We start from the raw sequence: 115,343 nt of genomic DNA on the forward strand, positions 1-115,343 counted from the left end.
AGCCTGGGGCTAAGTATGGAGAGTATGCTCAAGGCGGGCATGGGCTGGATGGTCATCACCCTGGATCTGAATCTGCAGCGTCTGCCATCCCCGGGTGAGCTTCTTGAGGTACATACCTGGAGTAAAGGAAACAAAGGACCGCTCTGGCAGCGGGATTACCGGATCTATGACGCCCAAGGTGTAGAGCTGGCTTCGACGCGCTCGATCTGGGCCCTTGTGGATATCGGGAAGCGGAAGATTTTGCGTCCGTCAGCCTTGCCTATTGTTGTTGAGCCGTATTTAGAGGATTCCGTAGGAAGTCTGCCGGATAAAGTAATTATTCCATACGAACTCCCCTTGCAGGAGGCTTACCGTTATCAGGTAAGATATAGCGGGCTGGATAACAACAAACATCTTAACAACGCGCGGTATGCAGATTTATGTTGTGATGCTCTGGCGCTGGAGGAGTGGGAGGAGTTAGAGCTTACGGGGCTTCATATCACCTATGCCCAGGAAGCCAAATATGCTGAGGAGATTAGTGTTATGCGATCTTCTCTAACTGAAGAAGGTATATATGTGCGCGGGCAAGGCGGGGAGCGGATCTTTTTTGAAGCTTGCCTAAAGCTTGGAAGAAAGGTTGATGTCTGAGAGAGACTTACATAGCGTTAAATCTAGACAGTTGCTCGAATTTCAGGGGAACTGTCTTTTGTCATATTTGCTATTTCCTTATATGTCACAAATACACAATTGGCATTCGTTATACAGGTGTAAAAGGAAAGTGGAGGTGATTCCTTTGGAGCAAGGCAACCCCGGGGGCCCAATGAATCCAAATAAGATTGAAGAAGCCATTCATCAGGTACATGCAGGAGACAGGGAAGCGTTCTCAACAATAATTAAGGAGTATGAAAAAAAGATTTACACGTATTGCTACTATCTCCTAAGGAGCCGTGAAGAAGCAGAGGATGCTGTGCAGGATATATTCGTTAAGGTGTATCAGCAGCTTGGGCGTTATGAACGGCGGGTTTCTTTTTCGGCCTGGCTATATAAGGTGGCTTATCATCATTGTCTGGACCAGCTTCGCAGGCGTAAGCGACGCAGCCGGTTGCTGTCCCTGTATAAGCTGCAACTGATGACGAATCAACAAGCGTTGCCGGAGGAGTCACCGGTAGACCGGATTTTTGAAAATCTCACTTCGGAAGAGCGGGGGCTATTAATCCTTCGTGTCATTGAACAATACAGCTTCGAAGAGATCTCAATGATTACCGGAAGCAGTTCGGCGGCGCTGCGCAAAAAATATGAACGGCTCCGTAAAAAACTGATTCAGCAAAAAGCGGATGAAAAGGGAGGGTGTGCTCATGGAGAAGTCGCAGAATCAAACTGAGAAGCAAATGCTGGAACGTATTCGCAGCAGCGTCGGAAGAGTAGAGCTTCCTGTAGATAGCTATAATGAGCAGATTATGAACCGGATCGAACATTTGGAGACCAGAGGAGGAAGCAAATTGCTTAAGAAGACGTTAGCAGCCGCAAGTATAGCTGCAGTGATAGGGTTAGGTACGATAACCGCAGGGTTCATCTCTCCTGCCTGGGCCGAAACCTTGAGTCAAATTCCTGTCTTCAGCAGTATATTCAAGCACACGGAGAACCCGGGACTGAAATTAGCGGCGGAACAGGGCCTGGCTACTTCACCTAATATGAGCGTTACCAAAGATGGAGTGACTTTAAGTGTTACGGAGGTATTTTATGACGGAATCCAGTTGGCCATCGGCTTCGAAAGAACCGGAGTAGCAGATGAGCGGGTGCTTGCGGAGATTACTGATTTTAAAACCCATGAATTCGATCAATCAACTAAAGGACTGCTGGGTCTGCCAGAGGTTACTCTGGCGACAGGAGAGCCTATCGGCTTCGGTTCTTCTATCACAGGTGACGTAAAAGGACAACCGAACACCCTCTTATTGGAGCTTAGAGAACTGCACAATGCTTCGGCTCTCGGAGACGAATTCAAGGTGAATATCCGCGTACCGGTTGCCCAGATCGCCGAGCCGTTTGAGTTCGAGGTAACAGCGAAGAAGCTTGCGGAGGGAATCATCAACCTTACCCCGGGCCAGGGGGCGAGCAAAGACTCCTTCCATTATAAAGTAAAGAGTCTGGACATCACGCCTGCTGCCATGAGGATGATCATCACCAGTGAAGGGGAAGTGCCTGCATCACCGGAGCAGACAGGGGAATATGGTCCAACTGCGGTATTCTATGAGCTTGTGGATGATGCGGGTAATGTTGCTGCTTCCAAGCAAGGATATGCCTTGATGAAGGCTGTTCAGCATCCTATTGTAGATAGCCTATACAATACCTTCCCGCAAACCCCTAAGACGATTACGGTCAGACCGTATACCATGACTTTGGATAATGATCTGAAGCTCTTGTTGGATGACAATGGGAAACCGGTGAGAACTTATCATAAGGACCTTGAGAGCACTATAGTGATTCCATGAACCCGCGAACCGTGAAAACGGGAATGGGAAGATAGGCTGAGCCCTTGTCCGCGTCTGCTGTGCAGATGCGGGCTTTTTTGAAAAATACCTGAGTCATCATCGAAGCTAAAGCCTCACTTTGTGGGGTTGTTTTGCTGATTAGAGCAGTGTTAACGGAATGTAGATTTCACTTATAGAGTTAGGATGGTAGGGGCCCAGATAGCCCTGGCCGTAGTATTCAAATTCATAAGAGAGGTTCAGGCGGTAATCGGTTCTCGGCAGAAAAACGCCATAGATATATTTGTAGGTGGCAGAAACTTCTGCGGATGGCCCTGTATGCTTAAATCTAAGATAACGTGCTGGCGGCAGTGTGTGAATGGGCAGATTGTGGCTTGTTTGTTCGCAGCACGACTGAACGATAGTGCCGTCACGTACGGATGCTGGGGTATTCAACTCGCAGGCAATGTGAAAGAAGATTCCCTGGTCCTCATAGTTATCCGGCCAATAGCCTAGCTGGTAATATTGTTCTGGAAGCTTGCGGTCCGGGATAGCAGAAAGGCTGCTGAATAGCTGTTCCCATGCTGATCCGATGACCGAATGATCTTGCGTAACGGTAATGAATGGCCCCTGAAGCCTGATTGCACCAAGCTCAATCAGGTCAGGAGAGACGCCCTTCTGGTCTGACCAGTGCGGCAAATCTTTTGGCTGCAAGGGATGGAGCAGCAGAGGGATGTCCGGGTTAGACTTGTGGCGGATATGTGTGGGGGTAGTGCGCAGCAGTCTTTTGAAGGCCCGGGTGAAGGTCTCGTAATCATTATAAGCATAGTCCAGTGAGATCTCGTGAAAGGTCCGCCCGGGTCTGCTTAGAATATCACGGGCTGCCTCGGAAATCCTCCGTCTTGCTATATAGTCGCCCGGTGTGAGTCCGGTAACTCCCTGAAACAGTCGGATGAAGTGGAACAGGGAATAGCCGCTCTCTCTGGAGAGGGTCAGAACAGACAGCGGCTGCTTCAGATTCGCTTCGATATATTGGGTCGCCTGCAGAATAAGCTGGCTGTTCTTCATAAAGTCCTCTCCTCTACGGTCTACTCTACAGTCCACTCTCCCCATGATGCGGCCCATGTGGGCACTCTAACCTGACGAACACGGTCGGTGGAAGGGAAATAAGCTTTGATATCAAGCACGGGCGTTCCCGGATAAGCATCCAGTCCGCTGACCTCCACAATTCCCTGATCTAGGTCAACGGATAGAATACGGGCAACCGTGAGTCCAAGCGGATTAGGGCGGACCGGAGACCGGGTCGCAAAAACACCGCTTACCGGCGCAGTATAGGGAGGCTCAATCTGAGTAGTCCCCCGGAAGCTATCATCTGCAAACTCATGAATCCACCACAGGATCTGGCAGTGGCTGAAAGCATCTAACCCCTTCAAGGCAGGTCTGTATTCGGGTCTAATCTCAAGTCGCAGGTTCTGCTGTGTTCCCGTTACTACTCCTACTGGTATAATATTATACAATTCTGAGGCGGGCATTGGCTGTGACTCCTTTCGGCTGGGGGATGATTCTAGTCTAGCTGAAGTGAAGGGAATTCGGCCTGATGATAATTGCGGACTTGTATGTCATGGTATAATAGGTTGTTGATGACAGGGAGGGGTTTGGACGATGAAGGTATTGGTATTGGCAGAGAAGCCGTCGGTGGCCCGTGAGATTGCGCGGGTGCTGGGCTGTGGGAATAAACAGAAGAGTTATATGGAAGGTCCGAAATATGTGGTGACCTGGGCGCTTGGGCATCTAGTGGGCCTGGCTGAGCCTGAGGACTATAACAATAAATATGCAACGTGGGCGCTGGAGGATCTGCCGATTCTTCCAGAGAAGGCCAAGCTGAAGGTGCTGCGCGAGACTAGCCAGCAGTATAAGGCTGTGCAGCAGTTGATGAAGCGGCAGGATATAGAGGAGCTGATCGTAGCAACGGATGCGGCACGTGAGGGTGAGCTGCTGGCCCGCTGGATTATGAATATGGCAGGCTGGAAAAAGCCGTTCCGGCGGCTGTGGATCTCTTCGCAGACGGATAAGGCCATTAAGGAGGGCTTCGCTTCGCTGCGGCCTGGACGGGATTTCGACCGGCTGTATGAATCTGCCCGCTGCCGTGCTGAGGCGGATTGGATGATCGGGCTGAATGTGACGCGGGCCTTAACCTGCAAGTTCGGCGCGCCGCTCTCTGCGGGGCGTGTGCAGACACCTACCCTGGGAATGATTATGGACCGGGAGAATGAGATTACCGGCTTCCGTTCCCAGGAATATGATCTGCTGACTGGTGATTTCGGGAATTTCCAGGCGGGATGGCGCGCGCAGGGCGGGGATGGACGGATTTTTGATAGAGAGAAGACAGGAGTTCTTAAAGATAAGCTTACAGGCCGCAGCGGAAGGATTACCAAGGTCCTGAAGAGTGAGAAAAGCGAGCCGCATCCGCTGGCTTATGATCTGACAGAACTGCAGCGGGATGCCAACCGTAAATTCGGCTTCTCAGCGAAACAGACCTCAAGTGTGCTCCAAAAGCTGTATGAACAGCATAAGCTGGTCACCTATCCGCGTACAGACAGCCGTTATCTGACCGCTGATATGACGGGCACGCTAAAAGAAAGGCTCGACAGCGTGGCTGTCGGGCCGTATGCAGCCCTCGCCAGACCGCTGCTGCGGAAGCCGCTGCCGATTACGAAGCGGATTGTCGATGACAGCAAGGTCAGCGATCACCACGCGATTATTCCGACAGAGCAGACGGTGCTGCTCAATCTGCTGAGTGCGGAAGAGCGGAAGCTCTACGATCTGATCGTACGGCGGTTCATCAGCCTGTTCTATCCTCAGGCCCGTTATGACGCCGTAGCTGTGACGGTAACTGTAGATGGGGAAAGCTTCTATGTCAAGGGAACTACCATCAAGGATGCAGGCTGGCGTGAGGTATACGGCGGAGATATGAGCTCGGATGACGACGAGGAGGATGCGGGGGATGAACCCGCAGCAGGCAGTTTGAAGCTGCCGGAGCTGCGGGAAGGCGACCCTGTGAAGGTGGAGCGCTGCATCATCAAGCCGGGACGGACACAGCCGCCTAAGCGTTATAATGAAGCCACGCTGCTGACGCAGATGGAGAAGCATGGGCTGGGGACACCAGCCACCCGTGCGGATATTATTGAGAAGCTGGTCAGCTCGGATACGATTGAACGGCAGGGCAATCTGCTGCATCCGACCGGCAAGGGCAAGCAGTTGATTGAGCTGGTCTCGGGACAGCTGCGTACACCGGAGCTGACGGCACGCTGGGAAGCGGAGCTGGAGAGAATTGCGCGCGGGCAGGGGCGCCCGGAGCCTTTCCTGCAGGGTATCCGGAGTATGGCCCAGGAGCTGGTGTCCGGGGTGAAGAACAGCGGAGCGGAATACAAGCCGCATAATGTCTCTAACAGCCATTGTCCGGAGTGTGGAACAAGGATGTTAGAAAAGAAGACCAAACGCGGCAAGCTGCTGGTCTGTCCGAAGGAGGACTGCGGCTACACCCGGGCGGGCGAGAAGCAGTTGTCGAACCGCCGCTGCCCGCAGTGCCATAAGAAGATGGAGATGAAGGAAGGCAAGGCCGGGAAGTATGTGCAGTGCCTCGGCTGCGGAATTACAGAGACGATGGATAAGGACCACAAGCATATCAACAAACGCGAGCAGCAGAAGCTGGTGCAGCAGTACAGCAAGACGGAAAGTGCCGGCAACAATCTTGGTGACCTGCTGAAGGCTGCGATGGAAGCGAAACAGAAGGGCAAGTAGCCGCAAGAAGCCAAAGTAAGGCTGTCCAAGGGACGGCAGATATGCTTTACTGTAGAAGATTGATACGGGGTCAGCGTTAGGGCTCCGGTAAATAGAGTGGGGCAGGTGGAGAAGTGGCGGCGGCTGAAGGTTTAGCGGGTGTGGCGAAAGCGGCAGAGGCTCCGGGTACGAAGGGGAGCAGCCGGTTGTATTTTCTGGTGATCGTCTTTATGTTCTGGTTCTCTTCTTATATCTATGTTCCGGTGCTCTCGCCGTATGTGGAGCATCTGGGAGCTTCTTATGTCATGGTGGGAGCGGTGCTGGGGATCTACGGACTGATGCAGATTCTGTTCCGGCTGCCTATAGGGATGGGTTCAGATGTACTTAACCGGCGGCGGCCGTTCATTTATCTGGGGCTGATCGCAAGCGGAGCGAGCTGTCTGCTGTTCCTGGCAGGGGCACATCCGGGCTGGGCGCTGGCGGCGCGGGCGGTTTCGGGGATAGCAGCATCGGCGTGGGTAGTATATTCGGTGATGTTCGCGGGGTATTTTCCGAAAGAAGAGGCGGGCAGGGCTATGGGTATGCTCCAGTTCACCACGGTGATTGCCCAGTTGACCAGCATGATGATCAGCGGCTATATCGTAGACCACTTCGGCTGGAATACCCCGTTCATCATCGGTGGGATTGTGGCGGTGGCCGCGATGCTGCTGGTCGTCCGTCTTCCGGAGCAACAGCTGGAGAAGCGCACGGCGATTAAGCTCAAGGATCTGGCCGGTGTCGTGAAGGAGCCGCTGCTGGTAAAAGTATCGCTGTTATCGGTGCTGGCCCATTGTGTGCTGTTCATTACAATGTTCGGCTACACGCCGAACCAGGCGCTCTATATTGGCGCGAGCAAGGGGAGTCTCGGCTGGCTGACGCTGGCTTTTATGCTGCCTCATGCGGTAGCGACCCTCTATGGAGCGCGCCTGTTCGGCCGGTGGCTGGGGGACCGGGGGACGCTGATGCTCGGTTTTGCCGGAAGTGCGGTGTTCACGCTGCTCATTCCTTCGATGCCAACGCTTGCCGCCTTATGTGCCACACAGATCGGAAACGGGTTCATGCAAGGCCTGATCTTCCCGCTGCTGCTGGGTAAATCCGTCTCCGGGGTAGCTCCGTTCAAGCGGGCGACAGCGATGGGGTTCTATCAGGCGGTGTATGCGATCGGCATGTCAGGCGGTCCTTTTGTAGCGGGATGGATGAGTGCGGCGTACGGTCTGCGCGGAGGCTTCTGGCTGGGCGCTATTGCAGCGGTGCTTGCGGCGGTGCTGTCCTGGTTCTGGATCAGGGAGGCCGGATTCGCAGGCAAGCGGAGCAAGAAAGAGCGGCGGTTGCAGGGCCGGTGATGTGAGGTTATTGGTGTTTTGCCGGATTGGGTAATATAATAGAGAGCAGATAGGATGCTAGGAGGAGGGGCCGGAAGGATGGTCAAGGTTGTATTGCTGTGGTTCGCGCTGATCAACATTATCGGGTATGTCGTGATGTCGGAAGACAAGAACAAGGCCCGGAAAAGACGGGATCGGGTGCCGGAGAAGACACTGTTCCTGCTGGCGTTCATGGGCGGTGCGCTGGGTGTGCTGATTGCCATGTACCGCAAACGCCACAAGACAAGGCATACTTCCTTCAGACTCGGAATTCCGCTGCTGCTGCTGCTGAATATGGTGCTGTATGGATATTTTTTGAGGTAAGACCTTTGCAGGCTTGGTAATGATGTAAATAATAGAAAGAGGTGGCGTATATGTTATTCTCTAAAATTCTGCTTGCCTATGACGGTTCAAAGGCTTCGAATCAGGCTCTGGAACGGGCGATTGAGCTGGCTAAGGTAACTCCGGGGTCCTCCTTGTACGTCGTACACGCATTTGAATTCCCGCGATTCTTCATCGGGGAAGCTCTCGCGCCTCTGCCGGCATCGGTGAACAAGGATTATTATGACCTCGCGGTCCAGACTACGGATGAAGTGAAAAGCCGCTTGGAAGCCGAAGGTCTGAATGCTACGGTAGAATTGCTGCAGGGATCGCCTGCGGAAATTATTCTGAATTATTCCAAGGAGCAGAATGCAGATGTGATCGTAATCGGCAGCCGGGGGCTGGGCGGTATCCGGGAATTTGTTCTGGGCAGCGTCAGCCATAATGTAGTGCAAAGTGCGCGCATTCCGGTGCTGGTTGTTAAATAATAGGAACTTTAGTAGAGGGACGCTGCGGCGTTCCCCTTTTTTTAATGTGCAGATGGGCGGATTAGCGGGAATAAGATTTTCAATCAAGCCCAAAAGCGAACATTTTACAGACATGATATGACAATGTTCGTGTTTAAGTTGACATGATGTGTAGGGCGTTGTTAAACTGAATCTATGAAGAGCTCGTATAAAACCGGGGATAGGGCCCGGAAGTTTCTACCCGGTAACCGTAAATTGCCGGACTACGAGGAAATAGGATAACTGGAACGACAGCAGATAGCCTCCCCGCAGCCCGGGGCGGTGTTCCTGCATTCTCCTGCCTGTAGAGACGGGGAGTATGCAGCTGCCGGGCGGTTATCACCTGATTCCTTAGTAGTCCGGGTCCACCCGCAGCAGAATGCGTCTGGAGTCCGGGCTATTTTTCACGGTTCATGCGGGAATTGGCAGGAAACGGGACACACTGAAATCAGAGAAATCTCTATAACGGAAATGGAAGGCTGGGTGAACGATGTCTGTGCAAGTAGGTGTCATTATGGGCAGCAAATCGGACTATGAAACGATGGAGCATACCTGTGCGGTGTTGGAGGAGCTAGGCATAGCTTATGAGAAAAAGGTTGTCTCCGCACACCGCACACCGGATCTGATGTTCCGTTATGCCGAGGAGGCCGCGGAGCGCGGCCTGCGGGTCATTATCGCCGGAGCGGGCGGCGCGGCGCATCTGCCGGGTATGGTGGCTGCGAAGACCACGCTGCCTGTTATCGGGGTTCCCGTACAGTCGAAGGCTTTGAACGGCATGGATTCGCTGCTGTCTATTGTGCAGATGCCTGCGGGCATCCCGGTAGCGACGGTAGCGATCGGACGCGCCGGAGCTATCAATGCGGGACTGCTGGCGGCGCAGATCATCGGCGCCTTCGAGCCGGAGGTGGCGAGAAGGGTGCAGCTGCGGCGCGAGGCCACTCAGCGCGAGGTGCTGGAAAGCAGCGAGAGCCTATGAGCCCGGAGGAGCTGAAGGCCGGACGGCTGGAGGACGGCGCGGAGCTGGCCGGAGCGGAGCGCGCGGTAAAGGCTGAAGGCGAAGCGGAAGGTGCCGGAGCTGGGCGAATGGTGAAGGCTGAAGGCGAAGCGATAGCTGCCGGGGCTGAGGCACAGCGGGAAGAGACCGGGGCGCAGCCGCCACGGACGCTGCTGCCCGGCGCAACGATCGGCGTGCTCGGCGGCGGGCAGCTCGGGCGCATGATGGCGTTGTCCGGCAGCGCCATGGGCTACCGCTTCGTGGCGCTGGACCCGGCAAAGGATGCGCCGTGCGGGCAGGTGACGCCGCAGATCACTGCGGCGTACAATGACCGGGACGCCGCGCGCGAGCTGGCACGGCGCTCCGACGTCATCACGTACGAGTTCGAGAACGTGGACGCGGGTGTAGCCGCGCTGCTGGCGGAGGAATCGTACGTGCCGCAGGGCAGCGCGCTGCTGTATACGACGCAGCACCGGCTGCGCGAGAAGGCGGCAATCGAGGCGGCCGGCGTGCCCGTTGCCCCGTACCGCAAGGTTGGCAGCCTGGCGGAACTGGAAGCGGCGGCTGCCGACCTGGGCCTGCCCTGTGTGCTGAAGACAGCCACAGGGGGGTATGACGGCAAGGGACAAGCCGTCATCCGCAGACCGGAAGAGCTGGCCGCAGCGTTCCGGCAGGTCGCGCCCGGGGCGCAAGTGCCGGAGCTGGTGCTGGAGAAATTCATCGCCTTCCAGTGCGAGATTTCGGTCATCGCCGCCCGGAGCGCCTCGGGGGAGGTTAAGAGCTTCCCGCCTGCCGAGAACATTCATGTGGATAATATCCTGCATCTCTCCATTGTCCCTGCGCGGGTGCCGGAGGAGATTCAGCGGCGGGCCTGCGAGCTGGCCGAGCGGATTGTCTCCGGTATGAAGGCGGTCGGGCTGCTGGCGGTTGAGATGTTCGTGACGGAGGATGGAGAGCTGTTCGTCAATGAGCTGGCCCCGCGTCCGCATAACTCCGGCCATTACACGATGGATGCCTGCGTGACCTCGCAGTTCGAGCAGCATGTGCGGGCGATCTGCAATCTGCCCCTGGGCGATACGAAGCTGCTGACTCCTGTGGTGATGGTGAATGTACTCGGCCAACATCTGGACGGAGCCGTTCAGGCAGCCTGCTGTGCGAATGAAGAGGCAACCCGGCTTGGGATATCGCCCAAGCTTCATATATATGGTAAGACCGAGAGCAAAACCGGCCGTAAAATGGGCCATATCAACCTGCTCTGCAAGGATACCGGCGACGGATTGTCCTGGGTAGAGCAAACTAACCTTTGGAGGAACTGACAAGCTATGATTGAACGTTACAGCAGACCTGAGATGCGGGCCATATGGACCGAAGAGAATAAATTCAACGCGTGGCTGGAGGTTGAGATTTGCGCCTGTGAGGCGTGGGCCGAGCTGGGAGTGATCCCGCATGAGGATGCCGCGAAGCTGCGCAAGGATGCCAAATTCGACATTGCGCGGATTGATGAGATTGAACTGGAGACGCGCCATGATGTGATTGCTTTTACCCGTGCCGTATCCGAGAGTCTTGGCGCAGAGCGCAAATGGGTGCATTACGGACTAACCTCGACAGATGTGGTCGATACGGCGCTGGGTTACCTGCTGCGTCAGGCCAACGAGATTCTGGAGCAGGATATTATCCGGTTCATTGAGATTCTAAAAGACAAAGCCATCGCCTACAAGGATACCCCGATGATGGGCCGTACCCATGGCGTACATGCAGAGCCAACAACATTCGGCCTGAAGATGGCGCTCTGGTATGAGGAAATGAAGCGGAACCTGGAGCGCTTCCGTCATGCGGCCAACGGCGTACAATTCGGCAAAATCTCCGGGGCGGTCGGCACCTATGCCAACATCGACCCGTTCGTGGAAGAATTCGTCTGCCGCAAGCTGGGCACCAGCCCGGCACCAATCTCCACCCAGACGCTGCAGCGTGACCGTCATGCAGAGTATATGGCGGCGCTGGCACTGGTTGCCACCTCCCTCGACAAGTTCGCTACCGAGATCCGCGCTTTGCAGAAGAGTGAGATCCGCGAGGTAGAGGAGGCTTTTGCCAAGGGTCAAAAGGGTTCGTCCGCTATGCCGCACAAGCGTAACCCGATCGGCTGCGAGAACATCTCCGGCCTGTCGCGCGTCATCCGCGGCCATATGATGACAGCTTACGAGAACGTGCCGTTGTGGCACGAACGGGATATCTCGCATTCCTCCGTGGAACGGATTATCCTGCCGGATGCGACCATGCTGCTCAACTATATGCTGAACCGCTTCGGCAATATCGTGAAGAACCTGACCGTATTCCCTGAGAATATGAAGCGCAACATGAACCGTACCTTCGGCGTTCCGTTCTCCGGCCGTATTCTGACGAAGCTGATCGACAAGGGCTTCAGCCGTGAGCAGGCGTACGACACTGTGCAGCCGCGTGCGATGCAGGCCTGGGAGGAGCAGACCCAGTTCCGTGACATCGTTGAAGCTACACCGGAGATCACTGCCGTTCTTAGCGCAGAAGAGATTGAGGATGCGTTCAATCCTTCCTGGCATCTGAAGCATGTGGACACCATCTTCCGCAAGCTGGAGCTAATCTAATCTTTAAAAATAGTAAGTCAGTGGTGAACTGATGAGCTGGAGAGAATTTAGATGTTGGGGTTAAAGGAGGAGCGGAGGGGATTTTGGAACTGGAGAAGCGTCAGCGTTCGCCTTTATCCTCGGAAGTCCAAAATTTCTGAAGTGACCCTATTAACCCGAAGGAGAAATTATAGCAAGATCATTTGTTCAAGGGAGGAAAGGTCATGACATCATCGGCCGTATCCACTGCCGTGGAATTAATAAATGCGCCGCTGCTCTACAAAGGCAAGGTTCGTGAGCTGTACGATTTGGGGGATGAGGTGCTGATCGTGGTGACAGACCGGATCTCTGCCTTCGACTATGTGCTGGACCCGGCAGTGCCGGATAAGGGCAATGTGCTCAACCGGCTTAGCGCCTTCTGGTTCGGCCAGACCCGGGAGCTGATCGAGAACCATGTGGTGCATATCGAGGTGGACAAGCTCGGGGATATTGTGAAGGACCGTGAAGCGCTGAAGAACCGGATCATGGTCGTCCGCAAAGCCGAACGGATTGATATCGAATGTGTCGTGCGCGGCTGCATTACCGGAGGTGGCTGGAGGCAGTATCAGGAGACTGGCAAGGTGAACGGAATCGTGCTTCCTAAGGGACTGCACAAGAATGCAGTGCTGGCCGAACCGATTTTCACACCGGCAGCCAAAAATGATGTCGGCCATGATGAGGATATCCCTTTTGAGCAGATGCAGGAGCAGATCGGTGCAGAGCTTGCGCTGGAGCTGAAGGAGAAGAGCCTGAAGCTGTTCGCTTTTGCCAGAGCCTATTGTGAAGAACGCGGCATCATCCTCGCCGATTGCAAATTCGAGTTCGGTCTGCTGGACGGTAAGGTGATTCTGATCGATGAGATTTTCACACCGGATGCTTCCCGCTTCTGGGCCAAGGACAAGTACGCACTGGATATAGAGATCGACAGCATGGATAAGGAGCCGGTTCGCACGTACCTGTCAGCCTCCTCCTGGGACAAAAACAGTAAGCCGGACCCGTTGCCGCCTGAGGTGGTTGAAGAGACGTCGCGCCGGTACCTGGATATCTATCACCGCCTGACCGGGAAGGCATTATAGATTATCGTATTATCCTATTCTAAAGAGATACAGCCAACTTTAATTGCATTCTCTACAGTTATTTTGCCCGAAAAAGAGGCCATTTGCTGTTTAATTGTATCCGGTACAACTAAACATTAGCGGGATGACCTGAAACGCAGATGTCCGTAGAAATAGCTGTATGAAATGCAACTAAGGCTAATTTTGCAGAGAATATTGAGAATATAGCTGTACATTATGCAGTTAAGCAAGCTGCCATTAAGCCTAATTCAGTTCATTAAACTCTAGGAGGAACTACAAGCGTATGTTAAAAGCGACAGTCTACGTCACCATCAAGAAAAGCGTGCTCGACCCTCAGGGAGTTGCCGTGCAGGGTGCCCTGCATTCCGTTGGATTCCAGGAAGTTGAAAGCCTGCGGATTGGCAAATATATGGAGCTGACCTTGGATACCGATAACCGCGCAGAAGCGGAAGGACGCCTGAAGGAAATGTGCGAGAAGCTGCTGGCCAACACGGTGATCGAGGATTACCGCTACGAATTGGAGGACTAAACGTCATGAAATTTGCGGTACTTGTCTTTCCAGGCTCCAATTGTGACATTGACTGCTACAAAGCAGTAGAAGACAGCCTCGGCGAACCAGTAGATTATGTATGGCATACAGCGACAGACCTGTCGGCGTATGACTGCATTCTCGTGCCTGGCGGCTTCTCTTATGGTGACTATCTGCGCTGCGGCGCAATCTCCCGGTTCGCTCCGGTAATGGCTGAAGTGGCTAAGGCGGCAGAGCAGGGCAAATTCGTGCTTGGCATCTGCAACGGGTTCCAGATTCTGACCGAAGCGGGTCTCCTGCCGGGCGCGCTGCGCCGCAACATGTCGATGAAGTTCCGTTGTCATGACACGGTGCTTAAGGTCGTTAATAACACAACCCCGTTTACTATTGACTATGCGAAGGATGAAGAGATCGTCATTCCGATCGCGCATGGCGAAGGCAATTATTATTGTGATGAAGAGACGCTCGCAGAGCTGAACGCGAATAATCAGATCGTATTCACCTACAGTGACAACCCGAACGGTTCGGTGGCCGATATTGCCGGAGTCAGTAATAGGGCGGGCAATGTAGTCGGCATGATGCCTCACCCGGAGCGTGCAGCGAATAGCCTGCTGGGCTCGGAAGACGGCAAACGGATGTTCACATCCATTCTCAAGACATGGAGGGATCGTTATGACGCAGCAAGTATCCGCTAAGGAGCCGACCGCAGAGCAGATCGCGGAGCAGAAAATCTACAGTCAGTTCGGTGTATCAGACAGCGAATATGAGCTCATTACCTCCTTCATGGGACGTAAACCCAACTATACAGAAATCGGTGTGTTCAGCGTCATGTGGTCTGAGCACTGTGCATATAAAAACTCCAAGCCGCTGCTGAGCCGCTTCCCGACAAGCGGGCCTAAGGTGCTGATGGGACCGGGCGAAGGCGCGGGCATCGTGGACATCGGGGATAACCAGGCCGTTGTCTTCAAAATTGAAAGCCACAACCATCCGTCGGCGGTAGAGCCTTATCAGGGCGCGGCGACCGGGGTGGGCGGGATTATCCGCGATATTTTCTCCATGGGCGCAAGACCGGTGGCGCTGCTGAACTCCCTGCGGTTCGGGAAGCTTGAGAGCGACCGGGTCAAATATCTGTTCGAGCATGTTGTGTCCGGGATCGCAGGCTACGGCAACTGTATCGGCATCCCTACTGTCGGCGGGGAGATTATGTTCGACAACAGCTATGACGGCAATCCGCTGGTGAACGCGATGTGTGTCGGACTAATCGATCATGACAAAATCCAGCGCGGCGTCGCCAAAGGGGTAGGTAACCCCGTGTTCTACGTAGGTCCGCCTACAGGGCGTGACGGTATTCACGGTGCAACCTTCGCCTCTGTGGAGCTGAGTGAAGAATCGGAAGCCAAGAAGACAGCGGTTCAGGTCGGCGATCCGTTCATGGAGAAGCTGGTCATGGAATCTTGCCTGGAGCTGATCGACAGCGGCATTGTCCTCGGTATTCAGGATATGGGCGCAGCCGGACTGACCTGCTCCAGCGCGGAAATGGCGAGCAAGGCGGGGAATGGTCTGGAGCTGTATCTGGATCAGGTGCCGCAGCGTGAAGACGGGATGACCCCGTATGAAATGATGCTCTCGGAATCCCAGGAGCGGATGCTGTTCGTGGTGGAGCCTAAGGATGAGGCGCAGGCGCAGGAGATTTTTGACCGCTGGGGCGTGATCTGCCGCAAGGTGGGGAAGGTGACCGATGATGGCCGCCTGAAGCTGTTCCATCACGGCGAAGTGGTCGGCGATATGCCGGTCAAGGCGTTGGTGGATGAATGTCCAATCTATAACAAACCGTCTGCGGTTCCTGCTTACTACGAGGAGAATGCAGCGATTGATACACTGCGTTATGAGGAAGTGACTGATCTGGGCGGCGCGCTGCGCACCGTACTGGGATCGCCTACCGTAGCAAGCAAAGCATGGGTATACAATCAATACGATTATATGGTCCGCACCAGCACGGCGGTTCGTCCCGGTTCCGATGCGGCTGTAGTAACTATCCACGGTACACGTAAGGGGCTGGCGATGACTACGGACTGTAATGGCCGTTACGTCTATCTCGACCCAGAAGTGGGCGGACGCATTGCTGTTAGCGAAGCTGCCCGCAACATCGTCTGCTCCGGTGCCCAGCCGCTGGCGATAACGGACAACCTGAACTTCGGCAGCCCGGAGAAGCCGGAGATCTTCTGGCAGATGGAGCGTGCGGTAGACGGTATGGCGGAAGCCTGCCGGGTGCTGGATACGCCGGTCATCGGCGGAAATGTCAGCTTGTACAATGAGAATGCTTCGGGAGCTATCTACCCGACACCGGTTGTCGGTATGGTAGGTCTCATTGAAGATACCGATCATATTACAACCCAGGCCTTCAAGCAGGAAGGCGATGCTGTACTACTGCTGGGCGTTACGAAGGCAGAGCTGGGCGGCAGTGAATTCCAGTATGCCGTTCACGGCTTGACTGAAGGCCGTCCGCCGGAGCTTGATCTGGCGACAGAGCGCAAGCTGCTGGATGCTGTGCTTGCTGTGATCCGCAGCGGTCTGGTCCGTTCGGCGCATGACTTGTCGGAAGGCGGCCTTGCCGGAGCACTTGCTGAGAGCTGCATCAGCGGAAGCATTGGAGCGAATATTGAGCTGTCTGCCGGCGGACTTCGCCAGGATGTAGCACTGTTCAGCGAGAGCCAGTCCCGTATCCTCCTGACTTCGGCACCTGATCGTGCAGAAGAGCTGAAGGCTGCAGTTGCCGCCTACGGCGTACCTGTTGAGATTATTGGAACCGTTGGCGGGGACCGCCTGCGTGTGGCGCTGGACGGCGCGGCTGCACTGGATGAAGTCGTTACTGAACTCAAGACCATTTGGGAGGATGCTATTCCATGTCTTATGAAATAAAGACCGGGAACAAGCAGGAAGCCCCTATCCTGTGGACCGGCGACTTTTACAACGAAGGAACGGGCTCGGGAGATATTTTTGACACATTAAAAGAGGAATGCGGCGTCTTCGGGGTCTTCGGACACCCGGAAGCCGCTTCCATGTCCTACTACGGCCTGCATGCTCTGCAGCATCGCGGGGAAGAGAGCGCGGGCATCTGCGTGGCGGATGGACGCGACTTCAACTATCACCGCGGCATGGGCCTGGTGAAGGAAGTCTTCGACAAAGACAAGATCGCATCGCTGGTGGGAGACATGTCCATCGGCCATGTGCGTTACTCCACCAGCGGAGACAGCCGGCTGACCAATGCGCAGCCGCTGGTCTTCAAATACCGTGACGGCGATCTGGCGATTGCCACGAACGGCAATATCGTTAACGAACCGCTGATCCGCAAGCAGCTGGAGCAGGGCGGCTCGATCTTCCAGACGACCAGTGATACCGAGGTGCTGGCGCATCTGATTGCACGTTCGCAGAAGGATTTTGTCGAAGCGACGAAGGATGCCTTGGCGCAGCTGGTCGGCGGCTTTGCCTTCCTCTTGATGACCAATGATAAGCTGATTGTCGCATCAGACACCCACGGACTCCGTCCGCTTGTGATGGGCCGTCTGGGCGAAGCCTATGTCTTCGCTTCCGAGTCGTGTGCGCTTGAAGTCATCGGTGCCCAGCTGGTGCGTGATATTGAACCGGGTGAACTGTTGGTGCTGGACCAGAACGGCTTCCGTGAAGAACGCTTTGCCGAGCCTAAGCGCAAAGCGCTGTGCGCGATGGAGTACATCTACTTCGCCCGCCCGGACAGTGATCTGAACGGCTCCAACCTGCACTCCGCGCGCAAGCGCATGGGTAGCCGCATGGCGCTCGAAGCCTTCGTGGATGCGGATATTGTCACCGGCGTGCCGGATTCCAGTATCTCCGCCGCCATCGGCTATGCCGAGCAGACGGGCATCCCGTACGAGCTGGGGCTGATCAAGAACAAGTATACCGGCCGCACGTTCATCCAGCCCAGCCAGGAGCTGCGTGAGCAGGGCGTGAAGATGAAGCTCAGCGCGGTACGCCGCGTCGTGGAAGGCCAGCGCGTAGTGATGATCGACGATTCCATCGTGCGCGGCACGACCTCGCGCCGGATCGTCAACCTGCTGCGCGAAGCCGGAGCCGTAGAGGTCCACGTGCGGATTACCTCGCCGCCGTTCAAGAATCCGTGCTTCTATGGCATCGATACCCCGGACCGCCGCGAGCTGATTGCCTCGTATAAGACCATCGCCGAGATGTGCGAGGAGATCAACGCCGATTCCCTGGCGTTCCTCTCCCCTGACGGACTGATCCAGTCCATCGGCGGCTATAATAGTGACGACTACAAAGGCGGCCTCTGCCTGTCCTGCTTCGACAATGATTACCCGACGCAGGTGGATTTCGGCGGGGAAGAGAAGGACGGATGCTCGTGTTAACATCCCCCTAAGTCCCCCTTGCGAAGGGGGATTCCGGAGGGCGCTGCCCTCCGGCCACCCGAAAGTTTGGTGGGAGGAGTTTGCTCTAAACTTGCTAAGAGGGCGTGGGTGCGGGTGCCCGCTTTGTCCCTGTGTGCTGCGCACGGCCGGGACACGCTTCACGGCGCTGCACCCCCGGCGGCCTGCGGTCCGCCGGGCCCTCTGGCTCCAGAATCTGTCCTGTTTGCTGCGCAAATCCGGAGATTCTGTCGCCCTAGGGAATGCACGGCTTCGCCCCGTGCGCAGAAGTGCCCCAGACCCTGTCCTGTTTGCTGTCGCAAATCCGGAGGTTCTGTCGCCCTAGAGACCGCACGGCTTCGCCCCGTGCGGGGAAGTGCCCCAGACCCTGCCCTGTTTGCTGTCGCAAAATCGGAGGCTCTGTCGCCCCAGAGACCGCACGGCTTCGCCCCGTGCGGGGAGAGCTCCCGCCCCTGTCCTGTTTGCTATCGCAAAGTCGGGGGAGCGGTTGCCTAAGGAGGCGCTGTGCGAAGCCCAGCGCCGACCCCTTACCGCTGTGCAAGGCGCGAAATTTCGGCTTGCGGCAGGGGTTTGAAACCCGGTGGTGGGAGTCATGGAGAGGGAATTTGGAACTGTAGGAGCGATAGCGACCGCCTTTATGGCCCGATTTCTACCGCAAACAGCGGTATCAATCAGGAAATCGGGCCATAACAGCGACCGGAAGTCCAAATGTTCCTCGGAATGACGAATATAACCACCAACCGAACCAAATCCCTGCCGCCCCGAACACGCGCTCTAAACTAACTTAAATGAGGTGTCCAAAAGTGTCAGAAGCGTACAAGAAAGCCGGAGTGGATATTGCGGCTGGCAATGAAGCAGTAGAACGCATGAAGAAGCATGTGAAGCGCACATACCGTCCGGAAGTAATGACGGAGCTGGGCGGCTTCGGCGCCCTGTTCGGCCTGAATAAGGACAAGTACGAAGAGCCGGTTCTCGTATCGGGAACAGACGGTGTGGGCACGAAGCTGAAGATCGCGTTCGCGGCTGACCGCCACGACACGATTGGCATCGATGCGGTCGCCATGTGCGTGAATGACATCGTGGTACAGGGCGCTGAGCCGCTGTTCTTCCTAGATTATCTGGCCTGCGATAAGGTGGTGCCGGAGAAGATTGAAGCCATTGTCTCCGGGATCGCCGAAGGCTGCCATCAGGCGGGCTGCGCGCTGATCGGCGGCGAGACCGCCGAGATGCCGGGCATGTATGCGGCAGGCGAATATGATATCGCCGGATTCACCGTCGGTGTGGCCGATAAGGCGAAGCTGGTAACCGGAGCAGACATTGCTCCAGGAGACACAGTGATCGGTCTGGCTTCGAGCGGGATTCACAGCAACGGCTTCTCGCTGGTGCGCAAGCTGCTGCTGGAGGAAGACGGTTACGGCTTAGATGAGGTTGTGCCGGAGCTGGGAGCGCCGCTGGCGGATGTTCTGCTGGCCCCAACCCGGATATACGTGAAGCCGCTGCTCGCTCTGCTCGAACAGCTTCCGGTCAAGGGCATGGCCCATATTACCGGCGGCGGGTTCATCGAGAATATTCCGCGCGTGCTGCCGGAGAACGTGAATGTTGAGATTAACTACGGCTCCTGGCCAATTCAGCCAGTCTTCAGCCTGATGCAGAGCAAGGGGCAGGTAAGCAACCGCGATATGTTCACAACATTCAATATGGGTGTGGGGCTGGTGCTGGTCGTGGCGGAAGCGGATGGAGAGCGTGCTCTGGAACTGCTTAAGGCGAGCGGGGAAGAGGCTTACCGGATCGGCACGGTCACTGAAGGAGAGCGTATCGTTACCTTTACGGGAGCTGAAGTCTGATGGAGTGGGGCCGAATCGCTGTCTTTGCCTCCGGAACAGGCAGCAATTTCGCTGCACTGGTCCAGGCACAGCGGGAGGGCAGGCTGGGCGGAGGCAGCATAGAGCTGCTGGTCTCGGATAAACCGGAAGCGCCTGTAGCACAGCGGGCAGAGGAGGCAGGAATTCCTGCTCTGCTGCTGCGGCCGAAGGACTTCGAAGGCCGGGAGCAGTATGAGGCCGCGATTGTGGCTGAATTGCAGCGCCGGAACATCGGACTGGTGGTGCTGGCCGGCTACATGCGGCTGATCTCCCCTGTTCTGCTTGCACCGTATGCCGGACGGATCATCAACATTCATCCTTCGCTGCTGCCGGCGTTTGCCGGGAAGGACGCGATCGGGCAGGCGCTGGAGTACGGCGTGAAGCTGACGGGCGTGACCGTGCATTTTGTCGATGGAGGCATGGATACCGGACCGGTGATCGCCCAGCGCAGCGTGGAGGTCCAGTCTGGAGATACCGCTGAATCGCTGGCTGCACGCATCCATCAGGTGGAATACGCGCTGTATCCTGAGGTAGTGAGTGCTTTTGCCGCAGGAAAAGTAGAATTGAACGGAAGAATGACGACTATTGCCGATTAAGCGAAGCTGTTGTATAGCTACCTGTGTTGACTGTTGAACCGGAGTGATTTCGACATTTCAGGCAAACCCCGGCCGATTCTGATATTTCTCGGGAAATACTTCACAAGTGGCAGTAATTGACGGAAGATCTGGCGGCTTGGCCTGAAATTGCGAAAATACAGGTTTGCTGGCATAAGGACAAAAGCATATATAGCAGGACAGAAACAACCAAAATACCTGATTACCTGAATTACCTGCCTATTCTACAAGATTCGTGTCTGCAATCATCCGGCGTTCATCCGGCAATCATCCATAGCTCCATAGGTACAAGGTAATTCTGATATGAAGCTTCAGAACAGCTGAACCCATAAGCAATCGTACAACACCCCAATAATCTAGCGTGAATCCAGAGGAGGACTATTCAAAGTGAGTATCAAGAGAGCGCTGGTCAGCGTATCGGACAAACAGGGCATCGTGGATTTTTGCCGCGAGTTGTCTGCATTAGGCGTAGAAATTATCTCCACAGGCGGCACCAGCACACTTTTGGCGAAGGAAGGTGTTCCGGTCATTGGCATCTCTGATGTTACCGGCTTCCCTGAGATCATGGATGGACGCGTCAAAACCCTGCATCCAGCTGTACACAGCGGCCTCCTGGCCGTTCGTGACAACGAAGAGCATACCCGTCAGATGAATGAGCTTGGCCTTGATTACATCGACCTCGTCGTGGTGAATCTCTATCCGTTCGCGGAGACGATTGCCAAGCCGGATGTGTCTTATGAAGAGGCTATCGAGAACATCGATATCGGCGGACCGACCATGCTGCGTTCTGCGGCGAAGAACCATGCGTTTGTCAGTGTGGTGGTCGATGCGGCCGACTATGCGAATGTGCTTGAAGAAGTACGCGCCGGTGGAGATACAACCCTTGCAACCCGCAAACGTCTTGCGGCCAAAGTCTTCCGCCATACGGCGGCTTACGACGCCCTGATTGCCGATTATCTGGCGAATGTCACCGGTGAACCGCTGCCGGAGCGCTATACGGTCACTTATGAGAAAATTCAGGATCTGCGCTATGGGGAGAACCCGCACCAGAAGGCTGCGTTCTACCGCAAGCCGCTGGCGGCGCAGGATACCCTGACGGCTGCTGAGCAGCTGCACGGCAAAGAGTTGTCCTACAACAATATCAATGACGCGAACGCAGCGCTCCAGATTGTCAAAGAATTCGAAGAGCCTGCCGTTGTAGCCGTGAAGCATATGAATCCTTGCGGTGTGGGCGTGGGCACAAGCGTCTATGAAGCGTATCAAAAAGCGTACAATGCGGACCCTACCTCCATCTTCGGCGGAATTGTGGCAGCCAACCGGATTATTGATGCGGACACGGCTAATCTGCTGAAGGATATTTTCCTCGAAATCGTCTTGGCCCCAGGCTTCACGGACGAAGCGCTGGAGATCCTGACGAAGAAAAAGAATATCCGCCTGCTTAAGCTGGGCAACCTCAGCACTGCTGCATCCCGCAAGAGCAGCTTTGTGGTCACCTCCGTTGAAGGGGGAATGGTGGTGCAGGAGAGCGACGTACACTCTGTGAATCCTGAGGAATTGCAAGTGGTAACTGACCGCAAGCCTACCGAAGAAGAGCTGAAGCAGCTGTTGTTCGGCTGGAAGGTTGTGAAGCATGTGAAGTCCAACGCCATCGTGCTAGCGGCTGACGATATGACAGTCGGTGTAGGTGCAGGACAGATGAACCGTGTCGGTGCGGCCAAGATTGCCATTGAACAAGCAGGCGAGAAAGCGAAGGGTGCTGTGCTGGCATCAGATGCCTTCTTCCCGATGGGCGATACCCTGGAAATGGCTGCGAAGGCGGGCATTACGGCAGTTATTCAGCCGGGAGGTTCGATCAAGGACGAGGAATCGATTAAGGTTGCCAATGAATACGGCATTGCCATGGTCTTCACCGGCGTACGCCATTTCAAACACTAGCACGCTGGGGAGGATCAGAGCCTTATGGATATTTTAGTAGTCGGCGGCGGCGGACGTGAGCATGCGATCATCTGGAGCTTGTCCCGCAGTCCCCGTGCCGGTAAAATCTACTGCGCCCCCGGCAATGCCGGGATTGCGCAGCTTGCGGAATGTGTGCCGATCGGCGTCTTCGAGTTCGATAAGCTGACCGCTTTTGCCAAGGAGAAGAAGGTAGGACTGGTGGTCATCGGACCGGATGATCCGCTCGCTGCAGGCATTGTGGATGCCTTCGAAGCTCAGGAAATCCCTGTATTCGGCCCGCGGAAGAATGCCGCAGAGATTGAGGGCAGCAAGACCTTCATGAAGGATCTGCTGCATAAATACAGCATTCCGACAGCCGCTTACGAGAAATTCAGCGATTATGAGACAGCCTTGTCTTATCTGCGGAGCCAAGAACTGCCGATTGTCATCAAGGCGGACGGCCTGGCCGCAGGCAAAGGGGTAACCGTGGCGTATTCCCGTGAGGAAGCGGAGCAGGCCCTTCAGGAGATCATGGTCGACAAGGTTTTCGGGGAAGCAGGGGCGCAGGTCGTCATTGAAGAGTTCCTTGCCGGGCAGGAAATGTCGATTCTGGCGTTCGTGGATGGGGAAACGGTGCGGCCGATGGCTGCGGCCCAGGACCATAAGTCTGTATTCGACGGCGATAAAGGACCTAATACGGGAGGCATGGGGACGTATTCCCCGCTGCCGCATATCGATGAAGCTATCATCCGTGAAGCGGTCGAGACGATTATTGAGCCGACAGCCAGAGCGATGGTGGCTGAGGGCCGTCCCTTCAGCGGAGTGCTGTTCGCAGGACTGATGATCTCGCCGGATGGCAGACCGAAGACGATCGAGTTCAATGCCCGCTTCGGGGACCCGGAGACACAGGTGGTTCTTCCCCGGCTGCGAAGCGATCTGCTGGAGATTTTCCTGGCTGTGACCGAAGGCAGACTCGCCGATATTCCGATCGAGTGGAGCGAAGAGGCCGCAGTCTGCGTGGTCCTGGCCTCGGAGGGGTATCCCGGGCCTTACCCGAAGGGGGTGCCGATCAGCGGGCTGGAAGACAGCGGCTCGGCGCTCGTCTTCCATGCCGGTACCGCACGCAGCGAAGACGGAGGCTGGGTGACCGCCGGCGGCCGTGTGCTTGGGGTGGTAGGCCTAGGGGCAACCATTGCTGAAGCACGTACATCGGCCTATGCCAGTGCGGAGAGTATCACGTTTGCGGGTAAACAGAACCGCAGTGATATCGCAATGAAGGCACTGGTCTGAGGAGAAAGTCCCAAAAAAAGGACTGACAAGTTGTAGGAGAAGTGCTATAATACAACTCGTACGGGGGAAAATGTGCGGATATATACAGATAAAGGGTCTTTCCTTTCTAAGGAAAGGCCTTTTTTAACAATTTCATAACGAATGCTATAATAGTACAATGACAGCGTTGCTTATGCGGATGTACAGTTACTGATTTAAGGGGGAATTAGTTTTGAGTAAGGTAGGAAGAAATGACTTATGCCCGTGTGGAAGCGGGAACAAATATAAGAAATGCTGCATGGAGAAAGACAGAGCGGCGGCCCAGTTGATGCTGCGGCTGGTTAACGCAGGGGATGCAGCGGCGCAAGCACCTGTAACCATACCCGGCGTAATCGTGCACGAGGAACAGCCGGCTACGGTAAGTGCCGCCCCTGCTGCGGGCAAGCTTACGCTGCCCAAGCTGAAGAAGATGGTGGCAAAGGAGCTGAACTGGGAGCATCCGGCCCATGAACAGCTGGCGCTGGAGCTGATCGAGCACATGAGAGACCAGTATGACCGTGAGCTGATCCTGGAAGCACTGCTGCTGTGGAACGGCTTCTCCCGCCAGACCAAGCCGGCCGTGAAGAAGACAGGCTCATTCTGTGCGGCGATCGAATACCTGCTGTCCGAGGAGTACGGCTTCATGCTGTCGCAGGCGGAGCTGGCGGACAAATACGCGATTACCACGGCCACGATCTCCCGCAAGGTTAAAGAAATATATAACTATGTCGAGGAATACGGCATGACCGGGGAAGCGGACGATTTGATGGCGCTGAACGGAGCGGAAACTCCGCAGGAGAAGGCGCAGACCCTTCTGGCCCAAGCCATGGAGGCAACCTCTGCGAAGCGCCGGGTCCAGCTGGCGGAGAAGGCGCTGGAGCTCTATCCTGACAGCCCGGAAGCCTACCTTATTCTGGCCGAGGAAACGGAGAATGAGGAGGACGCCCGTGAGCTGCTGAAGGCGGGAATCGCCGCAGGCAGACGGGAGCTGGGCGAGTCTTATTTTACGAAGCATAAAGGGTTCTTCTGGGGGCTCTATGAGACCCGCCCTTATATCCGGATCTGCCAAAGCTACGCGGAATCCTGCTGGTTCGGCGGTAAGGCGGAGGAAGCAACAGAGATGCTGGAGCATATTCTGGAGCTTAATAAGGATGATAATACGGGTGCCCGCTATCTCCTGACTGCTGTATATCTGTATAGCAACCAGCTTGAAGAAGCAGAGCGGATCATTAAGAACTACGGTGAAGAGGATGCGGCGGCGGCTTTTGCCTATGACCGGATTGTACTGGAGTTCAAGAAGAACGGCATTACCTCGCAGCTCAAAATGCTCTACCGCATAGCCCGCGGAGTGAACAAGCATGTGCCGGATTACCTGCTGGGTATGAAGCGGTTGCCGCATAATCTTCCCGATTATGTCGGTATGGGTGATCCCAATGAAGCGATTGAATATGTAATTATGCACTCGCGCTTGTGGGCGAGCCTGCCGGATCTGCTGAAGTGGATGCTGAAGCAATAGACGCTATAGATGAATACCAGACACAGTCCTCCGGGGCTGTGTTTTTTTATGGATAAGTAAATAGGAGTGACCTCGCTGATTTCACTGGACGCAGGCCTATGCCGATGTATGCGAAAAACCGAACACAATGGGCGATGGTGCTGGTAGAGGTCGTTAGCGTTAACAACTATTCCGAACAATACATCTATGAGATTACACCGCAGGGCGACGAGCATTTCAAAGCGCTGATGGCCAAGTATTCATTGCAGACGGACGATATACAGGATCTACGATACTGCAAAGTCGATGATGAATAATGTCAGAGCGCTTTGCTGAATACAGCAGATACAAAGGAGTATTTTTTTGCAAATAACCTGACATGAATAAGCGGTGATAAGGGTAAATAAGAGGCTTAACTCGATAATTATGAGAAAATACCTTACATGGACACACTTATTTCACAGCCTATGGGAAAATGGTACAGGGATAAAGGGATTTTTTGCAGAAATAAGTCGAAAAGACAGAGAAGATCCGGGACAGCCCCGGGTCTTTATACATGGAAGGTGGGAGGGTCTATGGCACTGGGAAAGAGTAAGAGGGTCAAGGAGAGGGGGCTTATCGGCTCACTCCGTAATATGGGGATTCGCGGCAAGCTGTTTTTGTCAGTGATTCTGTCTGTGGTGGTTATTTTCGCGACTGTGTCTGTAGTGATCTACAGCAATGCCAAGCAGCTTATCGTGGACGGGCTGAAGAGCTCGCTGACGTATGAGAAAGGGGCGATCGGGGTGCAGGTCAATGACCTGCTGCAGCCTGCTGTAGACAGTGTGGCACTGCTCAATGCCAACGCCTACCTCCGCGACTTCATTCTGAGGGTGAAGGATGCGCAGACGCTGAAGACTACGGACGGGTACACGGAGCTGATCGAGACGCTGAACCTGATCAAGAACAACAATAAGAATTTGCTCAATGTATACATAGGTCTGGATGCGGTGAACAAGGTGATTACCCAGGATGAATTCGAGCCTCCGGCAGACTACGTGCTGAAGGAGCGAAGCTGGTATTCCGCTGCGGCTGCGAACAAGCGTGTAACGATTACCAATCCTTATATTGATGCCGGGTCAGGCAAAATGGTCGTCAGTGTCAGCACACCGCTGCTTGATGATTCAGGCAGGCTGATCGGCGTGGCGAGTGCAGATATTTCGATTGAGCAGATTACAGCTGCGCTGGGCGCTTTTCATTATAAAGGCAGCGGCTATGCCGTGCTGATTGATGAGACGGGGACCTTCATCTATCATCCCAATCCGGATCATATTCTGCTGAAGAAGATGGCTGATCTGGGCGGATCGTGGAAGACTGTCGGCGATAAAATGCTGCAGTGGGGCTCAAATGTCATCCGGGCGGACATAGACGGCGAGCCCAGCTATGTATCCTATTCACCGGCTGTGGCTAACCAGTGGTCAGTCGCGCTGATCGTACCACAGAAGCATGCGGAGCTGGAGCTGAAGCGCTTCGAGCTGATTTTCTTCCTCTCCATTATGGTTTCGATTGCGGTGCTGTCTGTCCTGCTGTATCTGGTCTCGGGCAGTATCCTGAAGCAGTTTCCGCTCCTCACGGCTGCGTTCGGGCAGGCGAAGGCGGGGGACCTGTCGGTAAGGGCAAGGGTAACCGCTGGAGGCGAGATCGGGGTGTTGGCTGAGGGCTTCAACGATATGATCGCCTCGCAGCAGTCGCTGATTCAGGAGATCCTGCACAGCTCGCAGAGTATCTCGGGCGCGGTAGGGAATACAGAGCAGAACGTATTCGTGCTGGATGGCAGCATTACCGATATCTCGGGGGTTACGGAGGAGCTGTCGGCAGGCTTGCAGCAGACCGCCGCCTCTATGGAGGAGATGAATGCCAGCACGACCCAGATCGAGGCTGCGATCCACGGGATTGCCCGCAAAGCTCAGGAGGGGGCGGAAGCCGCCGGAGAAATTAACCTGCGGGCGGAGCGGCTGAAGGAGAGAGCCTGGGAATCCCGCACACAGGCGGATACCGTGTACGGGCTTAGCGAAGAGAAGCTGCGCACGGCCATTGAACAGTCGGGATCGATCTCGCAGATCAGCGCGCTCACGGGTGCTATTCTGGAGATCGCCGCCCAGACCAATCTGTTATCGCTGAATGCTTCAATTGAGGCGGCAAGGGCCGGGGAAGCGGGCCGGGGGTTCGCTGTAGTGGCAGAGGAGATCCGTAAGCTGGCCGACAACTCGCGTGAGACGGTGACTGAGATCCAGGGAGTGACAGGGGCGGTAGTCCAGGCGGTGTCCAATCTGGTGGAGGCTGCGGAGAGTATGCTTGGCTTCATGGACAGCCAGGTGAAGAAGGACTACGATGCCATGCAGGAGACCGGAGAGCGGTACAGTGAGGATGCCCGGTATATCGAGGAGCTGGTGACGGACTTCAGCGCCACCTCGGAAGAGCTGCTGGCTTCCATCCAGAGCATGCTTACTGCGATCAGTGAGACAGGCAGTGCGACGAATGAGGGAGCGGAAGAAGCGGGAGTCATTGCTGCCGGAGCAGAGCAGATCATCGGACGGTCCGGCAGCATCGTGGCCGAGATGGAGGAGATCAAGCTTAGCTCGGCGCAGCTGCTGAGTGCGGTGTCGAGGTTTAAGGTATAGAGGGCCGCCCGCTTGCTTATCGGCAGGGAGCTGCTGCGCATAATTCCACTCGCAGTGGATGTTATGGTGTGTGGGGAGGACAAGGGTTGAAAAAAAGTCCTTGGAAGAGTATGTTACAAGAAGCGAAACGATAAGAAAGAGACAGTGAGGCGGGGAAAACATGAGAGAAGGCGAAAACCGGATCGTAGGAATGGAAGATATTGTACGCGCGCACCATGTGCTGCGGGAGGTTATCGTCCGTACGCCGCTCCAGCTGGATGCGGTATTGTCGGCCAAATACGGCTGTAATGTGTACTTGAAACGTGAGGATCTGCAGATTGTACGCTCCTTCAAAATCCGGGGAGCCTATAATATGATCCGCAGTCTGTCTGACGAGGACAGAGCCAAGGGCATCGTCTGCGCCAGCGCGGGAAATCATGCCCAGGGCGTGGCTTATTCCTGCAAGGCACTAGGCATCAAAGGCAAGATATTCATGCCGAGCACTACTCCTAATCAGAAGATTAAGCAGGTCCGGCGCTTCGGCGGCGAATTCGTTGAGGTGATTCTGAAGGGGGATACCTTCGATGATGCTTACGATGAAGCGCTGCAGGCTTGCATTGACCATAGCATGACGCTGATTCACCCGTTCGATGAGCCGCGTATTATTGCCGGCAACGGAACCATTGCCATGGAGGTGATGGAGAATCTGGACAAGCCAGCGGACTTCGTGTTCGTCACCATCGGCGGTGGCGGGCTGGCAGCCGGTGTAGCCACCTATATCAAGACGGTGAGTCCGGCAACCAAGGTTATTGGTGTGGAGCCTAGCGGCGCGGCTTCGATGAGTGAGGCCATGCAGAGCGGTGAGGTCATCACCCTGAAGGAGATCAACAAATTCGTGGACGGCGCGGCGGTGAAGCGTGTCGGCGGCCTGACCTTCGATATCTGCTCGAAGCTTCTGGATGATGTGGTGAAGGTGCCGGAGGGCAAGGCGTGTACCACTATTCTGGAGCTGTATAATGAGAATGCGATTGTGGTGGAGCCTGCCGGTTCCCTCCCCATTGCTGCACTGGACATGTACCGTGACCAGATCCGGGGCAAAAGCGTGGTCTGCATCGTCAGCGGCGGCAACAACGATATTGACCGGATGCAGGAGATCAAGGAGCGTTCCCTGATCTATGAGGGTCTTAAGCATTACTTCATGGTCAACTTCCCGCAGCGCGCGGGCGCCCTGCGCGAGTTCCTGACCGAGGTGGTCGGACCGGATGATGATATTACCCGGTTCGAGTACACGAAGAAGAATGAGAAGGAGAACGGCCCGGCCCTGGTCGGCATTGAACTGATGTCTACCGATGCCTACGCCCCGCTGATTGAGCGGATGAAGCAGAAGGGCGTCGATTACGTGGAGATTAACAAGGATGTTAATCTGTTCAGTATGCTGATCTGAGGTGCGGCGGGTAGCTGCATATAGACAAAGTAAGCCCCGCCCAGCAAAGTCTGGACGGGGCTGTTTCACGTTGTAACGGATTTAATTGAACCGCCTACAGCTGGGGCACCTCAGTCTTCAGATACTGCTCCGCTGCGTCGTCCAGCAGGTAGCCGTTACTCTTCATCAGCTTCATGAAGCCCTCAAGCTTCTGCAGGAAGGCACTAGAGCTGCTGTTCTTGGCCAAGATGCTGGTGTAGGCCTTCTGCGCCTCCAGATCCATCTCCAGATTATCGTAATGGAAGAGCGGGGTGTTGTTCTGGCCGTAGAAGGTGTTCACAGCATACTGGTTATACAGCTTCTTGACGGCCTGTACCCGGTTGGATGTGGGATAGGTCTGGATGAATTGCTCCTGGGTCAGCGCACGGTCGGCTACCTCGCCCCAAGCAATGATCAGCCCGTTATCCTTGGAAGAAGGCAGATCTGATTCAGCCGCCATAATGGAAATATAACTGCTGATATCCTCCGTTACATAAGGCTTATATTTGCGGTAAGCCGCATAATCAATCACCGGGTAAAAGCTGCCCTCGGCGGTATCCAGCTTGTACCCGCTCTCTCCCGCACTTTGCAGCAGGGCGCGCAAGGCGGCGTTATCCGTACTCTCAGCCAGCTTCTCCATGCTGACTCCCCCTCTGTAGACGGTGAGGAGCTTCCGCTGGACCTCGCTGCTGCTGAATTTCTTCTCCCAGGAGGGCAGCAGCGCCTTATGCAGGTTCTCCAGCTTCAGCGTCAATACAGTCGCCTGATAAGGAGTGACTGCGTATAGCTTCGTCTTCATATAGGCAACGGCGCCCGGCAGGTTACCGCTGGACAGCAGCGGCAGCGCGCCCTTATAGACCGCTTCTGCATGGCTGGCAGTCTTAGCGCTTGCAGTTGCACCGGAAGTGCCTGTCCGGCTGCTTCCGCTGCCTTCGGCACCGGCCGGGACGGCTGCGCCTGCCTGAAGCCCTATGAGCAGGGCGATTGCGGCGGATAGAACGGCATGCTTTTTCATTCGAGTCTCCTCCTGTGTGGAATAGATGTGGGTTTCAGCCTCTAAGATGGGAAGAATATGAATTTCAGCCCCAGCCCTCCGGCAGCGGCCAGAGCCAGACTGACCCAGGGCGAGACCGGAATCACCGGGAACAGATTATCGAGGAATATGCCGGCGAATACCGCAATCACAGCAATTCCGATGTAGATGCCCAGGGCCTTAATGTCGAAGGTCTTGGGCTTCGGACTGTCATCCTCTGACAGGGAGGCCATCCATTTCATAATCAGCTCAACCAGCAGGATGGAGCCTGCGCCGACAACGACCAGCGTGAACAGGCTGAGCTGGCCGAAGAGTTCGTGCGGACCGCCGCTCCACTGTGTAATCAGGCCGGCAATGCCCATTGTCCCGAACAGCAGGGTCAGAGCGGACCAGGAGATCATCATAGAGTTCTTCAGCCGGCTGCGCGGTATGCGCGGCGGGACACTGTCCATCACGTCCTTGAAATAATCACCGGGCTTCTCGCCAAAAATCTGCTTGGCATTCTTGCCCTTGGCTTGTCCCTTCAGCAGCAGCTCAGCCGCCTCCAGCAGCAGCTCCTCTGCACGTACAGCATCTACTGAACTGGCGCGCATCGCCAGAATCATATCTTCGTAATAAGAGCGGTTAGACGGCGTCATCTGCTCCCGCAGCAGGTTGTTCTGCTTCATCATAGCTTTGACTTTCATAGTGTGGACCTATACCTCCAGCATTGAGTGATCAGGATACCTTCAACCTAGAGTATACGTTTGTGCACCAGCCGTGTGCAAGGACAACGTTCGTTCACGAAGGTCTGAATAATCCTTTTGGAAGAGTAAACACTGAAGAGGTGGTGGCTTCACCAACTATAGCTAGAGGGAAGGCAGGGAGCGTTATGGAACAGGAAAACAAGCAGGAACCCGGCAAGGCTGTGAACGACGGCACCACGCCTGTACCGACTAATGATGTGGGGGACTGGGGCAATTCTGACGGCTTCAGCCTATGGGATGCTGCGGGGCAGGGCCAGGAGAACGGGCTCGGGGATTGGGAAGGCCGGCAGGAGACACACGACATGTTTCACGACAGCTATGACTGAGTGATGCCTAAGCGGGTATGGGCCTCTTTTGCTCCTGCGGGAGTGGAAGGGGCCTTTTCTCCGGTAGGGCTGACGTAAGCGGCGGGCTTCATGCGTATTGACAACAAATTAGCACAGATATTATAATAGAGATATTAATCATACTAAGTTAATCGGAATTATTATAATTTAAAATAAATCAGCCATTCAGGGGAGGACGCCGCAATGGAACGGAATATCATCATCCGGCATAACGGAGAGGAACTGACAGCGAGCATACATTATCCGGCCGCAGACCGGGCAGGGACAGGACGGTGCAAGAACCGGGTGCCGCTTGCAGTGATCTGCCATGGCTTCGTGGGCAGCCGGATCGGTGTCGACCGGATCTTCGTCAAGGCAGCCCGTGAGCTGGCACAGGATGGCTATATGGTAATCCGCTTCGATTATGCGGGCTGCGGGGAGAGCAGCGGTGATTACGGCAGCGAAGATATGGAATCGATGATCGGGCAGACCCGGGCGGTGCTGGATTACGGCATCAGCTCGGCCGATGTGGACCCGCAGCGTGTAACGCTGATCGGACACAGTCTGGGAGGTGCGGTGGCGCTGCTGACCGGTGTCCGTGACCGGCGGGTGAAGAACCTTGTACTGTGGTCAGCTGTCGGTTATCCCTTCAATGATATCGTCAAGATTGTTGGCAGAGATGCCTTCGACCGGTCGGTGAAGAGCGGTTCAGCAGATTACGCCGGCTATTCGTTCACGCCGGTATACTTCAATTCCCTGGCTGCCTTCCAGCCGTTCCAGGAAGCCGGGAAGTTCAGCGGCGATGTGCTGGTCATCCACGGAACCTCCGATGATGTGATTCCTGTAGATTATGCGTTTCTCTACCAGAAGCTGTTCTGGACCCGGCCGGAAGGACGGTGCGACAAGGAGATTATTTTCCAGGGCGATCATACCTTCTCTTCGGGTCCGGCGCAGGAGCAGGTGCTGAAGCGTACCCGGGATTGGATGAACCAGCAGGAGCATCTGCAGGAGGAATGGCAGAACTGGATGATATAGGAGCGGTAACGGCACTCGCAATGGCTAGGAATTAGCTGTAAAATAAAGGGGAAGACCATACCGGAAATGGAGGCTCTTACCCTATGAAATTACCAGCCTTTTTCATTGCGCATGGCTCCCCGCTGCTGGTACTTGAGGATAACGACTATACGCGTTTCTTGCAGCGGCTGGGTTCGGATCTGGGGAAGCCCCGCGGCATTGTGATCTTCTCAGCTCATTGGGACAGTCCCGAGCAGCTGATCACAGTGGACGCACAGCATGAAACGCAGCATGATTTCTACGGGTTCCCGGAAGAGATGTATCAGCTGAGTTATCCTGCTCCAGGTGATCCCGCACTCAGCCGCCGTATTTCGGAACTGTTCAAGGATAGTAATCTGCCCCATCAGCCCGTGCTGGGCCGTGGGCTGGATCATGGTGCCTGGGTCATCCTGAGGACCATGTTCCCGCAGGCGGATATTCCGGTCGTGGCCTTATCCGTGGATTCGCTCCGCTCGCCTGAGGAGCAGTACAACATCGGACGGATGCTTGCTCCGCTGCGTGAGGAAGGTGTCCTCCTGATCGGCAGCGGCGGTCTGGTGCATAACCTCAGGCTGCTGAAGCAGAAGGATCAGCCGGAGCAATGGGCGCTTGACTTCGACGGGTGGATTGCAGAGCGGCTTGCGGCCTGGGATCTTCCCTCTCTGTATGCGTATGAGAAGCAAGCTCCGCATGTGAGGGAGGCCGTACCAACCTACGGCAAGGAACATTTCATCCCGCTCTTCTACGTAATGGGTGCAGCCGATGAAGGCAGAGCGGCACAGTTAATGATTCAGGCCTACCAATACGGTACGCTCAGCCTGAACTGCTGGATGTTTGATTAATATAGGAATGAATAGAGGGTACAGCTGCTATAAGGGCTGTACTCTTTTTGTGCTGCCGTTTCCACTTGACTCAAGACAAACTCTGCCAGCTATGATTAAATAAAGGAAGCGAGTTTCATAGAAGAGAATCGAGAGAAGCAAGCTGTAACTTACGATTAGGAGGAACAACGTGTCTATATCGGTGAACCGTTATGTATCCCGTCCTGTATCTGCTCTGGTCCTTGCCGCCGTGCTGCTCTCTGCCTGCAGTAACGAGCAGGCCAGCCCTGTGCCCGTACCCACGTCTGCACCAACAGCAGCGCCTACCCTGGAGCCACAGCCGACAGAGGTGGTACAGTCCCCCTCTCCTGAGCCTGCCGCCGGAGCAGTCTCCGGCTTAACAGGCCTGCCGGTTGAGGAGGAGAGCCTGCCCCGGCCGCTCGCGGTCATGATCAATAATGCCCCGGCGGCCCGCCCGCAGTCCGGGATCAGCGAGGCGGATATTCTGTACGAGGTGCTGGCCGAAGGCGGAATTACCCGGCTGATCGGTATCTTTCAGAGTCATGCCGGGGTGGTGAAGATTGGGCCGATCCGCAGTATCCGCCCTTACCTGCTGGATATCGGCGAGAGCTATGGCGGCATAACGGTGCATGCCGGAGGCAGTCCGGATGCCTATGCCATTCTGCAACGGCAGAAGAAGGCGGATATGGACGAAATCGGCCGCGCGGGGGCCTACTTCTGGCGGGACAAGGAACGCAAGGCCCCGCATAACCTGTACAGCAATGCCGCCAAGCTGCGGGAGGGGGCAGTGAAGCTGGGCTATGCGGAGAGCGTGAAGGTACCGGGTTTTCTTTTCCATGATCCGGAGTACATTCCTGTGGAGGGCACCCCAGCGCTTGCGCTGGGTGTGAACTTCCTGCTGAAGAGCTACAATGTCGGGTACCATTATAACGCAGAGCAGCGCACATACGCCCGCTGGGTGAACGGCAAGCCGCATCTCGATCTGAATAATAACCGTCCGGTGGAAGCGGCAAACATCATCGTGATGGGTTCGGACCATAAGGTGCTGGACGATGTCGGCCGGCTGCAGGTGGATACGGAGCTGGGGGGAGAAGCAGTGCTGTTACAGCGCGGTGTAGCGATGAACGGCAAGTGGTCGCGCAGCCCCGGAGACGTCATCCGGTTCGTGAAGAAGGACGGCAAGGAGGCGCTGATGTTCCCGGGGATTACCCATATTCTGATCGTTCCGAACAGTCCTTCGTTCAGCAGTCATCTCGAATACGCGCAGGCGCCTGCATCCCCCTAATTCCGGCTGGAGATTGAATGTTCGGATGATTATTTTCGTAAGTTGCAGGGAATTGTTATTATAGTGTGAAAAAGTTCGGTTTTTTGTCTTCTATCCCTTCTGTCGATATGATAAGATAACAAGGGTTGTCATTCATTTTCATGCATTTACATTTGGATGGCTGCATTTTTTTACGGCAATTTCATGTAAAGGGGTATAAAGCTAATGAGGCTCAGAAAAAAGGATATATTCTTTGAGACGCTGGAAAACATGGCTGACACCATTGTTCAGGCGGCGGATTATTTCGCTCAGAATATCTCGACTCTCCAGGGCAATGTGGAGAACTTCGCCGGGGAGATGAAGAAATACGAATCCCAGTGCGATACCTACACACACACTGTCATCAAGGAATTGAACAAGACGTTCATTACGCCGCTGGAGCGGGACGACATCATGGATCTGATTACAAGCATGGACGATGTCATTGATGGGCTGGAGGCTTCTGCCTCGCGTTTCTATATGTATAACCTGCTGGATGCGGATGAGTATATTGTCCAGTTCGCAGAGATTCTCCGCCAGAGTGCATACGAGATCCAGAAGGCGGTTCATTTGCTCTCCCAGAAGAAGCTGCTGGCGATCCGCGAATACACCATCCGTCTGAATGATCTGGAGAACCAGGGCGACGAAGTCCTGCGTATCTGCACCAAGGCCCTGTTCGAGACTGTGAAGGACCCGATTGAGCTGATTAAGCGCAAAGAATTGTATGAGCGGCTCGAGACCACCACGGATAAATGTGAAGACGTAGCCAACATGCTGGAATCGATCATCATGCGTAACTCATAAGGGGCCTCAAATATGGATACATCTATATATGTACTAGCTTTTGTTATCTTTCTTGCGCTGGCGTTCGACTTCATCAACGGCTTTCATGATACCGCCAATGCGATTGCTACCTCTGTCTCAACCCGTGCGCTGAAGCCGCGTACAGCCATCATGCTGGCCGCTTCGATGAACTTTATCGGCGCCTTGATGTTCACCGGAGTGGCGAAGAAGATCGGGGGCAGTATTACCGATCCCACCCTCCTGGACAACGGGATAGACATTGTCACAGCGACGCTCATTGCGGCAATTATCTGGAATCTTGTGACCTGGTGGCTGGGTATTCCTTCGTCCTCCTCCCATGCGCTTATCGGTGCGTTAGCCGGGGCGGTCTATGTCGGGGCAGGTACAGAGCATATCAAATGGAGCGGGTTCATTGAGATCGTAGAGGGGCTGATTTTCTCCCCGCTGATCGCTTTTGTAATCGGGTATATTGTGATGACGATTCTGAAGTGGATCTTCGCGAAGAAGAGTCCGCACACGGTCAACAAGGGCTTCCGTTCGATGCAGATCGTGACGGCCGCACTGCAATCCTTCACCCATGGTACGAATGACGCGCAGAAGGCGATGGGGATCATTACCTTTGCCCTCGTCACCTCGGGACGGCTGGATACGATGGAGGTTCCGCTCTGGGTTAAGATTGCAGCGGCTACATCCATGGCACTCGGAACGTCGATCGGCGGCTGGAAGATTATTAAGACGATGGGCACGAAGATTTTCAAAATCGAGCCGATCAACGGCTTCGCAGCGGATATTTCGGCGGCCTCTGTTATTTTCACGGCTACGCTGCTGCATCTGCCGGTAAGTACAACCCACGCGATCACCTCATCGATTCTGGGTGTAGGTTCAGCCAAGCGCTTCTCTGCTGTCAAATGGGGAGTAGCCGGACGGATCGTGGTTACCTGGTTCATTACGATTCCGATCAGCGCCTTGCTGGCGGGAGTGATCTTCAAGCTCTTCTTCTAGGGCTGGAATAGAATAGATTGCCTGGACAAGATGTCGCAGAAGCCATGGATGGCTTTAGGACATCTTTTTTTGCGTTCAGCGGTAAGCCTCGGCGTAAGCGGAGGTTATTTGATTTTTCAAGAGAGGAATGTCACAAAAGGCTACACGGAACTGATAAAAAATGTTAATAGGCATAAAAAGAAAATGAAATACATCACATAATTAAAAGAAAATAACATATGAGAAATGAATTTTGCGTAGTATTATGTAGGATTTGGTAGTCTCTGAAGTAAGGTTTGTTTTAAGTGTTACCATTGCTGACAAACACCCGAATAGACAAAGGAGGCCTAGCCATTGATCGACTTTCATCAGGTAGACAAACATTACGGACAATTCCATGTACTGAAGGGCATTGATCTGCATGTTCAGGAAGGGGAAGTCGTTGTTGTAGTCGGTCCTTCCGGCTCCGGCAAGAGCACGATGCTGCGCTGCATTAACCGTCTGGAGACGATCACGAGCGGCGGATTAACCGTGGACGGTATAACTGTAAACGAACGCAAGACAGATATCAATACCCTGCGCAAAGAGATCGGAATGGTCTTCCAGCACTTCAACCTGTACCCGCACAAAAAAGTCATAGATAATATCACGCTGGCCCCGGTCAAGGTGCTGGGCTTAAGCAAAGCGGAAGCGGAGAAGACCGCAATGTATTATCTGGAGAAGGTCGGCATTGCCGACAAGGCAGAGTCCTATCCTTCCCAGCTATCCGGCGGACAGCAGCAGCGGGTGGCGATTGCCCGGGGGCTGGCGATGAAGCCGAAGATTATGCTGTTCGACGAGCCGACCTCGGCGCTGGACCCGGAGATGGTCGGAGAGGTGCTGGATGTCATGCGCGCCCTGGCCCGCGAGGGCATGACGATGGTCGTTGTGACCCATGAGATGGGCTTCGCCCGCGAGGTGGCGGACCGGGTCATCTTCATGGATCAGGGGCAGATCGTGGAAGAGGCGGAGCCGGAAGCCTTCTTCGCCAGTCCGAAGGAAGAGCGGACGCGTACTTTTCTCAGCCGTGTATTAAGCCACTAAACTAAATATATAGGAATCCGGGGAGGAAACGAAATGAAAATGTCCAAGAGCTTCAAGGTGTTAAGTGTGCTGATGATTGCGGCTATGCTGGTCATTGCCGGGTGCGGCAACAACAAGGGCAAGAACGAACCTGCGGCAGGCGGCAATGCAGCCGGAGGGGCAGCAGCTGACTCTGCGGCCATTGCCAAGATTAAGGAGCGCGGCAAGCTGCTCGTTGGCGTGAAGTTCGATACCCGCCTGTTCGGTCTGAAGGACCCGGCTTCCGGCAATGTGGAAGGCTTCGACATCGACATCTCCAAGGCCATCGCTAAGAAAATTCTCGGTGACGAGAATGCCATCGAGCTGAAGGAGGTCACCTCCAAGACGCGCATTCCGATGCTGAATAACGGCGAGATCGATATGGTGGTGGCTACCATGACCATTACGGAAGACCGCAAGAAGGAAGTCGATTTCTCCGATGTCTATTTCCAGGCCGGCCAGTCTCTGCTGGTGAAGAAGGGCAGCACGATTACAGGTCTGGAAAGTGTTACGAAGGATACGAAGATCCTCGGCTCCAAGGGGGCAACCTCGATCAAGAATATCAAAGAGAAGGTGCCGGGCGTAACCGTGCTTGAGTTCGATAACTACCAGGATGCCTTCAGTGCGCTTAAGGCGGGACAGGGTGATGCGCTCACTACGGATGATGCGATTCTGTACGGAATGGCCTCCCAGGACCCCGGCTTCGAGGTGGTAGGGAAGCCATTCACCGATGAGCCTTACGGCATTGCGGTCCAGAAAGGCAACGCCGATGTAGTTAAGGCGATTAATGATACACTGGCTGAACTTAAGGCAAACGGGGAATATGATGCCATCTATACGAAGTGGATTGGTAAAGCTCCGGCTAAATAAGCCTGTTCCAAGCAAGAGCTTGCTTCCCTCAAGGTAAGAACGTATAAACGGGTTTCACACGAAATTCTCGTAGAAACGGTACCGCCTTTTCCAAGGACGGCAACGCCGTTTCTACTTGTTTGTAGGAACGGCGGTCATGCCGGGCAGGAACGAACTCATCTACAGGTAAAGGCAGGTGAACATTGATGGATTTCTCAATATTAACGAGATACTTCGGACTGTATATGGAAGGCTTCTACGGTACGCTGCTGTCCAGTGTACTGGCCCTGATCGGCAGCTTCCTGATCGGCGCGGTCGTTGCCGTCTTCCGCATGACTTCAGTCAAGGGTCTGCGCTGGTTCGGCGCGGTGTATGTGGAGTTCATCCGCAACATCCCGCTGCTGCTGGTTGTGTATATTTTCTATTACGGGCCTTCCGCCCTGGGCTTCACGCTGGACGGCTTCAAGGCAGGAACGATCGGACTCGCCGTATATACCTCGGCCTTCATCGCCGAAGCGATCCGTGCCGGAATTATGGCCGTGCCCAAGGGACAGATGGAGGCGGCACGTTCCTCCGGTCTCAGCTACATACAGACGATGCTGCATATCATTCTGCCGCAGGCGATCAAACTGGTGATCCCGCCGCTTGGCAACCAGTTCATTAACCTGATTAAGAACTCATCAGTACTGACTCTGGTGGCCGGTCTTGATCTGATGTACTTCGCCGACGGAATCTCTACTGAGACTTACCGTACCTTTGACACCTACATTTTCGTAGCGGTATTCTATCTGGTGCTTACGCTTCCGCTCAGCTACGGCGTGCGGATCTGGGAGCGCAGACTGCAGCGCAAATATTAAGAAGCATCATAAAAGGACATCTGAAGCTAAAGGAGGGCTATTATGGATTTCATAGGTGCATACTCTGCCGATAATCTGAAGTTTCTGCTGGACGGATTGTATGTGACGCTGATCGTTGCTTTTGTATCGATCTTCCTGAGCTTTATCATCGGCTGTTTTATTGGTGTCATCCGCTACTCGGAGGTGCCGGTGCTGTCTCCGGTCATGTTCTACCTGGTGGAGCTGATCCGTAATCTGCCGCTGCTGCTGATCATCTTCTTCATCCGCTTCGCCTTGCCGGAGGTCGGGATCAAGCTCGGACTGATTACTGCAGCCATTGCAGCCCTAACCATCTTCGAAGCGGCGATGATTGCCGAGATTGTCCGCGGCGGCTTAATGTCGATCGATAAGGGACAGATTGAGGCGGCGCGTTCCTCCGGTCTCAGCAGTGTACAGACCTTATGGCATATCGTGCTTCCCCAGGGCCTGCGGCGGATGGTTCCGCCACTGGTCAGCCAGTTCATCTCCCTGCTGAAGGATACATCACTCGCCGTTGTGATTTCCCTGCCGGAGCTGATGCATAATGCCAACATTGTCATCGGTCACAGCTACAGCTATGCCATCCCTACGCTGGCGCTGGTTGCCCTGATTTATTTTGTCGTCAATTACCTGCTGTCGCTGCTGTCCAGAAGGCTTGAGCACAGAGTGGTATAAACTAAGAGCAATGAGGATTAAGCCATATTCAAGCCAGTGCGGCTATGATACTATAGTTGTCAACCTCTCTAGGCAGGAGCAGTGGCGATGGGACAATCGATTCTGAGAATGAAGGCGGTACAGATTCTGCTGGTGGCCGCCGTTACTGCGGTAGCCGGGGAATTCAAGATCAACCCGTTTGACGGAGATATCTTCCGGATTGCCATGGGCAGCAGCGCCTTTCTCCTCTTCCTGCTGTTAATGAGGCAGCTGCCGTATATCCGCACAGGCTGTGTTACCGGGGTGGTCGTGCTGCTGTTCCGGACTGCGATGGATATGGTGGAGGGAAGCGGACTGACGGTAGAGCAGAGCCTCAGCAGCCACTGCTCGGCAATGATCTATTACATGGTGTTCGGCGCACTGATGCGTGTCATCAAGAGCCGGATCGATACGTTTCATCCGCTGGTGCTAGGCGCGGTTGCCGCGCTGATCGATCTCCTGTCGAATGAAATGGAGCTGCTGACCCGGCTGATCGTACTGGATTCGGCTACCTTCCGGCTGAACGAGTGGACGTACCTAATGGCGATTGCCGTCCTGCGTACGTATTTCACCACCGGGGTATATAGCAGTATCTCTGTCAGCCAGCTGCGTATCCGGGAGCGGGAGCAGCATGAGCGGACCCAGCAGATGCTCGGATTCGGCTCCGGCCTGTACGGGGAAGTGTTCTATCTGAAGAAGTCCATAGGCACCCTGGAGCAGGTAACGCTGAACAGCTTCGAGCTGTACACCAAGCTGAAGGACGGGGAAGGCACGGGGCGTTACAGCCGGCAGGTACTCGACATCACCCAGCAGCTTCATGAGGTGAAGAAGGATTCGCAGCGGATTCTGGCAGGGCTGGTGAAGCTGGTGGAGCGTGAGGTGAACGGGGACATGCCGTTATCGGACATTCTGAGGTTCGCGGTTAAGAGCAATGCCAAATATGCAGAAATGCTAGGTAAAGAGATCAAATTCCATATTCACATCACCTCCGATTACACAACCGACAGCTACATTCCTCTATTGACCCTGCTTAACAATCTCACCGCCAATGCGGTGGAAGTCATCCAAGGGACAGGCAGTATCCATCTGAACGCTTATGAGCAGGACGGCATGACGATTCTGACAGTGAACGATAGCGGGACAGGCATCGGGAAGCGTGACCTCGATCTGCTGTTCGAGCCGGGCTTCACCACGAAATTCGATGAAGAGGGCATCGCTGCCACAGGGATCGGGCTCTCTCATGTACGGGATATAGTGAATATGTTCGAGGGAAGCATTACGGTTCAGCCGGTATCGCATATCGGTGGGGCCATGTTCCAGATTACAGTGCCGAGCATTAAGCTGCGGAAGGAGGAATAGAGGATGCCGCTATCATTCTGTATTGTAGATGACGACGCGTCGGCGAGAAGAATGCTGCAGCATATTATTGAGGACAGCGGGCTTGGTGAGGTGACGGGTACTGCTGAGAGCGGACAGGAGGGGATAGCCCTGATCCTGAGCGAGACCCCGGACATTGTGCTGATGGATCTGCTGATGCCGGACCAGGACGGGATTGAGACCATCCTCTCTCTTCAGGCACAGGGCTGCCGCTCCAAATTCGTAATGATCTCGCAGATTGAGAACGGGGACATGGTGAGCCGCGCCTACAAGAGCGGAATTGAATTCTTCATCCGCAAGCCGATCAACAAGATTGAAGTGGAATCTGTACTATATAAAGTGAATGAACGTTACGCCATGGGCCGTTATCTGGATGAGATCAAGCTGACGCTGGGTAAGCTGGAGGGTCTGCAGTTCGGACTGACGCAGCTGCCGCCTGGCAAGCGTACCGTCAAGGAGATTGTCCAGCCAATTCTGATGAATATGGGCATGATCTCGGAGAATGGCAGCCGTGATATTATCACGATCATGGAGCTGGCGGTAGCCGAAGGGAACAGCGGAAGTCTTCCATCCCTCAAAGAGCTGTACGAGCGGACCGCTGCCAAGTACAGACCGGTGCCTGCGGAAGCAGCCAAAGAGGTCAAGGCCATCGAACAGCGTCTGCGCCGCGCACTGGCGGCAGGTCTGACAAGTCTCGCGTCCATTGGTCTGACGGATTACGGGAATCCGAAGTTCGAGCATTATGCGCCGCTGTATTTCGACTTCGAAGAGGTACGCTTGAAGATGAAGGAGATTGAACAGGGCAGAGATAGCGGCAAGGTGAAGGTGAATATTAAGAAATTCCTGCAGGTGCTGCATCTGGAGGTGCTGGAGGGCTTGGGCCGATAAGCTATATATATTGGAAAATTGGACCGGGCCGTTCGCCGTAAATGGCGCCGTCAACTATAAAGACAAGACCAAGAAACCTCCGGAGCGCTGGTCAGCGGGCTGGCGGTTATTTTTTTGCGCAGACATGCTGTACAATAGGAGGAAGCAACTAGAACAGCGCGGCTCTGCTGCGGATTGCCTACATAGGGCGGAGGACTTATATTATGATACGAACACTTGCCGTTACGCATGCGGGCGAGATACTGACCGATCTGCTGCTTCAGGATATTGTCCTGGATGATTATGCCTGGATCTGGGCGGATTTCGCTATGCCGACGGAGGAAGAAACCTTGAGGCTGGACACGTATTTTCATTTTCACCCGCTGGCGATTGAAGACTGTATGCATGTTTTGCAGCGGCCGAAGCTGGATTATTACGAGGATGTGCAGTTCTTCGTGCTGCATTCGCTGAATGAGCGGACATTGGAGGCCGAAGAGATCGACCTGTTCCTCAGCCCGAAATTTCTCGTCTCCTACCATCATCAGGACAAGCCGGAGATGGAGGAAGCATGGCAGATGGTCAAAGCTGAGATTCATAGCCGCAAGGGCTGGTCGGGCGGGCCGATGGCTGCTGCTTACACAGTGATGGACAAGCTGGTCGACAGGTATTTCCCGTCCCTGTATACGCTGGAGGATGAACTCGCAGATCTGGAGAGCCAGGGCGGCAACGAATCGGTGGAAGAACTGATGAGCCAGGTCTTCAATGTGCGCGGAAGGCTGCTGAAGCTGCGGCGGACGATTGTGCCGATGCGTGATCTGATGTACCGGATCGTCAATTCGCAGCATGTGCAGAGTAACGGCGAGGAGCGGGTATACTTCGGCGATATCTACGATCATCTGCTGAAGCTGACCGACATGATTGAAGTTGACCGGGAAATGACCGCCGACCTGCGTGACAGCTATATCTCGCTCAACTCCAACCGGATGAACTCCATTATGAAGACACTCACGGTGATTACCACGGTATTCATGCCGCTGACGCTGATCGCCGGAATCTATGGAATGAACTTCAGGGTGATGCCGGAGCTGGAATGGAAATACAGCTATTTCGCAGTGCTGCTGCTTATGTTGGTGCTGGGGATCGGGATGTTCGGCTGGTTCCGGCGGAGCGGCTGGTTTAAGTAGAAGAAAAGCGCGTTAAACGCCGCCGCTTAGGAACGGCGGCGCTTAACGGAGGAAGGCCCACCGGATTTACGCTTCTTGGAGGTGGTATTGCGGCGCTTCGCGGCGGGGCGTCTTTTTTTGCGCCGTTTGGGGCTATAGAGGGCTGCATCCTCTTCGGCGGCGAGCTCTCCCGCTCCGCTTCCCTTGCCTTTGCCGAACCCGCCCATCATAAGCTTCACCATCGGAGCCATCTGTGAGAAGCCCTGCATCACCTTCTGCACCTTGCCCATGGTATTGACGATTCCGTCAATTCCGCCCATCCGGTCAACGATGCCCTTGATCTGTTCCATATTCGCCAGACTTCCAAGATTGCCGAGTCCGCCAAGCAGGCCTCCGGCCTTCGCGGTAGAGGCTTCTGCAGCAGGGAGCGCGAGTGCCGTATCGGTGACTTCAGCGCCGTAAGCAGGCAGCAGTTCAGGTTCTCCGGGAAGCGGGGCAGGTGTATAAGCAGATAGTCCCGGGTAAGGTGACGGATTGTAAGGTTCAGCCAGTGAACGGCCTTGCTGGCGGGAATGATTATAGTAATGCTGAGGCATAGGATCACATTCCTTCGTTAGTGGTTTGCTATACTGTATGTCATGGGCGAACAGACGGTATAGACGAATGCCCGGGTAACCGGGATACTAGCGGAAAAGGGCGGATGCCTATAGAGCGGCAGGCGGAAGTGAAGAAACCGTGTCCATGCTTGATTTCGCACGGTTTTGTAGTACTATGAGTAAGGCGGTCTAACCTGGGAGCCGGAAGTAGAGACGGGTTAACCCTGGTTATGGTGTGCGCCTGGGGTGGACGTTTGTCCATCGATTTCACTCTTTACAGCGTGAAACCGTTAATGCTTGAAAAATGTGCTCCAGTACAATATAGTAGAGGCAAGATAGTCACATTAAGTTAATGTTTAGGGGATGATAGGGCGATGCAGCTAAAGAAGCTAAACGATAAAAGTATCGATCAATTATTTGAGGCTATTTTAACATTGAAAAATATGGAAGAATGTTATGTATTCTTTGATGATCTGTGCACAGTGAACGAAATTCAATCGCTCTCACAGCGCCTTGAGGTTGCGCGGATGCTGGGCAAGGGGTCTACATATAATCAGATCGAAGCCGAGACGGGGGCCAGTACGGCCACAATTTCCCGTGTGAAGCGCTGCCTGAACTACGGCAATGACGGTTATAAGCTTACGCTGGAACGTTTGGGCCGATAATTTATGGTTCCGGGTGTATTGTTAATCAGTCACGGCTCCCGTGATCAGGCCTGGGTGTCGATGGTAGATGAGGCAGTGAGCCATCTCACGCTCCGGGAGGAGCTGCCGGTGGCAGTGGCTTTCCTTGAGCTGGTAGAAGGACGATTGATACAAGATGGAATTGATAAGCTGGAACATGCAGGGGTCACAGATATTATTGTGATCCCCTTGTTTGTGTCTTCCGGCAGTACGCATGTCGATGAGATAGAGTATGCGCTGGGCGCTAAGCCGGTTCCTGAGCGGGAGACCGACCTTGCGCCGTTCAGGGTTGCCGCGAAGGTTCATTACGGATATCCGGTCGATGACGATCCCGATATTGCACAGATGCTGTGGGATAAGCTCCGGGAACTGTCGCAGCATCCCGGGCGGGAGATGGTGCTGCTGGTCGGACACGGCAGCAGGCATGACGGCTTCCGGCAGCGCTGGGAGCAGGGCATCTCTTCACTTGCCGCGCGGGTACGGGAGATAAGCGGGCTGGCTGCAGCTGATTACGGGCTGTTGAACCCGGACAGTGTAAGAAGCCGGGTGGAGCATTGGCAGGAGCAGGGCTATGATGTACTGGTGGCTCCGCTTTTTTTGAGTGAGGGGTACTTCACCAAAGTGGTTATTCCGCAGCGGCTGGAGGGGCTCGATTATGCCTACTCCGGCCAGACGCTGCTGCCGCATCCGCTGCTGCCGCGCTGGATTCAGCGGCAGGTGGAAGCAGCGCTCCAGCGTCTTGAGGGTCAGCGTTAATTCGTAAGCGGGTAATGTAGCTGGCCCCTGACATTGCTTGTGGGGTACAGAATTGGGTATAATCAGTAAAGTTATCCATTATATAAACAGGTGGCGTTCCGGTAATGAAAACTGCGAGATTGATTTATAATCCCACTTCTGGTCGGGAAGAAATGAAAAGACGACTCGCCGATATTCTAGACCGGCTGGATATGGGCGGTATCGAAGCTACCTGCCATGCAACAACGGGAGAGGGCGATGCTACTGCGGCTGCAGCCCAAGCTGTGGAACGCGGCACTTATGATCTGATCATAGCTGCCGGAGGCGACGGTACGCTTAATGAAGTGATTAACGGGATGGCAGAGAAGCCGAACCTTCCCCCGCTCGGCATATTGCCGCTGGGAACGACGAATGATTTCGCGCGGGCCATGGGCATTCCGAAGAATTGGGAGGAAGCCTGCGACCTGATTCTGCGTCAGGAAGCGCGCCTGATCGATCTCGGCAAAGCCAATGACCGTTACTTCATTAATATAGCAGGCGGCGGACAACTGACGGAGCTGACCTATGAGGTCCCCAGCAAGCTGAAGACCATGATGGGTCAGCTTGCCTATTACCTGAAGGGGATCGAGAAGATGGCCAGCCTTGCTCCGCAAGAGCTGTACATCCGCGCGAACGGCCAGGAGATGATCCATGACGAGTTCATGCTCTTCCTGATCGCCAATACGAATTCGGTCGGCGGCTTCGAGAAGCTGGCTCCGGGTGCGCGTATCGATGACGGCTTGCTCGATGTTATTGCCGTTAAGAAATGCAACCTGGCCGAGTTCATCCGGCTGGTGCGTCTAACCATTCGCGGAGATCACCTGAATGACAAGAAGGTTATCCATTTCCGCACCGATGCCATGGAGGTAACCTCTCCCGGCTACGTACAGCTGAACCTGGACGGCGAGCTGGGCGGCACCTTGCCGGGCAACTTCAGCATCCTGCCGCAGCATCTGCGGATTTTTGCGCAGAATTAATCGTGAAGAACATGAAAGAAGTGAACCTATACACATGAATAAACAACGCAGCAGGCGCAGCGCAAGCCGCCGGGAGCAAGGGGCGGCCCCTGTCGCCGGACTGCCGGTAAATAAGAATGATGAGGTCCTGCTCGATATCATCGGCATGACCCATGAAGGTGAAGGGGTAGGCCGCGTAGAGGGCTTTACCCTATTTGTGCAGGGCGCTCTTCCCGGGGAGAGAGTCCGGGCCAGAGTACTCAAGACCAAGAAGCAGTATGGCTACGCCAAGCTGCTGGAGCTGGTGCAGGCCAGCAGCGACCGCATCGCGCCGCCCTGCCCGATCTATGATCAGTGTGGCGGCTGCCAGCTGCAGCATATGGACTATACCGCGCAGCTCGCGTGGAAGCGCCAGCTGGTGGTGGACAACCTGCAGCGGATCGGAAAGCTGGAGGTGGCGGGTGTGCCAATTAGAGGAGTAGTGGGCGGTAGCGTTGATACGGATGTTGCAAATGCAGGGGCAGAGCTTGCGGCGGTTGAAGGTGGTAGTGCGGGCGATGCAAGTTACCTGGCTGAAGGCATCCGCGTGCTGCCCACCCTCGGCATGGACGAGCCCTGGCGCTACCGCAATAAGGCCCAGGTGCCTATCGGGGTGACCGAAGGCGGTCTGGTCGGCGGCTTCTATGCACGGGGCAGTCACCGGATCATCGACATGGAGACTTGTCTAATTCAGCATGAGGACAACGACAAGGTCGTTGCCACCGTCAAGAGCCTCGGCCGTGAGCTGGGCATCACTGCCTATGACGAAGAGACCGGCCGCGGCCTGCTCCGTCATGTAGTGGTGAAGAAGGCGTTCCGCACCGGCCAGATGATGCTGGTGCTGGTCACGAACGGCCGGGATATCCCGCACCTGGACGCCTGGCTCGGCAGTATCCGCGGGCAGCTTCCGGCAGTGGTCAGCATCTGCCAGAACATCAACACCCAGCGCACCAATGTTATCTTCGGCAACGATACCCGCGTATTGTGGGGCAGCGAGGTCATTTACGACTACATTGGCGAGGTACAGTTCGCGATCTCGGCACGGTCCTTCTACCAGGTGAACCCGGTGCAGACCGAGCTGCTCTACGGCAGAACGCTGGAGTATGCTGCGCTAACCGGCAAAGAGACTGTGATTGATGCGTATTGCGGCATCGGTACCATCTCCCTATTCCTGGCCCAACATGCGGATCAGGTGTATGGTGTAGAAATCGTGCCTGAAGCCATCGAGGACGCCCGCGCCAACGCGAAGCTGAACGGAATGAACAACGTGAAGTTCGAAGTCGGCGCTTCGGAGGATGTCATCCCGGCCTGGAAAGAGCAGGGCATCACCCCGGACGTCATCGTCGTCGATCCCCCGCGCAAGGGCTGCGACCCGCGCCTGCTGGAGACCATCCTGCTGATGCAGCCGGAGCGTGTCGTGTATGTGTCATGCAACCCATCCACCCTGGCCCGCGACCTGCGGGTGCTGGAGGACGGGGGCTACCGGACGGTGGAGGTTACGCCGGTGGATATGTTCCCGCATACGGTGCATGTGGAAAGTGTGGCGGTGCTGGAGCTGAAGTAGGTGATAATTCGACATAAAAGAAAGCAAGAAGGCGCTCGGGAATTACTCCCCGCAGCGTCTTTATTTTTGCGCTTTTGCTTGCTATTCTGTGATGATTTTGTTCAGCAGCCTCTCTTTTCTGTATAAAGCTGCTGCAGAAATCTGCCCTTAATGTGGGATTACCCGCCTTATCCGGATACGCCTATCAAACTATAATCAGGTTGTAAGCGAATACAGAAGGGATATATAGTATTTTCTAAAAAAGATGAAAGAGGTGTTTATTTATGTTAAGGAAGTTAAAGTTATTAAGTGCATTATTAATTTTTTGTATGGCCAATCTGTTACCTGTCTTTCCTTTGACAGCAAGCGCGGCGGGTACAATTGTAAGCTATCCATTACCGTCGGTCTATACCACGACCAGTCAATACACGGTAACAGCAGACTCTACGAATATACCGGTAATCGACACTTCGGCGGTATTTGTAAACTATAATTATTGTAATTTCTCTTTTTCAGGCACGACTACAATCACAATAACAGCAAGCGAGCCCATCAATACCTATAATATTTCTCCCAAAGCTTTGGGAATCACGGCTACAAAGAGCGGAAATACACTTACCTTTACACTTTCATCACCAACCTATCTTATCGTTAAAATTAATAACCTGAAGGATCTGGTTATCGCGGCAGATGCTCTTGAAACCAATGTTCCGGCGTCATCCGGTACAGGGATATACAATGTTAAAACCGGGTACGGTGCTGACAGTACCGGTGCCACTTTGGCTACACCTGCCATACAGAATGCCATCAATGCGGCTAACGCAGCAGGCGGCGGTATCGTATACGTTCCAGCCGGCGTGTACAAGAGCGGTAACATTGTTCTAAAAAGCAATGTTTCGGTTTATCTGGAGGGTGGCTCTGTGATAAGGGGTTCAGGAAATCCAAGCGATTACACCACCCATTTTCATAAGAATTCCCTGAATAAGGATGGGACATGGTTTATTTATACCGAAACCAATGCCAACAATATTAAGATATACGGCAGGGGAACGATTGACGGTAATGGCCATTATATGAGAAATACAAACAATTATCTAAACAATATTCTTGTCCCCTTGCAATGCAGCAACTTCACGGTTGACGGCATAACCATAAGAGACAGCGGCGGCTGGGCTACTATCGTTACAAGATCCAATAACGTAACCTTCCAGAATACCAAGCACTTCAACAACAATGAACTTGATTATGAGAATGATGCAATAGACATCCAAGAGAGCCAGAATGTACTCATCAAGCACACTGTTGCAGTATCGGAGGATGACACCTACTCCTTTAAGACCTGGGATGTAGCCACTACCGATATAGCTGCAAACTGGCCTGGAAGTCCTGAAGAGCAGTCAAATGTAGTTGTCGATGATGCTTTGGCTTGGAGCAGATGCGGAGCATTCAAGGTTGGAGATGGAGTGAAACAGCTTCAGGATGGCATCGTGGTTAAAAACTCTTATGTATACAGATGCTGGCGCGCTTTAGCGGTAGGTCATCTGTATGGGACTCCAGCAGCACAAAACATCGTATTTGACAATATAGATGTAGAAGGCTTCTGGCCAAGATCCGGTGTTCACTCCAGATGGTTTGATCTTTCTGCAAAAACCGGTCCGATCAAAAATGTGGTCTATAATAATATCAATTTACGCGCTTTAGGTGAAGTATCAATAATGAAGGGTTGGAGTGACACCTCTACGGTCTCCGGAGTTACCTTAAACAATGTTCGCGTCGGTGGAGTTGCGGTAAATAATTTGGCAGATTTGAAAATAACAGATACGAACAGCTATGCTGCAGATCCAAAATTCAACACATTGAAATTCGAAGCGGAAGGCTACAACCTTAGTTCAGGTGTTCTTTCCTATGAGAAAAGCACTGATGGCGGGCTGGATGTGGGTGGAGGCAGTAATGGCGACTATATCGCATTTAAAAATGTAGACTTTGGCAGTACAGCTAAAACAAGTATTGATATGAAGGTTGCATCCGCTAATTCCGGCGGAAAGATCGAATTCCACTTGGATAGCCCTACAGGCCCTATGCTGGGTTCTTGGACGGCCGAAAGTACAGGCGGATGGCAGACATGGTCCCTCAAGAATATCCCGCTTACTGCCGGGACAGCTGTAGGAACCCATACGGTATATGTTACTTTTGTGAAGTCAGATTCAACCACAGTTGCAAATTTAACCTGGTTCCAGTTCAAATAGAATGGACAAAGGGGTATATCAAATGATATACCTCTTTATTCTGCTAAAGGACGACCTCCCGTCAATTGGATCTCTAGAGGGCAGTAACGGACATATTTAAAATTGTTGACAATTGGTATATTTGCAATTTATACTAAACATATCCATTTACGGGTGTCATGCACCGTATTGAAGTAGAGCATTTTCAGCAGGGCTTTATCGCTTGGGAAAATGCTTTTTTCTGCTTTTCATTCCTGCACCGAGTCATATTCCGCCTCCAGCATTAATTGCAGCATCTCTGCAAACAACTCTTTTAGTGCGAATGCACATTGTCCATCGTTTTGAGATTATTCTCCTTCACACTCACTTTCACCTGTTCATTACTGAATATCACCATGTATGCTATCCTCTCTAATCAGCCTTTCTAAAGATTATCTAACGGAGGAAACAGGATGTCTAAATCAATAGAATCTATCTTGAGAGATGAAGTTTTTGCTGAGCTGGACATCGAGTATCCGGAAGACCCCGATACCCGTTTGCTGGACCTGGGGATCGATTCGGCAGGCTTCATCAAGCTTATTGTTTCAATGGAATCGAAGTTTAATATCTCGATCCCTGATGAGGATCTATTATTTGAAAAGTTCTCCACGGCTGGATTAATCCTTAATTATTTGGCCGGGAAAACGATATGATGACTATCATTCAGCGTTTATTCATGGAGGCTTGTGATCGCAAAAATCATATTATCCTTCAAGATCTAAAGCAGCAGTGGACTTATGCGGAAGTGATGACAGAAGCATACTTGATTGCTCTATATATCCAAAAGAACTTTGAGCTTGAGGCCGGTAGCCATATAGCGGTATACACAAATAATGAGCCCTTGTTCATTACTGCTTCGCTTGGCATTCAGTTCAGCGGTCATGTACTAATACCGGTTCCTTACTCGGCATCCCTAACTGAGATTGAAAATATTTTACAAGCCAGTGACGCCAAGCTGGTTATCAGCAAATATGCACAGCCTGCGCGTTTAAATTGCCATATTCATTGGGTTACCGCTCAGGATTTCTCGCAAGAACCAGTGCCTTCGTTTGAATCGATCTCGCTCACGAATCCGTCCGATCCCAATTCATGTGCTATTCTCCTTCCTACATCGGGCACAACCGGACCATCTAAAATCGTTATGTTATCCCATGAGAATGTATTAACGAATGCGTTGGCACATGGAAGAGAGGTGGGTTATACGGATCAAGATTCGTTTCTTGTAACGATGCCCGTTCATTTCAGTTCTACAATTGTCACGCAATTGATTTCTTGTATGCTATTTGGAACCCGAATTAGGCTTATCAGCTTGCCCTTGCTGCCGCGCACAGCGTTTAGACTGTTTCAGGATAAGGCGGTCACGGCATTCTCAGCGGTTCCTACGCAATTGATGCACTTTATTTCCGATTATCATCAGACAACCAACTGGAGTGCCTTTGATTCCATTGAATTTATTGTTATAAGCGGTGCGCCGATTCCCGCGAAATTAGTAGACCAGCTTCAGACTGTATTTCCCCAAGCGGACATTATTCAAACCTACGGACTAACAGAAGCTTCTCCGCGGGTGAGTATGATGGAACGGGGAGACCGAAGCCTGTCCTGTGGAACACCCGTCAGTGGCGTGTCTGTCCGGCTTGTTGACGAAGAAGAGAATGAGGTTATAGGACCTGCTGCTTCAGGAGAAATTTGGGTCAAGGGCCCGAATGTGATGCTCGGTTATTACAGGAACCCGGAGTTAACCAACGTTATCATTGTTGAGGGTTGGTTAAAGACAGGAGACTTGGGATATTGGAATGAATCAGGGTGTCTCATCATTACAGGCAGAAAGAAAAATATCATTATATCCGGCGGTATCAATATTTATCCGGAAGAAATCGAAGAGTTTTTATATGGTTTGAAAGAAGTGGAGGAAGTCATGATTGTTGGTGTGCACGATGATCTATTAGGCGAAGTACCCATCGCATTTCTGAAAGTTTGTGAAGAATGTCTGGTTGATCTAGATGCGCTGACACAACATTGCAACTTGCATTTGTCTTCGTATAAGGTACCTAGACAATGGAGGATTGTAGATGAAATTCCAAAAACAAAAACAGGAAAACTGGACAGGGCAAGTACGAAGTGCTTATTGCTAAATGAGTAGGGGTGAACGAAATGTTGAAGAATACAACTCAAACATTGCGCAGCGAAATATTGCCGGTCAGTTATCCGATGATTACAACCTATACGCAGCATGCCCATCTCTTGTCCATACTTACCCACTACGAGTGCGCGCACCCATGGATATTCAGCAATTATATTCAATTATTTATTAACAAAGATTATAAACATCATTGGGGAGATTTCTATTTCCCTCTGGCGTATGAGCTGCGGCCTTCGGATGGTTGCAAATGGATTTCGACTCAGAAGATACATAGAGATACTGTAACGACTAAATGGGACTCTGTTATTCATTTTATTATAGAAAATATTAATGCCAATAACTATATCCACACCATGATCAATTATTTCTATGTGCCCTTAAGCGACCGATATCATAGACTCCAATTGCATCATGACATATTGGTGTACGGCTATGATTTAGATCGAGAGATATTGTATGTTTCCGATTTCTTTAAGAACGGCGTGTACAGTCAGGCTGAGATCTCATTTGCCGATTTCAATCTTGCGTTCAACACCAATCATCTAACAACCAATCATGATTATCTGAGAGAAATGGTGTATCTGTATAAATTCAACGAACAAAATCAGGATAAATTCAGTGCAGATACCCTAATAAATTCTATAAGAAATTATTTCACTATGAAAACGCCCGAGTATTGGGAGATGTTCAACTATGGGGGCGACAGGGATCATCTTGACTTCGGCATGCAAATATACACCACTCTAGTTAATTATGTGAGAGAGACAGCGGAACATAAGGCTATGCTTGATATAAGACCCTTTCATTTACTTTATGATCATAAGAAGATAATGACGCTAAGATTCAAGTATTTGTACGATCATCGGCATCTAAATCAATTAAATCAAGAGCATATAGATGAATTCACAGCCATTGAGCTTAAGGCAAAGATCCTTGTGAATGTAGCAATGAAATATAATTTGACAAGGGATACGAGGATTTCCAAAAGCTTACAAACGCTGATTACGAATATAGAAAATGAAGAATCCATATTCCTTGAACGATGGCTGAATCAGGTAGGCATTCAGTAACATCGAGGGCGCAGTGGATGTCAGCCAGGTATATCTATGGAGGGAGTGATGCCGGGATTATAATCGTTTCGGTACAGCGTATGGAATAAGCACAACCACCACGTATCCACTCACCTCAAGCACCGTTCACCAACCTTAGGCAATGGGGGGATCTTTATTTTCATTGTATTAACAGGAGTCGCAGGCTTCATCGGTTCCAACCTTGCCGAGAGGCTGCTGCGGGAAGGACATACCGTTATCGGGGTCGATAATTTTCTGACCGGGTCCCCTGTCAACATGGACAATCTCTTGCGGTCGCCAAATTTCAGGTTTATCGAGCATGACGTCATTTATCCGCTCGCAGTTGAAGGTCCTGTCGATTGGGTGATGCATTTCGCAAGTCCAGCCAGCCCGCCCAAATATTTGTCCTATCCGATCGAAACGATGAGGGTCAACAGCGAAGGAACGATGCATCTGCTGCAACTGGCCAAAGAAAAGCAGGCTGCGTTCTTCTTGGCTTCAACAAGCGAGATCTACGGTAACCCAACCGTTCACCCTCAGCCGGAGAGCTATTATGGCAACGTGAATTCAATTGGATCAAGAAGCTGCTACAACGAAGCGAAGCGGTATGCAGAGGCGATCACCTACTGGATGAACAGGAAATACGGCATACCGGTAAGGGTCATTCGAATCTTCAATACATTCGGCCCGAAGATGGATTTATATGACGGACGTGTCATTACCAATTTCATTAATCAAATCATGTCCAAGCGCAACCTTACGATTTATGGCGACGGCAGACAGACGAGAAGCTTTCAGTATATCGACGATTTGCTGGAAGGGATTATAAGACTGCTGGGCACCACGTATGAACAGCCAGTCAATTTGGGGAATCCGCAGGAAGTCACCATCCTTGAAGTCGCCCAAGTATTGAAGGAGCTCATGAATTCCAACGCGCAGATCGAGTTTCTCCCGCTGCCGGAAGACGATCCTAGGAGAAGGAAGCCGGATATTACCGTATCAAGGACGATTATGGACTGGGAACCGGCGATCGGTTTGCAGGATGCACTCGCTAGAACGATCCATTATTACCAAGGTCAATATATCCATTAAACGGGAGGTACCTATGCAAGAACAGATCATAGTGATGATAAGCGAAATCAAGGACGACGCCCAGCTGGCAAACCGCTTGAACGAGCATTCCAGCATCATGGAAGACGGGGGACTCGACTCGTTACAGCTAATTACTTTCTTATTAAAAGTGGAAGAGCGTTTCGATATTGAAATCGATTTTGAACAATTCGACTTCGATTTTTTGGAGTCGGTTACAACCTTCTGCAATTATATCTCGGAGCTGCAGAAGACGGCATCTGTATGAACGATAGACGCAAGGGCGTCCGGGAGCTTATGAATAAGCGGAAAGTAACGATTCTATGCTCGGGTTTCGGTCTGGGGTTCTATATTCCCGGCCTATTATCTGCAAGCGGTTTCAATAAGAGGGATATCGCGACGGAAGTGCTCGTGTTCGAAAGCTATTTGGAGCAAGACAAAAGGGATCATATTGCAGACAGCAGGAAGGCTTACCACAATGATTTCGCGCTTGCCAATTTTTCGGCCCGAATGCCGATGGATATCCGGGGCAGCATTGATTATGCCCAGGTAGAGCTATTGCTGGAGGCGTGGAAAGCGGAAGAACGGTACGAGTTCATATCACTATCCGGACACTGGGGCTATATTCTGGATTTGTACAGGGAGAAGATGCTGCCGAATCCAATTCATGTAGACCTGCTCTACGTCGATTCAGATTTGGCCCCGTCTTGGAAGAGCCTGAAGAAGTATCATCCCCGGTATGACGAGCATTATTACAATGCTTGTCTCTATGACACCGATAAGATGGCGATTCGATACGAAATCCCGGTTCCTCTTGGTACGCCACTGCCCTTCGAATCGAGGAAGCGGCGGCTTGTTGTTCATGGCGGCGGCTGGGGGATGGGCACTTATCAAAGTAAAGTTCCGGAGCTTGCCGGCCATAACTATGGGCTTGATATCGTAGCTTACGACTGGAAGGAAGCGAAGCCCGATCCCAATCACCGGTATTGGATGAACGATCCGGATTGGTGTTCATGGGTGAAGAGCGGAAGCGGCCTGCACGAGTTCCCGCCATACATTGAAATAGCGGGAGAAGCTACGAAATCATACGCCGCTAAGGCTGATCATCATTGGTTATTTGACGTCGCTTCGGAGGCGATGGCTATCGTGGCCAAGCCGGGAGCGGGCACATTGATCGACTCGCTTGCATCCGAAACCCCTCTTATTTTGCTGGAGCCGTTCGGCAGTCATGAGCTTAGCAATCTGGAATTGTGGGAGTCGCTTGGGTTCGGAATACGCTACGAGAAGTGGCGGGAGATGGATTTTTCCGTAGATGTCCTTAAGGAGATGCATCAAGCGATCAAGAACAGACCCGGCGAACGGACGAATTATGTGGATCATTATTGTTCGAGAGTCGCGTTAATGAAGAGGTAAGATTTCAATGGCAGAAGGGGTTATGCGATGAGTGTTAACAAATTGAGTGTCGCCCGAGATACGACAAGCTATCCGAGATGGATCGTCTTGCAGCTGCTCGAGGAGTGCAATTTACGATGCAAGATGTGCTATGAGTGGGGACTCGAAGGGCCCTACAAAAGCAAAAAAACATTATCGCAGCTGGACCCGGATCTGATCAAAAAGATTATCGTGGAGTGCAGCCCCGGCAAGCCGTATTACGATTTCTTCGGCGGCGAGCCGCTGATGTACCCTTGGCTGAGCGACATTCTCGCCATGATCAATCATTATGGGAGCATAGCGGACTTCCCTACGAACGGCACATTGCTTGAGAAGCATGCCGAGATGCTTGTCGAGACTGCGCCCAATAAGATCTGGGTGTCACTCGACGGCCCTGAGGAAATCAACGACAGGCAGAGGGGCAAGGGCGTATTCAAGAAAGTGATTAAGGGGATCGAGAAGCTCTATGAGCTCCGTCAAAGCAAAGGCAAGCAATTTCCGAAGATGGGTGTATCCTTTATCATTACGCCCTTGAACTATATGTACATCGAGGAATTTTTCTTTAAGCATATCGACTTGTCGATGCTGGACCATATCAGCATGGAAGTGCAGCTCTATGCCACGGAAGAGCAGTATGCCCAATATGTGGATGTTCTTAGAGAGGAATTCGATGTGCATGAAGCTCCGTATGCCAAGGGGATGGTCTGGCAGGACATCAGTTCGTTCAGCCAGATCGATATTCCCGAATTGACGAGACAGCTCAATAATGTTAAAGCGTATTGCTTGAAAAACCATATTCATGTGATCACTTATCCGAAGACTACAGATGAACTGAATTTGCACAACTACTTCTCGGGGCAATTCCATCAGATGGCGGATAAGCGAAGACAGTGCTCTCTTCCATGGACGTATGCTGAGATTACGGCAAGGGGCGACGTTTCGCCCTGCCATGCCTTCTATGATTTGACCTTCGGCAACGTAAATGAAGAGAATTTGGTGGATATCTGGCGCAGTGACAAGTACAAAGAGTATCGCGCGTATATGAAAAAAAATATGCTGCCGATTTGTACGGCTTGTTCAAGGTATTATATCTACTGATTCATGTGAATGACCTATTACGTTTAAGAAGGGTGTGTTGATATGAATCCGAAATCAGAGATCAAACATTCCGCTAAGGATTTGCAAATTTTGAAACGTACTATCAGGAATACGATGGAAACCAAGCGGAACATTGAGAAAATAGCGGGTTACGCGACACCGTTGCCAGAGTCGGTCGGGATTAAACTGACGAACCAATGCAACTTGCGCTGCAAGCATTGCTATCAATGGAACGACACCGGCTACCATCACTTCATGACACCGGAGCAGCAGCGGGAACAGCTCGACTACGGGCTGCTGGAGAAGCTGATCCTTGAGACGGAACCAGCCAAGTCGAGACTCTATATCTGGGGCGGTGAGCCGCTTGTATACAGCCATTTCGACCGGTTGGCCGATTTGCTTGAAGCCCATCCTCGTGAGACAACGATCTGCACGAATGCGGTGCTGATCGAGCGAAAGCTGGACGCCTTGCAGAGAATCTCCGATAACCTGGAGCTGCTCATAGCGCTTGACGGATTCGAAGAAGAGAATGATGCGCTTCGCGGCAAAGGAGTATTCAACAAGGCGATAGATGCTATCCGGATGCTTGTCGAGCTGCGCAAGGAGAACCGGTTCAGAGGCAAAATTTCGATCCATACCGTTGTTAACGATGGCATGACCGACAAGCTGTACGATCTGCTGGACTTTCTGGAGGGCGTCGGCGTAGATCTGGTCATCGTCTGCTTCCCGTGGTACATCTCGGATGAATGCTCGCAGGGAATGGACGATTACTTCGATCAGAAGTTCCACTTCCTTCCGGCGAGCGAACACAAGGGGGAACGAAGCTGGCACGCTTTCAACTATAAGCTCGATCCGGAGCGTATTCCTGCTCTCATGAGCGAGTTGGACCGGGTGAATCATCGGGTCTGGAAAATGCGTTTGCGCTACCAGCCGAATCTGGATCATGACCAGATCGAGGATTTCGTGCTTGGCAAAGAGGTGAAGGGTAAAGGCACGATGAACAAGAAGTGCCTGGCGCTCTCGAACCGAATGGATATTACGCCCGATGGAACAATCATCGCGTGCAAATTCTTCAAGGAGTTCGAGATCGGCAAATTACATGAAACGTCTGTACAGGAATTATGGCATAGCATGACCTACAGAAGAATAAGGGAAATGATGGACGAACGACTGACACCGGCATGTTCCAAGTGCAGTGTGTTGCATTTGCACGGTGTATAACTCTTCTAAATCACATAAATGAGGTGCGCGAGTGAGCATTATCCAGATGGAAGGATTGTCCAAAAGCTTCAAGTATTACGAAAAAGAATTGGGCCTCAAAAAATCGCTCAAAAATCTAGTGAAGCGCAAATCCCTGATCAAAGAAGCGGTTAGCGATATATCGCTTGTGATCGAGCAAGGCGAGATGGTCGGATTCTTGGGCCCGAACGGCTCCGGAAAAACGACTACGCTTAAGATGCTGTCCGGCATCTTGTATCCGACAAGCGGGCAGGCGACGGTATTAGGCTATGTCCCTTGGGAGCGAAAGAAAGAATTCAAGATGCAGTTCTCGATCGTGATGGGGCAGAAATCGCAGTTGTGGTGGGATCTGCCGGCGAATGAATCGTTGTACCTGAACAAATGCATCTATGAGGTCGAGGATAAGCCCTACAACCTTGTCCTGGATGAGCTTACGGAGATTCTAGACGTAAAGGACCTGCTCAACATTCAGGTGCGGAGGCTTTCGCTGGGAGAACGGATGAAGATGGAGCTTATTGCGTCGCTCATCCACCGGCCCAAGGTGATATTCCTGGATGAGCCTACAATCGGACTCGATCTGATTTCGCAGAAGCGCATTCGGGAGTTCCTGAAGTATTATAACCAGCAGACGAAGGCAACGGTCATTCTGACAAGCCACTACATGGCGGATATTGAGGATCTGTGCAAACGAACGATCATCATCAATCAAGGGAAGATCGTATACGACGGCGATCTCCGGCGTGTGAACGAGCTGTTCCATGCCAAAAAGATTATAAAGCTGCAATTTACGGACGAAGTACCGAGACAAGCGCTAAGCGACTATGGCGTTATTACTCAACATGACGGCCTGAATGCCGTTATGGAGATCGATAAGCATGACCTTCAGCGACTCTCCAAGATGATGCTGGACCGGTTCCCGATCCTTGATTTCACAGTTGAAGATATACCTGTCGAGCGAGGCATCGAAAGCTTATATCAGAAAGATGGGGTCAGACATGAAAGCCTTGCAGAAGTATAAAAGGACGTACATCCTTGCGCTTCAGAATGAGATGGAATATCGGACCGATTTCCTGATGAGTATTATCAGCGGCGGCTTCATCATACTCGTCCAATGCTTCCTCTGGACGGCCGTGTTTCGCAGTTCGCCGCAGGAGATTATTAACGGCTATTCGTATTCGCAGATCATCATTTATTCCGTGTTGTCCGGCGTCGTCTCCAAGCTGGTTTCTGCCGGCTTCGAAGGGGAGATCGCGAATGATATCAAGACGGGTGGACTGAGCAAATTTATCGCTCAGCCTATTCATTATTTCAGCTATCGGATATGCAATTTTTTCGGCGGGAAAACGGTTCAGACCGCGGTTGTCCTTGTCTTATTCGTCATCCTGATGATCGTGTTTACTCAGATTTGGGAGTTTCAGCTTAGAGTGGGGCAGATCGTTTTGTTCCTGGTCAGCATTCTGTTCGGACTGCTCATCAACTTCCTGCTTTTTTATTCGATTAGTGCGCTCGCGTTCATCATTACTGAGGTTTGGGGTGTTTATATCGCGTTCAACCAAGGCGTCTATCTGCTCAGCGGCGCCATCTTTCCGCTTAATATTTTCGGAGATACGTTTGCTAGAATTTCCAGCTATTTACCGTTTCAATATGTCGTATACTTCCCGGTTAAGATCATCAATGGGAGCTTGACGATTCATGAAATCGTGCCCGGGCTCCTCTTACAGGCGGTTTGGGTCATTGTGCTTATGATCATTTCCAAGTTGTCTTGGGATTCCGGGATGAAGAAATATGTAGCCGTTGGAGGTTAGATCTGTGAGTATCAGCTTGTCTGAGATTCGGAAGCATGTACGCATGTATTTTATTTTCGCAAAGAACAGCTTGGTCGGTTACATGGAATACAAAGCGAATTTCTACTCCGGTTTGATCATGGAGACCGTATTTCTGTTCACCAAGCTGATCTATATCGTCTTCGTTTACCAGCTCGGAATCGAAATCAATGGAATTTCTCCTGACCAGATGATGATCTTCACCGGGACTTATACGATTATGATCGCAATCTATACTGGACTGTTTATGGATAACTTTTATAGATTCGCCGGCCATATCCGCAACGGGACGCTGGACTTGTATATGACGAAGCCGCTATCGCTGCAGTTCATGATTTCATTACGGCACGTGAACTTCGCGTTTCCGATTCCGAACCTGATCGCCGGGATCACGATGATCGTATTGGCCTGGCAGCGGCTTGGCATCGAACCAAGCTTCATCCACTTGGCCGGATATATCGGCGTGATCTTGAGCAGCACGATCGTGACCTACTCGGTGCTTCTGCTTCCGCAGATTCTCGCCTTCTGGACGGTGAAGTCCGGTTCGATCTTCGACATACTGGACAAATGTTGGGATTTGAACAATATGCCAATGTACATATACCCCAAATGGCTGCGGAGAATAGGGCTGTATGTCGTGCCTATCTTGTTTATCACCAACATGCCATCGGTTTATTTGATCGACCGGTTGGACTTGTTCCTTGGGATATGGATTTTTGCAGCTCCTGTGATATCGCTTCTAGTGGTCAGGCTGTTCTGGAAGCTGGCCGTCAGACACTATGAGAGCGCCAGCAGTTAGAGAAATGCCCCAAAAAAATTGTTGAGAAGGTGAATCGGATGAACAGGATGGAGCACAAGAGCTTTTCACCGCAGACAGAAGCCACTGCCAAGAAGCGGCTGCACAACGGGATCGAAATCTATCAAAACAACGAAGGAGAAACCGAGTTCCTCTACAACGAGATTTTCCAGAAGGAGATGTATTTCAAGCACGGGATTACGCTCCCGGATCATGGCACGGTCATGGATGTCGGGGCTAATATCGGCATGTTCACCCTATATGTCAGCAGCAAGAGTAACTGCAGGGTATATGCCTTTGAGCCACTGCCTCCGACGTTTGAGCTCTTGAAGATGAATACGAGCTCGCTGCCTCGCGTAACTACGGTTAACGTCGGGCTTTCCAATGAGATCAAGGAAGCGGAGTTTGTCTATTTTCCTACGATGTCCACGGATTCTGTCCAGATCAAATACCGGGAGAACCACGATCAGGATCTCCGGTACGGGTTAATCAACCATTACCGGGATGACTTCGCCGACCCGCGCATGCTAAACCGGTTTGTCGATCATCTGATGTCGCCGAAGCTTCTGAATGAACAAATCCATCGATGCAAGCTAACTACGATCTCCGAAATGATCCGCTATTACGATCTGAACCAAATTGATCTGCTCAAAATCGACGTGGAAAAAAGTGAGTTCGAGGTACTGGAAGGCATCCATCCGGAGGATTGGGGCAAAATCAGGCAAATTGTAATGGAGGTACACGGACTGGACGGAGAGCAGATCAGCAGGCTCGAAAACATCTTCCGAACCAACGGCTTCAATGTCTCGATTGATTACTACGAAGATTTGAATATCCCAAATTACTATAATGTGTACGCGTTGAATCAAATGCACATATCGGCTGGGTGATAGTCATGCTACAGCATCTGCATGCAAGGTTGGTATGCTCCAGCTGCAAGGGTGTGCTGGTCCAGTCGGAGGCATTGCTGCAATGCTGCAGCTGCGATGCGGTATACACGATCGATGACCGTTATGTATCGATGCTCGACCGGCGTGAGCAGGTTGCCCACCCTTCCGATTGGAACCGGAAAGAGGCTGAAATTCAGGATTATAGCGAGATTTCGCACTCCCTTGCGCTGTCCGGTATAGGCCGATTCGCCACCTTTTTAAACTATGGTTACGTCCCGCACGGGAATGAGCAACATGCGGTGATCGAGCCCGACGATGCATGGAATAGAAACTCAGTCAAGCTGCTGCTTGAGACAGTGGGCAGGACGGCGATTCGGGAGCGGCAGGTAATCGACATCGGATGCGGCAGGGGAGGGAATATAGCAGCTTTGTATAAATATTTCAAGCCTCTGTCTATTGTCGGTCTCGACATCTGCCCTTCGAATATTGCGTATTGCAGTGCCAAATCCAGATGGGCTGAAGCTTTCTATCTCGTCGGAGATGCGGAGAATATACCGTTTGCAGACGAGAGCTTCGATGTTGTATTGAACATGGAATCCGCGCATGCCTATCCGAACCGATCACGCTTCTACGAAGAGGTGTACCGGATAATGAGAGTTGGCGGCGTATTTCTGTATACGGAGCTGATGCTGGGAGATCAGGTAGCGCAGAACGTCAGGCTGTTAGAGGAAGCAGGCCTGTCTGTAATCCGCAATCAGGATGTGACTTCGAATGTTCTTCTATCATGTGATGAGAATGCAAAGCAGCGTACGGGCACACAAGGGATTGCAAGCAACGTAGGCTCGGGTACGAATATTGGAGATATTAATGATTTCATCGCATTGCCCGGCTCGAAGAAATATGAAGAGATGAAGGCTGGAACGCGGCAATACCGTATGATGAACCTTGTTAAGCGGTAGTATAGCCGTAATATCGACAATAATTTTAGTATAGGAGAAATATTTTATGGATGAAATTATTTCCCTGGATACCTTTCAACCCTTCGATGGCATGATCAAAATGTTTCCTCATCATAATTTTCCTTATTTTAGTTGCGACTACAATTTGTTATTAACGCTTGCCAATTATTTCGAAAAAGCTGAGCTGCCGATTCTGAATAATGTCATTAGTATTTATAGATTTGATAAACAAAAAATACAAACAAGAGGATATTTCAAGTTAGAAGTGTTGAATCTCGAGGATGAAGAGAAGATACTTGAGGAAATGGGTATCTCTGTTCGTAGAACATCTCCTGCATTAGATACTTTACAAGATGAGATCATAAACTCTATTTCTAGGGGTCATCCGATTTCCATTTTTATTGATTTATTTTATCAACGCGGGAGAGACTTTTACTATAACAAAAAACATGGACTGCATCCTGTTTTTGTCTATGGCTTCAATCTTACGAACGGGGAAATTTATACGGTTGATGATATTACAGAATACAGACAATATTCTCTGCCATTTTCAGAATTTAAATTGTCTTGCCTGACTCCGGAACACGTAAAGATGCCAAATTACTTTTGGGAATATGCACTAGTGTCCCCCGCTGATCATGAGCTCTTGAACCATAAGAAGTCAGCACACACCAGCATCAATAGTTTTGTAGATAATATGTTCAGGTATCAAAACGAAATCACGGAAAGTTTGAATAATATATTGTTGTTGGCAGAAAATTACAAGCTCATTCTAACCAATGAAACGATTATAGAAACACTAAGCAGTACTATTTATAGAAAATGTTCTGAGAAATACAGGTTAAATACGCTCTATAAGTATAACCTTGATCATATCAATGCCAAAGATACGCTTGACCCGTTATTGGACCAAATTATTAATGACTGGAAGACAGTAAGGTTCTATTCGAATAAAGCCATCATGTCCCAAACGTTCACTGGGGAAATCATAGATAAGTGTATGGGTTTATTTACAAAAATATATAATAATGAAGTGCATTTTCATCATCAATTTTATTTAATGTTAGAGGCTGCAAGCGATTTAAGAACTATATGAGCAGTTTTCAATTTGAGGGGCAGAACTACAAAAACATTTAAAGGCCCGAGTTGTACTTGGACGACAGTGGTGAGAGTACCGTATAACTTCTTCTCACTGGATACTCCATACATGTGGAGTGCCTAATATTGATGGTTCTGAATGAATTGATGAGATGTGACAGTATTGCTCAAGCTACAAAGCGGTGGACCGTGCCACAAGTGACGGCTAAATTTTTCGAGCACAAATAATCGGCAGTCGTCTACATAACGTTGTTGTCACAAAACGATCCCTTATCTCGTTTTATATGCAAATAGAATAAGGGGTGGTTGTGTTGAAAGAATTGACATGCATCGTCATTGGCGGAGGATATGCGGGCATTAATGCAGTTAAAGCAATTCGGAAAACATTTAAGGGTCAAGCCAATAAACAAACACTCCGACTTATTTTAATCGATAAGAACCCTTATCACTTTCGCAAAGTATTGCTTTTTAAGCCCGCGGTCGGAGATGAAGAGATTACTATCCCTCTGACTAGGTTATTTCCCGAGGGGGTTGAATTCGTTCAGGCTACTGTAACGAAAATCGAATCAAGGGAAAGAAGGCTACTTTGTCAGAATGCTGAAGGAAATAAGAATTCGATAAATTATGATTTCCTCGTTTTGGCGTTGGGCAGCGTCGTGCGGCAACCCGACCCTGATCAAGGAGGTATGGCATTAGCGAGTTTAGACGCTGCGTGGAAGATCCGAGAGGCGTGGCGAGCAAACATAAAGAAGGCTGCTAAGGAAACAAACGCGAAAGAGCGTCAGAGATTAATGACCATTGGCGTTGCGGGAGCGGGCATAAGCGGCATTGAGACAGCTGCCGAACTGGCTCATTTCGTTCGAGAAGATGCGCAGCAATTGGGACTTGATCCGGGTGCTGTGAGGATAAAACTATTTAACGCGAACAAGGGGATTTTTCCGGAAGGCCCGGCTAAGGTAGGACTTAAACTGGAACGTTCACTTAACGCTTGCGGAGTAACTATCTTACATGGGAGCAGGGTGTTACAGGAGAAAGAGGGGACGCTAACCTTATCTAGCGGCGAAACGATGTCCGTCGGCCTATGTGTCTGGACGCTGGGGCTGTTACCCAATCCAATGCTGCAAAGCATCGGGTTGCCGGTCACTCCAGAAGGATACGTGATCGGCGCCCAGTACTTATCATCGGTATTCGTTATGCTTTGCTCTCGGTATTTATAGCTAATCTGGCAGGAATTATCATGATTATCTTGCAAAGCCGTTTTATCGGAGCTGGAGGTAATTTTATTGTACTACACGGAATTGGTCTTCACTCGTTGCAAACACTATTGTTACCGGCCTGGCTGCTGGAACATTCGAATCAACAGCAAGACAGACAGCGCCTGCTTCTGCATACAGGAAGCATAGCTTGGTTGACTGCTATTTTGTTTATAGCCGTTCAGACTAGTCTTGGCCGTTCTATGTTTGAAGTTGGTTTGTTTTCGATACTAGCCATCATCTGTTTACTTGTCTGGTTGCTCACTGCTGTTCTATCTCTAATGTATTGGGTTCGTTTCATGTTGAAACCTGAAAGGATGTTTTTTATTTGATAGGAATGTACAGGTCTATTTTGGAATCAGGATGATCATATCCTAAATATCGTTGATCGTATAGCTCAAAATCCTCCCGATCGTCCATTTCCTCTTTCGTGTTAAGGAACCACGTTCCCCAAATATAATGGAACGTTTGGGGAAGCGTGCGTAGTGTGCCAGTGTGAGTGAATATGGCGTAACGCCCCTCTGGAATTACCTTTTGCACAAATTTTGCAGGAAGTCCTTCAAAAGAATCCACTTCGATGCCAGCGATCTCCGTAAATAGCACCTCATCACTCATGGAGTACAGGCTGTTTTCATGACAGGCCTCGCAGATGCCAAATCCTCGTCCATTAAGTGAACGATTGGGAATTTGAGTAGAAATTTTGTTGAATTTCTTCCACAGCTCGTATAGTTTGTTATCCTTGAGCGTTGTTTCTCCACGTATTCCGGCGACCTTTGTCTCTGGGAGATTTACAATGGTAGGATGTACAGTAACATTACAAGTTAGATGCTCCAATAAATTAGCGTGCAGTTTAGTCTTGGAAGCAATGAAGGTGTCCAGTCGATTGATACGGTATTCCTGCGGGCTGACCTTATATATGAATTTAAACGCGCGGCTAAAAGACTCGGGGGACTCAAAGCCGTTGTCTAGCGCAACATCTATAATTCTTTTGTTTGAGTAAAGCAACGCCTTTGCAGCATTGGCCAGTCGACGCATCCTAATATAGCTGCCGATGCTTTCCCCTAATATAGTGGTGAATTGGCGGTTCAAATGATAGTAGGAATACCCTGCTGCCCTAGCAACATCCTCCACTTTAATCGCTTCGCCAAGCATGTCTTCAATATAGATTATCGCTTGCTCTATCGCCAGTCGATAGTCCAATTTGAATCCCTCCATCGGTCAACTGTTCAAAGGTTGATAATCGAACATAGCTTTGTCCGCTATCTCCATACAAATCTGGATACTTGTTGTGGAGTCTGGTAGAGCTTGCTTTAAATCATAAGTCTTCCAGCCATTTTCCGCTCTCCCGCCCCAACATAGCTCTATTATACCGTCTGCGGGGGAGAACACCATGCTTTTGGTTGTACCAAAGTAATCCTCATAATAATGACTGCACAGCCCATTCGGGTATTTGGACAACAGCATCTCCTTTAGATGTTCATTCGTCATAGCTGTTGCTCCTTTCAGTTGGGAAGCGATCCACTCCCCTCGCCGCAAAGAATGAGCGGCAGCCTGAGGCTCATAACGAACTAATGGTGGAAGAACTGGATGATTGGTAGCCCAGAGGAATTGCTCTTGCGAAGCTGGACTAATTTGCTTCGTTGCATGCATGCCGTCCATCGTTTCAAACAAGGCGGCATTCCCTTTTTTATCTAGCAGCATCAAATTGACATTACAGGCAATCGGCATCTCTTTCAAATAATAAAGTGATTCTTCGACATTTTTACAATTTTCCAGTAGCGCCCGAATGGCTGCCCAGAAATGTAATCCTTTTACTTTAGGTGCACGCAAAAAGGGCACAGCCCCAACAGGAAAGCCGCAAGCACTCATTGTAACAGCAAGTCCATGCTCATTAAAACCGTCGTCTCTCCCAAAACTCATTGTACTTGTGCCCATGTGTGTGTATTTACCTGTAACTAAGGTTCTGACTAACACAAAATCCTCTAACTTATGATTGAATTCATAGTTGCGAGCTAACAATGACTTGTTCTGTGCTGTCATACTTGGCAGCAAGGCAATCTGACTGCATCGCGGTAGCAGATACGTCATGGCGTAGTAAGCGATTTGCTCGGTATTAACTTTTAATGCATCGGCAAAGCCAACCATTTCTTCTGAAATGCCTGGGCACCACTCATCGAATAGTTTGACTGCGTCTTTATATTCTTTTAGACCAAAGCCTTCGAGTGTACGAGTGTAAGCAATCTTGAGCGCTGTATTTTCTGAAATAATGTTGCCTAGCTTATACCCAATTTCATAGCTTGTTCCTTTCAAATCTAGTGTATGAACGGAATGGGTTAACATACTGTCCCCCCCTTTTTTTCTATAGTTTAAGGTGGAAAGGGAAGCAGTGCATGATATTTTGTGCTGTTTTTTTCGCTCAATACCAAAATAGGTTAGAGCGGAAGGACAACTAAATCGGACATGTATTGGCGGAATAGCAAAGGGGGGCGGTCTATTAGAATTTAGCTGATATTCCATTACCACACCAGATCTTCTTTTTCCTGGCAGGATGAGCTGAGAAGTGTGTCCATTTTCGTAATATATTATAATGAATCGTGCATTTCCCGTATTTAGACTTTCCCTTCCAGTTGCTAATATGAAAGCTGTTACAGCCTAATCATCCGCTTTCGTGAATGCGTTTACAAACAATGTCTGCCATTAGGTTCAGAGGGAGGTGCGGGATTGACTGTCAAGCCAGACTTGGCGTAACCAAGGGTAAGAATCTCCATAAGAAAAGGAGTCAAACTTAGATGAACAGTAGAAAATATGTAGTCAGCATCTCCCGCCTTCTCGTTATCATCATGTTGTTCTCCATCTTCACGTATACTCCCGTCCCGGCTGCTGCGGCTGGAGAGGAACCGTCCGTTGAACTGAGCGACCTCATTGCTGAGGCCGAAGCTCTAAAAACCGGCAGTGCGGAGTTCCCGCTCCAAGTCAGCCAGTCTGTCTATGGTTCCGTCTACGGTTCTGATGTGAACCGGGCTTTGCCCTGGGTGCATGTAGACGAACTCCAAGCTCTTAATGATGCGCTTGAGCTTGCGCGTAATGCGAACACTCCGGCGGGCGAAGCTATTGCAACGCTGAAAGAAGCCATAATGAATTTCACTGCAAATATCAAATCAGACGGCTCCGATCCCTATTTCCGGCTTGATCCGGGTCCGGGTAAGGTTCCTGTAAAAGTTACCGCGCCTACGAATGCCTGGAAGGCAAGAACTCCGCTGGATAACCGTGTCCCGGCCGACTTTGCCGGTGGGACATTCAAGACGATCCCTTATCCTTTTGGAGATGCCCAAGGGAAAGCGGAAGTGCTCCAGATTAATTACGCCCATAACGGAAAAAGCACCTTCGGCGGCATCAGTCTGGAATCCCCGTTGTCCCCGGCCGTCAATGTCACAGCGGGTTCAACGATTGAATTCGATGTCTACTATCCGAAGAGTGCGCAAGGCAAATTCATGAGATGGAGAGTCAGAAATGCCAGCGATAACCTCGACAGCTACCTCAGGGAATACCAGTACAACAACTTGAATCCTGACTGGGTGGGCAGCTACAACGGCGAATCCTGGTTGAAGGCGCATCACAGTATTACCGCCTCAACGGGCAATTCCTCGAACTTCATTCTTGAGCTTCATGGGGAGAATGCCCGTCCTGAAGAAAACGGTATGCTGCTAGTCTCTAACATTGAGATTACCGCACCTGATCCGAAGGGTGTTGCGCTTCCGAGCGTAGTCAATAAGGAACACCAGAGTGTCGTAGCGCCTCTAAAGAGTCTGTACAATAAGGAGAATGGCCTGTTCATGGTCGGCGCGATCGGTACCGGGCCCGTAACCGGAACGAGAGCCAATCACTATGAGATCTTCGTCGACGGCAACAATCTGAAGGCCGAGGGTACGCATCCCCGTGGCCCGGAATGGCTGAAGAACGTGAACGGAGAGGCGCTGAACGGCGCAACCACTGCCCCTGGCTTAGCGGAGTATAGCTTCCCTACCAACTCTTATCAGGCGATCAGAGATTCTGGAACTCCCGGGCAGTACAAGTCTCACGGCCATGTTCTGGCATGGTATAACCAGGCCCCTGGTTGGATGGCGCAGATGATTCCTGCGAACCTTCCTTCCGGTTATAACGGCTCTGCCAATTTCTACGGACTGGGTAATGGCGTTACAACCACGGTTAAGGTAGACAAAGAAATGGCGAGAAGAGTGCAGTTCAACCATACGATGTATGTGATGCGGCACTTCCTGACCACAGATACTAAGTACGGCTCAAGCGAATCCCGTGGCGTCATTCCCTTCAATTCCTGGGATGTACTCAACGAAGAGGTTCACGAGAGCCGTCATAGCGAACTTATCCTTGAGGATCCGAACAGCTGGAGAACGAGCCTGAAGCATACCAACTGGCTTGTTGCCATGTCAGATGATGAGATTGGCGGCGACATCACCGATCATTACGTATACCTGCTGTTCAAAAACGCGCACATCGCGGCCCCCAACGCCAAGATGGCGGAAGCTTACAAAGCCAATTACGCTGACCTTCCAGAGTACATGAAGTTGGATGGACACGATACTAAAGGCAGCATTGACAGTTACATCGTTGACAATCCTCCGAAGCTGACCTACAACGATTACGGGGTTGCCACCCGCAGTAAAGCTAGAACCGTATATAACATGGTTCTTGAATTAAATACCGCATGGCGCTCCGATCCGCTGTATGACGGAAGACCCCTGATCGAAGACATCGGAATCCAGGGACATGACGCGGTGGGTAAGACCCTTGCCAGCGACAACCAATATGCGATGGCCCTTTATGCCTCTCTCGTTGACCGGGGGCTGCTGTCGGGTATTACCTATTCTGAGCTTGACCTTAAGGTGCCGACCGATGCTCCAGGAGGAGGCGCAACTGCTCCAGCAGCGCTTAATGTCAGACAGTCGGACGCCCTTGGTTATCAGTACGCGCTGCTGTACAAAATGTTCAACAAGTTCGCCCCTTATATTGATCACATCATCAGTTGGGGCGTAACCGGTTCCGGATGGCAGGGAAGCTATGTCCTGTTTGACGGTCAGAGTAATGCAAATGCCGGGTACTATGGTGCTATGAAGCCGGACCGGTTCATTCTGGGACATTCGTATCTGGATGATTACTTTGCAGGCGAATATCAGACTATTCAGAATAATAAAATCGACCTTGGCGATCTTGGAGTCTATACACCTAATAGTGTGAATGCAGACCTCAGCAGCCTGACACTAAGTGCGGGAACACTCGAGCCTGTATTCAACGCAGCAACCACAGAATACGAGGTGTCCCTGAAGGATGCCGGCAGCATTACTGTGACAGCAGCAGCGGCAGACAGCAGGTCAACCCTTAAAGTGAACGATAAGGTGGTTGCCAGCGGTACAGCTTCCGAAGCTATAGCGCTGACACCTGGCACAACAACAGATATAAAGATTGAGGTCACAGGGGCAGACGGCAGGGTCAAGACGTATACCCTGAAAGTAACCAACAGCAAGACGGAGACTCCGTCCACTCCGGAACCAGGAACACCATCTGCAACACCTGAACCAGCAACACCAGCACCTGCAACGCCTGCACCTGGTGGAACCTATTCAACGTCTGCACCTGTTGCATCTGCAACACCTGCACCAGCAGCACCTGTTGTAGAAGGACAGAAAGTAACCATGCAGGCAACAGTGAGCAATGGAACCGCAATGGTTAAGGTAGCAGATCTGGCAAAAGCAAAGGAACTCATCGAGAAAAATGTGACGCTGGACATCCCTGCCGTGCAAGGAGTGAAATCATACTCGGTAGGCTTGCCTGCTGCAGCACTGACCGGCGGAACCAAGGATAACAAACTGACCATTTCGACCGAATTCGGTCAGGTCGTTATTTCCGGTAATATGTTGACAGGCACACCTGAAAGCAGCGGCAAGGAAGTATCGCTGGAGATTGGAAAAGGTGACAAGTCGGGGCTCCCGGCGGAAGTAAAGGCGGCTCTAGGCGATAGACCGATCATTCAGCTTAGCCTTAAGACGGACGGAAAAGAAACGGCCTGGAGCAATCCTGGTGCACCTGTTACCGTATCCGTACCTTACCAGCCGTCTGCGGATGAATTGAAGAATCCTGAACTGATTATTATCCGGTATATTGACGTAAATGGAAATGTTCTAACCGTACCGAGCGGACGTTATGATTCCAAGACCGGTATGGTAACCTTCACAACTACTCATCTCGGCGATTTCGCAGTAGCTTATGTATCCAAGACATTCACAGATCTCGGAAAGGCAGCATGGGCGAAGAACGCGGTCGAAGTCCTTGCATCCAAGGATATTCTCAAGACTGAGGGCGGTGAATTCCATCCGTCAACCGAGATCACCAGAGCAGATTTCCTGTACTCCCTCGTCAGGGCACTTGGCTTGACTGCGAAGGTAAATGGAAACTTCAGCGATGTACAGGAGAATGCTTACTACTATAATGAGATTGGAATGGCCAAAGCGCTTGGGATTACGAATGGCCTGGACAACGGCAGCTTCGGCAGCGCTCTTAAGATCACCAGACAAGACATGATGGTGTTGACCGAGAGAGCCCTGAAGCTGGAGAAGAAGCTGAATAGCCAGGGGACGGCTGCGGATCTGGAGAGATTCTCCGACAAGTCCAAAGTGGCTTCCTATGCGGTGAACAGCGTAGCCGCCATGGTGAAGGAAGGGCTCATCGAAGGCAGCGGCAACAAGGTCAATCCGGCTGGCAACACCACTAGAGCAGAAGCTGCTGTATTCCTCTACAGGTTGTATAATAAGTAAGAGAGCCGCATAAGAATGACGGAAACCGTGACAGCTATTGCTGGCGCGGTTTCTGTTGAATCCGCTACGTACACAGGTGTTAACATCCGTTAACGTCTGTGGTATAGTAAAAGCAGAACGGGCGTACAATGCTAAGAGAGCCGTGCTCCAACACGACTCTCTAGAGCAATAGCCGCTTTTAAGGGCGGTAGGCCTCAGGCAAATAGGATACACAAATAGACCGCATACCTTTGCGAGGAGGGCGGTCTATTTGCGTTTATTGGACAGCAGCGCTACGATAAGCGAACCAAAGGTTAGCATAAGCATCATTGCTTCAAACACTGTCACAAGGCATCCCTCCCTTCTGAGAGAGGTAGCCGACCGACCCTTTAAGCCTATTCTATTGCTCAATAAAATACACAAAGAGCAGCCCCCAATACGGGAGCTGCTCTTATTTGTGTTTGTTCTTACAAACCGCCGTCGGAACACAACCTACAACTTCTCCAGCAGCTCAGTATAGTAGCCGTTACCGTTCCGCTTATCCAGCTTCTCCGCTGTGGCGAGAGCCAACTGCTGGAAGTACTTCGCAAGCGAAGCGACGTCTTCGGACTGGCGCTCACACGGGTGCCCGGCTGGAAGCTTGACCTGGAAGCGGATGGATTCTTCCGCCAGACGGCGGAACATTTTGGCGGAGTAGGCATTGAAGATCATCTGATCGGCCGGGTTCTCATGATCGAGCGAGGAGGCGATATACTCTTCAAAGACCTCCAGCGCCTTGACCGGATCGGTCAGGGTCAGGTAACCAATATGCTCTGCCTGGTGATACAGGAAGTCGCGGTTTCCTTTTACCAGCTTATAGCCTTTCTTCTGAAGCTTATCCGCTTCCGCTTGGCGGCCCAGCCGCAGGAGAGGGAACAGCACCTTCGTAATGGTCACATGCGGGACCTCACCGCAGGTCATCCGGCCCTTGAGAATAGGCTCGGCTGCCTTCACGGTTGCTTCGTCGTCTCCCTGCTTCGCCAGGAACTCGACCAGGCCATGCTGCTCACAAGCCTCACAATCGCTCATCTCGTCCCGGTCCATGGTCTGTACAATCGCCCATTCGGCCTCTGAAGCTTCCAGCTCCCCGAAATCTTCGAGGATATTCGCCCGGTAATAGTGATAGGTCCGGCTGCTGTAGCCTTCGGCTGCATAGCGGGCCTTCATGTCCTCCAGCAGGTTCTCAATCTGAGTGCGGCTGATATCTGCAAAAGCAGTGATGCGGTCCAGCACCCACTTGTACGACCACATCAGACTGTAATCATCGAACCGGCCCGGGTTCTTGTCATACTGTCCCAGCTGCCACGAGAAGGCGACCAGCGCCTTCATCGGATACCCGTGGAAGCTGCCCAGCTCTACGATTTCGCTGCGGGCCTCATAGCCCTGGTCGATATCTCCTGCGGCATCTGCTACCCGTACCGCCTGCTCCAGCAGCGCAAGCTTAGCATTGCCTCCGGGCAGGCCATAGGCTTCTTCCATCAAATCGTCGAAATCCATCTCAGTAAGATTCATCTATTCGTCTCCTCCTGTGGCTTGATTAGCCGTCAATCCCCAATCTATAAATTGAATAATGCCCTGGTTCAGCAGCGCGATCTCCTGGCGGTTCATCGGATAATGTCCCATCATCAGCGCATTGCAGTACAGCATCTCGACAATGGAGGGCAGCATCTTCTGGTTCGCCTGATGAAATGCCCGCCCGATGACAGGATTATTCAGGTTGAAGTAGAGTGTGGCGTATGCCGTCTCCTTAAGCGAAGCGCCCAAGCTGCCCAGTACGGAGGCCAGGGCATCGGTGCTCACTTCTTTGGTTGCTTCCATTACACGCCACTGGGCGGACTCCTCAGACAGTGTGTAGAGGACAGGAATCTCCTCTGGCTTGAAGCGGCGCAGCTGCACCTGGCAGCGGAACTTTTGGAGCACACTGTCTGCTAATCTTACGGATTCGTAGTAGTCCAGCCGCTCTTGAGGAGTGATATCGGTGAAGGATAACGACACCTCCTCCGGCAGCAGCCGTTCCGTCTGCACATCCGGGTCAATGAGCGGAAGCTGGGACAGCAGCTCGGCATCATAGATATACCCGCCGTTCACCACCAGCATGGATTGGGCCGAAGCCACGTGAGTAATCTGGCGGTATTCGTCCAGCGTGGCCGTGAAGTACAGGGGAGGCTGCTGCTTCAGCTCGCCAAGCGTCTTTCTGCCATACGTGCTCTCAAACGGCAACCACTCGTGAATGATAGAATAGAATGATGAATCTTCCACAGCGAGCGCCTTCATCGATAAGGCGTGCAGTGAAATGATCGATTGCAGGCGGTCCGGGTCGTACTCGGCCATCCGCATCAATTCCTGACGAATGGCATTCCCGAGCTCTTCCCGCACCTGCTCCAGCTGGGCATTCTCGTAGAAATGCTCCCGGGAAGCGGTCGGCTGCAGCTCATCGGTCCAGATCAGGCATTTCACGAAGAAGGCCCAGTCCGGCAGGATATTGCTGGCAGCTTCGGAGACCAGCATGTGCTTCAGGTATACCCGGTGATTGCGCTTCGCGTTCAGGTTCACCGCGTGCGGCAGAATGAAGGCGATGCCTCCCGTCCGGCCCGAGGCGGTGTGCAGGGGGATGAAATCGCGGAACGTCTCTCCCAGCACCTGCTTACCGAAGGACAGCACCTCGTCACGATGCTTCCGGGCCAGCTGCGGATCTTTGACCCACGGCGGGGTCAGCGGATTAATCAGGCGGGTGTTACGGTCCGACACCAGCTGGATCGGATAAGGCAGCAGAGCGCCGTAATGGAACAGCCCTTCCTGCAGATTGCTCTCCTCGAAGTAAGCTTCGGACCCTTCTTTACAACGCAAAAAAACCTTGGTGCCCGGAGCGTGCTCCCCTTCGAGCTTGCGGATCGTATAGGTGCCGTCCGGCTTCCCGCGCCATTCCAGTGCAGGGCCGCCCTTGGCGGACTGGGTAACCATAACGATATCGTCACTCACCATGAAGCAGGACAAGAGCCCGATGCCGAACCGCCCGATAAAAGAGGTGTTGGTCGACAGAAAATCTTCGCCCCGCTTGGAGGATTGTCCGATCATGGCCAGGAACTCATGAATCTCTGCCTCGTTTAACCCGATTCCGTTATCTTCTACCAGTAAGGTCGCCCCGGTAGAGGTTCCGCTTACCTCGATATGAACTTTGCCTTCGTAGCCCGCTGGGGAATAGGCCTGGCGTGCAGTAATCGCGTCGATGCCATTCTGGAGCAACTCCCTTAAGAATACCTTCGGACTGCTATACAAATGGTTAGACAAAATGTTGATCATACCGCTTAGGTTGACCTGAAAGCGATAAGTATCCTGGTTCTGATTCTCCATCTTTGTTCTCCTATTCTGTAATCAATTGATATGTAGACAGACACAACTCTATGTATTACCCAGAAGCCGCATTATAAGAAACAGATATTCCCAATCCTCCCGTTTTCCCTGCCTTGAAAATACAAAGAAACCCAAGGTCTTGATTCACCTGGGCTTCCCGCCAATCTATTCTTAGTCCGCCATCTTCACCGCACAGACCCGCAGCCGCCGGTAGTCGGCGATCCATTGGCCCTGCCGGTAATGCTCCGGACGCAGCTGCTCTTCCGCTTCGCGATAGATCGCAGTCTTGTCTTCTGCATTGACATCGTAGAAGAAGTCATCGGCCATCATGTCGAGCCAATCCCGGATTCCGCTCTCCCCCTGCAAGGGAGTCGGCCGTTCGAAATGCTGGGCCAGCGTGACGAGGAAGCCATGCGCCTCCAGCACTGCCGTATATTCTCCGATGGTGGGGAAGTACCATGGATTGCGTCCCTGCGGATCATAGCCATGCGCGGACAGTGCGGCCTCGGTCGCATTCACCAGCGCGGCAACGTTGCGGTAGCCGCCGAATTCGGCGACGAACCGTCCGCTGGTCCGCAGTGCGCTTTCTACCGTCACGACAACTGCGTGTGCGTCCTTCATCCAGTGCAGCGCAGCGTTAGAGAACACCGCATCGAAGGTCCCGGAGGTCCGGTATGTGTAAGCATTCTGGGTGCTCAGATTCAGATGCGGGTACTTGGCACGGCCGCGTGCAATCATCTCGGCCGACAGTCTCCGCTCCAGCGGCTGCAATCTTAGCCGTCAGGTCGGCTGTCCCGCAGCCGATATCCAGCACGCGTTCACCGGGCTGAGGCTGGAGCAGCGAGAGGACATCGCCACCCAGCTTGGAGACGAAATCCAGTTTGTGATCATACGTGTCTGCCTGCCATTGGTTATTGGAAGCCGGCTCTAATACACCAGCACGCCTGCATCCAGCACGGACTTGTTCGCCACGGAATTGCCAGTCAGGAATACCTGTTGCAGCTTGGGCAGCTTGCTCAGAAGCTCTATATTGGAAATCGCATTGTTCTCCAGATGAAGCTCTTCGATGGCCTGCCACTTGCTCATGAACGCAAGAGAAGCCAGGTTGTTGTCCTGCAGGGTGAAGGAACGCAGGGCAGTCAGGCCCGCGAAGTAAGGCATCACCTGGTCAACCTCACTAACGGAGTTGTTATTCATGGAGAAGTATGGCCGGCCCAAGGTCAGATGCTCAAGCACACTATTCGTTGCTGCTGTCTGCTTGAAATTCAGGCGGCATTCCGAGCACACCAGCGTGTTCACCTGCTTCAGACGGAATAAGGCATCGCTCTCCATATACAGCGACGAGTCGAAGATGCTTAGCTTCTGTAGACGTGGCAATTTGTCGAGGGCAGCCAGACCAGCCATTTCATCGACTCCCCAGAGGGACAGCTCCCCAAGCTCAGGGAATTTCTTCAGCTCAGCCATATTAAGCTCCCCGCTTCCGCCCCGGAGTGTCAGATCTGTTACCGCAGGGGCCTTCAGCCCGGAGAGGAAGGAAGCTGGGATTTCCACCCGTTTGACGCCCGGCAAAGTAAGGCTGTCTGGTTGCTCGTAATAACCGTCCAAGGTGAATTCCCGCAGCGAGGACAAGCTATTCACGGCCTTTACCGAGCCAAGCTGGCTTAAGGAAGCCAGGCGGAGCGAGGTAATAGAGGTTTTGCCGGCCAGACGCTCCAGGCTGGAGAAATTCACATTTTCGAGATCAAGCGTCTGCAGTGCAGGCATGTTCTGCAGGAAGTCGATCGACTTCACATTGGATAAATAGGAAAGCTTAAGCTCCTGGAGCCCGGTTAAGGCGTATAACGGCTGCAGATCTGTGGTTTCACTGTGGTAGATAGCCAGAGAAGACAGCCCGGTCATGGACGATAACCACCCCAGGTCATTGACGAAGGTAAGGGACAGGGACTTCAGCGGCAGCTTATTAAGCAGATGCAAATCCGTTATAGACTCATCCACATAGGTAATGGAGAGTGAGCTTAGATTGGGAAATTCCAGCAGCAGGGCCACTTCCTGATTACTGCGCAGCTGAGTGGACAGCTCCGTAATTTTAGATTTATCGCCGAAGTAGCCGGAGAAGGCGCTGAAGGATTCGTTGAAGGCGCCGCCATAGCTTTTTAATCCGGGCATATGGGCAAGAGTTGTCTGGTCCGCCTGGTTGATCTCGTAGGTATTCGTCAGGTTCAGTGCCGTCAGTCCCTTGAAGGCTTCGAAATCCCGTTGATCAATCCGCTGGGCATTCAGCCGCTTGTCCTGGGTCACATAAGTAAGCTTCTCGGCCTGTGCATCGCTGAAGGGATCGGAAAAGCTGTAAGTGAACTGCCACTGGTCATTCTTCGAACGCTCCACAGTTAAATAACGCAGTGAGGCCAATTCCTCCTCTGTAGGCATGGCAGAGCCTTTACCCAGGGTCTCCCGCAGGAAGGTGAGCAGGACCTCGCTTTCGGGCATCGTCCGTACAGACAGATTAGCCTTGGTTGCCTGCTGCGGAGAGCTGAGGCCGTAATAGAAATAAGTACCGATGGCCCCGCCCAGCACCAGCAGCAGAACCAACACCAGCCTAATGGGGATAGAGACGGAGACGGGTGGCTTCGGCGCGGCCTTGGGAGGGGGTGCCCCGTGATAATGATTAATGGTCTGATCCACATAGTAGACATTATTTTGCTTGAGCAGAAGCTCAGTCTGGCAATAAGGGCACTTGAGGATGGTGCCTTCCTTATATTCAATTCTTCCGCTGCAATTGGGACAATTTAACGGGATAAATGCCACGGGCTGCCGCCTCCTTCATGATGTGATGATGAAATTGCGCCGGTATCACTTGAATTAACTTATCGGAATTTACGTGAGTTACGCTGATTTGTTCCATTATTCTCTGGAGAGAAGCTGATAATTTGATTCTATATGAACAAATGCTCAGAACACAACAATTGTTAAAAAGGAGAATCAAGCCGTTAAGATTAGGTTGACATCTGGGACGGTTTATATATATCATCTGATATATATCATGAGTTATGTATTTAATGCTCTATTTCAGGAGGAAGCCCGTGGCACCCAAAAAAAAGTTCACCAAAGAACAAATCATCGATGCGGCGTTCGAGATTGCGAGGACCGAAGGAGTGGACGCCGTGACCATCCGTAAGGTGGCCGAGAAGCTGGGAGGCTCTATCGCCCCCATCTATGTCAATTTCAAAGAGGCTGGCGAGCTGGTGGAGGAGGTATTCCAGAGAACGCTTACGGTGAGCAGACAGATTCTGCTGGAGCAGAACTCCGGGCATCCGTTCCATGATATCGGGGCGGCCAGCATCCGTTTTGCCAGAGAGTATCCGGTGTTGTTCCGGGATCTGGTGATGAAGAAGAATGATCAGGCGAAGTACAATGAGGCAGAGACGCAGGGATTCATTCAGATGATGCGAACGGACCCGGATCTGAATGGATTAACCGATGATGAACTGGGGATGATTTTGCTCAAGATGAAGATGTTCCAGGTCGGGATGAGTGTAATGGTTGCGAACGAATTACTGCCGGACCATTATACGGAGGAGCAGATGATTCAGCTATTGAACAGCGCGGCAGAGGATGTCATCAGCACAGCGAAGCGTAGCTCGGAGAAATCTTGAACCCGGAGGGGATGATCATATGACAGCAGGCAGAACAAAGCTCAGTCTTCTAGTGTTCATCGTTATTGTGCTGGCGTGCGGCTGGATTGGGGTATGGGTGGATACGAAGCTGCCGGATCAGCCGGAAGGGAATTCACCGGGAATGGGCTTGTGGCTCATTTTTCCGGTGATCGCAATGCTCGTGCTGCGGCTGGTGAACCGCGATTGGAAGGATATGGGCGTAAGGTTCAATTTTAGAGAAAATAGGAAGTGGTACGGCGCAGCCATTGCCATCTATCCGGTAATCATGGCGATTGTGGTGGGGCTTGCTCTGCTATTCCATAGCGCCAGCACTTCAGAGGCCGAACTACATACTATTCTGTCATTGGTTGGGATATCGCTCGCAGGCAGCTTTGTTAAGAACATCTTCGAGGAGTTCGCCTGGCGCGGCTATCTGACTCCGAAGCTGATTGAGCTGAAGCTGAATGACTGGATGATCTATCTCGTATCCGGTCTGGTCTGGGCGCTGTGGCATACGGCTTATTATCTGGTCTTCCTGCCGGATACTTACTTCGGGACAACCACGAGATGGGGCTATGTCGTCATAGGCTGTGTGCTCATGGTTGCTTGGTCCATCATGTACGTTGAAATCTATCGTCTTACGCAATCGGTGTGGCCGTGCGTACTCATGCACGCAGTGGAGGATGGCGTGCCTACCTTGCTGGTATCGGTTGCGGGGATCATTACATTCACGCCGGCAGGCGAACTGTGGTTTAGCCCGACCACCGGCGTGTTTACAACGATTCTGTTCATCGGATTCGGCTTATGGCTCAGATCTAGACGATTGAAGCGCTTTGCAGATAGATAAACTTGGTGAAGTCCTGCGGCAGTTCGGGCGAATAGCGCTGATGTAAGGCAAATAGACCGCCTTCCCACTTACGGGAGGACGGTCTATTTGCTTTCATTTACTCATTAATAGGTTGCTTGTCTGCACCAGTCCCCGCAAACCTGATAAATATGAATACTCCAATCAGGACCACAACGATCCCCGACCAGAAGAACCAGAACGGAACGCCGAACCGGTCGGCCACAGGTCCCGCCAGTGCAAGCCCGATTGGGGAGGACAAAAGTCCGATACTTGTCACGAAGGAGAGTACGCGCCCCAGGAGCTCAGGCTCATAAGACTTCTGGATCATCGCCATGTAAGGGCCGTTGAACAAGGGGGCAGCGGCACCCATCAGGAAGGAGAGGACGGTAAAAGCAAGGAACGCCTCGCGCCCGGCTACCCCGCTCAGGACACAGGTGAGCCCGATTACAACCAGACTCACACTCATGTAGGTGGTGTCCTTCCACCTGGAAGCAAGCACCGACAGCAGTGCACCGCCAAGGATCATTCCGATCCCGAAGACGGCCTCAATCAGGCTGGCACTGTAACCGCCGCGTCCGAAATGGGAGAGCGTCATCAAGGGAAACAGCATCGCCAGCGGCATGAATACCACACTGAAGACCGCCATGGCAACCGTAATCGTGACAATCGGCTTGTGCGACAGGAAGGCCCGCCAGCCAAGACTAAACTCCTTACGGAACGAGGGTGTCTCCACGCTCTCCGGCTTCGGTTGATGAATGTGGACGAACAGAAGCATGACATTAGCGATTAAGGCACCTGCCACATCTAAGAGCAATACGGTTCCTAGTGAAGTAGCCGAGTATACCGCTATTCCAAGCGCAGGTCCAAGGACGCTAGAAGCGGAGAAGATGAGCTGGTTCCAGCCTGCCACCTGGGTGAGCTGGTCTTCCGGCGCAATCAGAGGAATAGCAGCCTGGAACGAAGGGGCATGGAAGGATGAAGCTGCCGAACGAATCAGCAGGATGGCATACACGATCCATAAGCTGGGCTCGCCCCATAGATAATAAGCACCCAGAATCAGACTGGTTAGTGCAATGGCGCTGTCCGCAGCGATCATGGTGAGCTTACGGTTCCACCGGTCCAGCCAGACACCAATGAACGGACCTAAGAGCGCTTGCGGCAGAAACCCGGCCAGACCGGCAAGCATTAACACGGCGGCCGACCCCGTCGTCGCGGTCAGATGCCAGATGATGGAGAATTGAACCATCGCAGAGGTTAGTATCGAGAAGATTTGTCCGCTGAAGATGAAGGCGAACGTCTTTTTCCATTGAATATTCATAAGTGTATACCCTCCCTAATAAAGACAGACCCAAATCCGTAAGTGGACTTGGGTCTGCAACAATTACATGACGGGACAGTGCGAAACCGGGCATCGTGAAATAAGCCGTAGCGGATCGCAACCAATGTCCTTAACGTAAATAGCAGCAGCTCAAAAAAGCCCACACTTGGTGAGAAATCAGCTTTTGTTGGGCGTGCTTACCATATACGTGGAATCATCGGCTGCCATCCTCCTCAAATTTTTATAGCTGGAGCTTAACATTGAACTGTTGGAGGTGTCAATAGAATAGCCCCCGCTCAATAATTAATGTACCCGTCTTCGCGTAAACAGCCACCCGCCAGCTATGAAAACAAGATAAAGCAGCAGGTTGAATCCGGTGCCCAGCAAGAGAGAATCGTTCAGCAGCAGGGTACGGAAGAAGGAGGCCACGTGAACCCGGAGCTCCGGGATGGCTGTTCCGACCGGAATGGCCGCAACTACCAGTACAGACAGCAGCCAGCCTGCGGGGGTGAAGAATCCCGAGACCAGCATACTCAGCAAAGCCATAGCCATCAGGTAAAAGGCTGTTTGATACAGAAAGGAGCCGGCAAAGCCAAAGTCGTTCCAATGAAAGGCGGCGACCAGATCCGTGGCGTTATCATAATTGTGAAAGACATGGACCTGTAAGGCGAGCCATAGGGAGTTCATTAAGGCGACGGCTGCCGCCCAGACGGCAAAAACGGTATGTATTCCCCTGTAATATTGCATCCGGCTGGCGCCCAAATGAACAATCCGTTTGTAATAGCTTAGCGGCAGAGCGATGGCGAACAATGGCAATAGAAGAATAAGCATGTTGCTCTCCGATAGACGGGAGGCGCCCATCGTATCTGTTAGGAAGGTAATTATAAGTTCTGTCGTCCGGCCAAGCACAATAATCATCGGAACCAGCCAGATATAGAGTTTGAGCTGTCTGTAGGTTGCTTTTAAATGAACGGTCAACGCACTCAATCTAGAGACCTCCCTCGATCAAATACAGGAATAGCTTTTGCAGACTCAGCGCCTCGATAGATATGTCCTGCTCACGGGCCAACCGTTTGTCCTTGTCACTCAGCTTCTCGTAAAGAGCGGCAAGCGTGCCTCTTCCATAGTCCTCGCGGTAGATCACCCGTTTGCCGGACGTATAAGATGCTACAGCCTCCGAATTTCCCCGGATCAGATAAGCCGACTGGCGGCATTGCTCCATATCATCCTGAAGAAGGAGGGAGCCTGATTCAAGGATAATGATTCTCTCTGCGACCGGCGCGATCTCATCGATCAAATGCGTGGATAGCAGAATCGTGCGCGGATAATTGGCGTAATCCTCCATAAGTGCCTTGTAGAACCGTTCCCTCATCAACACATCAAGGCTTAGCACAGGCTCATCGTATAAGGTTATCTGCGCCCGGCTCGCGAGTCCGATTACATTTTGGAGCAGCGATTGGTTACCGCTGGAGAGCTGCCGGATCTTCTGGTCCTTATCGATTAGAAAGAGGTCAAGGAGCTCAAGGGCATAAGACCAATCCCACCTGGGATAAAAAGCTGCTGCGGTCTCCAAAGCTTCGATGACTCTCGCTCCCCCGAAGTGCCGGTAGTGATCGCGCACATAGCACAGACCCTTCGGTAACTCTCCCCTGCGCAGCCGCTGTCCGCCAACCTCAATCGTGCCGGAATCTGCCGCAATTCCACCCGCAATCGTATTCAGTAAAGTGGTTTTGCCGGCCCCGTTGCGTCCGAGCAATGCGTAAATGACGCCTTCCTCCAGCTGTAAATCGAGCGCCCGCAGAGCAGGAGCAGAGCCAAAGGATTTGGTCAGATGGCCGCAAGCTAATGCTATACTCACGGATTTCAGTCCTTTCTCAGTTGAGTGATCATGTCAATGATATCGCCGGTGGTCAGCCCAAGCTTGTCGGCTTCGTTCAGCAGCTCGGACAAGAGCTCTTTGGTAAACCGCTCTCTTCGTTTCAACTGAATTTTATCTTTGGCATCGGCCGCGACAAACATGCCGAGCCCTCTTTTTTTGTACAGGATCTCTTCATTGACCAGTATGCCAATCCCCTTAACCACCGTGGCCGGATTAATCTGAAACAGCTGGGAGAACTGGGCAACCGAAAGAATCTGCTCGTCCACCTGAAATGTGCCGTTCAGAATATCATCCTCAATGATATGGGCGACTTGCTGGAATATCGGTAGATTATCGTCAAAAGTGATGGTCATGGCTTCACCATTCGTCCTCTTAGTATGTTACTCATATAACATACCACCATAAGGGATGGACAAACAATTGTCAATCCACAGGATCATAGCTCCAGGTGAACCTGGGAGGCTAATATTGACAGCTTGAACTTTCATGTATTACAGTATGCTACATGAGTAACATACTAACATACTGAAACCGGAAATAACAGCCTCGCTCATGTGGTTGTGTGACCTTTCAGAGAAGCAGAGGAGATGGAAGCAGCAGTGAATAAGCTGATTGAGTTCAAGAATGTAGCCAAGGAGTATCAAGTAGGGGAGGTGACTATCCGGGCACTTGACGGTGTAGACTTCTCCATATCCGAAGGGGAGTTCGTCGTAGTACTGGGAGCCAGCGGGGCAGGTAAAAGCACCATTCTTAACATTCTGGGAGGTATGGATACGGCTACATCAGGCCAAGTTCTTGTCGGTGGCCAGGAGATCACGAAGTACAGCGAGAAGAAGTTAACCCGCTACCGTGGTGAGAAGGTTGGCTTTGTGTTTCAGTTCTACAACCTCATCCCCAACCTGAATGCACTGGAGAATGTCGAATTTGCTGCTGAGGTGTGCAAGGATCATCTGGATGCCAAGGAGGTACTGCACAAGGTGGGGCTAAGCAGCCGGAACCGCAACTTTCCGTCCCAGCTATCCGGGGGCGAACAGCAGCGGGTGGCGATTGCCAGAGCCGTTGCCAAGAATCCGCTGCTGCTGCTCTGTGATGAACCCACCGGGGCACTTGATTATGTGACGGGCAAGGCCGTATTGAAGCTTTTGGAGGACTTGAACAGGGAGACGAACAAATGCGTTGTGCTTGTCACGCATAATTCGGCGATTGCCCAGATGGCGGACAAGATTATTAAGGTGAAGAGCGGCAGAATTGAAAGTATTACAATGAATGAACACAGACAAAGTGCTGAAGGGATTGAGTGGTGAGATGAAGCTTCTATTCAAACTGTTCCGGGATATCAGGCAGTCGCTCGGGCAGTTTTTCTCTTTCGTGCTGATTGTCGCGGTAGGTGCTTTTTTCTATACGGGTCTGGCGACCTTAAGCAATCATTTGAATGATTATACAAAGACTTATTTTGCTGAGCACACATTAAGCGATCTGAATCTGTATTACAGTCAACTTCCGCCAGAGAGTATCGCGCCGCTCAGCCAAGTGGAGGGCATCCATAAGCTGGAGGGGCGGTATACCTTCAATGCCACGGAGGCTTTTGACGGCTACCGTTCAACGCTTAGGATTCACTCTATTCCTGAGAATAATGAAATCAACACGCTGGCGATGCTGGAGGGAGGACTTCCGTCCGGGGCCAACGAGATTGTACTGGATTCCCGTTATGCGGCAGAGCATGACTATGGAGTCGGAGATCCAGTGACGATCCGCGTTCAAGACCAAGAGATGACCTACAGGATCAGCGGCTTAGGTGAGAATGTGGAGCATGCGAAGAAGAATGAAACACAGGATCATAAGCATGAGGGTATTGCTTACGTCAACGAGGCGGCTATCCCTGAGGTTGCAGGCGCTTTTGTCTATAATGAACTGTTGGTGGATGCCAAGGAAGGCTACGATGTGGATCAAATCGGTAAGTCTATAGAGGAGAAGTCCAAAGGCCTGCAGTATCTGGGCCAAGAGAGCAAGGAACGCTCGTTCAGCTATTCGCGACTGAAGGCTACGCTCCATAATAACGGGTTAATGAGCAAGGTCATTCCTCTGGTGCTCTTCCTGATCGAAGCGATTATCTTATTCCTGGCCATGTCCCGAATAATCGATTCCCAGCGGAATCAGGTCGGCATCATGAAGGCACTCGGTGTGAGCCGAAGCAGCATCATGCTTCATTATATGGGCTATCCTGTGCTGGTCGGAGTGGCAGGCTCGATTCTGGGGTACATCCTGTCTGCGACTGTATTTGTGCCCCTTATCGCGGTATCGAATGCAAGGTCCTTCACACTGCCGGGCATACAATTTGATCTGTCGGTTGGCCTGATCTTCCCGCCCATGCTCGTCTCCAGCCTGTTTGGAATGTTTGCATGTTATTTCAGCGGAAGAAATCTATTGAAGGAAAGTGCATCACGGGCCATGCGCCCTAAGCCGCCCAGATCCATACGGCCCATACTCATCGAAAGAATTCCGGGGCTCTGGGGACGGTTGCCGTACAGGTACAAGCTGATTTTGCGGAATATTTTTCTGAACAAGGTTAAGGTTCTGGCAAGCTCCGTCGGGGTGATGGTCAGTACAGTGCTGTTAATCACCGCCTTTGGCACCCAAGCCTCCCTGCAAAAGGTAGCCGGTCAGTTCCGGCAGGTGTACACCTATGACCTTCGTGTCGATTATAAAGCGGGGGAGGTCTTGGCAGGGCAGTCTCTTCCTTCGGGCATCAAAAGCCATTATGCGTTGTCCGCCTTCCCGATTGAACTGAAAAAGAACCAGCAGTCCGAAAAAGCGGAGCTGATCGTCACGGAACCGGATAACAAGCTCATTCATTTCTATGATGACAAAGACCATCCCCTGCATCTGGAGGACCATGGCGTACTGGTGCCCAAATCGTATGCCGACCATTATAGCATTGCGGAAGGGGATACCATAAACATTGCATTTACGGCGTCTGAGCTGGACAACAAGGTGGCAGAGATGAAGGTGCTAGGCATTTCTACACAATATTCAAGCCCGGCTTTTTACATCACGCCAGACTATTTGGCAAGCTTTGGGGTCGTGTACAAACCGTCCACCCTGCTGGTGGAAGCTGATTCCCCGGGAGCGCTAACCGGTATTCAGAGCGCGTTCGGGAACAATCCAAAGGTGGAAGCTATTTCAGGCAAGGATGGACTGGAGAAGGAAGGCCGTTATATTTTGCAGCAAAACAGCTTTGTCTTTATTATGTTTATTGTTTGCGCGGTGATCCTGTCCTTTGGCGCGATCTACACGATCTCGTCGATCAATATGTACGAGAGGAACCGTGAGCTGGCGACGCTCAAGGTATTGGGCTATTACAGGAATCAGATCAACCGGCTTATTTTCCGGGAAAATATAATAATCACCACGGTGGCCGTCATGGCCGCCCTGCCGATCTGCGGCTATGTGTATGAACTGGTCGTACAAGCGTTATCCAGCACTCACCAGCAGATCCCGGATCAATTAGGCATTGTCAGCCTCCTGATGTCGGTGGTGGTTGCGTTCGCGCTTACCCTTATGGCTAACCTGCTGCTTAGACGCAAGGTGACCCGGATCAACATGATCGAATCGCTGAAGGGCCTGGAATAAGGACGGGCGCTCCTCCGGGTGAAAGCCTTCCGATTCCCCAGCACTGTATCCTTAGAACACAAATGCGTTCCTGTGCGGAGGCGGCGAATTCTGATAGGGTAGATATCGTAAACGCTTTCACCTAAGGATAGGAGGGCATCAGGATGAAAAAACGTTACAGGTGGCGGAGTGTGTTGTCGAGGTGGGTCGTGTGCTTGCTGACGGTGAATGTGATCGCCGCTTCAGCAGGGGAGTTCGCAGGCCAGCCGCTGAGCGGCAGGGCATCAGCGGACCCGGCGGCATCGACCTTTGAAGCGAGGGCTGCGGCCTTGCTGGAGTATTTCGACACGCATTCCCCGGAGGAGGCACCGATCCAGAACGGGGTGGATAACCGGTACAAGAATTACGCGAAGTATCACACCTGGATTGCCGAGGCCAGCTTGGAGCTGGGCAACCTCAGCCGGGGGCTGGAGATGGCAGAGGAGGCGCTTACGCGGACCAGCGATATCTTCGATTTCTATTCGGCGATGGACAGCTATCTGCGGTATAAGGATCTGTATACGCCGGAGATGCGGGAGCTGGCGAAGACGGTCATCGGCGGGCATCCCTCCGGGGCTTATGATGGCGGATCAACGGAGAATCATCATCTGATGCACTCGGTGGCCCGCTATTTAGCCGGGCAGGAGTGGCCGGAGGTAGCGGATCATGTGGGGGCGGATAAAGGGAGGGACTGGCTGCTGGCGTTCTTCGACCGGGTGCCGCGCGAAGGGATTATGGAGCAGGATTCCTCCACCTATATGCCGACTTACACCAGCGCCCTGCTGTCGCTGATCGATCATGCTGCCGACAATGAGATGCGCATTAAGGCGAAGCTGACCTATGACTGGCTGCTGGCCCAGTGGGCGCCGGAATGGCTGAAGGGCTATCATGTGACGTCCAGCTTCCGCATGTCCACGCCGGAGTTCGAGCCTAAGCATCCGTCGGAGAGCCTGATTGTGGGCTGGCTGTACTTCGGCGGGGAGCAGCCGGCGACCTTCATGCGCTTCCTGGAATCGAACAATGAATGGTACCCGGACGGCATCTTCGCCATCTCTGCGGCGATATCCAGCTACCGTCCCCCGGCGGCCGTGACAGCCGCTGCACTGGAGCGCACGGCGGATTATGTACACCGCGAGACCTCGGATGTGGGCGGCGATAACGCTGAAGGCTTCAAGCGCTATACCTACATCAACAAGGAGTATGGAGTGACCAGCACCTACAATGGCTACGGCGGCGGTCCGCTCTACCGGGATCAGGTGCATGAGGGGCAGGTGAAGTGGGTGTCGGACCAGCCGAACAGCACTTTCTTCATCAATCAGCCGCTGAAGGATACGTCGAATGCCAACGTGCAGGGGCAGCTCCGGGTGGATGGGGCAACGGGCAATCTGCAGACCTTACAGTACAAGGGCACCCAGGTATCCGTGATCAAAATGAAATCCAGTGACGCATACCCGTACCTTCGCGGCCTGGTCTCGACAACAGCGCTGAACGGGGTGCTGGAGCAGGACGGCTGGATCTTCATGGATGCCGGTCCGGTCTATATTGCGGCGAAAATGACGGCCGGCTCCTATGCCTTCTTCGAGGACGATGGCCGCTACCGCTGGTTCAAGAATACGGCGCTGCAGAACGGCATCATCATTGAGACGGCTCCTGCAGCGGACTATGCAGCGCTGCAGGATTTCGCCGATGCGGTCAAGCTGCTGCCGGTCGATGCCTCTGGCGTGTCTGCGGTAAGTCCGAGCCTGACCTTCACGAACCTGGAGGGCAAGGTGATGACGATTACTTATGGCGGAACGCGCAGTGTGGACGGCGCCCCTTATGATTACGCCAACTGGCCGCTGCTCGATAACCCGTGGATGCAGCAGGAACGCCAGGGAGTGCTGACCCTTCAGACGGGAAGCGGGACCTGCACCTATAATTACGCAGTGTGGTCAACGGCCTGTCCCTCCGGTACCCCTGCCCAGCCTGACCTCGTGGTGAACGAGATTGGCTGGACGCCGGATAACCCGGCAACGGGAGACAGTGTGGTGCTGCAGGCGGAGGTGCAGAATCTGGGCACAGCAGCCATTCCTGCCGCCAGCGGAGCGGTGCTGCAATTCAATGTGAACGGGACGGCGGCCGCCACGGTGCCGCTGCCTGCGCTACAGCCTGGGGAGAAGGCGGTTGTATCGGCAGGAAGCACGCAGAGCTGGCAGCCTCCGGCAGCGGGGACTTATACCATTACGGCGATTGCAGACGCTGGCGGCCAGCTTACCGAAGCGCAGGAACATAACAACACACGTATAAGCAAGCTTGTGCTGTGGAACACGGCCTTTGCCGAACCATTCGACAGCGGTGCAGCGGCCGGATGGAGCACCACAGGCGGGCCGTGGACGGCTGGCGTATCAGAGGCGGTCTACCGTGCAACCGCACTGAACGGCTTGCAGCTGGCGTCCTATACCGGCAGCGGCTGGAGTAATTATTTCGTTAAGACTAACATGCGTATAGATGGCACGGGCAGTGGCGCTACACCATCAGCGGGACTGGTAGGCCGTTATCAGGATGCCAACAATATGTACTATCTGCGCTATAACTGGACGACCGCGCAGCTTCAACTGCTTAAGATTGTGAACGGGCAGAATACGATTCTGCGCAGCGTCAGCCAGACGATAGACAACGGCACTTGGCACACCTTCGGACTGAGATTCGAGGGCACAACAATCACAGCCTATCTGGACGGGGTGCAGCGGTTCATCCTGGTGGACGCGGGTCTCTCTACCGGAGGCATCGGCCTGCGGGCGTATAATGCAGCGGCTTCCTTCGACAATGTGCTGGTGCAGACGCCATAACAGGAGATTTATAGAAATAGAGGCGGACGGGCAGACAGCCCGGGGCCTGCGGCAGCAAGACGCAAGGCGCGGCACCCTTCCCGGATTGACGGCGGGGCGGCTGCGCCTTTTTCCCGTTTCCGCATCTTCAGCCTAGTATGCTATATTGGGAATAATGAAGCGGATACAGGGGGCTGGAGGATGTTCTTTTTCATAGTAATGCTTGTAGGTTTCGGTGTGTTCGTAGCGCTTGCCTATATATTCAATGCGAAGCATAAGCTCGTGATGCCGCTTGTCAGCGCGGTGGCGGTCAGTATGCTGGTGCAAGTGCTGGAGCAATTCTATATGAGCAGCATTATTGTCGTGGCGTTCATTCTGTATTTCATCATAAGCAGCATCAGGACCTTCAAGCATGAACAGTTCCAGTTGATGGTAGCTATCTTGTTCAGCACGTCCGTTGTTACTCTCATCATAACCTCAACCTACTTCAAGCAGCCTGTGGTTCCCTCCGAAGCGGAGATGGTCAGGGTGATGTTCATCTATTACCCGCTGCTGATTCTGTTTATCTCCTGCTATACCTACATGCTACTTAGTGTATTCAATTTCAAGCTGCTGCAGTCCGGGAACCCGCTCGGGTATGTGATGGGTAAGGTGCGGGGCTTCAGGCGTATGATCCGTCTGCTCTGGATCGCTTCACGCAAAGGGCTGAATCATCTGCTCCAGCAGGATCATGCGAAGCTGCCGCAGGTGATTGCTGCCATTCTGGATAACATGGGCGGAGTCTTCGTGAAGTTCGGGCAGGTCTTATCGACCAAAAAGGATCTGCTGCCTGCGCAATACATCGAAGCGTTCTCCAGCCTGCATGACCAGGTTAAGCCGCTCAGCCGGAAGGAGCTGAAGGAGATCATCGACAGCAGAATCGGCGATCTGGAGGAGACGTATGAAGACTTCGGAATGGAGCCCATTGCAGCCGCTTCGATCGGTCAGGTGCATCTGGCACGGCTGAAGTCCACGGGAGAGAAGGTAGTTGTCAAAATCCTGCGGCCGGATGTGAAGCAGAAGATGAGCGTAGATCTGGATCTATTAATCCAATTCGTGACCCGGCTCTCCGAACGCTCCTCCAAAATCCAAAGACTCGGCTTAATCCAGCTCGCCCAAGGCTTCAAAACGAATCTGATTGAAGAGACGGACTTCGACATCGAAGCGCTGAATACCAACCTGCTGCGCCAAGCATTCCAGGAACACGATATTCCGATACAAGTGCCGAAGATCTACGCCGAGTACTCGACCAAGCAGATTCTGACCATGGAATATATTGAAGGGCACCGGTTCACCCGAAAGGTGAGCAGCGATGTGTCCGAAATGATCATGCACGCATTCCTGCAGCAAATTCTGATGATCGGCATCTTCCACGCCGACCCGCATCCCGGCAATCTGATGCTGACCCAAGACGGGAAGGTCGCGCTGATTGACTTCGGTTCCGTGGGTTATCTGACGGAGGAGGAGCGGGCCGGGATGTTGAATTTCCTGATGGGATACAGCCGGAAGGATACAAAGCAGATGGCCCAGGGTCTGGCCGGAGTCTGTGAAGAAGGGGAGCTGCTGGATGTGCGAATGATCGAGCGGCGCCTCGGCAGACTTTTGTCCGAAGCCTCTTTCTCGCCTGATCCGACCAGTGTCATGATGAGACGGCTGATGTCGATGATTACCGAGCTGGGGATGTCCTTGAAGCCGACGGTGGCTGGGGCTTTCCGGGCGATTATTACCCTGGACGGGACCTTGTCCTCTGTAGATGAGTCGTACTCTCTATCCGCAGCAAGCCAGTCCTTCGCAGACCAGATGGATCAGGGGCAGATCGTCAAGGAGCAGCTAAGCAAGGTCAAGGGTCGGCTGGAGGACTATATCCCGAAGCTGCTGGAGCTGCCGCTGCTGAAGGACAACCGGATCACCCTTGCGCGTGAGGACAATCATAGTCTGACGGATTTCGTGGGGACGCTGACGGTCGGGATGTTCACGGTAATCTGTATGGTGATCATGCTGGCCAGCTTCTGGGTGCAGGGGGAGATCATGCGGTTCGTCCTGGCTCCCTTATCGATGTCAGGCTTCGGCACGGGGATGATTATTCTGATGATGTCCGTGATTAAGCAGTTGAAACCCAAGGGCTAGAGGAGGACAGAAGAGATTATGGCAGGTGTGGTTAGGCAGAGTTCAATAGCGGATTGAGACACAAACAACCTCAGAGACTCCTCTGGGGTTTATTGTCTGTAGAGGGGGCCTTGGCTGGCGGCTACAAATCCCAAGGAGTTATGATATAATTTAGCTTTACTACAGCCGGATAAGGGATTATCCCGGCACGCATAGAGAGGTACTTCATATGATAAATAATTTCTGGCGTGAATTGCCACGCCCTTTTTTTATACTGGCTCCGATGGAGGATGTGACGGATGTGGTGTTTCGTCATGTGGTGAGTGCGGCGGGCCGGCCGGATGTGTTTTTTACGGAGTTCGTCAATACAGAGAGCTATGCCCACCCGGAGGGGAAGCAGGCGGTGCGGGGGCGGTTGACCTTTACCGAGGATGAACAGCCGATGGTCGCGCATATCTGGGGGGACAAGCCGGAGTATTTCCGGAAGATGAGCATCAGTATGGCCGAAGAAGGCTTCAAGGGCATCGATCTGAACATGGGTTGTCCTGTAGCGAATGTAGCCGAGAACGGGAAGGGCAGCGGCCTGATCTGCCGTCCGGGGACCGCAGCGGAGATCATTCAGGCGGCGAAGGCCGGAGGACTGCCTGTCAGCGTCAAGACCCGGCTCGGATTCAGCAGCGTGGACGAATGGCGGGGCTGGTTGACTCATATTTTGCAGCAGGACATTGTGAATCTGTCCATCCATCTGCGTACGCGGGAGGAGATGAGCAAGGTCCCGGCCCACTGGGAGCTGATTCCTGAGATTAAAAAGCTGCGGGATGAGATCGCGCCGGATACCCTGCTGACAATTAACGGGGACATAACGGACCGGGAGACTGGCCTTAAGCTGGCCGCAGAGTATGGGGTGGACGGGATTATGATCGGGCGCGGGATTTTTCATAATCCGTATGCGTTCGAGCAGGAGCCAAGGGAGCACAGCAGCAAGGAGCTCCTGGATCTGCTACGGCTGCATCTGGACCTCCATGATCACTATTCGGCGCTGGAGCCCCGTTCGTTCAAGCCGCTGCCCCGCTTCTTCAAAATCTACGTCCGCGGCTTCCGCGGCGCCAGTGAACTCAGAAATAATCTAATGAACACCAAGTCCACCCGCGAGGTGCGTGCACTGCTGGATGAATTCGCAGGCAAGGAGCAAGACGGGGCGGAGGAGCTTGGGGACTCGAGGGAGGGCGTATGAGAAACTTTATTATTTTCGGAGCAAGCAAGGGCTTGGGAGAGGCCTTCGTCAAGGCGCTGCCGGAACCAGGCGATCAGGTCTGGGTGGTCTCAAGAACGTATCCGGATAGCATGAAGCTGGAGGATGGGGTTCAGCGGACCTGGATTGAGGCTGACTTGGCGAAGCCGGATGCTGCGGGGCGAATTGCAGAATCATTGAACAGCGTTACCCTGGACGTATTCATCTATAATGTTGGCGTATGGGAGAGCAAGGGGTTCAGCGATGACTATGATTTTGAGCAGGATGATCCGGCTGAGATTTCCAGCATTATTAACATCAATGTGACTTCGGCGATTACGTGCATCCAGAAGCTTTTGCGGAATCTTAAAAAGTCAGAGAACGCCAAAATCTTCTTGATTGGTTCTACGGCAGGCCTGGATCATAATGACTACACCCAGGTCTCGTTCGCCGCTTCCAAGTTCGGTCTGCGCGGGATTGCCAATGCGGTTAGGGAGCATGTGAAGCCGTACGGCATCGGTGTGACTGTCATCAATCCTGGTGAGATTGCTACCCAGATTCCGCTGGAGGCGGGGGCCGAGCCTGTCTTGTCCGCCTATAATGGTGCGCAGATTCCGCTTCAGGATATCGTATCCCTGGTGCAATGCGTCATGAACCTGTCCAAGGCTTCCTGTGTGAAGGAAATCAATATTCCGGCGATGCTGGACTCGAATGCGTAGGGATGAAGGAGTAGTCCATGTCCAAAAAGTACATCAAGATAACCCGAATAACTATTCTCATCATTGCCCTGCTGATCGCAGCCGGATTGGTGTTTCCAACGTGGACACCCCGAATTCAAGGGGAACATAGCGTAAGTAAGTTGGAGCAGATCCGGATTAACGGCACAGGACATGAAGTCATGATCAGAGGAGCAGACCAGCGCAATCCGGTAGTTATTTTTGTGCATGGCGGTCCCGGCTGTTCGGAAATTCCATATGTGCGGAAATATCAGGATTTACTTGAGCAGAACTTTACCATTGTGCACTATGATCAACGCGGAAGCGGCAAGTCGTATCACTTTGGAGAAGATTATTCTAATTTATCCACGGACCTGCTTGTCGATGATTTGCTGGCATTGACGGACTACGTGAAGCAGGAATTCGGACAGGAGCGGGTGCTGCTGATCGGCCATTCTTTTGGCACCTATATCGGGATTAAAGCGGCTGCCAAGTCCCCGGAACGGTTCACCGCTTACATCGGAATCGGGCAGATGGGCGATCTGGGAATCAGCGAGCGGGATAGCTGGAATTACTCCATGGAACAAGCCACGCGAGCCGGTAATACCAAGGATGTTGCGCGGTTAGAAGAGCTTCGGGCTCTCATAGAAGCAGGCGGGCAGCTGACGCCAAGAGACTTGGTTCGCAAATATGGCGGGGCCGCGAGATTAATAGACGATAACCGGGATTATTATGCAGGGTTCCTCTTGAACCCGGAGTACAATCTGCTGGATGTGATCCGCTACATGAAGGGTGTTTCCCTGTCACAGGATATTTTGCTGGATGAAGGGGCTAAGAATTATATTACGAGTGTTGTGGATAAGGTAGACATCCCCGTTTATTTTGTGATGGGACAATATGATTATATGACTTCTGTTCACGCGGCAAAAGAATACTTCACAGCACTGAAGGCACCGGTGAAGGAATTTGTTATGTTCGAGCAATCGGCCCATTATCCTCAGTTTGAGGAGAAAGAGCGGTTCGCGGAGTGGCTCAGACAAACGGCAGGTAAGGGGGAGGAGCATGAGCTATAAAAGCTTAATGTGCGGGTTGCTGGTCTTGTGTATATCCCTATTAGCAGCATGCAGTTCTGGTTCTTCAATAAGCGATTCCGAGAAGCGGCAGATGGTGGAGCAGGTGAGGATCGTTGAACAGAGTGAGTATAATCTCCTTAACCTTCATAAATCATATAGACAATATCATAAAGCTGTAAATGAACTGGTAAGTGAAGAATATTGGGCATCGATCAGCGGCGAGATTGTATTCGGATATGATGCTGCAACATACACCCGGGATGATCTGGCGAATATGCCGCAAGAGGAGTACGACATATTCAAAGAGCGTATGCTTCATATCCTTCGTGGAGCGGAAATGGATAAGCTTAGTGCAACGGTTCGCATATCGGATGTGTATGCAGGGAGTAGCTCCAATCAAGCCAACATATACACGTTCGAACATAAAGAATTGAAGGATCAGCCGTACACTGCAACGACTAAACAATATTCCCTGGAGAAACGCAGCGGAGAATGGCTTATTACCAAAGTAGAGCAAGATAAATTCACTTATGGAAGCGGGCAGACCTCAGCGGAACAGGAAAAAGGAATTAAGGCTCTGCGCTATCAAGTCCATGATGGCAAGGATATCGGTTATCCGACAGTGATCGTGTTGCCTGGAACCTCAGATTCATCCTAACAAGTCCAACCCGAAGAAAGCACTCTTTTTGGGTGCTTTTTGGGGCCGTCACTCTTTCATCAGACGTACGACTTGCCTTAGGGTTGCGGAGAATCAGACTTAATAGAATGCCAGCAGCCGCGATCCGCGCGGTCAAGGGGAGAGAGGTTTTAGAGTGGAGCATCTGTCACAGTATACTTACGTTCAATCGATCGCAAAAGCTACTATAAGTCAATTACAGGGGATAATTAAAGAAGGCATCACAGAAAAGGAAATCGTCTATAGAGCCGAAGAGATTATGAGAGATAAGGGGATTCATAGTTTTTGGTATCACGGTGTAGGGGCATTTGTTCACGTTGGAAAGAGAACAATTAGGTCCGAGTCGGGTAAGGAGTATAAGCCTTCGGATACATTGGTCCGCAGAAATGATATCGTGACCATAGATCTTAGTCCAGAGATTAACGCCTATTGGGGAGACTATGCACGAACACTAATAGTGATTGATGGAAAAGTAATTGCCGAAGACGCACTTGCACATCCCGATAATGAATCTGCACTAGAATTTTCACATGGAATTAACGCCGAAAAGGAGCTCCATAACAAATTTATGGATTATGTAAGACCGGGCATGACTTTTGAACAAGTCTACTTATATATGAATGAGGTTATCCAACAACTTGGTTACATTAATCTTGATTTTTCCGGAAATTTGGGGCATACCATCGAATTCGATAAAGATCACAGAAAATACTTTGAGTCCGGGAATAAGATGAAGCTTAGTGAAGGATCACTATTTACATTTGAGCCGCATATTAAGCACAGAAATGGATTGTACGGTTTTAAACGGGAGAATATTTATTATTTCCGTGATGGAGAATTACTTATTTTATAAGAACGTACGCTGCGGGACGGATTCCAGAACCATTGAACGGCGTTACCTTGGACGTATTCATCTATAATGTTGGCGTATGGGAGAGCAAGGGGGATACGAATGCGTAAATGAACTGAGGACCGGATGAATGGCAGGGGATAATGCTGGAGCCAACAAGCCTGTCCTCTATTTTGTTATATCTACCCAATCGTAATACTTCCGCCATGTACCTGGGACCCGATATAAGCGAATATAGACACAGAAGCGTCGGGTGATCCCGAACATAGGAGGTTGAAAAAGATATGGCTTATACAACGATAGACGGCGTGCGGGTCTGGGGGAATCCCGATCCCGGAGCGATGGCGCAAGCCAAGATGTGTGCGGAGACAGGAAATGTGGTGCAGACGCTGCTCATGGCGGATCATCATAAAGGCTACAGCCAGCCGATCGGCGGCGTGGTCGTATACGATGGACAAATTTCCCCGTCGGGTGTGGGGTATGATATCGGATGCGGGAATAAGGCGGTGCGGACCGGCTTGAAGATAGAGGAGCTGCGGCCGCGGCTCTCAGGGATTATGGATGAGATTGCCCGCAGAATCTCCTTCGGTGTAGGCCGGGTTAATAACGAGCGGGTGGAACACGAGCTGTTCGACGACCCGGATTGGGCGGTGTTCAAGGCGGTGGGCAGCGGAGTACATGATAAGCTGAAGGCCCTGGCGCAGAATCAGCTCGGTACGGTCGGCAGCGGTAACCACTTCGTAGATATACTTGAAGAAGAGGCAACGGGTCGGGTGTGGATTGCCAATCATTTCGGCAGCAGAGGGTTCGGGCATAAGACGGCGAGCGGATTCCTTAACCTGGCAGCAGGCAGAGACTTCCTGGCGAATGCCCCCGGGGAAAAAATGGATCAGCCGCCCGTTCTGCTCGACCTGAACAGTGAGCTAGGCGATATGTATTACAGAGCGATGAAGCTGGCCGGTCGCTATGCTTATGCGGGAAGAGACTATGTCATCGAGCAGGTCTTGGCGATTCTGGGAACGGAAGCGGATCTGGCGGTGCACAACCATCATAACTATGCCTGGAAAGAGACGCATAACGGGAAGGAAGTCATCGTTGTCCGCAAAGGGGCTACTCCGTCGGCGCCGGGCCAGACTGGTTTTATCGGGGGCAGCATGGGAGACATCTCCGTGATCGTCCGGGGTAAGGACAGCGAGGAGAACCGGGATGCTTATTACAGCACCGTTCATGGAGCAGGCCGAATCATGAGCCGGACCCAGGCTGCGGGCCGTATGAACTATAAAACCCGCACCCGCAGCGGCGGTCAAATTACGACAGCGCAAATGCTGGAGGCGGTCCGGCAGTTCGGCGTAGTGCTGCGCGGCGCGGGGACGGACGAGAGTCCTTTTGTCTACCGGAAGCTGCAAGAAGTGTTGGACGCGCACGCCGGGACCATTGAGGTTATGCATGTGCTGAAGCCTGTGGGCGTATGTATGGCGGGCGCGGATGAGTTCGATCCGTATAAGGATTGAGGGGGGGATTCATGTGCGTCAAGATAAGGAAGATGGACAGCTTATCATCAACCCTAAGTCGGTTACACTGGATGAAATCCTGTCTTGTATTACCCCAGATAATATCCATCACGAAGTCTCCACAGGCGGGCAGCAAGGACGCGAAGTATGGTAACATAGAACTTCAAGAAGAGGCCGACAGGCCTTTTCCCATTTTCAATAGGGAGGGATTACATGTCCTGGAGCAAACTCAAGCAACAACTGGAGGGCTTCCTCAGTCCATCCTTAGAGGGACGGGTAGAGTATCGTGCGCCCGCTTACCGTTATTCGCCGGATAAATCAGGCACCTGTTATATTACGGTGGACAAGAAGAACATTCTCAGCATGACCGATAAGTCTAGCCCCATCCGCTGGTATTCGTCCGAGCTGGAGGTCAAGAATGACCCGGAGCTGCATATCTCCGTCACCCATGAAGACATTGAAGCAGTCAGACTGACGGCCAAGGGGCCCATCCCTGAGGACCGCCTAATCATCATGGCCCGAAGCCGCTTAACCACCGAACACGCCAAGGCATTAATGTTGGCCCAGAGTGCCCTGACGAAATCAAATTTCATTGTGGTGGCGAATAAGTTCCTGGTTACTCCTATCGAGGAGAGCCTTGAGAGCAGTGATATGGTACTGAATATTCTGGCTCTGATGGACCGGAGAGTCGGGCGGAAGCGGATCGAGGGGATGGCCGGGAAGATGCAGCGGAAGCATCCGGCGGTGGAGTATTTCTATGATCTGCGTCGCGGGGCATTATGACTGTTACAGCTGCTGCCGTTGGAGCGATTCGCTACGCTTAGCGTTTCCCGGCAACCAGCATATATCCGGCCCCCCGGACTGTAATGATCCGCTCGGGATGGATAGGGTCTTCCTCGATTTTTTTGCGCAGATTACTGATGTGGACCGCCACCGTCCGCGTATCCTCCAGACTCTTCATCCCCCAGATGAGGTGAAACAGCGTATCGACAGAGACCACTTGATTCACGTTCTGTGCCATGTAGGAGAGCAGGCTGAATTCTTTTTTCGACAGAAAAATCGTTCTGCTGCCCATATGGACCGACTGTGCATAGAAATCCAGCGTCAGTCCCGGCAGCTCCAGCAGCTGTTCCCTTCTGCCTGTGGATACCCTGCGGAGGTGAGCCTTGATCTTGGCCATGAGTACGCCCGGACTGAACGGCTTGGTCACATAATCATCCCCGCCATACGATAAGGCGCTGATCTTCACCTCATCCTCCTCCTGACTGCTTAGGAACACAATCGGGGCATTCGTGTAATTGCGTGCGTTCTTGCACCAGTCAATGCCGTTCTCATTCGCCAGCAGCACATCCAGCACAATCAGGTCCGGGTTAAATGACCCAAGCTGCATCATAGCATCGGCTCCGCTGTGGCAATACGAGGACTCGAAGCCTTCCCGCTGGCAGTATAGCTGAACAATCTCACAGATATGGGGATCGTCGTCGACGATCATAATTCGGTATGTGTCCATTCTATTGTCACTCTCCTGCTTCCTGAATCAATGGCAATATGACCTGGAAAATCGACCCCGTCTTCCCGTCGCTCTCCGCCCGGACACTCCCGCCATGCGCTTGTACAATTTCCCTGCATATCGCCAGCCCGAGCCCGCTACCTTCTACGCCCATGTCCAGCCCCGGCCGGTCCACCCGGTAATTGCGGTCGAAGATCTGCTCCAGCTGCTCTGGAGGAATACCCATGCCGGAGTCTTGTACGCTGATGACCACACACCGCGTATCGTTCACTTCGTCCACATCTAAAACAAGACGCACCAACCCGCCGCCAGGAGTGAACTTCATCGCATTTGACACCAGATTGAATAGTGCCTGCTCTAATCGTTGCGAATCAATCCGGGCAACAGGCAGGCCGGCGCCCAGGTCTACTGTATCCCCGATGTCCAGATCGAAATCCAGCCCCGCATCCCGCACCACCAGCTCATATTGTTCATAGAAGCCGCGCAGGAACTTAGTCACCTGGACCAGCTCCATCCGGTATTCCACTTGCCCCGTCTCCAGATGCGACAAGAAGCTCAGCTCTCCGATCATGCGGTTGATCCTTATCGTGTTATCGCGGATATATTTCAGATACTGTTCATTGCTCTCCGGCTTGACCCTATCCATCACTGCCTCGACATAACCCAGCATACTGGACAGCGGCATGCGCAGATCATGCGTAATGTAGGCCAGCAGCTTCTTCCTGCCTTCCTCGGAGTGCAGTAACCGCTCATACGATAGGCGGAGATCCTCGTGGGCTGCGGATAAGGCATGGGTGCGCTCCAGCACGATCTGCTCCAGATTGGCATTCATCCCGGTCAGCTTGAGATTGGCCTCCTGCAGCTCCCGGGCAATCCGTTCTTCATTCGTTGCTGCCCTTGTGAATCTTGAAGAGAGCAGCAGCATCTGGGCGACCGTGAAGATGAGCAGTCCGAACGGCGAGCTGTTCCCGATGGGGGACCATTCGTTGTAATACAGGAAATCGTTGATCACCGTAGCCAGAGCCACCACCGACACCAGCAGGAAGATCAGTGCACCCTCCATCCGCCGCACCGCCGCATGAGCCAGCCCCACCATCAGATACACCATATGGAGAACCACGACCACACCTATCAGCAGCAGCATCCGGGAATAGACGAGGGCAGGGGTCACCACAACCACCAGACAGAGTGCGCCGGTGACGATCCGGGAGCCATAGCGGAACCAACGCGACACGTAATCCGGGAAAATGCACTCAAAATACATCGTGATTATCCACCCGCCAAGGCATAGAATCAGATACTCAAGCTTGAACTGCAATTCCCACGGAAAATGAGGCAGCCACTGGGTAAGCATAAGCTCGCCGTTCAGCAGGGAGCGGATCGCGAACATCACAGTGAACAGACCGAAGTATAGCGGTGCCCGGTCCTTACGCCGCAGCATGAACAGCAGCAGATGATACACGCCGATCACCAGCAGGCTGGCAGTGATGAACATATCCGCAGAAATCCTCAGATGGGTCCGGACCGTTAACACATTACTGCCACCCATTTCAATATTCTTAGTGATGCCGCCCCGCTTATGATGGAAGTTCGCTACCTGCATCACCAGCTCCACCGTGTCGCCTTCAGGCTGGAAGAACACCAGCTTCGTCGCCAGACGCGGCGTCATGCCCTCTTTGTCCTGATCCACCACACCGACTTCAGCTAGCAGTTCTCCATTCACCCACAATTTATACGCATGAAAAATAGTAGGCAGCCTCAGAGCCAGCCGCTCCTTGCTATCCTGCTCACTAAGCCGGATCGCCAGCCGGAAGGTGGCATAACCTTCTCCCTTCAGCGTTTGCCCATCCAGCGGGTAGCCCAGCCAGGAGCTGGGAATGTTGATATACCGGTTCCGCTCAGCTGATTCCCCGCCTGCTATCCGGCTTTGAATATCCCCGGGCGAGAGCAGCTTGTGCCAATAGAAGGCCCATTCTCCCTGTAACTTCAGCGGATTCGTACGGATAGAGGTATGTGTTAGATCCAGAAGGCCTTCCTTGCTTCGGGGCTTGGAGGCACCCGGCGTTGCAGACAGGATGGCATAGCTTGCGATCAGCCCGATAACCACGACCACAGCGATATGTAACCAGATATTACGAGAACCGGACCTTAGTATACCCCTCATGATGAAGCCGACCCCAATCTACAAGATTCGTCATTCTTAAGCTCATTGCCTTAATGATAGCATCATTGCCGAAAATTGTGTGAAATTGCACTATTTAAGTTCTCTTTTCTTTCATTAAGAGGCTAAATTCCCGTGTAGAATGCTAGATAAGGAAAAGGATATGTCGAAAATTGTAAGTTTCTCGAGGTGATTCAAAAACTACAACAATGTTGGAATGAATTAGAAAATCGGTAATAAAATATAGTACCCTGATGGATGGCCCCGTGGAGGGCCCTTTTGTAATGTTATGTTTTGGGGCTTTGTGGGGTTATTTTATGAGGGGAAACGATCTAAGGAGGCTTGGCTATTGTATACCAAAGTGTCAGCTAGAGCTGTATCCCTGTTGGCCGCATTCGCATTACTGCTCTCCGTATTCTTCACCGCCTTACCAAATGCAAGTGCAGCCGCGAGAGGAGCGTGGTCGCCGAACACGGCCTATGCGGTGAATGACACCGTAACCTATGGCGGAGGTACATATACCTGTCTTCAGGCGCATACGTCCCTGACTGGCTGGGAGCCGCCGAATGTTCCTGCACTGTGGAAGAGCGGGAACAGCACAACACCGACACCGACACCCACGCCCAGCACACCCCCGGCCACGAACGGAGCCATCTTCTATGCAGATAGGGACTATGGCGGCAAGGCCGTCACCCTGGGAACAGGCAATTATGTGCTGTCCCAGCTGAACAATGCGGGCATTCCGAATGACTGGATGTCCTCGCTCAAGGTACCGAATGGCTGGACGGTTGAAGTGTATGCGGACGATAATTTTAGCGGCACGAAGTGGACCTATACAGCAAGCTCCTCCTGGGTCGGCGACAGTGTGAATGACAAGATGTCTTCGGTCAAAATCTACACCGGTTCACCGCCAGCGTCCGGCGTCACCCGCCCCTCCGAGGTGCCCAGCCAGATCTGGACCTATGCCATGAATGTGGACAATAAATTCGGAAAAGGCGGAGATTTCGCACTACTACTGAGCGCGGTGATCAAGAAGGAAAGCAGCTTCGGAGCAGGTCTGCCGGGCAGTCCATCCGCCGGTGACGGCTTGATGCAGGTCGAGCCGAATACACGTGCCGCGTATGCCTCCCAATTCAGCGCCAAATTCGGCCGCACGTATAATCACAGCAGCGAACAGGATCAGGTTGCCTTAGGCGGACTGATTCTTGATGAGAAAATCTCAAGATTCGGCAACATCTACAACGGACTCTTACATTACAACGGGGGCGACAACTGGTATCCAGGCGCCACCGATTCCTACGGCCGCCCGATTCTGGCGGATCAGTATGCGAATGCCGTCTATGGTACGTATAAGGGGTATGGGGGGAAGAACTAAGGGAGCACCTTTCTTTCCATAAAAGAAAAAGACGCTCGGGAATTCCCGCAGCGTCTTTATTTTTACGTTTGTGCCAAGCCCAGGTGAAGGTTCATTCCCAATACGGCACGCCGCTGAAGAGAAACGATTCATTGTTTAAGTAGGCCGTAATCTCTCTACTGGCTAATTTACCGATATGCCCGGGCAGCCATTCCTGCCAGTCCGGCAGGCCCAGCCAGAAATTCATCGTCTCCAGCTGTGCTGCAATGAAGAAGCACTCTAACCTTTTAATATAGTTATCCGGCAACGGATGGTGCTTGGAATAAGACTGAAGCAACTGTTCTCTGAATGAAGGATGGATGTAGGAGAACGTCCAGCCCAAATCCACTAAGTAATAACCGAACCCGCAAGCACCAAAATCAATGGGCCGTACTTCTTCTCCATCAAACACCAAATTACTTGGAATCAGATCGGCATGAATCATGCCCCAATTGCTGGCTGTCCGCTCCATAGAGTCCATCATGTGAATGACCCGCTCACCGGCATGCAGCAGAAGCTCCGTATCTCCTGCATCAAACAGTCCGGCATTAGCACGTTCCTTCAGCGTATTAAGGGCTTGTAAGATCCGGGAGCCATCAAAGGCCGGGCGTTCAAAGGCAACGGGGATGCTCCAGTTCGAGGCTTGCTTATGTAACTTGCCGATCAATTCACCTATGGCCCCGGCATCTTCTATAGAAGGAATGAAAGGCTTCTGTTCACCCTCCACCCATCGTAATAAAGTGCAGTGGGTATGGTTCACGTTCGTAATGAATTCTCCGCGAATATTCTTACAAGGTGAAGGCAGGGTCACATCGGTATCCAAGGTTAAGGCTTCCAGCCAGACCATCTCGGATTGAAGCACTTCCCGCTTACTCCAGATTTGCTCAAGGGCGTCACCTTTGGAGATATGCAGCCGGAGGCTGTAACTATTGTTGTCCAGATCAGTGACTTTGTAGATCGTATTGCCGCTCTGTGCAATGAAATCAACCGATTTGCAGCTTATAGGGTAGTGCTCCAGTGCTTCCATTGCGGTATTCAAGTGTGCATCCAATCGCAGCTCGCTCCCTTATTTATCAAAGTATAATAGGTACGATATCATAGTTGTTCATGGGCGGGAATGGAACCGTTGACTATATTTGTTTTTTATTGATAGGGGGAGCCGGAGCTTATTCCGGAGCTGTAGATGTTAGTATTTCTGCACTTTGACTCTCTTGGCGCGACCGATAGCTTATCCTGCCGAACAACGCAGCAGAAATCATAGCCGCTACAGCAACGGAGGCAGCAGCGACCCACATAATGGCTTGCAGCGATAAATAGTTAATGACAATGCCTCCAAGTCCAGCCCCCGCCGCTATCGCCAGCTGCAGCACAGATGTGTTGAGGGCAAGCATGACACCAGATGTCTTGGGAGACAAGGTAAGAAGATCATATTGCTGGCTTGGAGAAGCTGCCCAGGAGAAGAGCGACCAAAGCACCAGCACCGGGAAAACAAGGAATATGGAAGTGCCAGAGACTACCGATAACAATATCAGCATCACCATATTTAACAACGTTGCTCCAGTTAACGTTCTGCCTACACCCCATCGATCGGTGCCGCTTCCCCCTGCCTTTGACCCGATCAGACTGGCGATGCCGTATGCGAACAGGGCGCCGCTTACCCATCGATCGCTCATTCCGGCAACTTCCAGCAGATAAGGCGACAAATACGTGAAGGCAATGCCATAACCCATCGTCATAAAAAAGTTAATGGCGAGAGAGAGTGCGATTCGCGGTCTCTTCACCATAGCCAGTTGTTTGGCAAAGGAGATCGGCTCATCACCTTCCATCCGTGGTATTGCGCTTGCCAGGACGGGTAGACTGACCATAGCAAGAAGGCTAATACCGCCGAAAATCAGCCTCCAATCGTACGCGGCGGCAATCACCCGGCCAATGGGCACGCCCAAAATAAGTGAAGCGGTGACACCCATTAACACCGTTGCAATCGCACTCCCCTTCTTGTTCGAAGGAGCTAACTTAGCGGCTAAGGCAAGCGATGTCACGACAAATACGCCAGTTCCGAGCGCCATGATTATCCGTGCAAGCAGCATAAATCCATAACCCGGAAAAATCATGATTAGCGCATTACTCACGATAATTAAGCCAAGCGAGTACAACAACAACTTTCGACGGTCAAACCGGGCCGTGACCCCCATTAGGACCGGGGTACCTATGGCGTAGGCTAGTGCGTAGACGGTCATTAACTGTCCAGCCTGAGATAATGTCACTCCGGTATCTGCGGCGACTTTATCTAAAATGCCCGTGATCATGTATTCGGATGTCCCGACAATAAAGCAGACCACAGCAAGTATGAAGATTTTCCAGTTTTGTCCCAAATTAATCATTCCCCCTCGTTAATCAATGGCTGATGTTAGTGTAAACAGTAAATAAGAAATGTAGAAGTACGCACTTTTAAGTCCTATAGGATGATGCTGGTGCTATAGGAACATGGAAGTTCCCTAGAAAAGAGGACAGAACTAAATAGAGGGAACACGAGACGCCCAGATTCGCCTGCGGCGTCTTTGGTGTGCGAAGGGGAGGGGATAACCAGCATATGATATACTTGGGGATGAATGTTAGGATGATATCAAGAGGAATGAGGAACAATCACTACATTGAACTTCATTCCTGGAAATGACGCAGAGTGATTCTGAATGTCTCCGAAGATAGGACGGAACTGCTTCTGGCGAAGATTAGCAAGGATAACACAACCAGCCGCTGGTATTCCATCCTGAACCAAGAGGAGATGAAACAGATCGTCAGCTTAATTATGGCAAAAAGAACAGATTGAAGCTTACGATTTCTTGCATACGCTGATAAGGAGAGGGGAGGAGGGGGTGAACGGTGTGCGATCCCAGTCTGCATACTGATGCTCGATACGAAATCCGTAACGGGTCAATAACTCCGTCAGCGCAGCGTAGGTTGTAAACCGGCAGTCGATCCGTGAATGCGTCCGCTTATAGCCCCAATCGCGAAAGGTTACCCAGTGCATGATGGAACGTTCCGCATCGTAGGTCTGTGTGCCCGATACCTTGACTACGTTGCCGTCTGAATCGATGAATTGCCCCCAAGCCGTCTCCCCTTCATCGGACAGGTCAGTTCCTGCTGGATTACGCATCTCGAAGATCAGACGTCCTCCGGGCTCCAGATGATTGTAGACTGTACTGAGTAAGGCGGCCTGATCCTCATCGCTCAAAAAAGCCTGAAACGCATTCCCCGTTAAATAGATCATGGCGAACTTCTTATCAGAGCGGAAGGTTCGCGCATCAGCTTCGATAAACGCTACAGGCAAGTTCCCGGCCTTCACCCGCGCATAAGCCAGCATAGAGGAAGCAATATCAACGCCAGTCATGGCCATTCCCGCTTGAGCCAGCGGCAGGGTCGTCAATCCGGTTCCGCAAGCCAGTTCCAAGACCTCGCCGGCAGCCGCTTGAGCCCATTCCAAATAGAACTGATATTTCCGGGTCTCCCCGCCGAACTCCAGATCATAGTTGACCGGATCACGGTACTCTTCCAGATTGTTATGCGCAGTCAATGCTAGTTCCTCCTTGGCAATACAATATAAATGCATAAAGGTAAGATAGCATAGCTGTTCATAGGCGGGAATGGAACTGTTGATTATACTCGTTTTTTATTGATAGGAGGGAAAGGAAATATGTTCAGCTTACATAGCTTCACTGACAGCAGTTGTCAGTGAAGTTGTTTTATTATAGAGATAGTCATAGAGAGAGGAGCTACACATGAAGCATACAGTATATCTATATGTGTTAGACACCATGGCAGACTGGGAGATAGGGTATCTAACGGCTGAACTGAACTCGGGAAGGTGTTACAAGGAGGGACAAGCTCCATCTACAATAGTTACCGTAGCCAATGAGAAGACACTGATCACTACCATGGGCGGACTGAAAATCATGCCTGACATCACGGTAGATGAGTGCAGCTTGGTAAGCGGAGATGCCTTGATCCTGCCCGGCGGTGAGACATGGACCGAAGCCATCCACAAGCCGATTCTTGGGCTCGCTGAGAGATGTATACAGGAGGATATATTAGTGGCAGCCATCTGCGGAGCCACCATGGGACTGGCCCAGGCCGGCCTGATGAATGCACGCCCGCATACAAGCAATGACCTGGAGTACCTCAAAATGATCTGTCCCACGTACACCGGCGAAGAGTTCTACCAGAACCAGCCTGCTGTAACGGACAGCAAGCTGATCACAGCAACCGGCATCGCCCCGCTGGATTTCACGGTCCATGTCTTGAAAGCTCTGGACGTAATGACTCCACAAAAATTAGAGGCTTGGTATGGTCTGTATAAGACACAGGAAGCGAAGTATTACTATGCGTTGATGGGATAAGAGCAGTTAATAAGGTTACCCTCTCTTCACGGAGAGGGTATTTCTGTTGGTCTGGGGGATTCCAAAGATACTAATGTCTAAAAAGTTAAATTATTCAAAAAAGTGTTACATTTAGTCGAGTTATGCGTCTTATATTGATAGACAGCATGAGTCATTTCGACTATTAACGCTATTTCTATATCGAAGGGAGGAATTATAGGACTTTACTTGTAGATAAAGACGACGTATAGGAGCTTTAGGTGAGACCTGCTGGATACTTATGAAGAGAGGATGAGTTTGTTGAAAAAGAACATTCGTTATTTTTTATGCCTCATGCTCGTATTTCTAATGATTCCGCTGAGTGTAGCTGCTTCTAATCCTGACCGAAATGCAGACTTAACACATACTGTACCGAAGGCCATTATACAAGCGATGGAATTGCAAGAACCGGCCCTTCAAGCCTATCAGAATCTCTGGGATAGTTTCAATAAAGATGAGCTAGGCACCCCCATTTATCCTGAACATTATGCAGGGGAATATGTCAGCGGCGACAAACTGGTTATTATGTTAGTAGATCCTTCTGAAGAGCTGAAAGAAGAGTATATGAAACGTGCACAAGATAGTGATCATGTTATATTTGAAAGCGCTTCATACTCACTGAATTATTTGAATAGTCTAGATCAAGTCGTTACACAGCTGGAGGAGCAGAATTATAGCATCGGTAGCTACGGTGTGGACCGGAAGGCTAACCAGTTCTATGTTTCAGTCATCGAAGAGGATTACAATAAGCTTATGAACGAGCAGCCCCAGACCCTCCAGAAGACAACGGAGAGCTTGCCTGTCCGGATCGAGCCGGGAACACCTAATACGAGTACGGCCCAATTATGGGGCGGGGATCGAATTACCAATGAAGATAACGGTGCCGGGTTAAGTGTCGGCATTGGCGGTACCTATGGCGGCAGTAATGCCATTCTGACAGCTGGACATAGCAATGAGAAGGTGGGCTTCTTATCTACAAGATATCCTTATATTCAGTATTCGGGAACACGGACAGGACAGGTAAGTTATCAGCGTGCGAATAGAACAAACGGTGCGACTGGCGTAGATTCACTGGGCGATTTTGCGATGGTGAAGTTAACCGGAAGCGATACGGCGACGAACAAAGTGTATGGAAGTGTGTCCATTACCGGCACCTATTCGTCGGTCCCTGTGGGAACCACGATCTATAAATACGGAGCAACGACCGGATATTCTTGGGGGACTGTGACACAAGCGAGCATAAACGTGATCTACTCCGATGGCCTGTTTAATACCTATTACGTGAATGGCCTGTATCAGTCTCTGATGCAGAACTCATCTGGTACCGATGCCGTTGCCGGGGGAGACAGCGGCGGACCGGTGTATATGAAGGATGGAAGTGCGAACAAGTTACATGGCATTGTAACGGCCAGAAGCAATCCGACGAGCGGGCCTGCTAAGATTATGTATTCCACCCCGATTTATTATGCGGAGCATGCCGGCTTCACCGTCAAGGTGAATTAGTTCAACTGTACCCATAAGGAGGATAATGACATGTCTGTTCCCTCAGTCTCTAGACCATTCTTGTGGTGGTGCGCCGTGTTGACGGTCATTATCCTCATTTGCGTTGTTGTCTACCGGACAGGGTCTGCGTGGGTTTACAATCACCAGTTACGCAAAGACTTCTCAGCTGCGGCAACGGCCAGCCCCTATGTACAAGGCATTCCGCTGGAGCAAATGGATCTGAGTGCGTATAGCTCCTATTTTCCCGGCATATCTGGAGAGCCTGAATATTCATTAACACATCGTATAGAAGCGCCTGTGTCTCTGCAGTATTATACTGAGATTCCAGGCGGGGCAACGGCGGTTGCCTTAGAAATTCCCAAGGGAACAATCATTGAGGCCATTCCGCCAAAATCTCAGGGATCTTCATTCTATGAGTTAGGGTATGGGTATACCAGCTATCCTACCTATGAGAAGGGGTGGCGGTATGTCCGGCCGTTCAAGACGGCAGAGGATGCAAATCCTGCATTGAGCGAGAAGTATTACTATGTGCAAATGGACAGCTTAGAGGCTGTATTGGATTCAGCGATTAGAGCAAACAAGCCATTTCGTGCTGCTGTACGTCAGCAACATTGGACCCTGGACCAGGGGAAGCATACCTTTGCACGGTATATTGACGACGTACTGTATCAGAATGGAGCGTACCTCTCACCGGATTTGTTCTACCGGACCTTTGACCGCTGGAATATCATGTTGCTTGGGGCGGTGGTGGTGATCACCATTGTCCTGTTAAGTCCAAGTTCATGGTTTGCCCGAAAACGAAGATAGAGAGACATTAGAAGCTACGTGATACTGAATGATTAAGAGAACGCCGTGGCGTTCTTTTTTTCTGCACCAGCCTATTATTCACGAGCCCGAGTCACCAGGAAAAAGGGTATAATTAATTAAAAATGGAATTAATATGGATTATATGGGGAGGGGTTACAAATTTCACTTCGCGTTCTAAAGGCTTGTGAACCCGATGATGATAGAACATTCATGAAGAATTTATATGAGAACCACTATCCTTTAATGAGAAAGAAAGCATTTAATATTATTAAGGATCAAGAAGTCATTGATGATCTGATTCAGGAAGCTTTTATAAAGCTGATCCCCAAAACATCTCTATTGCGCTCCTTAAGCGGCTGCAAGGTTACCTCTTATGTCGTCAACACCATTAAGCATTATTGTTATGACCATATCCGAAGGCGCACCCGCCGTTCCAGGAAGGTCTATACCGGCTTGAAGAACGATGTAGCGGACTCGTCTGCCAATATGTAACCAAGAATAGCGCCCCGCGTTCTGTGTATATGAAGAAGCTCCAGAAAAACGTGAAGAAAGTGGTCATTGATAACCTGTTCAAGGGCTCAGGTGTATATTATGATGCATTGCCCAATGAATTCGATTGCCTGATTGTGGACGAGGCACACCGCTTAAATGAGAAGTCCGGTCTGTTCAAAAATAAAGGGATCAATCAGACGATGGAGATCATCCGTGCTTCCCGGTTCTCGGTATTCTTCATCGATGAATATCAGAAGATTGCCATGCACGATGTAGGCAGCAAGGAGCAGATTAGACACTATGCGGAGCTGATGGATGCGGAAATTACAGAGATGACATTGGCCTCCCAATTCCGGTGCAATGGCTCGGACGGATATTTGGCATGGCTGGATGATGTGCTCGAAATTCGGGAGACGGCGAATGCAGACGGCTTCGACTTCGAGTATGACATCCGGCTCTACGATGACCCAAATGAGCTGCGGGACGAGATCTTCAGCAAGAATCAGATCAATAATAAGGCCCGAATGCTCGCCGGCTACTGCTGGGATTGGAAGACCGACGGCAAGAACAATCCAGGCGTTCATGACATTCAATTAGAGCAGTATCAATTCTTCATGAGCTGGAACCTGAGCAACACCACCACTTGGGCAATCGACCCTGATTCCATTGAACAAGTGGGCTGCATCCACACCTCACAGGGCCTGGAGTTCGACTATGTCGGAGTGATCATCGGCGAAGATATGCGCTATGAAAATAACCGTATCATAACCGACCCGTTCAAACGTGCGAAGACGGATAAGTCCCTGTCAGGCTTCAAGACCTTGTACAAAAAAGACAAGGACGAGGCCCTACGCATGGCCGATCAGATTATCCGTAACACCTACCGGACCCTAATGACCCGGGGGACGAAGGGGTGTTATATCTACTGTGTTGATCCTTATCTGAAGGCGTACTTGCAGAGGCGATTGGTTTTGCAGGGGGTGGTGGTGGGTTTGGGGTGAGGTTCACCCCGGTGAAGCTTACGTTATTTAAATCGTTCCCTAGTGAAGATCAATTTTGAGTTCACACTGGTCAAAGGGAATTATACTGTCTTTGTGGTTAGAAAAATCAAGCTCTATATTGGAATTGTTGGTTAAATAGGTGAATGGCGTTTCATTAATATATAGGATATCCATTAGAACAATAATATCTTTTTGTGCTTTGATAATGTACATGAGTGATTCTGTAAAAATATTATGAACCTTGATAGCGCTTAATAAAACGGAGTGCTAACAAGGTTCAAAGAGATAACATGTATATTTGTGTCATTTTCAAGGGAATCCGGACGAAAAAAGACTAAAATCGCCTTATAGCGACATTAGTCTTTTTGACTTGGAGTATAGCGAAATATACAATAATAGTGGGACAGTAGCTTTCCGATGAATATTCTGTAGGACTCTAAATGTGGGGACATTGAGTCTAATTAATTAATGCAACGATCCGTTTTCTTTCACGATGAGTTCATATTAACAGATATGAGTCATACTAGGCAATGATATTATGAAATGTTCATTTTATGTTCGCCTTTCGTTCGGAAGAGAGAAACGGGTTTTGTTAGAATGGCAAAAAGTTAGGGGGTAAATAGTGGATTTCTTCCTGTCCCAAAATATAAAAATCAGGAAGGATTGGTATTTTGAATAGCTATTTGAGGAAAAATGAGATTATTGAGTTGTTGGACCGAGGTACTGATATTGACCAAAAAGTTTTTGAACAGGTTGGCGGAGAGGCATTTGCAGCAAGTAGGGATACAATTAATATTGCAGGTCTTGTTACTCCAGTTAATCTTTTAATTCCAAAAACTACTTGGACAAAGCAGGATTATGTTATCAAGCTAGGAGATCTTGAATTAATTGGTACTGAGAAAGATGCTGACAAGGAAGCTCAGATACTTCTGGGAGTTAAAGGTATTGAGGACACCTTCATTACAACGTCTGAAGCTATTTCCCAGTTGTTTTCCGAATGCAGTATGGGGAAGTATGCCAGTTTTTTATTGAAAGAACCTGATGAACATTTCCTCCTGTTGGAACATAATTTTGACTATTGGTTCAAGGGAAAGTTTGCTGAGAAAGAGGTTTTGCTGCGAACTGTTGTAGAAAATGGGAAAAGAATTGCTCGATGTTTTGCATCACCTGAGATGTATCAGCAAATTGATAACCACATTCTACTATACTGTACAGTTTGGGCTTTAGATAAGCTTGGGTTTAGATTCGATTTGACATCTCAGGACATCAGACATTCGAGGATGACACTGAAGTTTACTTCAGAAGAAGTCTTTCAAATTCCTGGTGTTGGTACTGTCTCTTATGGCTTTACAGTGAGAAACTCAGAAGCTAAAATACACGCTGTCGAACTCCTTCCGACATGCCATATTGAGAATGAAGACGGAACATCCGTTCCAATTGTATTGGATAAAGTTATTAGAATCCGTCACTTTGGAAAAGAAATCGGTTCTATTATTTCGAAAATGTTGGAACTTGCTAAACTTCCAGAGCATGTCGAAAATGCTGTGGAAGTTATCAAGTTAATGAAAACCCAGCAAGTTAACGATTTACTTATATATCGCGTAAGAAGAGAACTTATTGATATTATAGGTGATAGAGCTTTCAAAAAAAACAAGGAAAAATATAGTGAGGTTCTTTCGAGTAATACGTATAATTTGCTTCAATTTTTTGGACGGTTAAATGAAGTTCCTGTGGAAGACGAGCAGAAGAAGCTAGCAATTGAGAGTATGTTCTGGTCATTCATGCAAAAGAATGATTGATATTTTAAGAGAGTCCTGATCTTCAGGGCTCTCTTAACTTGCCGTTATAGGCAGTCCGGTGCAACCGTACTTTAAGTAGGACAAAATTTATTTAACAGTGAAGTCATTGATGATAATGTATAATATGGTGTGATTAATAATTATTTCTGTGATAACAGAAGAAATTCCTTAACAATATCAGATTTTTCAAAGTCAATTTGTTAAAATAGGGAGATCATCTGTCTACCTACAAAAGAAGTAAGATAGACAGTTTTTCAGAGGTTTAAACTTTACATAGTAGAATAAAAAAAGGGGATCTTAAAATGTTAAATTGGGAAAATTTATTAAATGGATCAAGGGAAAGAAAATCTGAAAGTCAAAGTACCCCATATAGAAATGAATTTGATAAGGATTATGACCGAATTATATATTCTTCTTCTTTTAGAAGATTACAAGATAAAGCACAAGTATTTCCACTACAAGATAATGATTTCACTAGAACTAGGTTGACACATTCCCCAACAAATCCCTAACTGAGACCTCCAGCGCCTTCGCAACAGCCACCACCTCATAATCCTGTACAAGCCTATGTTGACCTTACAGTCTTGATAAACTGGTCGGGTTAATGTCCAATCAAAAGATCTGTAACTGGGCAAGGAAATCCTTCTGCTTCATTTATTTAGCTTTTCGTATCGATACAACTCCCAATGATGTTTTTGTCACCCCAAGGTCATTAGCGACGCTTTATTTGGGTGTCGACTCATAATATATTATTTTAATTCGAGATCCGAACTAAAATAATACCTACCTCGTGTACACTGTGGTTAATAACCAATAGAATTCTGTACATCTTCTACAGACATTACTTTTATAGAAAGGAGAGTCTAATGAAATATTGGATACAGATATTATATGAGGAAGAGAAATGCAACCTAAATGAAATCGAGCAACGATTACATTAGCAAGGAATTCCAAAAAGTTCCATTGGGGCACTTCTAGCTCAGGGTTGTAGGGTGGACGAACTTATTAATCAGATGGATCAAGAAAAGACTGAGATTCACATGAGTGTCGTTAAACTTCTATCTTGGAGGAGAACTAGTGAATTTTCCAATATGGTTTATAGAAACAATTCAAGATCGATTGGTTGAGGTAAGCGCATTAATTGAACATGAATCTGAGCCTAGACAAGCTTTTGATGAAGAACGCAAAGCCTTTCAAACGTTGTTTGCCTCTATGGATATTGTGCATAAGCCAGAATTTGAAAAATGGGAGGATAAGCTTTCAATAAAGCAATCCGTTATTTATGAGCGTCTATACCTTCAGGGGCTCAAGGATGGAATGCAGCTTGCACATTCCTTTAATACTCCTTCTGTTCTCTCTGAATAAGAAAAGATAAAAACATAAGCTTACTCTTGATTGGGCTGTTCACGCGACAGTCCTTTTCTTATGCTCATTATTGGAAGGGAATCCTTCCCATATTGTCGAATTACCATACATATTGTAAATCTAGAGGATATGAGGTTGGGTTATGTTTGAAGCCCTAAGGGCACTCTTCCGAAAATCAGATTCTAAGCCTTCACATTCTGCACACAAGTCACAAGCTTCAAGACCAAAGCCAAAGGTTGCGCCTACCAGAATTGGTGATCTAGGCGAGCATAAAATTAACATTCAGCTTGACCAGTTACCTAAGGATTGCAAATTCTTAAGCGATCTGCTGCTTCCTAATCCCAAGTCTCGAACGGGCTACGCTCAGATTGATCATGTCGTCATTTCCCCATATTGTATATTTGTTATTGAGACGAAAAACTACAATGGAGAAATTAAAGGTGGGCGGACGGATCAGCAATGGTCTGTGAGTAACCGGTACAAGATGTATAATCCGCTGAAGCAGAACTATGGGCATATCAAGGCCATTGAGAGTCTGCTGAAAGATGTGGCCGCATTAAAATACATCTCTATGATTTCATTCACGATGAGATGTAGGTTCAGCATTGACCCGGAACTTCGGAAGATTCAATCGGACGAACTGGTTGTCTATGATGTGGAATTAAGCGAATTTATCTCTAGGAAGCTAATCAGCTTGAAGGCAGGAACCTCTGAGCCACCTATTTCTGCGGCACAGATCCAAACTATTTATGATCATCTAGTTCAGGCTAATATCAACGATGTCGAGATTCGTAAACTTCATGTACAGAGAATAAAAGGGAGCAAAAATTATTGAAATCATTACTTTTATAGAGGGGTGTTAACTATGGGGAATATGTGGCTTGTAAGAGCGGGGGAGAAAGCATACCTTATCGACGAATTCAAAGAAAAGCAAGCGATCGCGATAGGTTGGGCTCAATTGGGGAATGTCAGTACAGTGAAGACTTTGGCAGAAGTGAAGAGGCTTTTGAAGTTAGCGTATCCTGAATACAAAGAAGGTAAGATCAATATAACTGCTGGCCAGATTTTTCGGTTTGTGAGTGATTTTAAAATAGATGATCTTGTAATCACTTATCATCCGGAAGAGCGTCTTTATTACATAGGAAGAGTTGTTTCAAATTATGAATATAAACCTGAT

105 protein-coding genes and 1 riboswitch (2 of these 106 running past the window's edge) are annotated in these 115,343 nt (G+C 51.5%); of the genes, 84 read left to right on the plus strand and 21 right to left on the minus strand.

Annotation, left to right across the window (positions count from 1 at the left end):
* The 3 genes from MKY86_RS01685 to MKY86_RS01695 all read left to right on the plus strand — a co-directional run.
* Positions 1-627: the 3' portion of an acyl-[acyl-carrier-protein] thioesterase gene (locus tag MKY86_RS01685; RefSeq protein WP_076080157.1), read on the plus strand. Its footprint begins 132 nt before the window's first position; the window shows 627 of its 759 coding nt (coding positions 133-759); its start codon lies beyond the left edge, outside the window; it ends in the stop codon at positions 625-627.
* Positions 628-799: 172 nt separating this feature from the next.
* Complete coding sequence (locus tag MKY86_RS01690) at positions 800-1,360, plus strand: RNA polymerase sigma factor (protein ID WP_076080329.1); 561 nt, start codon at positions 800-802, stop codon at positions 1,358-1,360.
* Positions 1,335-2,468 carry a DUF4179 domain-containing protein gene (locus MKY86_RS01695; RefSeq protein WP_076080159.1) on the plus strand — a complete coding sequence of 378 codons (1,134 nt, stop codon included), beginning with the start codon at positions 1,335-1,337 and terminating at the stop codon, positions 2,466-2,468. The genes MKY86_RS01690 and MKY86_RS01695 overlap by 26 nt, the downstream gene beginning before the upstream one ends.
* Positions 2,469-2,606: 138 nt before the next feature.
* Here MKY86_RS01695 and MKY86_RS01700 read toward each other — a convergent pair whose 3' ends face one another.
* Together MKY86_RS01700 and tsaA are read right to left on the minus strand one after the other, a co-directional pair.
* A complete protein-coding gene (locus MKY86_RS01700) occupies positions 2,607-3,512 on the minus strand; it encodes a helix-turn-helix domain-containing protein (RefSeq protein WP_076080161.1) in 906 nt (301 codons plus the stop codon).
* Positions 3,513-3,532: 20 nt separating this feature from the next.
* Complete coding sequence (gene tsaA, locus MKY86_RS01705; protein WP_076080163.1) at positions 3,533-3,976, minus strand: tRNA (N6-threonylcarbamoyladenosine(37)-N6)-methyltransferase TrmO; 444 nt, start codon at positions 3,974-3,976, stop codon at positions 3,533-3,535.
* A 130-nt stretch (positions 3,977-4,106) separates the two neighbouring features.
* On the opposite strand from tsaA, the gene MKY86_RS01710 reads away from it, so the two are divergent.
* From MKY86_RS01710 to ilvA, 20 genes are all read left to right on the plus strand, one after another.
* A complete protein-coding gene (locus MKY86_RS01710; RefSeq protein ID WP_076080165.1) occupies positions 4,107-6,245 on the plus strand; it encodes a DNA topoisomerase III in 2,139 nt (712 codons plus the stop codon).
* Positions 6,246-6,358: 113 nt separating this feature from the next.
* Positions 6,359-7,606, plus strand: a complete 1,248-nt coding sequence (locus MKY86_RS01715) for an MFS transporter (RefSeq protein ID WP_083685309.1) — start codon at positions 6,359-6,361, stop codon at positions 7,604-7,606.
* A 78-nt stretch (positions 7,607-7,684) separates the two neighbouring features.
* A complete protein-coding gene (locus tag MKY86_RS01720; protein WP_036693313.1) occupies positions 7,685-7,948 on the plus strand; it encodes a DUF1294 domain-containing protein in 264 nt (87 codons plus the stop codon).
* A 50-nt stretch (positions 7,949-7,998) separates the two neighbouring features.
* On the plus strand, positions 7,999-8,433 hold the full coding sequence (locus tag MKY86_RS01725; protein WP_076080167.1) for a universal stress protein: 435 nt from the start codon (positions 7,999-8,001) through the stop codon (positions 8,431-8,433).
* Between the two features lie 163 nt (positions 8,434-8,596).
* Positions 8,597-8,698, plus strand: a riboswitch (purine riboswitch).
* 243 nt (positions 8,699-8,941) lie between these two features.
* A complete protein-coding gene (purE, locus tag MKY86_RS01730) occupies positions 8,942-9,427 on the plus strand; it encodes a 5-(carboxyamino)imidazole ribonucleotide mutase (RefSeq protein ID WP_076080169.1) in 486 nt (161 codons plus the stop codon).
* 107 nt (positions 9,428-9,534) lie between these two features.
* Complete coding sequence (gene purK / locus MKY86_RS01735; protein WP_083685336.1) at positions 9,535-10,761, plus strand: 5-(carboxyamino)imidazole ribonucleotide synthase; 1,227 nt, start codon at positions 9,535-9,537, stop codon at positions 10,759-10,761.
* A gap of 6 nt (positions 10,762-10,767) precedes the next feature.
* Positions 10,768-12,063 carry an adenylosuccinate lyase gene (purB, locus tag MKY86_RS01740; protein ID WP_076080170.1) on the plus strand — a complete coding sequence of 432 codons (1,296 nt, stop codon included), beginning with the start codon at positions 10,768-10,770 and terminating at the stop codon, positions 12,061-12,063.
* A gap of 203 nt (positions 12,064-12,266) precedes the next feature.
* Positions 12,267-13,157 (plus strand): phosphoribosylaminoimidazolesuccinocarboxamide synthase, encoded by an 891-nt coding sequence (locus tag MKY86_RS01745; protein WP_076080172.1) that lies wholly within the window; start codon positions 12,267-12,269, stop codon positions 13,155-13,157.
* Between the two features lie 283 nt (positions 13,158-13,440).
* On the plus strand, positions 13,441-13,686 hold the full coding sequence (purS, locus tag MKY86_RS01750) for a phosphoribosylformylglycinamidine synthase subunit PurS (protein ID WP_019913657.1): 246 nt from the start codon (positions 13,441-13,443) through the stop codon (positions 13,684-13,686).
* Positions 13,687-13,691: 5 nt separating this feature from the next.
* Positions 13,692-14,381, plus strand: a complete 690-nt coding sequence (purQ, locus tag MKY86_RS01755) for a phosphoribosylformylglycinamidine synthase subunit PurQ (protein WP_076080174.1) — start codon at positions 13,692-13,694, stop codon at positions 14,379-14,381.
* Entirely contained in the window at positions 14,359-16,605 is a 2,247-nt protein-coding gene (gene purL / locus MKY86_RS01760) for a phosphoribosylformylglycinamidine synthase subunit PurL (protein ID WP_076080176.1), read from the plus strand. Before purQ ends, purL begins: the two co-directional genes overlap by 23 nt.
* Positions 16,590-18,086: an amidophosphoribosyltransferase gene (purF, locus tag MKY86_RS01765; protein ID WP_076080335.1), complete on the plus strand. Its 1,497-nt coding sequence runs from the start codon at positions 16,590-16,592 to the stop codon at positions 18,084-18,086. The genes purL and purF overlap by 16 nt, the downstream gene beginning before the upstream one ends.
* An 821-nt stretch (positions 18,087-18,907) precedes the next feature.
* Positions 18,908-19,948 (plus strand): phosphoribosylformylglycinamidine cyclo-ligase, encoded by a 1,041-nt coding sequence (gene purM / locus MKY86_RS01770; protein WP_036730936.1) that lies wholly within the window; start codon positions 18,908-18,910, stop codon positions 19,946-19,948.
* A complete protein-coding gene (purN, locus tag MKY86_RS01775; protein ID WP_076080178.1) occupies positions 19,948-20,562 on the plus strand; it encodes a phosphoribosylglycinamide formyltransferase in 615 nt (204 codons plus the stop codon). Before purM ends, purN begins: the two co-directional genes overlap by 1 nt.
* A gap of 405 nt (positions 20,563-20,967) precedes the next feature.
* Positions 20,968-22,515, plus strand: a complete 1,548-nt coding sequence (gene purH, locus MKY86_RS01780; RefSeq protein WP_076080180.1) for a bifunctional phosphoribosylaminoimidazolecarboxamide formyltransferase/IMP cyclohydrolase — start codon at positions 20,968-20,970, stop codon at positions 22,513-22,515.
* A 24-nt stretch (positions 22,516-22,539) separates the two neighbouring features.
* Positions 22,540-23,805, plus strand: coding sequence for a phosphoribosylamine--glycine ligase (gene purD, locus MKY86_RS01785; RefSeq protein ID WP_076080182.1), 1,266 nt, complete (start codon positions 22,540-22,542; stop codon positions 23,803-23,805).
* A 211-nt stretch (positions 23,806-24,016) separates the two neighbouring features.
* On the plus strand, positions 24,017-25,339 hold the full coding sequence (locus MKY86_RS01790) for an SEC-C metal-binding domain-containing protein (RefSeq protein WP_076080184.1): 1,323 nt from the start codon (positions 24,017-24,019) through the stop codon (positions 25,337-25,339).
* A 104-nt stretch (positions 25,340-25,443) separates the two neighbouring features.
* A complete protein-coding gene (locus tag MKY86_RS01795) occupies positions 25,444-25,635 on the plus strand; it encodes a hypothetical protein (protein ID WP_143803769.1) in 192 nt (63 codons plus the stop codon).
* Positions 25,636-25,893: 258 nt separating this feature from the next.
* Positions 25,894-27,978 carry a methyl-accepting chemotaxis protein gene (locus tag MKY86_RS01800; protein WP_076080188.1) on the plus strand — a complete coding sequence of 695 codons (2,085 nt, stop codon included), beginning with the start codon at positions 25,894-25,896 and terminating at the stop codon, positions 27,976-27,978.
* A gap of 160 nt (positions 27,979-28,138) precedes the next feature.
* A complete protein-coding gene (gene ilvA / locus MKY86_RS01805; RefSeq protein WP_076080190.1) occupies positions 28,139-29,401 on the plus strand; it encodes a threonine ammonia-lyase IlvA in 1,263 nt (420 codons plus the stop codon).
* Positions 29,402-29,495: 94 nt separating this feature from the next.
* Here ilvA and MKY86_RS01810 read toward each other — a convergent pair whose 3' ends face one another.
* Together MKY86_RS01810 and MKY86_RS01815 are read right to left on the minus strand one after the other, a co-directional pair.
* Positions 29,496-30,434, minus strand: coding sequence for a hypothetical protein (locus MKY86_RS01810; RefSeq protein ID WP_076080192.1), 939 nt, complete (start codon positions 30,432-30,434; stop codon positions 29,496-29,498).
* A 41-nt stretch (positions 30,435-30,475) separates the two neighbouring features.
* The gene (locus MKY86_RS01815) at positions 30,476-31,138 is read right to left on the minus strand and encodes a DUF1129 family protein (RefSeq protein WP_076080194.1); all 663 of its coding nucleotides are present in this window, start codon (positions 31,136-31,138) and stop codon (positions 30,476-30,478) included.
* A gap of 185 nt (positions 31,139-31,323) precedes the next feature.
* Here MKY86_RS01815 and MKY86_RS01820 point away from each other — a divergent pair, with 185 nt between their 5' ends.
* The 13 genes from MKY86_RS01820 (at position 31,324) to corA (ending at position 43,453) form a co-directional block, all read left to right on the plus strand.
* Positions 31,324-31,524 carry a hypothetical protein gene (locus MKY86_RS01820; protein ID WP_076080196.1) on the plus strand — a complete coding sequence of 67 codons (201 nt, stop codon included), beginning with the start codon at positions 31,324-31,326 and terminating at the stop codon, positions 31,522-31,524.
* A 204-nt stretch (positions 31,525-31,728) separates the two neighbouring features.
* The gene (locus tag MKY86_RS01825; protein WP_036730916.1) at positions 31,729-32,559 is read left to right on the plus strand and encodes an alpha/beta hydrolase family protein; all 831 of its coding nucleotides are present in this window, start codon (positions 31,729-31,731) and stop codon (positions 32,557-32,559) included.
* Positions 32,560-32,642: 83 nt separating this feature from the next.
* Complete coding sequence (locus MKY86_RS01830; RefSeq protein ID WP_036730914.1) at positions 32,643-33,419, plus strand: DODA-type extradiol aromatic ring-opening family dioxygenase; 777 nt, start codon at positions 32,643-32,645, stop codon at positions 33,417-33,419.
* 169 nt (positions 33,420-33,588) lie between these two features.
* Entirely contained in the window at positions 33,589-34,704 is a 1,116-nt protein-coding gene (locus MKY86_RS01835) for a DUF3048 domain-containing protein (protein WP_340825846.1), read from the plus strand.
* 204 nt (positions 34,705-34,908) lie between these two features.
* A complete protein-coding gene (locus MKY86_RS01840; protein ID WP_036730910.1) occupies positions 34,909-35,526 on the plus strand; it encodes a DUF47 domain-containing protein in 618 nt (205 codons plus the stop codon).
* A 12-nt stretch (positions 35,527-35,538) separates the two neighbouring features.
* Positions 35,539-36,528, plus strand: a complete 990-nt coding sequence (locus tag MKY86_RS01845) for an inorganic phosphate transporter (RefSeq protein ID WP_036730908.1) — start codon at positions 35,539-35,541, stop codon at positions 36,526-36,528.
* A 333-nt stretch (positions 36,529-36,861) separates the two neighbouring features.
* Positions 36,862-37,590 carry an amino acid ABC transporter ATP-binding protein gene (locus tag MKY86_RS01850; RefSeq protein ID WP_036693252.1) on the plus strand — a complete coding sequence of 243 codons (729 nt, stop codon included), beginning with the start codon at positions 36,862-36,864 and terminating at the stop codon, positions 37,588-37,590.
* Between the two features lie 33 nt (positions 37,591-37,623).
* Positions 37,624-38,478: a glutamate ABC transporter substrate-binding protein gene (locus tag MKY86_RS01855; protein WP_076080198.1), complete on the plus strand. Its 855-nt coding sequence runs from the start codon at positions 37,624-37,626 to the stop codon at positions 38,476-38,478.
* Positions 38,479-38,663: 185 nt separating this feature from the next.
* Entirely contained in the window at positions 38,664-39,314 is a 651-nt protein-coding gene (locus MKY86_RS01860; RefSeq protein ID WP_143803770.1) for an ABC transporter permease subunit, read from the plus strand.
* A gap of 42 nt (positions 39,315-39,356) precedes the next feature.
* A complete protein-coding gene (locus MKY86_RS01865; RefSeq protein WP_076080202.1) occupies positions 39,357-40,007 on the plus strand; it encodes an amino acid ABC transporter permease in 651 nt (216 codons plus the stop codon).
* A gap of 87 nt (positions 40,008-40,094) precedes the next feature.
* Positions 40,095-41,384, plus strand: coding sequence for an ATP-binding protein (locus MKY86_RS01870; protein ID WP_076080205.1), 1,290 nt, complete (start codon positions 40,095-40,097; stop codon positions 41,382-41,384).
* A gap of 3 nt (positions 41,385-41,387) precedes the next feature.
* A complete protein-coding gene (locus MKY86_RS01875) occupies positions 41,388-42,290 on the plus strand; it encodes a response regulator (RefSeq protein WP_076080208.1) in 903 nt (300 codons plus the stop codon).
* 203 nt (positions 42,291-42,493) lie between these two features.
* A complete protein-coding gene (gene corA, locus MKY86_RS01880; protein WP_036730901.1) occupies positions 42,494-43,453 on the plus strand; it encodes a magnesium/cobalt transporter CorA in 960 nt (319 codons plus the stop codon).
* A 26-nt stretch (positions 43,454-43,479) separates the two neighbouring features.
* Here the strand turns inward: corA and MKY86_RS01885 are convergent, their stop codons facing one another.
* Positions 43,480-44,028: a hypothetical protein gene (locus MKY86_RS01885; RefSeq protein WP_076080210.1), complete on the minus strand. Its 549-nt coding sequence runs from the start codon at positions 44,026-44,028 to the stop codon at positions 43,480-43,482.
* 374 nt (positions 44,029-44,402) lie between these two features.
* Here MKY86_RS01885 and MKY86_RS01890 point away from each other — a divergent pair, with 374 nt between their 5' ends.
* The 21 genes from MKY86_RS01890 to MKY86_RS01990 all read left to right on the plus strand — a co-directional run bounded on the left by MKY86_RS01890 (position 44,403) and on the right by MKY86_RS01990 (position 65,505).
* Complete coding sequence (locus tag MKY86_RS01890) at positions 44,403-44,693, plus strand: YerC/YecD family TrpR-related protein (protein WP_019913624.1); 291 nt, start codon at positions 44,403-44,405, stop codon at positions 44,691-44,693.
* A 3-nt stretch (positions 44,694-44,696) separates the two neighbouring features.
* Positions 44,697-45,467 (plus strand): sirohydrochlorin chelatase, encoded by a 771-nt coding sequence (locus tag MKY86_RS01895; RefSeq protein WP_076080212.1) that lies wholly within the window; start codon positions 44,697-44,699, stop codon positions 45,465-45,467.
* Between the two features lie 104 nt (positions 45,468-45,571).
* Positions 45,572-46,462: a diacylglycerol kinase gene (locus MKY86_RS01900; RefSeq protein ID WP_076080215.1), complete on the plus strand. Its 891-nt coding sequence runs from the start codon at positions 45,572-45,574 to the stop codon at positions 46,460-46,462.
* Positions 46,463-46,496: 34 nt separating this feature from the next.
* Positions 46,497-48,044 (plus strand): 23S rRNA (uracil(1939)-C(5))-methyltransferase RlmD, encoded by a 1,548-nt coding sequence (gene rlmD / locus MKY86_RS01905; RefSeq protein ID WP_076080217.1) that lies wholly within the window; start codon positions 46,497-46,499, stop codon positions 48,042-48,044.
* A 263-nt stretch (positions 48,045-48,307) separates the two neighbouring features.
* Positions 48,308-50,269, plus strand: a complete 1,962-nt coding sequence (locus tag MKY86_RS01910) for a carbohydrate-binding protein (protein WP_143803771.1) — start codon at positions 48,308-48,310, stop codon at positions 50,267-50,269.
* A gap of 431 nt (positions 50,270-50,700) precedes the next feature.
* Entirely contained in the window at positions 50,701-50,940 is a 240-nt protein-coding gene (locus tag MKY86_RS01915) for an acyl carrier protein (RefSeq protein WP_036730891.1), read from the plus strand.
* The gene (locus MKY86_RS01920; protein WP_083685313.1) at positions 50,937-52,427 is read left to right on the plus strand and encodes an AMP-binding protein; all 1,491 of its coding nucleotides are present in this window, start codon (positions 50,937-50,939) and stop codon (positions 52,425-52,427) included. Before MKY86_RS01915 ends, MKY86_RS01920 begins: the two co-directional genes overlap by 4 nt.
* Positions 52,428-52,438: 11 nt before the next feature.
* Positions 52,439-53,497, plus strand: a complete 1,059-nt coding sequence (locus tag MKY86_RS01925; RefSeq protein ID WP_076080223.1) for a hypothetical protein — start codon at positions 52,439-52,441, stop codon at positions 53,495-53,497.
* 162 nt (positions 53,498-53,659) lie between these two features.
* The gene (locus tag MKY86_RS01930; protein WP_340827758.1) at positions 53,660-54,589 is read left to right on the plus strand and encodes an NAD-dependent epimerase/dehydratase family protein; all 930 of its coding nucleotides are present in this window, start codon (positions 53,660-53,662) and stop codon (positions 54,587-54,589) included.
* Between the two features lie 13 nt (positions 54,590-54,602).
* Entirely contained in the window at positions 54,603-54,854 is a 252-nt protein-coding gene (locus MKY86_RS01935) for an acyl carrier protein (RefSeq protein ID WP_076080229.1), read from the plus strand.
* Complete coding sequence (locus MKY86_RS01940) at positions 54,851-55,999, plus strand: UDP-glucuronosyltransferase (protein WP_340825866.1); 1,149 nt, start codon at positions 54,851-54,853, stop codon at positions 55,997-55,999. The genes MKY86_RS01935 and MKY86_RS01940 overlap by 4 nt, the downstream gene beginning before the upstream one ends.
* Positions 56,000-56,026: 27 nt before the next feature.
* Entirely contained in the window at positions 56,027-57,115 is a 1,089-nt protein-coding gene (locus tag MKY86_RS01945; protein WP_076080231.1) for a radical SAM protein, read from the plus strand.
* Between the two features lie 90 nt (positions 57,116-57,205).
* The gene (locus MKY86_RS01950) at positions 57,206-58,336 is read left to right on the plus strand and encodes a radical SAM/SPASM domain-containing protein (protein WP_340825869.1); all 1,131 of its coding nucleotides are present in this window, start codon (positions 57,206-57,208) and stop codon (positions 58,334-58,336) included.
* A gap of 31 nt (positions 58,337-58,367) precedes the next feature.
* Positions 58,368-59,372, plus strand: coding sequence for an ATP-binding cassette domain-containing protein (locus MKY86_RS01955; protein WP_143803772.1), 1,005 nt, complete (start codon positions 58,368-58,370; stop codon positions 59,370-59,372).
* Complete coding sequence (locus tag MKY86_RS01960) at positions 59,350-60,159, plus strand: ABC transporter permease (protein WP_076080235.1); 810 nt, start codon at positions 59,350-59,352, stop codon at positions 60,157-60,159. The genes MKY86_RS01955 and MKY86_RS01960 overlap by 23 nt, the downstream gene beginning before the upstream one ends.
* Positions 60,160-60,163: 4 nt before the next feature.
* A complete protein-coding gene (locus MKY86_RS01965; RefSeq protein WP_083685317.1) occupies positions 60,164-60,976 on the plus strand; it encodes an ABC-2 family transporter protein in 813 nt (270 codons plus the stop codon).
* 38 nt (positions 60,977-61,014) lie between these two features.
* A complete protein-coding gene (locus tag MKY86_RS01970; RefSeq protein ID WP_076080239.1) occupies positions 61,015-61,863 on the plus strand; it encodes an FkbM family methyltransferase in 849 nt (282 codons plus the stop codon).
* Positions 61,864-61,868: 5 nt separating this feature from the next.
* Positions 61,869-62,822, plus strand: coding sequence for a class I SAM-dependent methyltransferase (locus MKY86_RS01975; protein WP_076080241.1), 954 nt, complete (start codon positions 61,869-61,871; stop codon positions 62,820-62,822).
* A 46-nt stretch (positions 62,823-62,868) separates the two neighbouring features.
* Entirely contained in the window at positions 62,869-63,918 is a 1,050-nt protein-coding gene (locus MKY86_RS01980; protein WP_076080243.1) for a hypothetical protein, read from the plus strand.
* A 313-nt stretch (positions 63,919-64,231) separates the two neighbouring features.
* On the plus strand, positions 64,232-65,137 hold the full coding sequence (locus MKY86_RS01985) for an NAD(P)/FAD-dependent oxidoreductase (RefSeq protein ID WP_076080245.1): 906 nt from the start codon (positions 64,232-64,234) through the stop codon (positions 65,135-65,137).
* Between the two features lie 20 nt (positions 65,138-65,157).
* Positions 65,158-65,505 carry a hypothetical protein gene (locus MKY86_RS01990; RefSeq protein WP_076080247.1) on the plus strand — a complete coding sequence of 116 codons (348 nt, stop codon included), beginning with the start codon at positions 65,158-65,160 and terminating at the stop codon, positions 65,503-65,505.
* Here MKY86_RS01990 and MKY86_RS01995 read toward each other — a convergent pair.
* Both MKY86_RS01995 and MKY86_RS02000 read right to left on the minus strand, forming a co-directional pair.
* Positions 65,498-66,373 (minus strand): AraC family transcriptional regulator, encoded by an 876-nt coding sequence (locus MKY86_RS01995; RefSeq protein WP_076080249.1) that lies wholly within the window; start codon positions 66,371-66,373, stop codon positions 65,498-65,500. The two genes, MKY86_RS01990 and MKY86_RS01995, sit on opposite strands and share 8 nt — an antisense overlap.
* Before the next feature lie 18 nt (positions 66,374-66,391).
* Positions 66,392-67,513, minus strand: a complete 1,122-nt coding sequence (locus MKY86_RS02000) for a C45 family autoproteolytic acyltransferase/hydolase (protein ID WP_076080251.1) — start codon at positions 67,511-67,513, stop codon at positions 66,392-66,394.
* A 449-nt stretch (positions 67,514-67,962) separates the two neighbouring features.
* On the opposite strand from MKY86_RS02000, the gene MKY86_RS02005 reads away from it, so the two are divergent.
* A complete protein-coding gene (locus MKY86_RS02005) occupies positions 67,963-72,000 on the plus strand; it encodes an S-layer homology domain-containing protein (RefSeq protein ID WP_076080253.1) in 4,038 nt (1,345 codons plus the stop codon).
* A 246-nt stretch (positions 72,001-72,246) separates the two neighbouring features.
* On the opposite strand, the gene MKY86_RS34130 is transcribed toward MKY86_RS02005, so the two are convergent.
* The 4 genes from MKY86_RS34130 to MKY86_RS02020 all read right to left on the minus strand — a co-directional run bounded on the left by MKY86_RS34130 (position 72,247) and on the right by MKY86_RS02020 (position 76,107).
* Positions 72,247-72,468 carry a putative holin-like toxin gene (locus MKY86_RS34130; RefSeq protein WP_445669890.1) on the minus strand — a complete coding sequence of 74 codons (222 nt, stop codon included), beginning with the start codon at positions 72,466-72,468 and terminating at the stop codon, positions 72,247-72,249.
* A gap of 3 nt (positions 72,469-72,471) precedes the next feature.
* Positions 72,472-73,530, minus strand: a complete 1,059-nt coding sequence (locus MKY86_RS02010; RefSeq protein ID WP_076080255.1) for a hypothetical protein — start codon at positions 73,528-73,530, stop codon at positions 72,472-72,474.
* The gene (locus tag MKY86_RS02015) at positions 73,531-75,369 is read right to left on the minus strand and encodes an HSP90 family protein (RefSeq protein ID WP_076080257.1); all 1,839 of its coding nucleotides are present in this window, start codon (positions 75,367-75,369) and stop codon (positions 73,531-73,533) included.
* Positions 75,370-75,540: 171 nt separating this feature from the next.
* The gene (locus MKY86_RS02020; protein WP_340825881.1) at positions 75,541-76,107 is read right to left on the minus strand and encodes a methyltransferase domain-containing protein; all 567 of its coding nucleotides are present in this window, start codon (positions 76,105-76,107) and stop codon (positions 75,541-75,543) included.
* Here MKY86_RS02020 and MKY86_RS02025 point away from each other — a divergent pair.
* Positions 76,085-76,300, plus strand: a complete 216-nt coding sequence (locus tag MKY86_RS02025) for a hypothetical protein (RefSeq protein WP_340825883.1) — start codon at positions 76,085-76,087, stop codon at positions 76,298-76,300. The genes MKY86_RS02020 and MKY86_RS02025 overlap by 23 nt on opposite strands.
* Here the strand turns inward: MKY86_RS02025 and MKY86_RS02030 are convergent.
* Positions 76,297-78,174 (minus strand): leucine-rich repeat domain-containing protein, encoded by a 1,878-nt coding sequence (locus tag MKY86_RS02030; protein WP_076080259.1) that lies wholly within the window; start codon positions 78,172-78,174, stop codon positions 76,297-76,299. The genes MKY86_RS02025 and MKY86_RS02030 overlap by 4 nt on opposite strands.
* Before the next feature lie 275 nt (positions 78,175-78,449).
* Between MKY86_RS02030 and MKY86_RS02035 the strand changes: the two genes are divergently transcribed.
* On the plus strand, positions 78,450-79,022 hold the full coding sequence (locus tag MKY86_RS02035; RefSeq protein WP_076080261.1) for a TetR/AcrR family transcriptional regulator: 573 nt from the start codon (positions 78,450-78,452) through the stop codon (positions 79,020-79,022).
* Positions 79,023-79,041: 19 nt separating this feature from the next.
* On the plus strand, positions 79,042-79,869 hold the full coding sequence (locus MKY86_RS02040) for a CPBP family glutamic-type intramembrane protease (RefSeq protein ID WP_076080263.1): 828 nt from the start codon (positions 79,042-79,044) through the stop codon (positions 79,867-79,869).
* A 97-nt stretch (positions 79,870-79,966) separates the two neighbouring features.
* Here the strand turns inward: MKY86_RS02040 and MKY86_RS02045 are convergent, their stop codons facing one another.
* The 4 genes from MKY86_RS02045 to MKY86_RS02060 form a co-directional block, all read right to left on the minus strand.
* Positions 79,967-81,187 carry an MFS transporter gene (locus MKY86_RS02045; RefSeq protein ID WP_076080265.1) on the minus strand — a complete coding sequence of 407 codons (1,221 nt, stop codon included), beginning with the start codon at positions 81,185-81,187 and terminating at the stop codon, positions 79,967-79,969.
* Positions 81,188-81,490: 303 nt separating this feature from the next.
* Positions 81,491-82,174: a hypothetical protein gene (locus MKY86_RS02050; protein WP_076080267.1), complete on the minus strand. Its 684-nt coding sequence runs from the start codon at positions 82,172-82,174 to the stop codon at positions 81,491-81,493.
* 1 nt (position 82,175) lies between these two features.
* On the minus strand, positions 82,176-83,045 hold the full coding sequence (locus MKY86_RS02055) for an ATP-binding cassette domain-containing protein (RefSeq protein ID WP_076080269.1): 870 nt from the start codon (positions 83,043-83,045) through the stop codon (positions 82,176-82,178).
* A 5-nt stretch (positions 83,046-83,050) separates the two neighbouring features.
* Entirely contained in the window at positions 83,051-83,419 is a 369-nt protein-coding gene (locus tag MKY86_RS02060; protein ID WP_076080272.1) for a GntR family transcriptional regulator, read from the minus strand.
* A gap of 246 nt (positions 83,420-83,665) precedes the next feature.
* On the opposite strand from MKY86_RS02060, the gene MKY86_RS02065 reads away from it, so the two are divergent.
* The 12 genes from MKY86_RS02065 to MKY86_RS02120 all read left to right on the plus strand — a co-directional run bounded on the left by MKY86_RS02065 (position 83,666) and on the right by MKY86_RS02120 (position 98,506).
* The gene (locus MKY86_RS02065) at positions 83,666-84,370 is read left to right on the plus strand and encodes an ABC transporter ATP-binding protein (protein WP_036730990.1); all 705 of its coding nucleotides are present in this window, start codon (positions 83,666-83,668) and stop codon (positions 84,368-84,370) included.
* Position 84,371: 1 nt separating this feature from the next.
* Complete coding sequence (locus tag MKY86_RS02070) at positions 84,372-86,696, plus strand: ABC transporter permease (RefSeq protein ID WP_076080274.1); 2,325 nt, start codon at positions 84,372-84,374, stop codon at positions 86,694-86,696.
* Between the two features lie 143 nt (positions 86,697-86,839).
* A complete protein-coding gene (locus MKY86_RS02075) occupies positions 86,840-89,542 on the plus strand; it encodes a CARDB domain-containing protein (protein WP_083685321.1) in 2,703 nt (900 codons plus the stop codon).
* 180 nt (positions 89,543-89,722) lie between these two features.
* Entirely contained in the window at positions 89,723-91,687 is a 1,965-nt protein-coding gene (locus MKY86_RS02080; RefSeq protein ID WP_076080280.1) for an ABC1 kinase family protein, read from the plus strand.
* A 208-nt stretch (positions 91,688-91,895) separates the two neighbouring features.
* Positions 91,896-92,900, plus strand: coding sequence for a tRNA dihydrouridine synthase (locus tag MKY86_RS02085; RefSeq protein WP_076080283.1), 1,005 nt, complete (start codon positions 91,896-91,898; stop codon positions 92,898-92,900).
* A complete protein-coding gene (locus MKY86_RS02090) occupies positions 92,897-93,616 on the plus strand; it encodes an SDR family NAD(P)-dependent oxidoreductase (RefSeq protein WP_076080286.1) in 720 nt (239 codons plus the stop codon). Before MKY86_RS02085 ends, MKY86_RS02090 begins: the two co-directional genes overlap by 4 nt.
* Positions 93,617-93,633: 17 nt before the next feature.
* Complete coding sequence (locus MKY86_RS02095; protein ID WP_076080288.1) at positions 93,634-94,686, plus strand: alpha/beta fold hydrolase; 1,053 nt, start codon at positions 93,634-93,636, stop codon at positions 94,684-94,686.
* Positions 94,676-95,344, plus strand: coding sequence for a hypothetical protein (locus MKY86_RS02100; RefSeq protein WP_076080290.1), 669 nt, complete (start codon positions 94,676-94,678; stop codon positions 95,342-95,344). The genes MKY86_RS02095 and MKY86_RS02100 overlap by 11 nt, the downstream gene beginning before the upstream one ends.
* A gap of 154 nt (positions 95,345-95,498) precedes the next feature.
* Positions 95,499-96,215: a M24 family metallopeptidase gene (locus MKY86_RS02105; protein WP_143803773.1), complete on the plus strand. Its 717-nt coding sequence runs from the start codon at positions 95,499-95,501 to the stop codon at positions 96,213-96,215.
* A 281-nt stretch (positions 96,216-96,496) separates the two neighbouring features.
* Positions 96,497-97,723 (plus strand): RtcB family protein, encoded by a 1,227-nt coding sequence (locus MKY86_RS02110; protein ID WP_076080292.1) that lies wholly within the window; start codon positions 96,497-96,499, stop codon positions 97,721-97,723.
* A 13-nt stretch (positions 97,724-97,736) separates the two neighbouring features.
* Complete coding sequence (locus MKY86_RS02115) at positions 97,737-97,877, plus strand: AbrB/MazE/SpoVT family DNA-binding domain-containing protein (protein WP_340825899.1); 141 nt, start codon at positions 97,737-97,739, stop codon at positions 97,875-97,877.
* Positions 97,878-97,936: 59 nt separating this feature from the next.
* On the plus strand, positions 97,937-98,506 hold the full coding sequence (locus tag MKY86_RS02120) for an SF0329 family protein (protein WP_076080296.1): 570 nt from the start codon (positions 97,937-97,939) through the stop codon (positions 98,504-98,506).
* Between the two features lie 37 nt (positions 98,507-98,543).
* On the opposite strand, the gene MKY86_RS02125 is transcribed toward MKY86_RS02120, so the two are convergent.
* Positions 98,544-99,233 (minus strand): response regulator transcription factor, encoded by a 690-nt coding sequence (locus MKY86_RS02125; RefSeq protein ID WP_076080298.1) that lies wholly within the window; start codon positions 99,231-99,233, stop codon positions 98,544-98,546.
* Between the two features lie 7 nt (positions 99,234-99,240).
* A complete protein-coding gene (locus MKY86_RS02130; RefSeq protein ID WP_076080300.1) occupies positions 99,241-101,397 on the minus strand; it encodes a sensor histidine kinase in 2,157 nt (718 codons plus the stop codon).
* 346 nt (positions 101,398-101,743) lie between these two features.
* On the opposite strand from MKY86_RS02130, the gene MKY86_RS02135 reads away from it, so the two are divergent.
* Entirely contained in the window at positions 101,744-102,769 is a 1,026-nt protein-coding gene (locus MKY86_RS02135) for a carbohydrate-binding protein (RefSeq protein WP_076080303.1), read from the plus strand.
* A 91-nt stretch (positions 102,770-102,860) separates the two neighbouring features.
* Here MKY86_RS02135 and MKY86_RS02140 read toward each other — a convergent pair whose 3' ends face one another.
* From MKY86_RS02140 to MKY86_RS02150, 3 genes are all read right to left on the minus strand, one after another.
* Entirely contained in the window at positions 102,861-103,838 is a 978-nt protein-coding gene (locus MKY86_RS02140; RefSeq protein ID WP_076080305.1) for a phosphotransferase enzyme family protein, read from the minus strand.
* A gap of 115 nt (positions 103,839-103,953) precedes the next feature.
* Entirely contained in the window at positions 103,954-105,159 is a 1,206-nt protein-coding gene (locus tag MKY86_RS02145) for an MFS transporter (RefSeq protein ID WP_076080307.1), read from the minus strand.
* Between the two features lie 458 nt (positions 105,160-105,617).
* Complete coding sequence (locus tag MKY86_RS02150; RefSeq protein ID WP_340825910.1) at positions 105,618-106,358, minus strand: class I SAM-dependent methyltransferase; 741 nt, start codon at positions 106,356-106,358, stop codon at positions 105,618-105,620.
* A gap of 205 nt (positions 106,359-106,563) precedes the next feature.
* On the opposite strand from MKY86_RS02150, the gene MKY86_RS02155 reads away from it, so the two are divergent.
* From MKY86_RS02155 to MKY86_RS02200, 10 genes are all read left to right on the plus strand, one after another.
* Positions 106,564-107,181, plus strand: a complete 618-nt coding sequence (locus MKY86_RS02155; protein ID WP_076080309.1) for a type 1 glutamine amidotransferase family protein — start codon at positions 106,564-106,566, stop codon at positions 107,179-107,181.
* A 279-nt stretch (positions 107,182-107,460) separates the two neighbouring features.
* Positions 107,461-108,702, plus strand: a complete 1,242-nt coding sequence (locus MKY86_RS02160) for a S1 family peptidase (RefSeq protein ID WP_340825912.1) — start codon at positions 107,461-107,463, stop codon at positions 108,700-108,702.
* A 30-nt stretch (positions 108,703-108,732) separates the two neighbouring features.
* Positions 108,733-109,509, plus strand: a complete 777-nt coding sequence (locus tag MKY86_RS02165; RefSeq protein ID WP_076080313.1) for a hypothetical protein — start codon at positions 108,733-108,735, stop codon at positions 109,507-109,509.
* 210 nt (positions 109,510-109,719) lie between these two features.
* Positions 109,720-110,001, plus strand: a complete 282-nt coding sequence (locus tag MKY86_RS02170) for a sigma factor (RefSeq protein ID WP_076080315.1) — start codon at positions 109,720-109,722, stop codon at positions 109,999-110,001.
* A gap of 23 nt (positions 110,002-110,024) precedes the next feature.
* Positions 110,025-111,002: a DUF2075 domain-containing protein gene (locus MKY86_RS02175; RefSeq protein ID WP_076080317.1), complete on the plus strand. Its 978-nt coding sequence runs from the start codon at positions 110,025-110,027 to the stop codon at positions 111,000-111,002.
* 671 nt (positions 111,003-111,673) lie between these two features.
* Positions 111,674-112,801 carry a hypothetical protein gene (locus tag MKY86_RS02180; RefSeq protein WP_076080319.1) on the plus strand — a complete coding sequence of 376 codons (1,128 nt, stop codon included), beginning with the start codon at positions 111,674-111,676 and terminating at the stop codon, positions 112,799-112,801.
* 302 nt (positions 112,802-113,103) lie between these two features.
* Positions 113,104-113,313: a hypothetical protein gene (locus MKY86_RS02185; protein WP_340825923.1), complete on the plus strand. Its 210-nt coding sequence runs from the start codon at positions 113,104-113,106 to the stop codon at positions 113,311-113,313.
* Positions 113,314-113,878: 565 nt separating this feature from the next.
* Positions 113,879-114,166 carry a hypothetical protein gene (locus MKY86_RS02190; RefSeq protein WP_083685331.1) on the plus strand — a complete coding sequence of 96 codons (288 nt, stop codon included), beginning with the start codon at positions 113,879-113,881 and terminating at the stop codon, positions 114,164-114,166.
* 142 nt (positions 114,167-114,308) lie between these two features.
* Entirely contained in the window at positions 114,309-115,001 is a 693-nt protein-coding gene (locus MKY86_RS02195) for a nuclease-related domain-containing protein (protein WP_076080321.1), read from the plus strand.
* Between the two features lie 30 nt (positions 115,002-115,031).
* Positions 115,032-115,343 carry the beginning of a restriction endonuclease gene (locus MKY86_RS02200; RefSeq protein ID WP_083685334.1) on the plus strand. It continues 711 nt past the right edge of the window, so the window shows 312 of its 1,023 coding nt (coding positions 1-312); its start codon is at positions 115,032-115,034; its stop codon lies off the right edge, out of view.

The sequence above is a fragment of the Paenibacillus sp. FSL R7-0333 genome, from assembly GCF_038000365.1.
In the GTDB taxonomy this organism is placed as follows: Bacteria; Bacillota; Bacilli; order Paenibacillales; family Paenibacillaceae; genus Paenibacillus_AQ; species Paenibacillus_AQ silagei.

Coding starts and splice junctions, on each gene's coding strand:
- MKY86_RS01690 (WP_076080329.1), top strand. CDS start 800: ATGAATCCAAATAAGATTGAAGAAGCCATTCATCAGGTACATGCAGGA.
- MKY86_RS01695 (WP_076080159.1), top strand. CDS start 1,335: ATGGAGAAGTCGCAGAATCAAACTGAGAAGCAAATGCTGGAACGTATT.
- MKY86_RS01700 (WP_076080161.1), bottom strand. CDS start 3,512: ATGAAGAACAGCCAGCTTATTCTGCAGGCGACCCAATATATCGAAGCG.
- tsaA (WP_076080163.1), bottom strand. CDS start 3,976: ATGCCCGCCTCAGAATTGTATAATATTATACCAGTAGGAGTAGTAACG.
- MKY86_RS01710 (WP_076080165.1), top strand. CDS start 4,107: ATGAAGGTATTGGTATTGGCAGAGAAGCCGTCGGTGGCCCGTGAGATT.
- MKY86_RS01720 (WP_036693313.1), top strand. CDS start 7,685: ATGGTCAAGGTTGTATTGCTGTGGTTCGCGCTGATCAACATTATCGGG.
- MKY86_RS01725 (WP_076080167.1), top strand. CDS start 7,999: ATGTTATTCTCTAAAATTCTGCTTGCCTATGACGGTTCAAAGGCTTCG.
- purE (WP_076080169.1), top strand. CDS start 8,942: ATGTCTGTGCAAGTAGGTGTCATTATGGGCAGCAAATCGGACTATGAA.
- purK (WP_083685336.1), top strand. CDS start 9,535: ATGGTGAAGGCTGAAGGCGAAGCGATAGCTGCCGGGGCTGAGGCACAG.
- purB (WP_076080170.1), top strand. CDS start 10,768: ATGATTGAACGTTACAGCAGACCTGAGATGCGGGCCATATGGACCGAA.
- MKY86_RS01745 (WP_076080172.1), top strand. CDS start 12,267: ATGACATCATCGGCCGTATCCACTGCCGTGGAATTAATAAATGCGCCG.
- purS (WP_019913657.1), top strand. CDS start 13,441: ATGTTAAAAGCGACAGTCTACGTCACCATCAAGAAAAGCGTGCTCGAC.
- purQ (WP_076080174.1), top strand. CDS start 13,692: ATGAAATTTGCGGTACTTGTCTTTCCAGGCTCCAATTGTGACATTGAC.
- purL (WP_076080176.1), top strand. CDS start 14,359: ATGACGCAGCAAGTATCCGCTAAGGAGCCGACCGCAGAGCAGATCGCG.
- purF (WP_076080335.1), top strand. CDS start 16,590: ATGTCTTATGAAATAAAGACCGGGAACAAGCAGGAAGCCCCTATCCTG.
- purN (WP_076080178.1), top strand. CDS start 19,948: ATGGAGTGGGGCCGAATCGCTGTCTTTGCCTCCGGAACAGGCAGCAAT.
- purD (WP_076080182.1), top strand. CDS start 22,540: ATGGATATTTTAGTAGTCGGCGGCGGCGGACGTGAGCATGCGATCATC.
- MKY86_RS01795 (WP_143803769.1), top strand. CDS start 25,444: ATGTATGCGAAAAACCGAACACAATGGGCGATGGTGCTGGTAGAGGTC.
- MKY86_RS01800 (WP_076080188.1), top strand. CDS start 25,894: ATGGCACTGGGAAAGAGTAAGAGGGTCAAGGAGAGGGGGCTTATCGGC.
- ilvA (WP_076080190.1), top strand. CDS start 28,139: ATGAGAGAAGGCGAAAACCGGATCGTAGGAATGGAAGATATTGTACGC.
- MKY86_RS01810 (WP_076080192.1), bottom strand. CDS start 30,434: ATGAAAAAGCATGCCGTTCTATCCGCCGCAATCGCCCTGCTCATAGGG.
- MKY86_RS01815 (WP_076080194.1), bottom strand. CDS start 31,138: ATGAAAGTCAAAGCTATGATGAAGCAGAACAACCTGCTGCGGGAGCAG.
- MKY86_RS01820 (WP_076080196.1), top strand. CDS start 31,324: ATGGAACAGGAAAACAAGCAGGAACCCGGCAAGGCTGTGAACGACGGC.
- MKY86_RS01825 (WP_036730916.1), top strand. CDS start 31,729: ATGGAACGGAATATCATCATCCGGCATAACGGAGAGGAACTGACAGCG.
- MKY86_RS01830 (WP_036730914.1), top strand. CDS start 32,643: ATGAAATTACCAGCCTTTTTCATTGCGCATGGCTCCCCGCTGCTGGTA.
- MKY86_RS01840 (WP_036730910.1), top strand. CDS start 34,909: ATGAGGCTCAGAAAAAAGGATATATTCTTTGAGACGCTGGAAAACATG.
- MKY86_RS01845 (WP_036730908.1), top strand. CDS start 35,539: ATGGATACATCTATATATGTACTAGCTTTTGTTATCTTTCTTGCGCTG.
- MKY86_RS01855 (WP_076080198.1), top strand. CDS start 37,624: ATGAAAATGTCCAAGAGCTTCAAGGTGTTAAGTGTGCTGATGATTGCG.
- MKY86_RS01860 (WP_143803770.1), top strand. CDS start 38,664: ATGGATTTCTCAATATTAACGAGATACTTCGGACTGTATATGGAAGGC.
- MKY86_RS01865 (WP_076080202.1), top strand. CDS start 39,357: ATGGATTTCATAGGTGCATACTCTGCCGATAATCTGAAGTTTCTGCTG.
- MKY86_RS01870 (WP_076080205.1), top strand. CDS start 40,095: ATGGGACAATCGATTCTGAGAATGAAGGCGGTACAGATTCTGCTGGTG.
- MKY86_RS01875 (WP_076080208.1), top strand. CDS start 41,388: ATGCCGCTATCATTCTGTATTGTAGATGACGACGCGTCGGCGAGAAGA.
- corA (WP_036730901.1), top strand. CDS start 42,494: ATGATACGAACACTTGCCGTTACGCATGCGGGCGAGATACTGACCGAT.
- MKY86_RS01885 (WP_076080210.1), bottom strand. CDS start 44,028: ATGCCTCAGCATTACTATAATCATTCCCGCCAGCAAGGCCGTTCACTG.
- MKY86_RS01890 (WP_019913624.1), top strand. CDS start 44,403: ATGCAGCTAAAGAAGCTAAACGATAAAAGTATCGATCAATTATTTGAG.
- MKY86_RS01895 (WP_076080212.1), top strand. CDS start 44,697: ATGGTTCCGGGTGTATTGTTAATCAGTCACGGCTCCCGTGATCAGGCC.
- MKY86_RS01900 (WP_076080215.1), top strand. CDS start 45,572: ATGAAAACTGCGAGATTGATTTATAATCCCACTTCTGGTCGGGAAGAA.
- rlmD (WP_076080217.1), top strand. CDS start 46,497: ATGAATAAACAACGCAGCAGGCGCAGCGCAAGCCGCCGGGAGCAAGGG.
- MKY86_RS01910 (WP_143803771.1), top strand. CDS start 48,308: ATGTTAAGGAAGTTAAAGTTATTAAGTGCATTATTAATTTTTTGTATG.
- MKY86_RS01915 (WP_036730891.1), top strand. CDS start 50,701: ATGTCTAAATCAATAGAATCTATCTTGAGAGATGAAGTTTTTGCTGAG.
- MKY86_RS01920 (WP_083685313.1), top strand. CDS start 50,937: ATGATGACTATCATTCAGCGTTTATTCATGGAGGCTTGTGATCGCAAA.
- MKY86_RS01925 (WP_076080223.1), top strand. CDS start 52,439: ATGTTGAAGAATACAACTCAAACATTGCGCAGCGAAATATTGCCGGTC.
- MKY86_RS01935 (WP_076080229.1), top strand. CDS start 54,603: ATGCAAGAACAGATCATAGTGATGATAAGCGAAATCAAGGACGACGCC.
- MKY86_RS01940 (WP_340825866.1), top strand. CDS start 54,851: ATGAACGATAGACGCAAGGGCGTCCGGGAGCTTATGAATAAGCGGAAA.
- MKY86_RS01945 (WP_076080231.1), top strand. CDS start 56,027: ATGAGTGTTAACAAATTGAGTGTCGCCCGAGATACGACAAGCTATCCG.
- MKY86_RS01960 (WP_076080235.1), top strand. CDS start 59,350: ATGAAAGCCTTGCAGAAGTATAAAAGGACGTACATCCTTGCGCTTCAG.
- MKY86_RS01970 (WP_076080239.1), top strand. CDS start 61,015: ATGAACAGGATGGAGCACAAGAGCTTTTCACCGCAGACAGAAGCCACT.
- MKY86_RS01975 (WP_076080241.1), top strand. CDS start 61,869: ATGCTACAGCATCTGCATGCAAGGTTGGTATGCTCCAGCTGCAAGGGT.
- MKY86_RS01980 (WP_076080243.1), top strand. CDS start 62,869: ATGGATGAAATTATTTCCCTGGATACCTTTCAACCCTTCGATGGCATG.
- MKY86_RS01990 (WP_076080247.1), top strand. CDS start 65,158: ATGATTATCTTGCAAAGCCGTTTTATCGGAGCTGGAGGTAATTTTATT.
- MKY86_RS02000 (WP_076080251.1), bottom strand. CDS start 67,513: ATGTTAACCCATTCCGTTCATACACTAGATTTGAAAGGAACAAGCTAT.
- MKY86_RS02005 (WP_076080253.1), top strand. CDS start 67,963: ATGAACAGTAGAAAATATGTAGTCAGCATCTCCCGCCTTCTCGTTATC.
- MKY86_RS02010 (WP_076080255.1), bottom strand. CDS start 73,530: ATGAATCTTACTGAGATGGATTTCGACGATTTGATGGAAGAAGCCTAT.
- MKY86_RS02015 (WP_076080257.1), bottom strand. CDS start 75,369: ATGGAGAATCAGAACCAGGATACTTATCGCTTTCAGGTCAACCTAAGC.
- MKY86_RS02020 (WP_340825881.1), bottom strand. CDS start 76,107: ATGATTGCACGCGGCCGTGCCAAGTACCCGCATCTGAATCTGAGCACC.
- MKY86_RS02040 (WP_076080263.1), top strand. CDS start 79,042: ATGACAGCAGGCAGAACAAAGCTCAGTCTTCTAGTGTTCATCGTTATT.
- MKY86_RS02045 (WP_076080265.1), bottom strand. CDS start 81,187: ATGAATATTCAATGGAAAAAGACGTTCGCCTTCATCTTCAGCGGACAA.
- MKY86_RS02060 (WP_076080272.1), bottom strand. CDS start 83,419: ATGACCATCACTTTTGACGATAATCTACCGATATTCCAGCAAGTCGCC.
- MKY86_RS02070 (WP_076080274.1), top strand. CDS start 84,372: ATGAAGCTTCTATTCAAACTGTTCCGGGATATCAGGCAGTCGCTCGGG.
- MKY86_RS02075 (WP_083685321.1), top strand. CDS start 86,840: ATGAAAAAACGTTACAGGTGGCGGAGTGTGTTGTCGAGGTGGGTCGTG.
- MKY86_RS02080 (WP_076080280.1), top strand. CDS start 89,723: ATGTTCTTTTTCATAGTAATGCTTGTAGGTTTCGGTGTGTTCGTAGCG.
- MKY86_RS02085 (WP_076080283.1), top strand. CDS start 91,896: ATGATAAATAATTTCTGGCGTGAATTGCCACGCCCTTTTTTTATACTG.
- MKY86_RS02090 (WP_076080286.1), top strand. CDS start 92,897: ATGAGAAACTTTATTATTTTCGGAGCAAGCAAGGGCTTGGGAGAGGCC.
- MKY86_RS02095 (WP_076080288.1), top strand. CDS start 93,634: ATGTCCAAAAAGTACATCAAGATAACCCGAATAACTATTCTCATCATT.
- MKY86_RS02100 (WP_076080290.1), top strand. CDS start 94,676: ATGAGCTATAAAAGCTTAATGTGCGGGTTGCTGGTCTTGTGTATATCC.
- MKY86_RS02110 (WP_076080292.1), top strand. CDS start 96,497: ATGGCTTATACAACGATAGACGGCGTGCGGGTCTGGGGGAATCCCGAT.
- MKY86_RS02120 (WP_076080296.1), top strand. CDS start 97,937: ATGTCCTGGAGCAAACTCAAGCAACAACTGGAGGGCTTCCTCAGTCCA.
- MKY86_RS02125 (WP_076080298.1), bottom strand. CDS start 99,233: ATGGACACATACCGAATTATGATCGTCGACGACGATCCCCATATCTGT.
- MKY86_RS02130 (WP_076080300.1), bottom strand. CDS start 101,397: ATGAGGGGTATACTAAGGTCCGGTTCTCGTAATATCTGGTTACATATC.
- MKY86_RS02155 (WP_076080309.1), top strand. CDS start 106,564: ATGAAGCATACAGTATATCTATATGTGTTAGACACCATGGCAGACTGG.
- MKY86_RS02165 (WP_076080313.1), top strand. CDS start 108,733: ATGTCTGTTCCCTCAGTCTCTAGACCATTCTTGTGGTGGTGCGCCGTG.
- MKY86_RS02170 (WP_076080315.1), top strand. CDS start 109,720: ATGAAGAATTTATATGAGAACCACTATCCTTTAATGAGAAAGAAAGCA.
- MKY86_RS02185 (WP_340825923.1), top strand. CDS start 113,104: ATGTTAAATTGGGAAAATTTATTAAATGGATCAAGGGAAAGAAAATCT.
- MKY86_RS02195 (WP_076080321.1), top strand. CDS start 114,309: ATGTTTGAAGCCCTAAGGGCACTCTTCCGAAAATCAGATTCTAAGCCT.